Origin of the sequence: Nevskia ramosa DSM 11499, assembly GCF_000420645.1 — a bacterium.
Lineage (GTDB): Bacteria > Pseudomonadota > Gammaproteobacteria > Nevskiales > Nevskiaceae > Nevskia > Nevskia ramosa.
On sequence record NZ_ATVI01000005.1, the window covers coordinates 57260 to 172602 of the forward strand.

Consider the following 115343-nt stretch of genomic DNA (forward strand, 5'->3'; position numbering starts at 1 on the left):
TGCATTTCCTTCATCGATTCCAAGATTGATCGCCATGACCCAAGTCGCATCACAACCCCCACTTCGTTTCCGCGTGGCCAAATGGGTCATGGACCATCGCTTCATGGTCTCCATCTGGTTCGTGGTGGTCACGCTGGCTTTTGCTGCCGGCATTCCGCGCGTCGAGATCAAGACCGTGTTCGCCGACCTGCTGCCGCAGGATGACGAGTTCGTGAAGATCTACAACGCCCATCCGAACTTCGGCAATCCGCTGACCATGTTCGTGATGGTCAAGCGCAAGGATGGCGACATCTATCACGCCGATACCTTGCAGAAGGTCTGGGATCTCACTCGCAACATCGATCTCACCGATGGTGTCGATCACGATCAGATCATCTCGATCTCCACCGAAAAGCTGCGCTACGTCGAAGCCACGCCGGAAGGTGTGGACGTTCGTCCGCTGATGGGTGATGCGGTACCGAAGGACGAAGCCGAGGTGGCGGATTTCAAGCGCCGCGTCGCCCAGTCGCCGAACGCCCGCAACTTCTATGTGTCGGCCGATGGTTCGTCGACCCTGATCAGCGCCACGTTCCAGACCACGCTCGACTACGGCGTGGCATTCAACTATGTCGACGGTCTGGTCAAGGCGGCCACCGACGAGAACCACGAAATCTTCCTGGCAGGCCAGCCGGCGCTGACGGGCTGGGTCTACAAGTTCCAGCATCAGACCTACATGATCTTCGGCGTGACCATCGCGCTGCTGATCATTGCGCTGGTGCTGTACATGCGGAACGTTGCCGGCGTAGTCACGCCGATCGTCTGCGCCGCGATGGCCGGCGTCTGGGGCTTCGGCTTCATCGGCTGGACCGGCTACAAGGTCGAACCACTGCTGATGATCGTGCCACTGCTGCTGGTGGCTCGAACCTTCTCGCATTGCATTCAGTTCACCGAACGCTATTACGAAATCCTCAAGCACATCGGTGACAAGCGGAAGTCCGCCGAGATCACCATGGGCGTGATGATGGCGCCGTCGATCCTCGGCATCATGACCGACGTGTTCGGCATCATCTTCATCGCCATCGCGCCGATTCACACGATGTTCGCCCACGCCCTGTTCTGCGGCGCCTGGGCGCTGTGGATCATCCCGACCGGCGTGTTCCTGATCTCGATCCTGCTGTCCTACCTGCCGCTGCCGAAGAACATCGACCGCATTGCCGGTGGCGATGGCAAGGAAACCGGCATCCACGCCTTCCAGGGCAACCTGCTGCGCGGTATCGCCAAGCTCACCTACGGCAAGCCGGCGCTGTACACGTCGATCTTCACCGTGCTGCTCGGCATCTGGGGCATCTGGGCGTCGTTCGAGATCAAGATCGGCAACCCGGTCGAAGGCTCGAACCTGCTGCATTACGACTCCGAGTTCAACACGGCAATCCGCGCGATCAATGCCCATTTCCCGGGCACCAACACGCTGGAAATCGTCATCGAGGCGAAGAACGACAGGGACGGCACCAATCGCATCGCGCTGTCGCCGGAAGCGATGGTCATCCGGTCGAAGATTCAGGCGATCGTCGAGTCCGATCCGATCCTGAAGCCGCGCGCCACGCTGTCGTTCAGCGATTACATGTACGAAGGCAATCGCCTGTTCTCCGGTGGCAACCCGCAGTGGCTGCCGGTCGATCCGAACAAGCGCGCCGCGTTCAGTGCCGGCTCGGCCGTGTTGTTCGGTTCCACGCCGCTGAACTTCGGCAACGTGATGGACTTCGAAGCACAGCATTCCACCGTGTCGCTGTGGTACGCCGACAACAAGCAGGAAACGGTTGATGCGGCACTGGCCAGCGCCAAGCGTGCGGTCGACATCGTCGGCGTCGACCACCCAGGCTTCACGGTTCGCCTCGGTACCGGCTTCATCGCGCTGCAGCAGGCGATGAACAACGTCGTCCATCGCTACCACTGGTTCATTCTGGGTTGCGTCAACGTCGCCATCGCCGTGATTGCCGGCTATGCCTACCGTTCGCTGATGGCGGCGATTCTGCTGCTGATCCCGGTGAACCTGTCCAACTTCCTGCTCAATGCCGCGATGTACTCGCTCGGCATCGGTCTGGACATCAACGCGGTGATCGTGGCGGTCATGGGCGTCGGCGTCGGTATCGACTACGGCATCTACCTGCTATCTCGAATCTGCGAAGAGTATTCAGCGCACGGGAAAAACTGGGAGAAGGCCATCACCATTGCCCTCACGACGACCGGCAAGGCGATCATGTTCACCGCCTCGATCATGCTGGCCGGCATCCTGCCCTGGTACTTCCTGTCCGAGTTCAAGTTCATGGCCGACATGGGCATGCTCCTGGTGGCGATCATGCTGATCAACATGGTGCTTTCGCTGGTCGTGCTACCGCTCATCATCTGGTTGGTGAAGCCCAGCTTCGCGGGCCGTGAAGATCTGGCGGTTGGTGAGAACATTGACCTTTCGCAGTTCATGAAGGACGACGCGAAACCGCACACCGTCTGACGCTGCGCAGTACCACAGGCGGCAGCTCAGGCGGACAGGCCTGAGCTGCCGCCTTTTTTTGTGGATGGAGGAAATCATGGTCCGAGCACGTACGAAGCCAGCTTCGGCGGCGCCGTTTCTGCAGCTGCTGTTGACCTCGCTCCTGTCTCTGAGCTTCGGCAGCGTCGCCGTCGCACAGGAACCGGTGCCCGTCGTATCCATTCCGGCATCGTCGGAAGCCCCGGCCGCCGCGCAGGAGTCCGAGCCGGTCATTCGCGTGATTGCGGTGCCTCCGTCGGCACAGCCGCTGATTCACGAGCCAGCGCCGAGAACCGCGCCGGAACAGGTCATCGAACAGCTTCCGGGACAAGTGACCGAGCAGCAGCCGGCGCCGATCCAGCCGCCGCTGCTGGAAGCCAGCCCGGTACCGGCGGCAGAGGCTCCCGCCGCCCCCGCGATAGCGCAGGAACCTGCGCCACTCGCCAATCAGGCGACGAAACTGCCGCTGCTGATGTTCAAGAGCCCGTTAGCGCTGCGTTTTTCGGTCTACCAGCGATTGGCGGAAGCCGAACAGCTGGCCGATGCGCAGGCCGTACCGATGTCTGGGCGGGTGAACCTGTACCTCGATGCTTCTGGCTTGAACCGGGTGAACATTGCCAGCCTGAGCATCCGAATCGACGAGCAGACGCTATTCGATCGCGCGCTACTGGCTGCGGAAACAGCAGCGTTGGCGGAGCGGCGCGACCCACTGCGTCTGGTCCGCAGCAGCCTGAGCTCCGGCGTCCACCGAGTACAGGCCACGGTGACCTTGATGGCGGACGCCAAAGGCGAGTCTGCGCAGCTGAACATCGACCAGAATCTTGAACTTGCCTCGGCAGGGAGCGACCTGGAACTACGCATAGAATCCGGAACGCTCGGCAAGCCCGGCCTGGTGTTCCGGCGTTTGCAGCGCGACGAATCGCGGAAGACGTCGGTGATCAGCGGCTCGCTCGAAGCGCTCGGCGTCAACGTTGGCGTGGTCCGCTATCCGCCCGGTGCCGACAACGATCCGGCGGTCGGCCATGCCCGCACATTAGGCCGCATGGGACAGGCCGCAAACGGGCTCGTCGCGCTGCTGGCCGATGCTGTGCAGGCGGGGCCGAACGGCCATTTCGAACCACCGTACTGGCTGGCGCAGGCGGCGCTGCTGCGCGAGCTCGGCGTGCTCGACCGGGCACAGGCGATCTGCGATCAACTCGATGCCGCCAAGGTCGCCGGCGCTGCCGTGGCGACCGAACGGCTGCTGATTGCCGAAGCGCGTTATTCCGCTGGCGACTACTCGGCGGCCGAAGCGCAGCTGGTGCTGTCGAAGCGCAGGTTGCCTGAGTATCGCCAGGCGGACTGGCGCAATGTCAGCGGCCTGATCGAACTTGCGCGCCTGCGGCCGGGCGAGGCGCGCGATACCTTGAAGGTCGCAGACAGCGAATCGATCGAAGCCTTCCGCTACATGGCGGCATCGACCGAAGCGCTGCGCGCCACCGGTTACGGCCGCTACAACCTGGCGATCGCGATGATCCGCAGCGGCGATGCCGCCCGCGGCCGCAGTTGGCTGGATCTGCTCGGCCGCACCGCGTCCACCGATCCAGAGCTGCTCGAACTGCGCGACAGGGCCAATCTGTCGCTCGGCTGGCAATTCCTGAGGGAGAAACAGGGGCGTACCGCGCTCGGCGTGCTGGGCCGCGTGCGCAGCGACGGCCTGTCGTCGAACCGCGCGCTGCTCGGCATGGGTTGGGCGCAGCTCGCACCGGACGGCGAACGCTTGCCGCGCGTGACGTTGCGTACTGAAAACCTGCGGGTGCCGGACCAGATCGGCGACCTATCGGCCCCAATACGCAATTCGCTGGAACGTTTGCGCGTGCTGGAGCCGGAAATCAGCGGCGGTTGGGCCGGCCCGAGCAGTTTCGAGCGTGACGATCCGCCGAAGAATCGCAACGATGGCCTGCGCCGCGCGATCACCGTCTGGAGCGCGCTGCTGGGTCGCGATGAGCGCGATCCTTCCGTGATCGAAGCCAAGCTGGCGATCGCCCATGCCCAGGATCAGCTACGCGATATCGGCGCAGCCCGGACCAGCTATGCCGACACGCTGACCAGCCTCCGCAATACGGATGCAGCGATCGAGCGCGACGCCGCTTTCGTCAAGGCTGGCGATCTCGTCGCCTCGCTGTCGGCGATCGATCTCGCCGACGATGCTGCGCTGTACGGGCTGATGGACCGCCTGCGCCTGGAGCCGGGCAATGACACTTCGGCGCTCTACGCGGCGATCGGCGATCAGCGTGAATACCGGCAGCTGGCCGTTTCCCTGCAGGCTTCGTCAGCCCGTCTGGCCGCGTTGCCGGCCAGCGAAGCGTCGGCTGCCTTGCTGGCCAAGCTCGAACTGGCCAGCCGGCAGATCGCGCTGGTCCAACACGACGCCGAAGTGCTGGTCGGCCAGCGGGCGCTGCTGCAGCTGCAGAGCCACCGCAAGATGGTCGGCGATTACATGAAGACGGCGCTGCTGCTCGCGGCAAGAGCCGAAGACACGCCGGCTATCGAACTGCGCAACAGCGAGACAGCGCCGACGCCGTGAGCGGTCAGTCCAGGTAGCGGGCAAAAAGAAAGGCCGAGACTCTCGCGAGTCCCGGCCTTTTTCATCCAGCGCGCTGAATCAGACGCGCTCGAAGATCGCCGCGATGCCCTGACCGCCGCCGATGCACATGGTCACCAGCGCATAACGGCCGCCGGTGCGATGCAGCTCGTGGATCGCCTTGGTGGTAATGATCGCGCCCGTCGCGCCCACCGGATGGCCGAGCGAGATGCCCGAGCCGTTCGGGTTGAGCTTGGCCGGGTCGAAGCCCAGTTCCTGCGCCACCGCGCAGGCCTGCGCCGCGAACGCTTCGTTGGCTTCGATCACGTCCATGTCGCTGACCTTCAGGCCGGCCTTGGCGAGCGCGATCTTCGATGCCGGAACCGGGCCGATGCCCATGTATTCCGGTTCGACACCGGCGTGGCCGTAGGACACCAGGCGCGCCAGCGGCTTGAGACCGAGCGCAGCAGCACGGCCGGCCTCGGCGAGCACCACGGCGGCGGCGCCGTCATTGATGCCCGAAGCATTGCCGGCGGTGACCAGGCCGTCTTTCTTGAACACGGCCTTCATCTTGGCGAGCGCTTCGACGCTGGAGTCGGCGCGCACGTTTTCGTCGGTGTCGAACTGGATCGGGCCCTTGCGGCTGGCGATCTCGACCGGAACGATCTGGCCCTTGAAGCGGCCTTCGGCGATCGCCTTGGCGGCACGCTGCTGGCTGGTCACGGCGAGGGCGTCCTGCATCTCGCGGGTGATGCCGTAACGGGCGGCCACGTTCTCGGCGGTGATGCCCATGTGGATGGCATGGAACGGGTCGTGGAGGATGCCGGTCATGTAATCGAGCATCTTCGCGTCGCCCATGCGCGCCCCCCAGCGGCCGGCTGGCAGCAGGTACGGGCCGCGGCTCATCGCTTCAGCGCCGGCGCCGATGGCGACATCGCAGTCGCCGAGCAGGATCGCCTGCGCCGCCGAGATGATCGCCTGCACGCCGGAACCGCAGAGGCGGTTAACGTTGAACGCCGGGGTTTCCTTCGGGATGCCGGCTTCCACCGCGGCAACGCGGCCGAGGTAGGCGTCGCGCGGCTCGGTCGGGATGACGTTGCCCATCACCATGTGGCCGACTTCCTTCGGATCGACGCCGGCATGCGCCAGCGCTGCCTTGACGGCGGTCGTCGCCAGGGTCGTCAGCGGCACATCCTTCAGCGTGCCGCCGAAGCTGCCGATCGCCGTACGCATTGCGCCAACCACTACCACTTCACGCTTGGACATCGTTGTCTCCTGAATTCTCGACTACGTAGAAACTGGGGGCTTCAGACCGGGTCCCAAGTGAACACGTCACCCGAACGGTGCAGCGGATAGAAATCGTTCTGGAACTGCGGGAACACTCGCTCGACGATCGCTTCCGGCGTCCAGCCTTCGGCCGTGTGCGCGGTGCGGATCGGGCGCGGCTGGCTGAACAGATAGATTTCATTGTTGCGCACGCCGAAGATCTGGCCTGACACGCTTTTGGCAGCATCGGACGCCAGCGCGACCACGAACGGCGCGATCTTCTCAGGAATCAGCTTCTTCAAGCCTTCGACGCGCTTCTTCTGCTCCGGCGTTTCGTCGGGAATCGAGCTGACCATGCGCGTCCAGGCGAACGGCGCGATCGCATTGGAACGCACGCCGAAGCGCTGCATGTCGAGCGCGATCGCCTTCGACAGGCCGACGATGCCGAGCTTGGCCGCGCAGTAGTTGGCCTGGCCGAAGTTGCCGACCAGTCCCGAGGTCGAGGTCATGTGGATGAAGCTGCCCGAGCCCTGTTCCTTGAAGTAGGGCGCGGCAGCGCGGCTGGTGTTCCACGAGCCTTTCAGATGCACGGCGATCACCGCGTCGAACTCTTCCTCGCTCATCTTGTGGAAGATCACGTCGCGCAGATTGCCGGCGTTGTTGACCACGATGTCGATGCGGCCGAACGCGCTGCGTGCGGCTTCGATCATCGCCTGGGCGCCTTCGAAGCTGGCCACCGAGTGGGTATCGGCGACGGCATCGCTGCCCAGTTCCTTGATTTCGCGGACGACGCTGTCGGCCGGCGATTCGCCGCCGGCTTCGCCCGTCAAGGACACGCCGAGATCATTGACGACGACCTTGGCGCCGGCCTTGGCCAGTTCTAGCGCGATGCCACGGCCGATGCCGCGACCGGCGCCGGTGACGAGAGCGACTTTGCCAGCCAGCAGGCCGGTAGTAGACGGGTTCGACATTGTTCGGAGTCCTGGGTGAGAGAGGTCTGAAGAGTCCTAGAGGCGTCTGGCGATATCGGCCCAGCGCGCTTCCAGCGATTCGCGGAAAGCGGGTGCAGCGACAGCAATCAAGGCGCGCGCGCGTTCGTGGATCGACAAGCCGCGCAGCGCCGCGACGCCATGCTCGGTGACCACGTAATCGGCGCAGTGACGGGGCAGGGCGACCATGCCGCGATCAAAGCTGCCGACAATGCGAGTGAAGCGGCCATCGTCGGTTGCCGCCGGCAGCGCGACGATCGAGCGGCCACCGTTCGACAGCTGCGCGCCGGCCACGAAAGCCGGCAAGCCACCGACGCCGGCCATCAGCTTGCCGTTGAGGCTGTCGGCGTTGACCTGGCCGAACAGATCGACTTCCACTGCCGAATTGATCGCGCAGAAGTTGTCTATCGCGGCGATCCGGCGCACGTCGTGAGTTTCGGAAACGGGCCGGAAATGGAACGCGCGGTCCTGTCCCAGGCGCTCGTAGAACGCGGCATCGCCGAGCGCGACACCAGCGTCGATCGCGCCCTCGGCAGCAACCGCACCAGCATCGACGAGCGCAGCAACCTGCGGCGTGACCATGCCGGACCAGATGCGCAGATCGCGATGATCGCGCAGCGATGCCAGGATCGCGCCTGGCAGCTTGCCGACGCCGAATTCCAGGGTGTCGCCATCGCGCACCAGGCCGGCGACCAGCGCCGCGTGACGCTCGATGGTTTCGCTGCTGCCGCCGGCATCGAAGTTGACCAGCGCGCTGTCGGCCTCGAACGCGGCATCGGCCGTCGCATAGGCGATCGACCACGAGCCGCGCGTGCGCGGCAGGCGCGAGTTGATGTGCAGCACGCGGCGCCTGGCCTTGGACCAGACCGCCGGATGGAAATCGAGACTGGGGCCAAGGCTGCAGTTGCCATCGGCATCGGGTGCACTGACCTGGGCAATCGCGAGATCGACCGCGACGTTGCTGGCGAGATCGCGATAGATCGCCGGATAGTCGACCGGTACCAGCTCGGCGCGGCCATCGGCCAGGCCGGCGCGCAGGCCCGGCGTCATCACGTAGCCGCGCTGGCGCGCTTCCGCGTGCAGGCCGAGGTAATCAGTGCGGTTGATGCCGGGGAAGTGCAGGCCGGTGAAACGAACGCCCGCCGCGAATTCCGGCTGCGCCTTGAGCGCGGCATGAAAGGCTAGGCTTTCGCCGGACACGCCGGGCACGAACACGGTCATGCCCGGCCGCAGTGAAGCGACGATTTCCTCGACCGTGCAGCGCTGTACTGCGGCCATCAGTTCGCAGCCGCGAGTTCGGCGCTGCCGGTGATGATCACCGTGCCGGCCGGATCGATCGCTTCCAGCGCCAGACGCAGATGGCCGTCATCCGGCTGACCCTCGACGACATCCGCAAGGCGCGCGCGGCAACGCAGCGAGGTGTTGACCGGCAGGATCGCCGCGAAGCGGGCATCGAACTTCAGCAACTCGCGATTGGCGAAGCGGCTGCAGAGCAGACGGCCAAGCAAGGCCATGCTGAGCATGCCGTGGACGATCACGTCGGCGAAGCCGGCTTTCTGGGCGAAGGCCGGATCGAGATGCAGCGGGTTGGTGTCGCCCGAAGCCTCCGCATAAGCGGCAAGCATCTCGCGGGTGATCGGCCCGGTTTCGTATTCGGCGAGGACAGTGCTGGCGTCATTCATGCTGCCACCGCCGGCTTCGGATTGCGGACCAGCACCACCTGGCGCGAGCGGCCGAGCAGGCCGCGCTCGGCGTGGCTGATGATCGATTCGATGACGATGAATTCCATCAGGCCGTTCTTGCGTTCGTAGATGTCCGATACCTTGCGGACCACGTCCAGCTGATCGCCGGCGAGGATCGGGCCGAGGTAGTCGAACTGCTGCTCGGCGTGCAGCACTCGGCGCAGATCGACCGCCAGCGTATCGAGGATCCGCCGCGAACTGTTGTGCTCGCCTTCGACCATCTTCATGAAGGTCGGCGGCGCCACGCGAACATCACCGCCAGTGTCGCCGATCGCCGCACGAAACCTGGCGATCCGCTCCGGCGTGGCTTCGACGCTGAACGCCGGCAGGCTGTAGCCGATGTGGGCGCGATCGATCGCCATCAGGCAGCGACCGGGGCCGATGCCGTGCGCGGTGCGAACCAGGCATCGACGGCAGCGAGTGTCACGGCATCGCCATCGGCGGCCTTGCGCAGCGCGTCGGCGCCGATCTGCGTGGCATAGGTGTACGGGCCACCGGCGTAGGACGGGAACAGCCCGGCCGAGACGACCGCGACATCGGCGAGCGTGGTCTCGTCGACCTTGCCGGCCTTCCAGACGCGCAGCGCAGCAAGGGTTGCGACGGCGAGCTTGCTCGCTTCGGCAGCGCTGGCGGTGCCGGCATTGGCGGCGCGCAGCTGCGGCAGCAGCGCATCGTCACCAACGGCGAGTACCGAGTCCTTGGCGAGCAGGCCGAGCTTCGCCGCCTTCTGGCGATTCAGGAACAAGGTGCGGACCATGTTGCCGGCGACGCTGTCGCGCATCAGCTCGACGAAGATGTCCATCTCGCGGTCGCTGGCCGGGGTCAGCGGCAGGTTCCAGCCACCGACCACGCAATCGATGATCGCGTGATAGGCCGGGTAGTACTGCAGCTGGTAGTCAGTGATGCCGACTGCCTTGGCGATCTCGGCAATGATCGTCGGGCTCCTGAAATCGAATGGTGCGGCGTCGAACGAGGCGCCGGGGCGATCCCAGCGTGCGAGCGGCTGCGGCATCGACTTGGCGATTTCCTTGGCCTTGGCGATCAGCTGATCAGCCGGGACGACCGCGTCGACCAGCTTCAGATTCAGCGCTTCAGCGGGGCCGACCGGATCGCCGGTCAGCAGCATGTTCAGACCCTTGGCGGTGCCGACCAGACGCGGCAGGCGCTGCGTGCCGCCAGCGCCCGGCAGCAGGCCGAGCTTGATTTCCGGCAGGCCGAGCTGCACGGCCTTTTCATCGTCCAGCACCACGCGGGCGTGGCAGGCCATCGCGACTTCCAGACCACCGCCCAGCGCCAGGCCATTGATGGCGGCGACATACGGCTTGGTGGACAGTTCGAGACGGCGGAACAGCCGGCCGAGATGGCCGAACAGTTCATTGAGTTGGGGAACGGCATCGACCTTCGCCCGCTCGGTGAAGACCCGGATCATGTCCAGATCGGCACCGGCGAGGAAGGCAGACTTGCCCGAGGTCAGCACCACGCCTTTAACGGCAGCATCGCCTGCGACGAACGTCAGCAGGCTTTCGAGCGAATCCATCATGGCGCGCGAGAACACGTTCATCGTGCGGCCCTGCATGTCGATACGGGCGACGAGAATGCCGTCGGCGTCGAGTTCGGTCGTGATGTTGCTGTCGTTGTACATGTCGGGGCTCTGGGTGCTGGCTCGGGTTTTCAGCGAGTGACGATCTGCGATCAGGCGAACTTCTTGAAGTCCGGCTTGCGCTTCTCGTTGAAGGCGCGCACGCCTTCCTTCGACTCTTCGCTCTGGTAGTAGCCCTTCACCGCGGCCACGCCCATGAAGCTGATGCCGCGGATGTTTTCGCTGTCGGCGTTGAACGAACGCTTGGCGATGGCGATCGCGGTCGGGCTCATGAAGTTGATTTCGGCGGCCCAGGCTTCGCACTCGGCGTCGAGATCGTCATGCGGGACGACCTTGTTGACCAGACCCATTTCCAGCGCTTCCTGCGCCTTGTAGCGGCGGCACAGGAACCAGACTTCACGCGCCTTCTTCTCGCCGATGATGCGGGCGAGGTAAGCGGTGCCGAAGCCCGGATCGACCGAGCCGACCTTCGGGCCGACCTGGCCGAACTGCGCCTTCTCGGAGGCGATGGTCAGATCGCAAAGCGTGGCGAACACGTTGCCGCCGCCGATCGCGAAGCCCTGGACGCGGGCGATCACCACCTTGCGGCAATCGCGGATCGCGGTCTGCAGTTCTTCGATCGGCAGGCCGACCATGCCGCGCGGGCCGTACAGGCCGTCTTCCGATAGATGAACCTTTTGATCGCCGCCGGTGCAGAACGCCTTATCGCCGGCGCCGCCGAAGATCACGGTGTTGACCGACTTCTCTTCATCGGCCTTGCGGAACGCGTCGATCAGTTCTTCGACCGTCTGGTTGCGGAAGGCGTTGAACACTTCCGGGCGGTTGATGAAGATGCGCACGGCGTTGGCGCCGACTTCGTAGGTGATGTCCTTGTAATTCGACATGTCGTTTCTCGATCGGTGTAGGGGTAGGGCAGACGAAGCACTGGCGACAGCAACAGGCCCGAGGCGTTTGTCTCGGGCCATATGGTATGGAACCATACAATAATATCAAAGCGGCGCGGCTTGTGGCGGCGCGGGCTCGCCCGCACTTGCGAGGTGTCGGCATCGAGCGCCGACTTGCCGCCTGGGCCATGCCCTCATTGCCTTCAGAACGAGAACGAACATGGCTTACGAATCGCTGGAACTCGAGGTTCGCGACGGTGTTGCCCATCTGGTGCTGAACCAGCCGAAGCTCGGCAATCCGTTCAACGCCGCGTTCTGCGCCGATCTCGGCAAGGTCGGCGGTGAACTCGCCAGCCGAAAGGACGTACGCGCCGTGCTGCTTCGCGCCAACGGGCCGTTCTTCAGCGTCGGCGGCGACGTCAAGATGTTCTCGAAGACGCTCGACACCTTGCCGGACCAGATCCGCGAATGGACCGCCGGCCTGCATCTCGGCGTCGCCAGACTGGCGCGGCTCGATGCGCCGATCGTCGCCGCCGTGCATGCCACGGCCATGGGCGGCGCGGTCGGCCTGTTCGCCGGCTGCGACCTCGTCTACTGCGCACGTTCGGCGAAGCTCGGCGGCGCCTACACCACGATCGGCTACACCTGCGACATGGGCGCCACTTTCACGCTGGCCTCGCGCATGGGCCTGTCGCGGGCGCGGCGCTTCCTGCTGCTCGGCGAAGTGCTGAGCGCCGAGGAAGGCGAGCGGGCGGGACTGGTCGATTACGTCGTCGATGACGACGCGCTGATGCAGGAAGCTGAAGCCGCAGCGATCCGGCTCGCCAACGGCCCCACCCGGGCTTACGGCGAACTGCGCCGGCTGATGACCACGGCGCTCGGGGCGGGCTTCGAGCGGCAGATGGAAGACGAGGTGCAGGGCCTGGTCCGTGCCGCGTCGACCGACGACGCCCGCGAAGGCATCACCGCTTTCATCGAGCGTCGGCCGGCGCAGTTCAAGGGGCGCTGAAGCGCAGGCTTCTTCTGGCAGAAAGGTCAGCGCAGCTTGATCAGCTTCTTGCCGGTGTTGCGGCCCGAATAGACATCGACCAGCGCCTGCGGCGCTTCGGCGATGTCGCTGCTGATGTCCTCGGCGTAGCGGAGCGAGCCACCGTTCAGCATCGCTGCGAGCTTGGCGGCAACGTCGTCATAGCGCTTGATGTGATCGAAGATCACGAAGCCTTCGAGGCGCAGGCGGCGAGTCAGGATTTCACGCTCGATGCGCGGGCCGGTCGGGTTCGGTGCCCAGCTGGCGATCGACATCGTGCCGCACTGGATCACCCGGCCGAACCAGGCCATGTGGCGGATCACGCTGTCAGCGATCTCCCCGGCGGTGTTGTCGAAGAAGACATTGACGCCGTTCGGGCAGGTTTCCTTGAGCTGCGGTTCCAGCGGCCGCTTGTAGTTGATGAAGGCTTCGTAGCCGTAATCGGCGATCGCCTGGCGGCCTTTCTCGTCTGAACCGACGACGGCAACACCGCGTGCACCGGCCTGCCTGGCGAGCTGGCCGACGATGCTGCCGACCGCACCAGCGGCTGCCGTGACCAGCACCGTTTCGCCGGGCTTCGGCGCGCCGATGTCATGCAGCGCAAGGTAGGCGGTGAGGCCGTTGATGCCGAGCAGGCCGGCGCCGGTCGATAACGGTGCCTGATGCGGATCGACCTTGCGCAGCACGCTCGCAGGCGTGGCGACGCTGTAGTCCTGCCAGCCGAACCAGCCGTAGAGAAACTGGCCCTCGGCGAAGTCCGCGTGCTTCGACGCGATCACCTTGCCGACTGCCATCGCCCGCATCACCGCGCCGATCGGCACCGGCGGGGCGTAGTTATTCTCATCGTTGACATAGCCGCGCTGGGCCGGGTCCACGGACAGATAGTGGTTCTCGACCAGGAACTCGCCGTCCTTCAGCTCCGGCACGGCCACGGTCTTCAGCTCGAAGTGCTCGGGCTGCGGGATGCCGACCGGGCGGGATTTGAGGGTGATCTGGCGGTTGTTCATGGGAAACCTTTGTGAAAAAAGCGGAACGACAGTACCTGGGCCGAAACTCTACCCATTCGTCATTCCCGCGAAGGCGGGAATCCAGTTTCGACGTACGCACACCGCTGGCAGCAAAGAACTGGATTCCCGCCTGCGCGGGAATGACGGGCAATTAAAAAGCCGCGCGGCAACAAGGCCGCGCGGCTTGGTGAAACGAAGGCCAAGCGAAGCTCGGCCGACGTTTCAGCCGTGCATCGTCAGGCCGCCCGAGACGGAGATCGTCTGGCCGGTCATGAACGAGGCGTCGTCGCTGGCGAGGAACGCCACCAGACCCGGGTAGTCGCTCGGCTCGCCGATGCGGCCCAGCGGCACGCCGCGGACCATCGCATCGCGGATCTTCTGGCCTTCTTCGCCGGTGCCGACGAAGGCGTCCATCGCCGGAGTGTTGGTCGGGCCGGGGGCGATGCAGTTCAGGGTCACGTTCTTGCGCGACACTTCACGGGCCAGCGCCTTGGCGAACGCGATGGTCGCGCCCTTGGTGCCCGAGTACACGACTTCGCCGGACGAACCGACTCTGCCGGCATCGGACGCGATGAAGATCACGCGGCCACCGCCACGCTGGACCATGCCCGACACCACGGCATGGGTCATGTGCAGCGGGCCCATGTAGTTGATGTCGACAACCTTCTTCCAGAAGTCCGGAGTGGTCTTCAGGAACGGGATTGGCTTGTCCCAGCCAGCGTTGTTGACCAGCGCCCAGGTCGGGCCGATCTTGGCTTCGACTTCGGCAACCGCTTTCTTCACGGCTTCGTAGTCGGTGATGTCGCAGATTCCGGCCGTGGCCTTGCCGCCGGCCGCTTCGATCTCGGCAACGGCCTTGGCCGCTGCTTCCGCATTCATGTCGAGCACGCCGACGATCATGCCTTCTTCCGCCAGACGCTTGGCGATCGCGAGGCCGATGCCGCTGGCTGCGCCGGTGACCAGGGCCACCTTGTCTTTGAGTCCACGCAAGATTCTTTCTCCTGAAGGGTGCTGCACAATGAATGTCGGGCCAATGTTGGAGATTCCCTGCAGGGCCAGCCGTGGCTTGCCCCAGGGGTCCAACCAACATAGTATGGCACCATACTACAATGTCGATTGGCGTTCGCAAAGCCATCAGCATCGTGACGATCTCCGGCCGGCCTGACCTTAGTCGGGTGCAGCCGGACCTGGATCGGCACATGTTGATCGCTGATGAAGCACGGTCGACGACACGATGCGGAGGGGTGCGTGAACAACAGCCAGGCAGCGGGTGAAGCCTACGAGGGCGGTAGCGGATCGGTGCTGGTCTTGCTGCACGGACTTGGCGGTACCTGGCATATCTGGAAGCCGGTATTGCCGCTGCTGGAGAAGCACCATCGAATCATCGCGCCGACCCTGCCCGGGCATCCGGGCGGCCCGGCGATTCCCGACGGCGTCACGCCGACTGTCGATGTGCTCGCCGATCTGCTGATCGCCGATCTCAGGGCGCGCGGCATCGAGCACGCTCATGTCGCCGGCAATTCCCTGGGCGGCTGGCTGTCGCTGGAACTGGCACGACGCGGCTTCGCGACCTCGGTCACTGCCTTGTCGCCGGCCGGTGGCTGGGCGACCCAGGACGATTACAAGGCGATCGCCAAGTCGTTCCGGATTGTCTTCATGATCCTGCCGATCCTGATCTTCCTGACCGCGCTGTTCCTGCGTTTCGCCTGGGTTCGCCGCACGCTGAACAAGCAGGGCATGGAGCGCGGCGATCGGGTGTCGCCCGCGGAAAGCAGCCGGGCGATGAAGTCGATGCGCGACACGACGATGCTGCCGGCGCTGCTGGTCAGCATGGGCCAGCGTGGCGGCATCGCGCCGTTCAAGGTCAATCCGCCGCTGGTGCGCATCGCCTGGTGCGAGCTCGACAAGGTCATTCCGTTCGCGCGCTACGGCAAGCCGCTGCAGACCGTCGTGCAGGGCTCGGAAAGCCTGTTCCTGCCCGGCTGCGGCCACGTGCCGATGTATGACGATCCTGAGCTGGTGACGTCGGTGATCCTCGCCACCACCGCGCGTGTCGACGCCGCGGCTGCAGGGAGCATTGCAGCATGAATCTGATGAACCTCAATCCGGTGGTCGCCGCGACCCTGATCCAGCGCCGCCAGGTAGCCCGGCAGGTGTCGCGCAGCGAACGCTTCGTCGACCAGATCGGCAAGCTCGCCGCCCAGCTCAAGCTGCCGGTCGACAAGGTCGCCGCCGAAGCGCTGAAAGGCCTCGAAGAGATCGTCACCGTGCAAAGCCCGGCGTTCGCGGCGATGTTCGATTACGGCCTCGGCCCGCTGCATACGCGAGCCTGGACGGTCGATGCCGACCTCGACGCGCTGGCCAAGCTCAAGCAGCTCAACGAGACCAATGCGCTGGTCTATCTGCCGACCCATCGCAGCTATGCCGATGCCTTCATCCTGTCGCGCCTGCTGCGCGACAACGGCCTGAAGCGCAATCACATCCTGGGTGGCAACAACCTCGGCTTCTGGCCGCTCGGCACGATCATCCGCCGCTCCGGCGGCATCCTGATCCGGCGCAGCTTCCAGGACGACGAAGTCTACAAGCTGGTGGTCCGCGAATACCTCGCCTGGCTGGCCGCGCAGCGCCGCAATCTCGAGTGGTACATGGAAGGCGGGCGCAGCCGCACCGGCAAGCTCCGGCCGCCGAAGTACGGCCTGCTCAGCTATCTGGTCTCGGCGATCGAAAGCGGTGGTGCCGACGACATGCTGCTGGTGCCGGTCTCCACCACCTACGACCAGATGCACGAAGTCGGTCGCATGGCCGCCGAGGAAGCCGGGGCCGCCAAGGCCAAGGAAAATCTGCTCTGGCTCGCCGGCTACGCCCGCACCCAGCAGAAGCTGATCGGCAGCGCCTATGTACGCTTCGGTGAGCCACTGAGCTTGAAGGAAGCACTGGCCCGCGCCGATGCCGATGGTCCGGGCAAGTGGACGGTCGCCAAGATCGCCTTCGAAGTGTTCCAGCGCATCAACCGAGTCACGCCGGTCACCGCACCGGCGCTGGTCACGCTGGCGCTGCTCGGCGTCCGTGATCGGGCGCTGACCCTGGGTGAAGTCCACGAGCTGGTGCTGCCGCTGCTCGACTACGCCGATGCTCGCGGGCTGCCGAGTTCGCATCTCGACGAGCTGCGCAGTCCCGAAGGCGTCGAGCTGACCCTGGCGACGCTCAAGGACAGCGGCGTGGTCAGCCGCTACGACGCCGGCACCGAAGTGGTGTTCGCGATCGAGCCTGGTCAGCACTCGGTCGCGGCGTTCTACCGCAATAGCGCGGTGCACTGGTTCATCAACCGGGCGATTCTCGAAGTGGCGCTGCTCGACACCAGCCAGGAAGAACTCACCGGTCCGCTGGAGCGTGCCTGGCAGTCGGCGTTCGCGCTGCGCGATCTTTTGAAATTCGATTTCTTCTTCAGCGACAAGGCCACTTATCGCGAGGAACAGAAGTCCGAATCGCGAATGTTCGACGCCAAGTTCAGGCAGAAGGCAGTCACCGCCGAAGGTCGGCGCGGCATCCTGCTGAACTCGCCGTTCCTGATTGCCCATCGGGTGCTGACGCCGTTCATCGAAGCCTATTTCATCGTTGCCGATCGCCTTGCCGCGCAGCCGGTTGATGCCAAGATCGACAAGAAGAAGCTGACCGAGGAATGCGTCAGCGTCGGCCGCCAGTACGTCATGCAGAAGCGCCTGAGCAGCCCGGAATGCGTATCGCGAGAAGTGTTCGCCAATGCGCTGTCGCTGGCGGCGAACCGCGATCTGCTGAAGCCGGGCGCACCGGATCTCGCCAAGCGCCGTCAGGATTTCGCCGACGAACTGGCCTCGGTCGTGCAGCGTCTCGCGGCGATCGAACAGCTGGACGAGGCGCGTCGCGCGCCACCGCCGGAAGTCCCCTCCGAACGGGTCATCGAACTCCAGGAATCCGCTTCCGCATGACCGCACTCGAACAGCAACTGCAGCGCATCGCCGATGGTCCGTCGGGGCCGAAGATCGGCGCCTTCTTCGATTACGACGGTACCCTGATCGATGGCTATTCGGCGGCGGCCTATTTCACCGATCGCATCAAGCGCGGCGACATCGGCGCCAAGGAGCTGATCGAGACCGTGAAGATGGCCCGCAAGGGCGATCTCAGCGACGCCGAGTTCAACGACATCATCGGCAAGGGCATTCTCGACTGGGCCGGCCAGACCGAAGCCGAGATGCGCGCGCTGTGGCAGCGGCTGTGGCTGGCGAAGACGGCGACGACCTTGTTCCCGGAGTCCTGGAAACTGGTCGACGCCCATCAGAAGAAAGGCCATACGGTAGCCATCGCGTCGTCGGCGACGCTGTACCAGATCGAGCCGCTGGCTCGCGAGTACGGCATCGAACATATCGTCTGCACGCGGGCAATGATCCGCAACGGCCGACTCACCGGCGGTGTCGAAGGCTCGCCGGCCTGGGGCGATGGCAAGGCGGCTGGCGTGCGGGCGTTCGCGAAAGCCCAGGGCATCAATCTGAAATCGAGCTATGGCTACGCCAACGGCAATGAGGACATCGCGTTCCTGAAGGCGGTCGGCAAGCCCAGCGCGGTGCAGCCGAAGCCGGAGCTTGAGAAGGTCGCGATCGAAGGCGGCTGGCCGGTGCTGCGTTTTCCGCGCCGCAGTCGTGGCCCGGCGCAAGCGGTGGCGCGCACCGTCGGTGCCTATGCCGCGATGGGCGCCAGCTTCGTCGCCGGGCTCGGGCTCGAGAAGCTCACCGGCGATACCCGCCGCGCCGCCGATTTCATCACGGCGACTGCCGGTGATGCGGCGCTTGCTGTGCTCGGCGTCAAGGTCGATCTGGTCGGTGCGGAAAACCTGCACAAGTACCGGCCCTGCGTGTTCATCCTCAATCATCAGAGCAAGTTCGATCTGTTCCTGATGATGAAGTTGGTGCGCGGCAAGTTCAGCGGCGTGGCCAAGGCCGAAGCGGCGAACGTGCCGGGCTTCGGCCGCTACATGAAGATGACCGATATCGCTTTTCTCGATCGCGCCAATTCGCAGAAATCGATCGATGCGCTGAAGCCTGCCGTCGACCGCCTGAAGGCTGGCCTGAGCATCTGCATCGCGCCGGAAGGCACGCGCTCGTGGACGCCGAAGCTCGGCAAGTTCAAGAAGGGCGCTTTCCACATGGCGATGCAGGCCGGGGTGCCGATCGTGCCGGTGGTGATCCGCAATGCCGGCGAGATCATGGGACGCAACGATCAGACGATGCGTGCCGGCACCTTGCAGGTGACCGTGCTGCCGGGCATCGACGTCTCGAAGTGGAAGCCCGAAGAGCTGAACGAACGGATCGCCGAAGTGCAGCAGCTGTACGTCGACACGATGAACCACTGGCCAGCTTCGGAAGGGCAGGCGGCATGAGCCGGAAGATCCGCATCGCCGTGCTCGGTGCCGGCTCCTGGGGCACCACAGTCGCGTCGCTGGCTTCGCGCAACACCCAGACCACGATCTGGGCGCGCAAGGCCGACACCGCCGACGAGATCAATCGCGAGCATCGCAACTCCGCCTATCTGAAAGGCCTGCCGCTGTGTTCGCGGCTGCTCGCCACTTCTTCACTGCATGAAGCGGTGCACGACTGCGATGTGCTGGTGGTCGGTGTGCCCTCGCACAGCTTCCGCGACACCTTGCGGGCCGTGGCGCCGCTGCTGCGGCCCTGGGTGCCGGTGATCAGCCTCGCCAAGGGTCTGGAGCAGGGCAGCCACATGCGGATGACCGAGGTCATCAACCAGGAACTGCCGGGTCATCCAGCTGGCTTGCTGGCCGGTCCGAACATCGCCCGCGAAGTGCTGCAGGGCATGGCTGCTGCCGCGGTGCTGGCGATGGCCGATGAACAGGTGGCGCGCGCGCTGCAGCCACTGTTCTCCAGCGCCGTGTTCCGTGTCTACACCAACAGCGATGTCATCGGCTGCGAACTCGGCGGGCCGTTGAAGAATGTCATCGCCATTTCCGCCGGCATGGCCGAAGGGCTTTCGGTTGGCGAGAACACGCGCGCGATGGTCATCACCCGCGGTTTGGCCGAGATCACCCGGCTCGGTGTCGCGCTTGGTGGCGAGGCGGAAACCTTTTCCGGCTTGACCGGCCTGGGCGATCTGCTGACCACCTGCATGAGCCCGCTGTCGCGCAATCGCCAGGTCGGCGAGCAGTTCGCCAAGGGCCGCACGACGGCGGAAATCGTCGCCTCGATGAACATGGTCGCCGAAGGCATCAAGACGTCCAGCGTGGTCATGGAACTGGCGGCGCAATACGGCGTGGTGATGCCGATCGCCGCCGAAGTGGCCGCCGTGGTCAAGGGCGAGCACGGTGCCGTACAGGCCTTCCGTGGCCTGCGCCGGCTGGCCGCCGGCGCCGAAAACAGCGCCGGCTGATCCGCGCAGCCTCACGCAGCACATACGAACACAGGGATACCCGCGACATGAGCAAGCCGGACAACATCGACAACGCGGTGCTCGACGAGCTGTGCGCCTGGGGCGGCCCGAACGAGATGAGCGCCTTCGAGGCGGTGATGTGGCTCGCCGAAGTCGATCCTCGCCTGCGCTCGACGATCGTCTCGGTGATGGAACTTGACCGCGTGCCGGATTGGGAGCGCTTCAAGGCCGATCACCGCTGGCTGGTCAACGCCGTGCCGCGCTTCCGCCAGAAGGTGGTGGTGCCGAAGGGCGTCGGCAACCCGGTCTGGGTCGAGGACCCGGATTTCGATCTCGACTACCACCTGCGCCGCACGCGCTTGCCGGAGCCGGGCAGCGATCGGCAGATGTTCGATGCCGGCGCGCTGATCGCGATGGCGCCGTTCGATCGCGCCCGCGCGCCCTGGGAAGCGACCCTGATCGAAGGCCTGTCCGGCGGCCGTGCCGCCTACGTGCTGAAGATGCACCATGCAACCACCGATGGCCTCGGCATCGTCCAGCTGATGAGCCGCGTGTTCAGCCGCGATCGCGATGCCGATCAGCGTCCGGAACCGGCGCCGGTCTACGGCCGCAAGCGGGCTGCGACGGCCGCCAATCTCGGCTTCAAGGCGCTGCGCAAGCAGTTGATCTCGCTGCCGCGCCGCGCGGTCGAAGGTGCCGGCCAGCTCGGCCGCCAGGCGTCCGCCTGGATCAAGTATCCGGAAGACGCGCAGACGACGATGGACTACCTGAGTTCGGCGAAGCGGATGCTTGGCATCAAGCCGGTGGCCGGCTCGGGCCTGTTCAAGCGCCGCAGCCTGTCCTGGCGCATGGATGGCATCGAGATTCCGCTAGTCGATCTCAAGGCGGCGTCGAAGGCCGTGCATGCCTCGGTCAACGATACGTTTCTCAGCGCGCTGCTCGGCGGCTTCCGCCTGTATCACGAGCGCCTGGGCGTCGCGATCAAGGAAATGCCGATCGGCTTCCCGATCAGCCTGAGAGTCGAAGGCGATGCGATGGGCGGTAACAAGTTCGCCGGCTCGCAGTACGCAGCGCCGATTGCCGAGGCCGATCCGGTCGCCCGCATTCGCCATATCCAGCGCTTCGTCCGCGATACCCGCGCCGAGCCGGCGCTGGACATCATGATCCGGCTGATGCCGGTGGTGACCAAGCTGCCGATCTCGGTGGTCACCAAGCTGACTGCGGACTTCACCACCGCGCAGGACGCGCAGATCAGCAATATTCCCGGCATCACGTATCCAGTCTATTTCGGCGGCGCCCAGGTCACTCATCTGTGGCCGTTCGCGCCGGTGCCGGGCTGCGGCATGATGATCGCGATGATTTCCCACAACGGCCGTTGCTGCATCGGCATCAACAGCGATCGCGCCGCCGTAACCGAACCAGAACTGCTGATGGAATGCTTCCGCGAAGGCCTGGAAGAAGTGCTGGCGCTGGGTCGCCCGGCGCCGACGGCGAAAGCCGCCAAGAGCAGCAAAGAAACCGCTACCGACAAGAGCTGAGAATCCACCCCATGAAACACGCAGAAGGCAGCTTCATCGGCGTCAAGAAGCAGCGCATCTATCACCAGAGCTGGCTGCCGGCGAAGCCGAAGGCGACGGTGGTGATCGCCCACGGTCTCGGCGAGCACGGTGGCCGTTATGCCGAAGTCGCGAAAGTGCTGAACGACATCGGCTGTGCGGTCTACGCGATCGATCATCGCGGCCACGGCAAGTCCGACGGTGTGCGCGCCTTCGTCGACAAGTTCGCCAACGCGGTTGCCGACATGGACCAGCTGGTCGATCTCGCCCGCCGCGCGCAGCCGACCAAGGCGCTGTTCCTGCTCGGCCACAGCATGGGCGGCGCCTTGTCGCTCAGCTATGCGCTGAAGCACGGCGACAAGCTCAACGGCCTGCTGCTGTCCGGGCCGGCCGTCGCACTCGATGGCGCGCCGCCGTTCCTCGGCCCGCTGTCCAAGTTCCTCGCGTCGATCGTGCCGAAGCTCGGCATGTTCGCCGTCGACCCGAGTCTGGTCAGCCGCGATCCGGACAAGGTCGCCGACTACGCCAGCGATCCGCTCAACGCCCACGGCAAGGTGCCGGTGCGCACCCTGGCCGAGATCGTCCGCTTCGTCGAATTCCTGCCCGCGGCCTTGCCGGCGCTGAAGCTGCCGACCCTGCTGATGCATGGCCGCGACGACAAGCTAGCCGGCGTTGCCGGCAGCCAGATGGTCCATGACCGGATCAGCTCCACCGACAAGACGCTGCACATCTACGACGATCTCTATCACGAGATCTTCAACGAACTGCCGGCCGACCGCGCCCGCGTGTTCAAGGACATGACCGCCTGGCTGAACGCGCGTATTCCGGCCTGATGCCGAGATGAGCGATCCGGCGATCCGCTACGAGCTGCGGGATGGCATCGCGCGGCTGACCTTGAGTCAGCCCCAGCGCGGCAATCCCTTCGATCTCGCGTTCTGCGCCGAGCTGCGCGCGCATTCGATCGAGTGCGACGAGAACCCGGAGGTGCGCGCGGTCCTGATCAGCGCCGAGGGCAAGTACTTCAGCGTCGGCGCCGATCTGAAATGGCTGGCTGCCGATCGTGAACAACTGCCGCGCAAGCTGAAGACCGCGACCGCCGATCTGCACATGGCGATCACCCGGCTGTCGCGTTGCAATGCGCCAGTGGTGCTCGCGGCACACGGCCTGGTCACCGGCGGTGCGACTGCGCTGACAGCGATGGCGGACTTCGCGATCGCCACGCGCAGCGCGCGTTTCTACGCGGCCTACAGCGGTATCGGTTTCGTCGCCGATGGTGGTGGCAGCGCCTTTCTGCCGCGTCGGGTCGGCAGCCGCCGCGCTGCCGAGTTCGTCATGCTCAATCAGACCTGGAGCGCCGAACAAGCGGCGAGCTACGGTTTGGTCAATCGGGTGGTCGACGACGAAGCGCTGATGGCGGAAGCCGAAGCCCTGGCCGCGCAGCTGGCGGCGGGCCCGACGCGGACTTACGGCGAACTGCGCAAGCTGCTGCTGGCGACCTTCGATACCTCGCTCGACACCCAGCTGGAAATGGAAGCTCGCGCGATCGCTGCCTGTGCGAAGACCGAGGATTCCTGGAACGCCATCCAGTCGGTGCTGGCCAAGCAGAAGCCGGTATTCAGCGGCCGCTGATCGCGCGTTGAGCGTCTACAGATCTTCGCCGCCGTTGATCTGGGTCAGGCCACGCACGCCCATGCCGCCATCGGCATTGATGATGGCGCCGGTCATCGTGCCGGCGTTCGTGCGCGAGGCCAGCAGCACGTAGGGGCCGCAGTAGTCGGCCGGCTGCGGGCAGATCCGCAGCGGGGTGACGCCGATCACCAGCTGCTCGAAGCCTTCGACCTGTGACACGTCCATTCCCGCAGTGCCATTGCTGGCAAGGCCGCCAAGCCGGGTGCGCATGCCGCCCGGGGCAACGCCGTTGACCCGCACTTTCGGCGCCAGCTCGTAGGCCAGCTGCTTCACGACGCCGACCAGCGCGTGCTTGGCCGAGGTGTACAGCGGGCCACCGCCGGCCGGGTAGAACGCGGCGTTGGATAGCGTGAAGATGATGCTGCCGCGGCTCTGCACGAGCGCTGGCAACGCGGCGCGTGCGCCGAGCAGGCCGCCCTTGACGTTGACCGAGAACAGCTCGTCGAAGGCGCGGTCCAGCGTGTCGCCCTCGTACTGGACCAGCGGCTGGAAGAAATCGAATACCGCGGCATTGGCGATGAAGGTGTCGAGACGGCCGAAACGAGCGAGCGTGCGCTCGACGGCGCTGACGTTGTCGGCATAGCAGCCGACGTCGCCGATGGTGGTGACCACGGCATCGCCGAAGTCGCGTTCCAGCGCGGCGGCGCTGTCGGCGTTGCGCTCCAGCACCCCGACCTTGGCGCCTTCGTTGATGAAGCGTTCGACCAGCGCCCTGCCAAGGCCCGAGCCGCCACCGGTGATCAGTGCCACGTTGTCATTCAGCCAGGTCATTTCTTCGTTCTCCTCATTGTTGTCTTGCGTTTGATTTTCGAGATCGGCGCCTTCGAGGGCGTCGCGCCTTGCTGCAGCTTCTTCAAGCGGTAATCGAGCTGGGCGCGGCTGATACCGAGCAGCTTCGCGGCGGCGGATACGTTGCGACCGGTCTTCTTCCAGGCGGCGAGGATCACGCGGTCCTGCGCAGCCGGCAGGCTGACCGCCGGGCTGTCGATCAGCCGAGCCGCGAAGTCATCGACCAGGCGCTGCTCGCGGCTGTCGTCATCGATATCGGTCGGTACCAGGTCGCCATCGCCACCCAGTTCCATCATGTCGGGGCCGCGCTCGGAGGCTCGCGCTGCGAACAGTTGCGAGCGTTCCAGTGCCTGGCCCTCGTCGGAGAGGATCACGGCACGCTCCAGCACGTTTTCCAGCTCACGGACATTGCCCGGCCAGTCATGCGCGAGCAGGGCAGCGAGGGCGGGCGGCGTGATGCCGGACAGATGGCGCTCGTGCAGCTTCGAGAATTTGGCGAGGTAGTGGCCGACCAGCAGCGGGATGTCGTCGCGCCGTTCGCGCAGCGGCGGAATGACGATCGGAAACACGTGCAGGCGGAAGTACAGGTCTTCACGAAAGCGCTTGCGGCGAATTGCATCCTGCAGGTCGGCATTGGTTGCCGCGATCACTCGCACATCGACCTTGCGCATCGTGGTGCTGCCGAGTCGCTCGAACTCGCCGCTCTGCAGCACGCGCAGCAGCTTGCCCTGGGCGGTCGGGCTCAGGGTGGCGATCTCGTCGAGGAACAGCGTGCCGCCATCGGCCAGCTCGAAGCGGCCCGCGCGCGACACGCTGGCACCGGTATAGGCACCTCGTTCGACGCCGAACAGTTCGGATTCGATCAGCTCCTCGGGGATCGCTGCGCAGTTCACCGCGACGAAGGGTTTGGCGCGGCGCGGGCTGCGGTCATGTACTTCGCGGGCAAACAGGCTTTTGCCGACACCGCTTTCGCCGAGCAGCAGCACGGTGGCGCGCGTGGCGGCGACCCGGTTGATCTGATGCAGGATGGTGCTGAACGCTGCCGAGCCGCCAACCGGTCCGCTGCCGTCGCCGCGCGCGAGCGCGGTGGTGGTAATGCTCGGCTGCGGACGCGGTGTGCGGCGGGGTCGGCCGGGGCTGCGCGTCGATGGTTCGGTCGGCAGCGGCTGCAGGTAGGGCAGATCGAGCTCCGGATCGGCCCAGTCTTCGACGGGCTTGGCAATTGCCCGACACTGCGCATGGCCGTTGGCGCGGCACTCGACCTCGCGTACCAGGATGCGCTTGCCCATGAAGGTGCTCGCATAGCCGGAGGCATAGCCCGCCAGCATCCAGCAGGCGCTTTGTTCGCCGAATGGCGCGGCAGGCAGTTGAGCCTCGTCCTCGAAGGAATCCTTGAACAGGAATTCGCTGTACAGAATTCCGGCGCCTACATCCATCCGGAACTTGAGCAGTTCGATCTCGGCCATGCCTTTCAAGGCATGCAGCTGCGGGCCGACCGAAAAGGCGTCGAAGCTGCTCGCCTGCGGCCGCGCGCGCTTGGCGAACTCGGCATCGCGGCAGCCTGCGACATAGCCCATGCGGGTGACCAGACCCCGCGCCGCTTCCACACCGACCAGCGCCACCAGCTCCTTGCGCAAGCTGTGGAAGGCTTCGGCATGGAGCAGCACCATGCGGCGATCATCGAGCCAGATGCGGCCGCGATCGGGACTGAAGTGCAGGTGCGAGGCGATATCGCGGATGTTCGGGAAGTGCAGCCCCGATGGGCGAACGGTGGTCGATGGCGCCGTGCGCTTGCCTGCGCCGGGCTTCGGTGGCCGGGAGGCAGCGGATCGCGGGCGGATAGGCATGGTCAGGCTCCGGACATGACACGGCAATGATTCATCAAATAATGAACCACACAGTCGCTGAATTCCGAATTTGCTGAACGCTTCTCGACATCCGATCCTCGCTCCATTTCTCTTGCGCTGCGACAACTGCAACGTTTTCAGCGATGTGCAGGCGTTGCGCGGATGCCGCAAGGCGCTGGCACAGCCGTTGCGCTCTGTGTTCCAACCATAGGGATGCAAAGAACGTCCCGCCCAGCCGCGATGCGGATGGACAAGACAGTTGATGCGAGAGAGAGGAGACAAGCGAATGGCAGCGATTTCGACGCTGGGCTACGTCTGCGTGAGCGCCAGCAATCTGGATGCGTGGGAGTCCTTTGCGGTCGACATCCTCGGCCTGCACGCCGAGCGCCGCGACGGTGGTCGTACTCTGGCGCTACGCATGGACGAGTACGAGCAACGCATCCTGATCGCCGAGGGCGTTGATGACGACATGGTGGCGGCAGGCTGGAAGTTCGATACCGCCGACGCGCTGGAAACCTTCGTGCTGCAACTGGGCAAACGCGGCATTCGCGCCGAGCGTTGTGATGCGGCGCTGCTTGCTTCGCGCCGAGTCGAACGCGCTTATACCTGCGTCGATCCCGATGGCATGCAGCATGAGTTCTTCTACGGCCCGGCGTATGCGCCTGCATCGCGACCGTTCCGCTCGAAAGTGCTGCTTGGCCGCTTCGTTACCGGCGAACTCGGTATCGGCCATTACGTGAGTGCCGCGAAGGACTACGCCGCGACCATCGCGTTTCACGAAGATGCGCTGGGCCTGAAAGTCAGCGATCACATTCGCGCGCCGCTGGAAACGCCGATGGGGACGATTCCATTCGATGGCACTTTTTTCCACACCGAGACCGGTCGCCACCATTCGTTCGCGACGGCGCAGATTCCATTTCCGAAGCGCATCCACCACGTGATGATCGAGGTCAGCGACTTCAATGATGTCGGCCTCGCCCACGATCGCTGCATCGCGGCCGGGGTGCCGATCATGATGGGCCTGGGCCATCACCCGAACGACGGCATGTTCTCGTTCTACTGCGTAAGCCCCTCGGGCTTCGCGATCGAGTTCGGCAGCGGTGGCCTGGTCGTCGATGACAACACATGGGAAGTACGGACCTATTCGCAGCTCAGCGACTGGGGGCACAAGTCGCCAGCGCACTGAGCCGCGGGATCAGGCTGCAAGACCAATAACAACGATCGTCGCGTTAATGCTGAGGAGCAAGGAAATGGATGGAGAGCAGATAGTCCCGATGCTGACCCCAGGCAAGTACGACGAGGCCGTGCTTGGTTTTCGCAATCACTGGTATCCGGCGATGTTGTCGACCGACATCAGCGAAGAGCAGATCGTCGCCCGCACCTTGCTCGGCGAGGACATCCTGTTCAAGCGAGTCGATGGAGTCGTCTACGCGATTGCCGATCGCTGCCTGCATCGCGGCTTCAAGTTCTCGACCAAGCCCGAATGTTTCACCAAAAACACCATCACCTGCTGGCTGCATGCGTTCACTTACAACTTGCGCAACGGCGAACTGGTGGCGATCCCGAGCGCACCGGATTCGCGTCTGATCGGCAAGCGCGCGCTACACGCGTATCCGATCCGCGAAGTGAACGGCATGGTGTTCACCTTCGTCGGCGATCTGAATCCACCGCCGCCGCTCGATGACGATGTGCCGCCCGGCTTCCTCGATCCGGACTGGTACACGGTCCCGGCGATCGACGTGCTCAGCGACTGCAACTGGCGGCTGGCGGCCGATTCCGGCTTCGACCCCAACCACATCTTCATTCACAAGGACGATGCCTTTCTCGCTGCGCTCGATAGGCCGTTCCCGATCGCCAACCGGATCAGACACGGCGACAGCTTCCATGAGATCGAGGAGCGGACCGGCGACGGCCCCAAGGGCCTGATCGATGCACTGGGCAAGGCCGAGCCGGTGTTCGAATTCGAGTTCGAATGCGACGGCGAGAAAGGCCGCATGGCCTCGAAGATTCCGCCCAACGAGATGGCGCATCTCGCCTACGGCTCGATCGAGGGCTCGATCTGGCTGCCGGGTGTGCTGAAGGTAGCGCCCTGGCCGGTGCTCGGCATGGCGCATTACGAATGGTACGTGCCGGTCAATGAAAAGCAGCATCGCTACTTCATTGCCTGGTCGAAGCCGACTACCGATGCCGCCGAGAAAGCCGCCTTCCACGATGAAGTGATCAACAAGTGGAAGCCGCTGGGTTTCGATGATTTCAACGCGACCGATCTGGTTGCCAACCTCGGTGTCGAGCAAGGCATGGAAGGGCAGCCTTACCGGAGTGCCGAAAATCTTTACGAAGGCGATGGCTACACACTGGTCTGGCGTCGCCTGGCCAGCAAGTACAACCGTGGCCTGCAGACCCGCCGCGGCGCGAAAGCGTCCAGCACCGGCGAATGCCTGTAGCGCGAAAGGCAAAGCAGATTGATGTTGTCGATCCGGCCACCGCGAAAGTCTTCTGACCGGATCTCTCCCGAAGTGGAACGAGGAAGAACAAACATGGCGAGAGATGGCGCTACCCCCGAAGACAGCAGGCACGGCTGGAGCGCGGACGATATCCGCAAGCTGGTCGACGTCGAGGCCGGCACGCTCGACCCCCGGGTCTACTGCGACGATGCGCTGTACCAGATCGAACTCGAACAGGTTTTCGGCCGCAGCTGGCTGTTCCTCGCCCATCGCAGTCAGATCCTGAAGGCCGGCGATTACTTCACCACCTACATGGGCGAAGACCCAGTGATCGTGTCGCGGCAGAAGGATGGCAGCGTCGTCGCCTTCCTCAACCAGTGCCGCCATCGCGGCATGCGCCTGGCGCGGCTTGATCACGGCAACACCAGGTTCTTCACCTGCTCGTATCACGGCTGGAGCTATGACTCGTCCGGCAAGCTGGTCAACGTGCCGATGGAGAAGAACGGCTACTGCAGCAAGCTGGTCAAGGCCGACTGGGGCGCGGTGCGGGTGCCGAGAGTCGAGGAATACAAGGGACTGATCTTCGGCTGCTGGGATGCCGAAGTGCCGTCGCTCGACGAGTCGCTCGGTGATGCCAAGTTCTACATGGATGCGATGTTCGATCGCTCCGACGCCGGCACCGAGATCTGGGGCGGCGTCCACAAGTGGGTGATTCCCTGCAACTGGAAGTTCGCCTCCGAGCAGTTCTGCAGCGACATGTATCACGCACCGCTGTCGCACATGTCCGCGATCCTCGCGGTGATGCCGGAAGGCGTGCCGCCCGAGGCCGTGCAGTGGCCGACGGAAGGCCTGCAGTGGCGCTCTGAGAATGCGGGCCACGGCACCGGCTTCCATACGGCCGATGACCAGGGCCAGTTGCTGGCGGCGATCGTCGGGCCGGCGGTGGCGGAGTATCTGATGGAGTCGCGGCCCCGCGTTGCCGAGCGTCTTGGCATCCCGCGCACCCAGGCGGTCAATGGCGCCCACATGACCCTCTTCCCGACCTGCTCCTTCCTGCCCGGCATCAACACCCTGCGGGTCTGGCATCCGCGCGGGCCGAACGAGATCGAGGTCTGGGCGCTGGCCGTGGTCGATGCCGACGCGCCGCAGGCAGTCAAGGATCAATGGGGACAGGGCATCACCCGCAGCTTCAGCCCCGGCGGCATGTTCGAGCAGGACGATGGTGAAAACTGGATCGAAGTGCAGCGCGTATTGCGCGGTACGAAGTCCCGCCGCCAGCCGTTCAACCTGCAGATGGGCATCGGCAACGAGCAGAGCGATGCCCGCTTCCCGGGCAAGCTCAGCTACGTGTTTTCTGAAGCCGCCGCGCGCGGCTTCTACACGCGCTGGGCGCGAATGATGGCCGGCGAAAGCCATGCCGAACTGGCTGCTGCCCATCGGCCGGAGGTGCGCTGATGAGCGCTGCGATCACGCCCGAACTGCAGCTCGACATCGAACGTTTCCTGTACGAGGAAGCGGCGCTGCTCGATCGCCACGAGTACCGCGCCTGGCTGGCGCTGTTCACGCCGGATGCCAGCTACCGCATGCCGGTGACGATCAACCATCACGAGCAGGCGATCGGTGCGCCACCGCCGACCGGGCCGGTCGCCAGTTACTTCGATGACGACACCGTGACCCTGGGTCAGCGCATCAAGCGTCTTGAAACCGGCAAGGCCTGGGCAGAAATGCCGCCGTCGCGGACCCGTCATTGCGTCAGCAACGTCTACATCAAGCCCGCCGATGTTGCCGGTGAATGGGACGTGGAGTGCTGCTTCCTGCTCTATCGTTCGCGTCTCGAACGTCAGGTCGATATTTTCGTCGGCAGCCGCAGTGATCGCCTGCGTCCAAGCGCGGATGGTTCGCGCTGGAAAATCGCCCGCCGCGACATCACGCTCGACCAGGGCACCCTGCTGGCCAACAATCTGAGCATCTTTTTCTGATGAGCAAACCCCTGGTTCGCGCCTGCGCGGTGGACGCACTGAAGGACGGCGAGATGCAGCCAGTGACCGGCACCGTCGATCCGATCGGCATTGGCCGGGTCGGCGGCGAGTGGTTCGCGTTCGAGAACAACTGCACCCACGAAGATTTTCCTCTGACCGAAGGCATCATCGAAGCCGGTGAAATCGAATGTCCTCTGCACGGTGCCCGCTACTGCCTGAAGACCGGCAAGGTCCGTGCGGTGCCGGCGATCTGTTCGATCCGCGTCTATCCCGTGCATGTCGTCGGCAACGACGTGTTGATTGAACTGCCGGTCTGAATCCCACTCCTGCGAGAACGCCATGACTGCACTGACCGAAGTTGGTACCAGCCGCCACGCCGATGTCGACGGCCTGCGCCTGCATTACAACGAAGCCGGGCCGAGCACGGGACCGGCGGTGATCCTGCTGCACGGCGGCGGTCCCGGCGCCGGCGGCTGGAGCAACTTCCATCGCAACATCGACGCTTTCGTCGCCGCCGGTTTCCGCACCCTGCTGCTCGACTGTCCGGGCTTCAACAAATCCGGGCCGATCGTGTCGGCCGATCCGCGCGGCCTGATCAATGCTCGCGCCGTGAACGGCCTGATGGACGTGCTCGGCATCGAGCGCGCCCACCTGATCGGCAACTCGATGGGCGGCCTGAGCGCGCTGACCTTCGCACTGGAGTATCCGCAGCGCCTCGACCGGATGATCCTGATGGGCTCGGCCGGCCTGGGCCAGAGCCTGTTCCAGCCGAGCCCGCAGGAAGGCATCAAGCTGCTGATGAAGCTGTACCGACAGCCGACGATGGACAACCTGCAGGCCATGCTGAACGTGTTCGTCCATGACCCCAGCGTGCTGACGCCGGAACTGATCCAGAGCCGCCTCGACGGCATGCAGCGCAATGCCGAGCACTTGGCGAACTTCGTCAAGAGCAACGAGCTGAATCCGAAAGCCTTGTTCGTCGACCTCACCCCGCGGCTGCCGGAGATCAAGGCGAAAACCCTGGTGATCTGGGGCCGCGATGATCGCTTCGTGCCACTCGATAACGGCATCAAGGCGGTCTGGGGCATTCCTGACGCCGATCTCGTCGTCTTTGGTCGCTGCGGCCACTGGGCACAGTGGGAGCACGCCGACAAGTTCAATGCGCTGGCCATCGATTTCCTTTTGCGCGCCTGAAGCAGCGCCGCCGTTCTGTCAGGCTTGAGTCTTCCAAGTCTTAAGGAACGTCCAGACCATGCATGACCTGTTGCAGATGGGCAGCCGCGCCGGCGAGCTGCTGAAAGCACGTGGCGAGAAAGTCGCGATCGGCGAAACCTCGGCCGGTGGCCTGATCTCGGCGAGCCTGCTGGCGGTGTCGGGCGCATCGAGCTATTTCGCCGGCGGTGCAATCACCTATTCGAAGCGTTCGATCCGTGGTCTCGCCGGGATCTCGATCGATGAGATGACGACGCGCGGCATCCGCTCCAGCTCGGAGCCCTACGCGCAATGGCTGGCCGAAGCGGTGCGCGCCAAGCATGGCGAACGGGTGCTCTGGGGCCTTTCGGAAACTGGTGCGGCGGGGCCGGGCGGCAACCGCTATGGCGATCCGTCCGGCCATACCTGCATCGCCGTGGTCGGGCCGGTGAACCTGGTGCGGACCATCCGCACCGGCAGCGATGATCGTGTCGCCAACATGTGGGCGTTCGCCGATGCCGCGCTGGCGCTGCTGGTGGAAGCGCTGGAAGCGGCGCCGTCTCAGGTCGCCTGAATGCTGCGCGTCATGCCGGTGTGCGCCGGCATGACGCGATGAGAACTTCTCAGGCAGCGCAGAGCTTGTTGGCCTTCTGCCAGGCCGGCCGTGCTTCGAGGCGGGCGAGGTAGTCGCTAAGCAGCGGGTAGTCGGCCATCGGCGCGCGGCTGGGAATCGGCAGCGCGGTGCCGGCGGCCATCGCCAAGGTGTAATAGACCATCACGTCGGCGGCGGTGAAGCTGTCGCCAGCGATATGCGCATGCTTGGCCAAGGTGCGTTCGACATGGCCGAACATGGTCGTGTACTCGCCCATCGCGAAGCCGAGCAAGCCGGCAGCGTCGGACTGGGTCATCGTCGACAGCACGTCGATCAGCACCGGGTACATCAGCGTCGATTCCGAAGACGCCATCCAGTACGCGTAGTCGAGCCGTGCCGGCGTGCCGGCCGAGGGACGCAGACGGCCCTGACCGTACTGGTCGATCAGGTAGTCGCAGATCACCGACGATTCGGAGACCACCACGCCCTGATCCTCGATCACTGGCGCCTTGGCCAGTGGCGTGATCGCGCGCAGCGAATCCGGTGCGCGGAAGGTCTGCGGATTGCGCAGGTGACGGACCAGTTCGTAGGGAATCTCGAGCTCTTCGGCAAGCCAGACGATGCGATCGGAACGGGATGCGACGAGGTGATGAATCTTCAGCATTGAGGGCTCCTCCAGCGTTGGGAAAAACCGCTCTCTGTGGAGCGGTGATGAGCGTGCATCGTAGAGGCCCGGGCTGCGTCGATGCCAGCCCAGGCTAGTCCTTACAGACAGTGTTTCAGCTTGCTTGAGCCATCTCGACGCAGGCTTGCGAGACGCGTACCCGCAGGCCGTTGAGCACGGCGTTGCCGGACGGGATGTCGATCTCGGTGGCGTCGTTCGAGGTCAGGTCGTTGTAGCGGCCACCGCCGATCGCCACCGCGCGCCGCCAGCCGCCGCCATGGCCCCAGCCCTGCGGCAGGGCCACGGTGCCCGGCATCATCTCTTCGCTGATCGCGACTGGCGCCTGGATCTCGCCCCAGTGCGAGGTGATCACCGCGTCCTGACCATCGATAAGGCCCAGCGGCCTGGCGTCCGTCGGATGGATACGCAGGTGTGGGCGGCGATCGCCGGTGGTCAGCTTCGGGACGTTGTGCAGCCAGCTGTTCTGCGAGCGCAGTTCGCGCATCGAGATCAGCTGCAGCGGGAAGGCTGGATCGTGGGCTGCGGGGCGGGCGACGAGGCGCGCCATCTCGGTCTGCATCAGTGGCTGGGCGAGCGGGATCAGGCCTTGCGGATGATGGACACGCTTGCGGCCGACGCCGACGGCAGGCTCCGTATTGAGCTGCACGCCACTGGTCTGCGCGAACAATTTCTTCCGGCTGATGCCACGGCGCAAACCGAACCAGTCGCCGGCCGGGCCGATGCGCATGAACAGGTCGACGGCGGTCGCTGGACTCAGGCGGATGCCGAAGCGGCCGAGGAACTGTGCGGCCTTCGAGGCCGAGGGCACGATGCCGATGCGCTTGCAGATCTCGTCGATGATCCACCAGTCGTCGCGGGCGTTACCTCGTGGCGCGACCGTCGCTGGTGCCCATTGCGCGTACGGGACGCCGGCGTGCATCTGGCTGAAGATCGGCATGCCTTCGCGCTCCAGCCACAGGGTCGGCGGCAGGATGTAGTGGGCGCGCTGGTTGGTCTCGGTGATGTAGGGATCGAGCGAGATCAGCAGGTCGAGTTCATCCAGTGCGGCACCGACATCGCCGGAGGCGCAGGAGGTGGTCGCGATGTTGCCGGAGGCGATCAGCAGTGCCCGCAGCTGGCCGCGGCCCGGCGTGCGGATCTCGCGCGGCAGGGTGGCAAGCGGGGAGGTGCCCATCACTTCCGGGATGCCGTCGACGCGAGTCCGCCAGCGGTCGTAGCCGTTGACCTTGAACAGCCGGGTGAAGCCCTCGGTATCGAGCATCGGCTGGCCGTAGACCATGCCGCCGCGCCGATCGAGATTGCCGGTGGCGATGTTGATGACGTCGATCAGATACTTGGTCAGGGTCGAGAACGGCCCCAGCGAAGCACCGCAGCGGCCGTACAGCGAGGCCGCCGGCGAAGCTGCGAAGTCTCGTGCGAGTTTCTGCACCTCAGTCCAGGCGATGCCGGTTTCGGTAGCGACGCGAGCCGGTGTCACGTCCTTCAGCAAGATCGGCAGGGACTCGGCACCGCGCGTCTGATGATGCAGTGCAGCCTGATCGGCAAGACCTTCGTCGAGGATGGTCTTCAGCATGCCGGCGAGCAGCCAGGGATCGCCATCCGGGCGCATCGGCTGCCATTCGAATTGCACAGCGGTTTCCGAGCGGCGCGGATCGATGACCACCACGCGGCCGCCACGCTCGACGATCGCCGCCATCTGCTCCTTGACCCGGCCAGCGGTCATCATGCTGCCGTGAGTGACCACTGGATTGGCACCGAGCACCAGCAGGAATTGCGTGTGGGCAATGTCCGGGAACGGCGTCACCAGGTTGTGGCCGTAGAGCAGTTCGCCGACCACCCAGTAGTTGTTGATGTCGACCGACGACGCCGTGTACAGGTGCTTGGTCTTCAGCGCCGCCGCCATGCCCAGCAGCCACATGAAGGCACCGTAGTTCCAGCCGTTCGGATTGCCGAGATGGACGCCGACGGACTCCATGCCGTAGCGCTTGATCACGCCGCGCAGGCGCAGGCCGATATCGTCGAGCGCCACCTCCCAGCTGACCGCACTGAAGCTGCCGTCCGGCTGGCGCTGCAGCGGTTCCAGCACGCGATCGGGATCGTCGCGGACAGCGCCGAAGGCTGCGCCCTTGGGGCACAGAAAGCCTTTCGAATTCGGGTGGTCGACGTCGCCACGGATCTTCAGGACTTCGGCGCCGGCGATGCTGACAACGACGCCGCAGGCAGCTTCGCAGATGCCACAGAAGGTTTTTCGCTCGACGACGGTGCTGGCAGTTTGCTGCTGGCTCATGGACACACTCCTCGAATCGTGGGGCCCGACCTGGATCGTCATGTACTGCTGGACAGGTCTTGGCGCTTCTCTCGTTGTTGACAGCTTGAAGGACTCTAAACGAAGAAGCCGCCCGGCACGGGTGTGCGGGGCGGCTTCTGTTACTGCGTTACCGCTGGTTCACACCGAACGCTGCGCCTTGCTGGCGTTGGTCGCGGCGATGCCGGCTTCCTTGATGCGCGCCCAGGCGGCATCGTCGAGCTTGTTCAGGCCGGCGAAGGTCGACGGTGCGGCGAGATGATGGCCGCCGTCGATGCAGATGGTTTCGCCGGTGATGTAGTCGGCGCCGTCGCTCATCAGCAGGGTCATCAGGTTACCGAGTTCTTCCATCTTGCCGTAGCGGCCAGCCGGCACTTCATCGGCCTGGGTGGCGCCAACGGCGGCATCGCCGGTCGGGCTGAGCATCTGCCACGCATATTCGGTGGGGAACGGGCCGGGCGCGACGGCGTTCAGGCGGATGCCGTACTTCGCCCATTCGACGGCCAGCGACATGGTCATCGCATTGATCGCCGCCTTGGCCATTGCCGACGGTACGACATAGGCCGAGCCGGTCCAGATCCAGGTCACCAGGGTCGACACCACCGAGCCCGGCAGGCCGAGCGCGATCCAGCGCTTGCAGACGGCATGCGTGGTGAAAAAGCCGCCGTTCATCACCGTCGAGGTGATCGCTTCGAAGCCGCGCGGCGAGAGATCCTTGGTCGGGGCGATGAAGTTGGCGGCGGCGTTGTTGACCAGGCCGGTCAGCGGGCCGAACTTGTCGAAGATTTCGCCGACGGCGGCATCGACCAGTTCTGCCTTGCGGATGTCGACGGTCTGCACGAAGGCGCGCGGTGCGGCGTAGTCGGCATTGATTTCGGCAGCGGCGGCTTCGAGCACGTCGATGCGGCGGCCCCACAGGTGGACGTTGGCGCCCAGGCTGGCGAAGTGTTTCGCCATGCCCTTGCCGAGACCGGTGCCGCCACCGGTGACGAGAATGCGTTTGCCGGCCAGTGCGTCTGCGGAGTAGAGCGCCATCGTTTTGTTCTCTGGAGGGTAAAAAAGGTACGGTACCATACGATATTGCCCTTGCCGCTTCAATTGCCACTCAGCCGCCAGATGCTGTTGGGAGCTGTCTGAAGTTGATCCAGCGAGTTTCTTTTGGGAAAGCCCGCTATCTGTCGGCCGCAAATCGCGAGAAGACGGACTTGTCTTGGCGGTGTTAGAAGGCTAGCATGCTAGTGCAAGGACGCGTTTCGCGAGTCTCGCTGCCCCTACAGATCGGAGGAAAGCAATGTCGAATCAGTACGATGCAATCGTGATTGGAAGCGGGATCGGCGGTGGTGGTGTCGGTACGCTCTTGGCGCACGCGGGCTGGAAAGTGCTGATGCTGGAGCGCAACAAGCTGATTGGCGGCCGCTGCATTTCCTATGACCGCTCGGGTTGCGTGATGGACCTGGGCTGGCACTTCTACTGCCTGGGCAAGGTCGGCCCGCTGCAGGAGATTCTCGATCGCGTCGGCTTGCCGGACAGCATTCCCTGGAATGATCTCAACGGTACCTCGTACATCCAGATCGGCAAGGAGCAGAAGAAGTATTCCAAGCAGTCGATGTACGAGGCCGCGTCGGAAGACGAGCGCGACAACTTCAAGGGACTCTTCCGGGCGGTTTTCACGATCACCGACGAGGAACTGGAGAAACTCTGGTACGTGCCCGTCGAGCAGTGGGTGCAGACCTTTACCAAGGACAAGATGGCGAACACGCTCATCGAGAGCTTCGTCTCCCAGTACTTCTGCGTGCCGTCGAGCGAAGCCAGCTCCGCAGAATTCATCCGCGCGTTCCGTGACGTGATGTCCAACCGGGCGACGTCGTACCCTTCGGGCGGCAACTACTCGGTGCCCGCGGCCTACATCGAGGCGATCAAGAAGTTCGGCGGCGTGGTCAAGACCGATACGCCGGTGGCCAAGGTCATCGTCGAGAACGGCGCCGCAGTGGGCGTGATCACCGAAGGCGGAGAAGAGTTCCGCGCGCCGGTGATCATCAGCAATGCCGATCTGAAGATGACCGTGTCCGAGTTCGTCGGCGAACAACACTTCCCGAAGGCGTACGTGGAGAAGGTGAAGAACCTCACTTACTCCTGCCACGGTGTGATGCTGCGCGTGCTGCTGTCCGAGAAGGTCACCGACAAGCAGGTGGTGATCTATATCCCTGACGACAAGTCGCCGCCCTGCAAGGTCACGGACGAGATGAAGGAGGGCAAGGTGCCGCACCTGATCGGTGGCTGCTTCGGCTCGCCGACCGAATTCGACGTGAAGCTCGCCCCGCCAGGCAAGCAGATGATCACCTCGCTGCACGCCTGCCCGGCAGACATTCGCGACAACATCGACGAATGGCGCGAGTCGCTGATGCGCTCGTTCTACGAGGTTTACCCCGAAGCTCACGGCAAGGTCGAGAAGGTCTGGGTCGATCCGCCCTCGCTGATCAAGGGCATGGCGGGTGAGACCGGCGCCATCATCGGCATCGGTCAGACCATTCATCAGGTGCATGAGAAGCGGCCTTCGGTGGTCAGCCCGCTGAAGGGCTTGTACTTCGCTTCCTCCGAGGCCGGCGGCCACGGCATCGGCACTGAACTTGCCGCAACCAGCGCGCTGGAACTGTTCGAAAAGCTGGAGCCGATGATCAAGGCATCGAAGGACAAGAAGCCCGATCTGGTTCCTGCCTGATACTCGGTCCATTTGAAGGCACTGCGTGCTGATGGAGCTTTGCGGTTTTCAGCCGCAAAGCTCCCGCTCTGCCCACTCGTCACGCGGGAAGGACCTGTTCCACAGCCGAGAGCGTAGATGCCAGCCTCCAAGCGCAGTCCGTCAACCGTCACGGAGGAAACCGAAGAGCACGCTGCTTTGGCCGCGATTTCCGAGCCTGTCTCTCGCAACCCAGGTGCGGGACGGGCGACGGCTCGAATCTCGGGCTCCGGCTGGAGCCGCGCCATCGTCCGCGGCGTTCGAGCCAACGACCTTTCGGGCAAGGCGGGCGAAATTGCCGCCGAGCTCGAAGAGCGGCTGGTCAGTGGTCACTATCGCTTTGGCGAGACGCTTTCGATCTACACCTTGGCCAGCCAGTTCGAGGCCAGCCGACAGCCTGTTGCCGCAGCTGTGTTGTATCTCCGCAGCGTGGGCTATCTCGAAATCATTCCGCAGGTAGGCTGCCGGGTGGTCTCGCCGTCGCCGCAGGAAGTCGAAGACTTCTACGTCCTGTTTTCGCATACCGAGGCGGTGATCTCCCGCTTTGCGGCGCAGCGGCATGAGGGAGAGGAGGCTGAGGAACTGCTCGCGATCGCGGAGGAACTTGCGGCCAACCCGTTCAAGACCAGCTACGACCGCCGGGCGATGGCCGATGGCATCTCGATCTTCCATGACCGCATCAGCGCGATGGCGCGCTCGCAACTGGTGGTGGAACGGATCAGCAATCTTCGCCGGATTTTCCGCTTCTACCTGAGCCAGGGTCGCCTGCGGCCGGATCCCGTGTCGGGCCCTCCGACACACATGAATCAGCTGCGCATCGACTTGGCCCAATCCATACTCGCGCGCAAGCCGATGGAAGCTGGCAGCCGCACGGAGGAATACATCCTCAATGACATCGACGAGTGGGCGCGCGTGGTTTGAGTGTGTTTGCTAGTTGCCAGATGTCGAAGCGGACGCCGTCCGCGCGCGGGGCGGCCGGTTGGCTAAAAGTGCCGAGAGCGTCCTTTTTCTTCTCCGAGTTGTTCGGGTAACGTGCGCTGCGCGGCCCAGGTCGCGCTCGAACCTCGGAACGAAGCTGAGCACGCGAGGCTTCGCTGCTCTTTCGGCAGGTCCGAATGCCATAGCGCCAACCATCGCCTCGCTCAGAACACGCAATGTCCTACCAATCGGTCTTCCGCGCAGATCTTTTCGCCAATCAGGTGATCATCGTTACCGGGGCCGGCAGCGGCATCGGTCGCTGCACCGCTCATGAACTTGCCTCTCTTGGGGCGATCGTCGCGCTCGTCGGTCGTGATCTTGAAAAGCTGGCGGTCGTCAAAGGCGAGATCGAGGCGAGCGGCATCGGCGCCGACAAGGTGACCATGCACGCCTGCGACATCCGCAAGGAGGAGCAGGTCATCGCGATGATCGATGACGTGCTCGCCCGACACGCCCGGATCGACTGCCTGGTCAACAACGCCGGCGGGCAGTATCGCCAGCCGCTGGATCAGATCAGCAGCAAGGGCTTCGAGGCGGTCGTCCGGCTCAACCTCTTCGGCGGCTTCATGGTGATGCGGGAGGTCTACAACCGCTGGATGAAGCAGCATGGCGGCGCGATCGTCAACATGATTGCCGACATCTGGGGCGGGTGGTTTCAGTACGGCCACTCCGGTGCTTCGCGTGGCGGCATGTGGACGCTCTCGCAGACCGCTGCTTCGGAATGGGCGCACTCGGGCGTGCGGGTCAACTGTGTTGCGCCGGGCGGCATCGCCAGCAGCGGCTTCGATACCTACGAGCCCAATGTGCAGGAAGACATCCTCAAATATCCCGCGTCGGTACCTGCGCAGCGCTACGGAAATGTCGCGGAGATTTCTGCCGCCATTACCTACCTGCTGTCGCCTGCGGCTGCCTACATCACCGGTTCCTGTATCCGCGTCGATGGCGGAGCACCGAACGCTCGTTGCTGGAATCCGCCGGAGCCGATGACCGAAGGTCTCGACAACGACAAGTCGCGGGAATTCGCGGCGTTTCATCTGGACACGCCGCCGCAACTGCTCACCGAAGGCGTCAAGACGCGCTCATCCAGGAGCTAGGCCAGACAGCCCGCATTCGAGATGAGCGGTTCGTGAATCAGACGATGATCACGCCTCCCGATCCGTTGTCTGCTGCCGCTGAGCCGCCCAGGCCGGTTGCGCGCACTCGTGGCCGGCCTACCCGGGAGGAAGGCGAGGCGCTGCGCCAGAGCATCCTCGATGCCGCGCTGCAACTGTTCATCGCCCGTGGTCTGAAGGCGGCGAGCATGGAAGGCATCGCCCGCGAGGCCGGCGTGGCGAAGATCACGCTGTACCGACACTACGAGACCAAGGAGCAGTTGTTCGTCGAAGTGGCGCGCCGCGCGCAGCTGTCGGTGCGGGCGCGGCTCGGCACCATGGCCGATGCCGACGTGCCGCTGGAAACCGCGCTGCGGGCGATCATCACCAAGCTTTACGACGGCTACACGCACCCGGACTATCTCGCCGTGATGCGCATGGTGATCGCCGAAGCCGGCCGCTTCCCGAAGCTGGGCCGGGCCATGCTCGAAGACGCGCAGCATATTTCCGAGCCGCTGGTCGCCTACCTGCAGGCGCTCAAGGACAAGGGGCTGGTCGATATCGATTCGCCCTACGACGCCGCCGTGCAGATTTCCGGCATGGCCAGCGGGGCAGGGCGCTACCTGCTGCTGACGCCGTCGCGCCATCCGGCCAGCCGCAAGCGCTGGGTGGAGTCGCTGGTGAGCTTGTTCGTGAAAGCCTGGCGAATGCCAAAGTCCTGATTGGTTCCGATTGCACCTGATCGGCCGATAGGTCCGCCGGCCCGGATAGAATGAGGGCACGGCTTCTGCATCAACGAAAAGAAGCCACTCCTGAAGCTCTGCCCGGATTCCGAATGCTGACGACGATTGGCCCCCGACCGACCCGACGTACCCGCAGCAAGCATGGCGGCAAGAAGCCGACCATCGAGGAGCGGCTGCTGGCGGCGATGGAGCGGATGCTCGAACAGGGTCAGCGCTTCGTGACGCTGTCGGTCGAGGAACTGGCGGTGGAAGCCGGGATGTCGCGCGGCACCTTCTATTCGCATTTCCGCGACAAGAACGAGCTGATCGCCCGGCTGATGAGCCTGATCACCGACGAGATCGTCGATAGTGCCGGCAGCTGGCTGGGCACCGGGCCCGGCGGCGAACGGCCGCTGCGCCAGGACATGGAAGCGACGATGATCGGCGTCAGCAAGACGTTCCGGAAGCATCACGCGATCCTGTCGGCGTTCAACGACAGCGCCCGCAACGACGAAGCGCTGGGCATCCAGTTCCAGAAGATGATGGACACCATCTGCGGCCGCTGCCGGGCTGCGATCGCTGCCGTCAATCGCAGTGGCGCCTGCCGCCCGGAAACGGGTGATGACGTGGCCGATGCGCTGTCCTGGTTCGTCGTCACCTATCTCGGCCGCTTCAGCGCGATCCGTCATGGCGAGGATCTCGATCGCCTGATCAAGGCGGTGGCCCACGTCAGCGTCTGCGCGATCTTCGCCGACGAGAAGTCCTGAGTCGCGGCCTCAAGCAAGCGAACGTGAAAAAGGCGGCGTCATCTCTCGATGACGCCGCCTTTTTGTTACGGCTCTGCGTTAGACGCCGACCGTCATGGCCTTGCCGACCACGGCGCCGGACTCATGCTGCCAATCCGGCCAGCCCGCGGCTTCGTTCTGCTTGGCGGCGAGGGCCCGCTCTTCGGCAGTGGCGAATTCCAGATCCCAGCGCTTCAGCGCCGGCTTGATGATCACTTCGTGCCACAGCGGCGGAATCAGCGCCGACAGGAAGCAGACGAACACGCTCGGCATCGGAATCGCTTCCTTGTGCGGCACGAGCTTGTAATAAACCTGGTACGAGTTCAGATGATGATCGGCGTGGTTGGTGATCTCGAAGGCCATGGCCCGCGAGAACCAGCCCAGGTGATTCCACAGATGACGACGGCCGATCGGCGCGCCCTTCAGGCGAACCACACCGTAGTGCTGGAAGTAGTTGAACGATTCGACCCAGAAGCGAGCCAGGATCTGGCCGCCGAGGGCGACGAGGTTGGCCACCGGGCCACCGATCAGGAAGATGATCACGTGGAAGATCGCCAGCGCCAGCAGGGCGCGATAGACGCGATGGCTGATGTGGAACGGCGACTTGCCCTTCTTCTTCAGCGCGCCGGCTTCCATCTTCATCGCATACATGGTGCTTTCGACGAAAGCGCCCCAGGTGAAGGTGTAGAGGTTAGTGCCGCGAGCAGCGGTATCGCCGTCATCCGGGGTGGCGACGTCGATGTGATGGCCGACAACATGACCGATGTCGCGGGTGCAATCGAGAATGCACAGATGCGAGTAGCGGCCGACAGTACGCGGCAGGGCACCACGCATGTGGTAAAGCTCGTGAGCAGCCGGCACCAGCGGGATGACGCCCATCCAGGCCAGGCTGAGACCGGCGCCAATCAGCTGCGCGGTGGTCAGGTCACCCTGGCCAATGCGCCAGGCGGCCATGAAGTACAGGCACACCGGGCCGACGGCGCAGAGCCAGATCGGGATGTTTGCCAGCGTCGCGTTGTTCATCTTCCGGACGCTGTAGTCGCGGCCGGCAATCGTGTCCAGCACGGCGAGAATCGGGAACGAGAGGATGCCGATCCAGACGTAATCGCCGCCGGCATAGAAACCGTAGTAGGCCAGCGCTACGACAAAAACAGGAATCCAGTACTTCAGATAGTCATTCATCATCGCCTCCTCAGGCACCGTTGGATCGCAACTCCGAGGGTCTGCGAACCTGTTTCGGTTCGCGAGATTCGGAGCACCGCATGTGGGTGGAACTTAGTGCGTAACAAAATTGAACACACTGTTCAGTTGTGACTGTATCAGAATGCGCTCCGGCTCTGTCAAGCACCAGACCGAAAATGCGACGAACGGTCGAGCAGCGACTTCAATATTGCCACTGCCTTCTGCGGCATTAGTTACGCCTCCGGACTTTTCGGGCTTCTCCGCAACGTCTAGATTGCGTCTGGAAAGAACCGAAACCTCGACCGTGGTCTGCGCAGTGCCGGGCAGGGTGCTGGCCCAATCGAAATCTCGGCAACGACGATCGAAGCTGCCGCCCAGTCGGCCGGCAGCTGCTGCGAACCTGTGTCGAATTCATCGCCTGTCTGCGCAGCCAACGAGCGCGACATTCTTCATACAACGTCATCCCCGTGAATGTGGGAATCCAGTTTTTCAGCGGCCGCGCTCAAGCAGAACGGGATTCCCGCCTCCGCGGGAATGACGAAATCGCTCTTGCGTCGCCAACTCGAGGAGATTTCAATGCTGCCTGCCCGCGCTGTCTACACCGAAGAACACGAGATGTTCCGCGACGCCGTTCGCGGTTTCATCAAGGCCGAACTGGTGCCGCATTTCGCACGCTGGGAAGAGGCAGGCATCGTCGATCGCGTGATGTGGGACAAGGCCGGTGAGGCTGGCATGCTGTGTCCGCAGGTCGGCGACGCTTATGGCGGTGTCGGCGGTACCTTTCGGCACAACGCGATCGTCGTCGAGGAACTGGCCTATGCCGGCATGGCCGGGCCGCAGACCGATCTGTCGGTGCACAACGATGTCTGCGCCGGCTATCTGATCAGCCTTGGCACCGAAGAGCAGAAGCAGCGCTGGCTGACCGGCATGGTCAGCGGCAAGACCGTCTGCGCCATCGCGATGACCGAGCCCGGCACCGGCAGTGATCTGCAGGGCATCAAGACGCGCGCCGTTCGCGTGGATGATAACTTCGTCATCAATGGCTCGAAGACCTTCATCTCCAACGGCCAGCATTCGGATCTGGTGATCGTCGTCGCGCGCACCTCGGACGCACCGGGCTCGAAGGGTATGAGCCTGATCCTGGTCGAAGCCGATCGTCCCGGCTTTCGTCGCGGCCGCAATCTGGACAAGCTCGGCCATCTGTCGTCGGACACTTCCGAGCTGTTCTTCGACGACGTGACCGTGCCGGTCTCGAATCTGCTCGGTGCCGAAGGGACCGGCTTCGCGTCATTGATGAGCGAGCTGCCGCAGGAGCGTCTGACCCTGGCGGTGTCGTCGATGGCGGCGGCGCAGAAGGCGTTCGACATCACCCGTGACTACGTCAACAACCGAAAGGCTTTCGGCAAGACGATCATGGATTTCCAGAATACCCGCTACAAGCTGGCCGATCTGAAGGCCGAGCTGGCGGTGGGTTGGGCGTTTGTCGACCAATGCCTGGAAAAGCACGATCGCCATGCGCTGACTTCGGCGGATGCCTCGATCGGCAAGCTGTGGTGCACCGAGATGCACGGCCGCCTGGTCGATACCTGCCTGCAGTTCTTCGGCGGCTACGGGTTCATGCGCGAGTACGAGATCTGCAAGCTCTACGCCGACGCCCGCGTGCAGCGCATCTACGGCGGCACCTCGGAAATCATGCGCGAGCTGATTTCGCGGTCGCTTTGAGGTTGCTGTTGAACGTCATCGCCGCGCAGGCGGGGATGACTGCTGGTAGAGGGTAGTTCCGAGGCCGGTTGACCCCCCATCCCGACATGATAGTATGGCACCATACTAAATATCGGCCGCGCTGCGGCTTTTCCGGGAGTCGGCAATGGCGGGTCTGTACTTCGAGCAGTTTGCAGTGGGTCGGGTTTTCGATCACGAAATCCGTCGTACGGTCACCGAATCGGACAACGTCTGGTTCTGTGGTGCCACCTATAACCCGGCGCAGATTCACATCGATGCCGAGTACTGCAAGAACACTGAGTTCGGCCAGCCGCTGGTGAACTCGATCTTCACCTTGGGTCTGGTCATCGGCCTGACGATCCAGGACACCACGCTCGGCACCACGGTCGCCAACCTCGGCATGACCGACACCCGGTTCCCGAAGCCGGTGTTCGCCGGCGACACGATCCGTTCGCGCACCACGGTGCTCGAGGTTCGTGAATCGAAGTCGCGCCCCAATGCCGGCATCGTCACCTTCCTGCACGAAGGCCTGAACCAGCGCGGCGAGATCGTCTGCACCACCCAGCGCCAAGCGCTGATGCTGCGCAAGCCGGCCGCGTAATCGCGCCGCTCGCAGGCCCGAATCTCCTTCTACCTCTTACCTTTCCGGAGTTATCTCGATGGATTTTTCGATCAATCCCGATCACCAGGCGATCCGCGACGGCGTTGGCGCCGTGGTCCGCTCGTTCGGTGACGACTACTGGCTGGCGCGTGACGAGGACGGCGTGTTCCCACGCGAGTTCCACAAGGCAATGGCCGACGGCGGCTGGCTCGGCCTGACCATGCCGGAGGAGTACGGCGGCTCGGGTCTGGGCGTGACCGAAGCGATGATTATGATGCATGAGATCGCCAGCCACGGCGGCGGCATGGCGGCAACGTCCTCCGTGCACATCAACCTGTTCGGCCCGCACCCGATCGTGGTTTACGGCACGCCCGAGCAGAAGGCGCGCTGGGTGCCGCGTCTGATCGCCGGTGAAGATCAGTGCTGCTTCGGTTTCACCGAGCCGGACGCCGGCCTGAACACCACGGCGATCAAGACCTTCGCGACCAAGGTCGACGGTGGCTATGTCGTGCGCGGCCAGAAGGTCTGGACATCGACCGCGCAGGTCGCCAACAAGATCATGCTGCTGACCCGCACCACCAAGCTCGAAGACGCCAAGCGTCCGACCGACGGCATCACCATCTTCTATACCGACCTCGATCGCTCGAAGATCGCCGTCACCAAGATTCCGAAGATGGGCCGCAAGGCGGTCGATTCGAATTCGATCTTCATCGATGACCTGTTCATTCCCGACTCCGATCGCATCGGCGAGGAAGGCAAGGGCTTCGGCTACATCCTGCACAGCCTCAATCCGGAACGCGTGCTGATCGGCATCGAAGCGATCGGCATCGGCCAGGACGCGCTGCGTCGCGCCGCCAAGTACGGCCGCGAGCGCGTCGTCTTCGGCCGTCCGATCGGCATGAACCAGGGCATCCAGCATCCGCTCGCGGAAAAGTGGATGTATCTCGAAGCCGCCCAGCGCATGGTCGAAAAGGCCGCCTGGCTGTACGACAACCATCTGCCCTGCGGCGCCGAGGCGAACGCCGGCAAGTTCCTTGGCGCGCGCGCCGGCTTCGATGCCTGCCTGCAGGCGGTGCTGACCTTCGGCGGCATGGGTTACGCGAAGGAGTACCACGTCGAACGCCTGCTCCGCGAAGTGACGGTGACCCGCATCGCACCGATCACCGAGCAGCTGATCCTGTCGTTCATCGCCGAAAAAGTGCTCGATCAGCCGAAGTCGTACTGAGCGCGATCTGGTCGCGGGGCGGCAATCCGGATTCCGGCGCAGCTTTACAAGAATAGTAGGCTGCCATACGATTTCTCACAGAATTTTTGAGGAAGCACCATGTTCAAGCGCACGCTGTTCACCCACGAGCACGAGCTTTTCCGCGATACCGTTCGCAAGTTCATCGAGCGCGAGATCGCGCCGTATCACGCCCAGTGGGAGCATGACGGCATCGTGCCGCGTGACCTGTGGATCAAGGCAGGCGAAGCGGGAATGCTCTGCTGCACGGTGCCGGAAGAGTTCGGCGGCCTTGGCCTCGACTATCTGTTCGACGTCGTGGTCTTCGAGGAAATGGCGCGTAGCGGCTTCACCGGCCCGGGCTTCCTGATCCATTGCGATCTGGTCGCCACCTACATCAAGGGTTTCGGCACCGAAGAACAGAAAGCGCGCTGGCTGCCGAAGATGGTGTCCGGCGAAGCCATCGGCTCGCTCGGCATGACCGAACCGCATGCCGGCTCGGATCTGAAGGCGATCCGTACCCGCGCCGTACGTGACGGTGATGACTTCGTCATCAACGGCCAGAAGGTGTTCATCTCCAACGGCCAGCTCTGCGACGTGCTGGTGCTGGCGACCAAGACCGACGGCGATGCTGGCGGCAAGGGTGTCACCCTGTTCCTGGTCGACACCAGCCTGCCGGGCTTCAAGCGCGGCACCAATCTGGAAAAGCTAGGCATGAAGGCTCAGGACACTTCGGAGCTGTTCTTCGAAGACCTGCGCGTGCCGGCCTCGGCGATGCTCGGCAAGGAAGGCGAAGGCTTCAAGCTGATGATGACCAAGCTGGCCCAGGAGCGTCTGGCGCAGGCGATTCGCTCGGCGACGGTGTCCGAGCATCTGGTCGCGATGACGGTGGACTACACCGCCAACCGCAAGGCTTTCGGCACCACCATCGGCGCCATGCAGAACACCCAGTTCAAGTTGGCTGAGCTGCATGCCGAAGCGGTCATCGGCCGGGTCTTCACTGACCATTGCATCACCAAGTTCATGAATGGCGAGCTCGACGAAGTCGATGCCGCGATCGCCAAGATGTGGCTGTCGAACCTGCACTGCAAGATCGCCGACGAATGTCTGCAATTGTTCGGTGGCTGGGGCTACATGTGGGAATACCCGATCTCCCGTGCCTTCGCCGATGCGCGCATCGTCAAGATCGCCGGCGGTTCGATCGAAGTGATGAAGCTGATCATCGGCCGCTCGTTGTTCGGCCGCGTGCAGGGCCACGAGAAGGTCAAGCCGATTGCCAAGAGCGATGACGCGGATGCTGTCCAGAAGCGTCTCGCGGGCTAGCCGAGCAGAACTGTCGGCGTCTGAAAGAGCACGGAAGTCGCTCCCGAAATCGCCCTAAAGATCGGAAGGCTCGCCGTCCAGCATTGGCGGCGAGCTTTTTTTTTCACTGCCTGTGCACATGCTTGCGTGGACAGTACGGATTACTGAACAGCGGAACCGGAGTGATCGACATCGTGGAATTCAAGACCATCGACCTGAGCATCAGTGACGGCATCGCCCGCCTCGCGCTGAATCAGCCGGACACTGGCAATCCGTTCAACGCGCAGTTCTGCTCGGAGTTCAGTCAGGCGGCCAATCTGCTCACCGCCCGCAAGAAGGAAGTGCGCGCCGTGCTGCTCAGCGCCAACGGCAAGTTCTTCTCGATCGGTGGCGACATCCGCATGTTCGTCGAGTCGATCGACACCCTGTCGGCATCGATCATCGAATGGACCTCGACCCTGCACATGGGCATCGCGCGCCTGAAGCGTCTCGACGCGCCGCTGATCGCCTCGGTGCACGGCACCTGCATGGGCGGCGGTGTGGCGCTGATCGCCAACTGCGACATGGTCTATGCCGGCAAGAGCGCGCGCTTCGGCGCCGCCTATCCGCAGATCGGCTATTCCTGCGACGCCGGCGCCTCGTTCGGCTTGGTTTCGCGTCTCGGCATTGCCCGTTCGCGTCGTTTCCTGCTGTTCAACGAAATGCTCAGTTCGGACGAAGCCGCTGCCTGCGGTCTGGCCGACATGGTGGTTGAGGACGCAGCACTGGCCGCCACGGCCGAGAAAGCTGCCATCCGCCTGGCCAACGGTCCGACGCGCGCCTTCGGCGAGATTCGTCGCCTGGTCGACAAGGCGCTGCGCCAGCCGCTGGAAACCCAGCTCGAAGACGAAGCCCAGGCGCTGGCCGGTTGCGCCGGCAGCGAAGATGCCCGAGAGGGCATCATGGCCTTCGTCGAAAAGCGTGCACCCATTTTCAAAGGACGCTGAGCCGGCCCCCGAACGGGACTTCCTGCCGAGAAATCAGCGCTATTCGTGACAGCGAAAGAGGATGAAACCATGTGGTTGTATGCCGACATCAAGACACTCGCCGACATTCCCCGGTTGTATGCTCGGACTCGCCCGACCAAGGTCGCGCTTGTCGATGGATCGGGTAGTACTACCTTTGCCGAGCTGGACGATCGCTCGAATCGCATCGCCAACCTGATTGCCGGCCTCGGTGTAAAGCCCAAGTCGAACATCGGCTTCCTCGGCAAGAACTCCTCGCTGTACTTCCAGCTGCTGTTCGGCATCAACAAGGCCGGCAGCACCATGTCGCCGATGAACTGGCGTCTCGCTGCGCCGGAACTGGCAGCGGTGATCGCCGATGCCGAAGCGCCGCTGCTGTTCGTCGATCGCGAACTGATGCCGCTGGCCGAGAGCGTCAAGGCGCTGTGCAGCCATAAGTTCCAGATCGTGGAGATCGATCCGCCGAATCCGGACAGCGCTTTCGGTCAGGCGCTCGCCAAGGCCGCCAACACCGATCCGCAGGCACCGCTGGAGGCCGAGCAGGCCGCGCTGCTGATCTACACCTCGGGCACCACCGGCAAGCCGAAAGGTGTGGAGCTGACCCATCGCGGTTTCCACTACATGCGGCTCTGCGAACATCTCGAACCGGCGCTGCAGTGGCAGCCGGACGACGTGATGCTGATGGTGATGCCGAACTTCCATCTGGTCGGCAGCGGTCTGACCATCCAGTCGCTGTACAACGGTTCGACCTTGTCGATCCTGCCGCAGCTCGACGCCGGCCAGCTGATCAAGATCATCGCCCGAGATCGCCCGAGCGTCGTCGCGCTGGTGCCGACGGCGATCCAGATGCTGCTCGATCACCCGGATTCCAAGACCGCCGATTTCTCGTCCCTGCGTCTGGTCATGTACGCCGGTTCGCCGATCAGCTCGCATCTGCTGCAGCGGGCGCTGGTGCAGATGAAGTGCAAGTTCATGCAGTTCTACGGCGCCACCGAAAGCTCCGGCGCCATCACCTTGCTGCGGCCGGAACAGCATGTGCTGGAGGACGAGGACAAGCTCAAGTCCTGCGGCACGCCGCTGCCGCTGATCGAAGTGAAGTTCGTCGATGCCTTCGGTGTCGAAGTGCCGGATGGTGACGTCGGCGAGCTGATGGTCCGTTCGCCGTCGATCTTCGGCGGCTACTGGAAACAGCCGGAAACCACGGCCGCCGTGCTCAAGGACGGCTGGTACAAGACCGGCGATGCCGGCCGCCGTGATGCCGAAGGCCTGCTGTACCTCGTCGACCGGGTCAAGGACATGATCGTCACCGGTGGCGAGAACGTCTATTCGGCGGAAGTCGAACAGGTGCTCGCCAAGCACCCGGGCGTGCGCATGTGCGCGGTAATCGGCCTGCCGGACGAGAAGTGGGGCGAGCGCGTGGTGGCGATGATCATGCCGGCCGACGGCCACAAGCCGACGCAGGACGAAATCATTGCCCACTGCCGCCTTCATATCGCCGGCTATAAGGTGCCGAAGGAAGTTCGTCTCGTCGACAGCTTCCCGATGACGGCAACCGGCAAGGTGCTGAAGCGCGTGGTTCGCGATGAATTGTCGAAGGCGGCTGCCGTTGCCTGATTGATAGCGCGTTGTCTGTCTGCAGATTTGCTGTTCGTTGTTTGCCGTGAACGTAGTCCAGCGTCCATCCGGACGCCTCATTCATTGATCACCGAAGACCGTCGCCATGCCTGATTCCCCGTCGCTACTGCCGCAGGACACCGAAACCTCCCAGACTCGCAACCCGCTCCGGTTTGTCACGGCGGCGAGCCTGTTCGATGGTCACGATGCCGCGATCAACGTGATGCGCCGCCTGATCCAGGGGCAGGGTGCGGAAGTCGTGCACCTCGGCCACAACCGATCGGTGGAAGACGTGGTTCGCGCAGCGCTGCAGGAAGACGCGGACGGCATTGCGCTTTCTTCGTATCAGGGCGGCCACAACGAATTCTTCAAGTACATGGTCGACATGCTCGCCGAGCGTGGCGCCAGCCATATCCGCGTGTTCGGCGGCGGTGGCGGCACCATCACGCCGGAAGAGATTGCCGCGCTGCACGGGCAGGGGGTGGAGCGCATCTACCACCCGAACGACGGCAGCAAGCTCGGCCTGGTCGGCATGATCGAGGATCTGGTCAAGCGCGCCGAATCACACCGCCAGGGCAGCATCAAGCCGGGCGTGGCGACCATCGACGACGAGATCAGCGTCGGCCGCTGGCTGTCGGCGCTCGAAGACGACATGTTCGACGAAGCGGAGCTGACCAAGCTGCGCGAGGAATGGCTGAGCAAGGGCGCCAACACGCCGGTCATCGGCTTCACCGGCACCGGCGGCGCGGGCAAGTCCTCGGCGGTCGACGAACTGCTGCTGCGCTTCCTGCAGGCGTTCCCGACGATGCGCATCGCCGTGCTCGCCGTCGATCCGACTCGCCGCCGCTCCGGTGGCGCGCTGCTCGGCGATCGCATCCGCATGAACAGCTTGCGCAACCCGCGCGCGTTCATGCGCTCGATGGCGACCCGCCGTCAGCACGCCTCGATCAACACCGTGCTCAAGGATTGCATCGCCTTCCTGAAGAGCCTGACCTACGATCTGGTCATCGTCGAAACCGCCGGTATCGGCCAGAGCGACTCGGAAATCGTCGACCTCGTCGACTTCCCGATCTACGTGATGACCAGCGACTACGGCGCCGCCAGCCAGCTCGAAAAGATCGACATGATCGATTACGCCGAGCTGATCGTGCTCAACAAGTTCGATCGCCGCGGTGCCGAAGACGCGCTGCGCGATGTGCGCAAGCAGTGGAAGCGCAATCGCGTGCGCTTTGATCTGAAGGACGAAGACGTTCCGGTCTATCCGACGATCGCCAGCCAGTTCAACGATCCGGGCGTGACCTGGATGTTCACCAACCTCTGCCGCCTGCTGCGCGACAAGCTCGGCCTGCCGGTCGACAAGTGGACGCCGAGCCTCGACACCACGCTCAAGGAACCGCGCGCCACGGTGCTGATCCCGGGCAACCGCACGCGCTACCTCGCCGAAATCGCCGAAGGCGGCCGCAGCATCAACCGCGATTGCGAAACGCAGTCCGATATCGCCGACCGCGCCCAGTCGCTGTGGGAAGCGCTCAAGGAGCTCGATGACGCCAAGCTGCCGAAGCCACTCGACTTCTACGCCGGTGAAGACCTCACCGCCGGCGGCGACAACAGCCTGCTGATCCTGCGCAGCCGCTACAACGAAGCGATCAAGGGCCTGAAGTCGGATTCCATCAGCCTGCTGCGCGAGTGGCCGGCGCGCCTGAAGGGCGTGACCGACGACCAGTACGTCTATCACGTGCGCGGCAAGCCGGTGTCCGGCGACAACTACAGCGAATCCCTGAGCCACTCGAAGATTCCGAAGGTCGCCGCGCCGCGCTACGAAGGCTGGGGCGAGCTGCTGCGCTTCCTGCTCAAGGAAAACCTGCCGGGCGGCTATCCGTACACGGCCGGTCTGTATCCGTATCGCCGCGTCGGTGAAGATCCGATCCGCATGTTCGCCGGTGAAGGCACGCCGGAGCGCACCAACCGCCGCTTCCACTACCTGAGCCAGCCCGGTGCGCCGACGCGTCTGTCGACCGCCTTCGACTCGGTCACGCTGTACGGCGAAGACCCTGAAATCCGTCCGGACATCTTCGGCAAGATCGGCAACTCGGGTGTGAACATCGCCACCCTCGATGACATGAAGAAGCTCTATTCGGGCTTCGATCTCTGCCTGCCGTCGACATCCGTCTCCATGACCATCAACGGTCCGGCGCCGATGATCCTGGCGATGTTCATGAACTGCGCCATCGATCAGCAGGTCGAGAAGTATCTGAAGGAAGAGCCGGCGCGCTGGGCGGCCGCCGAGAAGAAGATCGCCGAGCTGTTCAAGGGCAAGGTTCGTCCGAGCTACTCGGGCGAGCTGCCGTCGAACAACAACAAGCTGGGCCTGGCCCTGCTCGGTGTCACCGGCGATCAGCTGGTCGATGCCGAGACCTACGCCAAGATCAAGCGCGAAACGATGTCGGTGGTGCGCGGCACCGTGCAGGCCGACATCCTCAAGGAAGATCAGGCGCAGAACACCTGCATCTTCTCGACCGAATTCGCGCTGCGGATGATGGGCGACATCCAGCAGTCGTTCGTCGAACGCGGCGTCCGCAACTTCTATTCGGTGTCGATCTCGGGTTATCACATCGCCGAAGCGGGTGCGAACCCGATCAGCCAGCTCGCCTTCACGCTGGCCAACGGCTTCACCTTCGTCGAGTACTACCTCGCGCGCGGCATGAAGATCGATGACTTCGCGCCGAACCTGTCGTTCTTCTTCTCGAACGGCATGGACCCGGAATACTCGGTGATCGGCCGTGTGGCCCGCCGCATCTGGGCGCGTGCGATGCGTGAGCGCTACAGCGCCAACGAACGCAGCCAGATGCTGAAGTACCACATCCAGACGTCGGGTCGTTCGCTGCACGCGCAGGAAATCCAGTTCAACGACATCCGCACCACCTTGCAGGCGCTGTATGCGCTGTTCGACAACTGCAATTCGCTGCACACCAACGCCTACGACGAAGCGATCACCACGCCGACCGAGGAAAGCGTGCGCCGCGCGGTCGCGATCCAGCTGATCATCAACCGCGAACTGGGCCTGAACTACTGCGAAAACCCCTGGCAGGGCAGCTTCGCCATCGACCATCTGACCGATATGGTCGAGGACGCGGTGTACAAGGAGTTCGAGTCGATTTCCGAGCGTGGCGGCGTGCTCGGCGCGATGGACACCATGTACCAGCGCGGCAAGATCCAGGAAGAGAGCCTGTACTACGAGCACAAGAAGTACGATGGTTCGCTGCCGCTGATCGGCGTCAACACCTTCCTGCCGAAGGACCACGGCGGCGAGATCGCGACGACCATCGAACTGATCCGCTCGACCGATGACGAGAAAGACCAGCAGATCGATAACGTTGCGTCGTTCCGCGCGCTGCGCAACGACCTGCAGGCCGACAGCCTGAAGAACCTGCAGCAGACTGCCCGCGATCGCCGCAACATTTTTGAATCGCTGCTCGAAGCGGTGAAGTACAACTCGCTCGGCCAGATCAGCCACGCGCTGTATGACGTTGGCGGCGAATACCGGCGCAACATGTAATGCGGCTGCGCGTCGGTGCCAAGGTTGCGGGATCACATTTTCGGAGTAGCGCCATGAATCATCCGAAGTCGACCCGCAGCCTTGGCGCTGCGAGCTTGCTGTTCGCCGCCGTAGGTCTTGCAGCCTGCGGCTCGATCCGCACGCAGATGAACGAGGTGGTGATCACTGCAATCCCGAACGAGACCGCCGCCTGTACCTATGCGGGTTTCGTGGCGGTCGACAGCGTCGAAGGCCTCAAGAACGTGGGCATGGACCAGTTGCGGGCGCAGGCGGTACGGCTCAAGGCCAATACCGTGCTGGTCAGTTCCTATTCGGCCTCGCGTGATGGCAAGGCTTTTGTCTGCGATCCGCCGCTGAAGCCGCGCTGAGCGCACAAATACCTGTCATTCCCGCGCAGGCGGGAATCCAGTTTTGACGTTCACACATCGCTGGCAACAGAGAACTGGATCCCCGCCTGCGCGGGGATGACGACGGATTGTCTGTCTGGCCCTACTGGCTACGGCCCTTGAACTGGGCTGGCCGCTTGGCAAGGAAGGCGCTGACGCCTTCGCGAAAGTCGGCCGTCCTGGTGTTCGCCGAGAACGCATCGCGTTCGGCTTCCAGTTGTTCGCTCAGGCTGCGGTCGTAAGTCTTCTCGACCAGCCGCTTGTAGTTGCCGTAGGCCTGCGTCGGGCCGTTGGCGAGCTTGGTTGCCAGTTCGGCCGTGCTCGCTGCCAGCGCGTCGGCGGCCACCACCTTGTAGATCAGGCCGGCTGCCAGCGCCGCTTCGGCGTCCAGGGTTTCGCTGAGAAACATCAACTGGGCAGCCTTGTTGCGGCCGAGCAGGCGCGGCAGGAAGTAGGTGCCGCCGCAGTCCGGCGAGGCACCGATACGGTCATAGGCAATCATGAAGCGGGTGCCCTGGGCAGCGATGACCAGATCGCAGGCGGTCATCAGCGACAGGCCGGCTCCGGCGACGGCACCGTGCACCGAGGCAATCACCGGCGCGTCGATGTTGCGCAGTGTTTCGACCAGCACATGCAGCGCATTGAGCAGATCGTCCGCCACCTGATCGGCGACCTCGAAATCCTTCGCGAAGCTGGCCAGATCGCCACCGGCGATGAAGGCGCGGCCGTTGCCGCGCAGCACCACACAACGCACCCGAGCGTCGTCGCGAATCTCCAGCGCGACATCGCGCAGCGCTTGGGCCAGCGGCACGTTGAGCGCGTTCATCACCTCGGGGCGATTGATGGTGATCGTCGCGATGCCGGAGGCGGCATCGAGAGACAGTTCGGCAAGGCTCATCGGAACTCCGGAAACGAAGGGGAAATCAGTGGACCAGCAGACGGCCGGCAAGGCGGCTGCGCTGGCTGTCGTCGAGGCCGATCGCCTCGGCGAGATAGATGTCGATCGAGCCGTGATCGGCCACGATCCTGGCGACTGCCGAATCAAGGTATTCGGCACGCGCGGCGATGATCGCGGCGAGCATGTCCGGCGGCGCGCTGATGCCGATCAGTTCGTGCAGCAGGGCGGCAACCTTGTGCTGCAGCGAGGCGCGGCTGGCGGCATCGTTGGAGCGCAGGTAATCGCCGAGCACGGCCTCATCCGGTACGCCGACCGCGTGTAGCAGCATCGCCACGACGAAGCCGGTGCGATCCTTGCCGGCCGTGCAGTTGACGACCAGCGGCAGCTGCTCGGTCTCTTCGTCGAGCAGCAAGGCGAACACCCGCTTGAGCACCGGCGCGCAGACCATCGGCAGGTCGCGGTACAGATGGCGCATCAGTGCCGCGGCACCTTCGGCGGTTGCGTTGTTGCGCAGCTCGCTGACCAGTTCCGGCATCAGCACGCGGATATCGGTGGCGACCGACAGATTCAGGACCCGCGGTTCGGCACCGATCGGCCAGCGATGCGGCCGCTGCAGGCGCTCGCCATCGCTACGGAGATCGCAGCAGACCTTTGGCGACAGGCTGGCGAGTTGGACGAGATCGTCGGCATCGAGCGCGTCGAGGGCATCGGACCGGTAGACGAGGCCGGCGCGGGTCTGGCGACCGTCACGGGTGGGCAAGCCGCCGATATCGCGGAAGTTCGGCGCAGTCTTGAGCAGGGTCATGATCGGAATTCTGGGGAATGGACGGCAAGTCCACGCAACATCGCCGCCAACACCCCGATCAAGCGTCTGATGCAGCCGTCAGGGAGTGCCCGACGGCACGAACTTGTCGGCATGGATTCTATCCGCTTGCACGCCCAGCTCGATCAGGCGCCGCTCAACCGCTTCGACCATGCCGAGATTGCCGCAGATGAAAGCGGCGGTATCGCGGTAGTCGATACCGAGCGCCGGTGTCAGCGCGGCCGTGACCAGACCACGCAAGCCAGCCCAACTGGAACCGGTTGGTTCGTGTGACAGGATCGGAATCACCCGCAGGCGATCACCGGCCTTGGCCTGAAGCTCGGCCAGATGGGTATCGGCAAACAGGTCCTTTTCGCTGCGCACGCCGAACACGATCGTGAAACGCGCGGTCTCCGAACGCTGCAGGCGATCGCCGACGATCGACAGGATCGGCGCCAGGCCGGTGCCGCCGGCAACGCAGAGGCCGTCACGATCGAGATCGTCGACACCCATGACGCCGAACGGACCTTCGACCCAAAACTTGATGCCACTGCGGTCCTCGGCAAACAGCCACTCCGAAAACCGGCCGCCGGGCAGGCGCTTGACCAGGAAGCCGACTTCGCCGGCCGGGCTGCCATCGGCGGCGGGCACGTCGTAATACGAATAGCTGCGCCGCGTGAACGAGCCGGATTCGGCGATCGTGCAGTACTGGCCAGCGTTGAACGCCACCGCGTCATCGAGCTTCAGGCGCAGGTCGATGACCTCGCCGGGCAACCGCTGCCAGCGCGTGACCAGCGCCGACACGGTGCGCACCGGCAACTGCGCGCCATTGCCGAGCTTCACGTCGAGCACCAGATCGGTCCGCACCTTGGCCTGGCAGGCGAGCACGAAACCGGCCTCGATCTGCTCGTTGCTCAAGGGCGACAGTGCCAGATCGACCATCGGGCTGACCCGGCCATCGACCAGCCGTGTCTTGCAGGTGCCGCAGACGCCGACCCGGCAGTTGTGCGGATAGTCGATGCCCTGGTCGACCGCTGCCTTCAGCAGCATGTCGTTCCTCTTCACCTCGAACGAGGTCTCGCCGCCATCGCGGCCACGGACGGTGATCCGGCAGTGGCCGGCCCGGGTTTCGACGGCCGGATTCTTCTCAAGCACCTGCATGGCGATTCGCGATTCCAGTCAGGGGCCGATCAGGCCGTGGCCATTGCGCCGCGTGGAGGCGCGCTCGGTGCCGGCTCGTCGTTCAGCTCGTGCCAGCCGGCGCGGGCGTTTTCGCGACGGGCGATCTCGCGTTCCTGCGGCGTCGCGCGATTCTTGTCCCAGTCCTTGAGCAGCGGCTTGATCATCATGAAGAACAGCGGCGGCACCAGCGCCAGCAGCACGCAAAGCAGGAACTGCGGCTGCTGCGGGCCGTTCGGATCTGGTTCCAGCGCGTAGAACGGCTTGTAGCTGTCGTCGTGATGACCGGCGTGGTTGGTGATTTCCAGCGCTAGGATGCGTACCAGCGGCGTGATGTGATTCCAGGTGTGGTGCTTCTCGAAACGGCCGGGCGTTGCCGAGATCAGGCCGTAGTGATTGCAGTAATTGAACACTTCCAGAAGCATGCGCGGGCCGAAGAACAGCGAGGCCGAGGCGAGCAGCAGGCCCTTGACGCCGCCAAGCGCGAACAGCGCGGCGAGGAAGATGCCGAAATAGGACGCCTTGAACACCCAGGCATTGCGCGGGTCGTACCACTTGCGACCGCGCTTGGTCCACATCATCTTTTCGAGGTGATAGCTCTCCTTCCACTGTGCCGGGAAAGTGCGGAAGAAGTGACCGTAGACGGTGTCGCCGCGGCGGGCGTAGTCCGGGTCATCCGGCGTCGCCACGCGCATGTGGTGAGTGACCACGTGGGTGATCTCGCGCCAAGGATCGAACACCAGGCATTGGCCGATGCGGCCGAGCCAGCGCAGGAACAGACCTTCGCGATGGAACAGCTCGTGTACCGGCGGCGCGCCGATCACGAAACCGATGAACAGCGTGCTGAGGAAGGCGCCGACTTCCGACGCGGTGGTCGCGAAGTGGTCGTGCCCGATCAGCCAGGCGTAGAACAGGATGTTGACGAAGCTGGCCAGCACGGTGATCGACACGATCACGTCGTAGATCCACGCATGTCTCAGATCGCGGATCGAATAGTCGGCCTTCAGGAAGGCATCGAAGAACAGCACGCCCAGCAGCAGGGCCATGCCGACCCAGGTGTAATTGCCGCCCATCCACATGCCATAGGCGTGCGCGCTGAGGATCATCGGGGACAGCAAGTACTTGAAATAATCGAGGTTCTTGGTCATGGCAGGTCTCGCAGGGCTACACGCCGGATCAGGCGACGGTGCATCTTCTGCCCTCGGCCCCGACGACGGCCCATCCCATAGTTTGGTCGGCCAGTCGGTCGGTACTCCGTTTGTCGTCCGGCAATCGTGGGACAGCCGCAGAGTTTCAGATGTCGCCGTAAGCGCCGGCAATCACGACGACGTAGCCGTTCGGGTCCTTCAGCCAGATCTCACGATGATTGGCGTTGGGATTGAGCTTGGGCGGTTCCAGGATCTCCGCCTGGTGATCGGCCGCTCTTTGAACCGCCGCATCGAAGTGATCGGTCTGAAACCAGAGCAGCACACCGTTGCCCCAGGGCTGCACTTCCTGACTACCAAGGTGCGGATGGTGATGGGCATCCCAGTGGTGGAGCTGCAGCACCATCCTGCCGTCGAAGCTGAGCTGCTCGTACTCGGCGCCGCCGTGGCTGCTTTCAAGGCCGAGTACCAACTGGTACCAGCGACTGGTGGCTGGAACGTCGTTGACGGCGATGAGGGGTTGGGGACGCATTGGCAACTTGTGAAGTGAGGCTTCGGCGGGGCTGTTGTCGGCGCCGTCAGCCTGGAGTCGGGCTCAGCGGCCAGCCCGGACGCCATCCTTGATCAGGTGCTCATTCTCCGACCCCCGAGACCGCATCCCCCAACGCCACAAGGCATCGGCCGGAATCGGCAGCACCAGAAACCAGTGCTCGAGCACGGCCAGCGACAACAGCGTCGCCAGAAAGCCGAGGGACACGGCTTCGTAGCTGCCTTCCGGAGCGATCAGCGCCAGTCTCCACAGCAAGGTGGCAACTGTGGTGGCCGCGATCACCGAGAACGGGAACAGCAGGTTCATCGGCTTGCGCATGAAGTAGGTCTGCAGATAGCGGAGGTGCTCGGGCAGGAAGGCTTCGCTCAAGTTGCGCACGCCGAGGAACACGTTGAGCTTGGCGCTGCTGCGCAGCATCCACAGGATCATGTATGTCCAGAAGCCGGTGCCGTTTTCGGCATTCAGGGTCAGTGCGCCCACAGCTGCCGCGCCTGTTGCCAAGGCCAGTTCGTGATGCAGCACGGCCTCGAAGGCGTAGCGCGCCCGCCGCCAGCCACGTGCACCGAGCGGGCAGGGCGTGCGGCGCGAGCCGGTGATGTAGCCCATCAGGAAGCTCATTTCCAGCCAGCCCCAGACCATCAGGCTGCTGCTGAAGGCAATGACCGCACCGCTGACGCTGGTATCGGCGGCACTGTGGTCGAGGCCGTAAAGCGCTGCGATCAGCACCAGCGTCGCGGCGGCGAAGCTGTACTTGTAGGTCGACCGCGGCAGGCCATCCAGATACAGGATCGCGCCGGTGGAGAACCACCAGACGAACAGCGTGTAGAGAATGGTGAAGCTGAGAGCCGTCATTTCGAGATTTCGATCTTCATGGCGGGAACCCCTCTCCCCGGCCCTCTCCCGCAAGGGGAAAGAAGCGGATTACCAGGTTGGGGAGAGACGCACGTTCTTCGGCAGTTCGTGCGAGATCACCGGGATCAGGTATAGGCGCAGGAATGTCGCCGCTGCGCTGGCGCCGTAGCCGATACGCTTGATCGCGTTCAGCACGCCACCTTCGGCACGTGCCTTGTCGTTCGCCATCGAAATCGCCAGCAGCTTTTCCAGGCAGTTGCGGAACGCCGGGTTATCGACATCGACCGTGAACGGGAATACCTGTTTGGAGATTTCCGAAGTGATGCGGAACACCGTGTAGTCGTACTCGCGCGGATCGATCTGCAGCGCGTCGTGCATTTCCGGGCGCGACTGGTCGCGCACGAACATCGTCGCGTAGACGGCGAGCACGAAGAAGCGGATCCACAGCTTGTTGTGGCCTTCGAGCAGCTTCGGATTGGCGCGCATCAGCAGCGCGAAGCTTTCGCCGTGGCGGAATTCGTCATTGCACCATTGATCGAACCAGCCAAAGATCGGATGGAATTTCAGTTCCGGATGTTTCTCGATCTGCCGGAAGATGGTGATGTAGCGGGCGTAGCCGATCTTCTCGGACAGGTAGGTCGCGTAGAAGATGAACTTGGGTCGGAAGTAGGTGTACTTCTTCGCGCGGGTCAGAAAGCCGAGGTCGACGGCGATGCCGAAATCCTTCAGCCACTGATTGATGAAGCCGGCGTGGCGCGCTTCATCGCGCGCCATGTAGCCGAACAGTTCCTTCATGTCCTCGTTGCCGACTTTCTTCTTGATCTCGTTGTACAGCACGCAGCCGGAGTATTCGGAGGTGATCGAGCTGACCATGAAATCGACGAACTCCTTGTACAGCCCTTCGGGCAGATCGGAGTAGTCGGCCATCAGGTTCGGCGGACGCTGGAAGTGGACCTTGTTGTTGTCGGCCTTGTACTCATCCATCAGCGACTGCCACTGGGCGCGGATCGGCTCGACATCGATGCGATCCATCGCCGCCATGTCGGTGGTGTAGAAGCGCGGCGTCAGCAGCGTGTCTTCCTGCGCGCGGCGGGTGGTCTCGTTCGGCAGGCGTGCTTCCATCGTGGCGGTGCTCATGGGGTGCTCCGCGAAGCATCGGTATTGGCTGCAAGCCGGTGCGGGCTTGGCGTCAGCAGATGCGCGAACACCTCGGCATTGGTGTGGCCGAAGGCACCGAGATCGACCAGGCGATGCGTGGCGGCATCGCTGATCAGCAGATGACCATCGGCGCGGCCGATCAAGGTGAACGGAATCTCGGCACCGATGCTTTCGCGTTTGCGTTCGCGCACCAGGCCGCGCAGCGTGCCGCGCAGGAAGCCGTTGCTGGCGGGCGGCACGATTTCAATCTGCGATTGGTTCGTCGCATCGATGACCGCAATGCTGCCGTCGCTGCGATCCTCGAAGCGCAGCTCGCGCGAGGCGACGGTCGGCGACTCGCCGATCAGCGAAGGCGTGGCGCCGCTGAGCCGGCTCGCGGCCGACAGCACCATGGTCAGGCCCATCAGGCCGCCGATGGCCCAGAGCATCAAGCGCGGAAAGCCGGAAGACGGAGCATTGTTCATCGTGGATAGGTCCTGATCAGTACGTTTAATGGCCTGCGGCGGGCAACATCGAACCATTCGGCATCGTTTGCGGAGCCTTGCCGGCACTGATCGGCAGCGCGCTGCCACCGGTGGCGCTGGCCAATGCCGAAGCCAGCAGTTCGGCGACTCTCTGAGGCTCTTCGATCGAGCGTAGCATCGGCTGCGTGCGGCGTAGCTGCCAGGGCCGGGCATGCGGCCACAGGTGCAGATAGGCAATGCTGCTGCCATCGTGGAACAACAGCGGAATGTCGCCCGTGCCTTCGGCGTGCAGCCGCAAACCGGCCGATTCGATGACCGCGAACGGGAAGTTGAAGCTGATCTCCAGCACTGCGCCGACCCGCATCACCACGCGACGATTGGTGATCGTGTACCAGCTGGCGCGGGCGCTGAGCCAGGCGACGAACGCGATAAGGCCGAGGCCGGTGATCGCCAGCGGTGCCAGCCAGAGCATTGCGATCAGCACGTCGGCGATGCCGGCGCCACTACTGGCCACGGCAACGCCGCGCGAGCCGATCAGGATCGCGAAATACAGTGCGATCGTGCGGCCGTGGAAGGCGCGCCGGAACAGCGAGGTCCAGCGCGGGCCGCCCTGCCAGAGCACTCTTTCGCCTTCCGGCAGCTTGCCCGGCAGCTCGCGCACGCCGGTGAAGTTGAAATCATCATGCTTGGCATCGTGGTCGCTCACAGCAGCGGCCCCAGGCGATCCGGCGTGGCGTACAAGGTGCCGGCGCCGTAGTAGGCGGAGATGACGTCTTCTTCGAGCAGGGTGATCTGCTGCGCCTGCTTGGTGCGCGGCACTTCAGCGAAGTGCTGGCCGAGGATCGAGGCGACCTTGATCGCGCCGCTGCCTTGCACGCGCGCGAAGTTGGCGGGCAGCAATACATGGGCGCCGCCGGCAACCTCGATCTCGTAATAGCGGAACAGCCGCTCGGAGCGATCGACCCAGATGTCGACGCAGGTGCCGCCGGCCTTGCCATCGGCGCCGAACACGGTCTTGCCGCGCGGGTCCGGATCGCCCTTGGCAACGCCGTAAGCTGCGTCGGCACTCAGCGGCACGATCTTCGGCGTGCCGTCGATCTGCAGGTCCGGATGATCGTCGCGACTGGCCCAGGCACCGGGGCCGACGCCGGCCAGCAGCGGGTTGCCGATCGGCACCAGCGGCGAGTCCGGATTGCGGTCCAGACGCCGTGCCTTGAGCACTTCCGCCGGGCCGGCTTTCCATTCGGCCGGCACCGTCTTGGTCCCGCCGTGCGGCAGCAGATAGGTCTTCGGCTGCGGTCGCCCGCCCAGGCCTTCCTGCAGCTTGTTCGGCGAACGATCGGCTGTTTCCAGCGGATAGCCTTCGCGCTGGTTCTCGCGATGCAGATAGATGATCAGGGCAGCAAAGAAGCCCCAGAACAAGTAGAGAACAACCTGGGCGATGTCGAGGCTCGCCGTGATGGCACCGTGGTTCATTGTGCTACCTCCTCCCGTAAATTCATGGACTGCAGGTTGGGCCAGGCGACGTCCTTGGCGTTATCGCCGGAGTCGTCGTGCTGATCGAATGCGTTGCGTACTAAAGGACCGATCGCGACCAGGGTGGCGAACAGCAGGCCCAGTTCCAGGTGATAGACCACCGTGTAGCCGGTGGCCGGGCCGACCAGCGCGCTACCGAGCGCACCTGATGCTGCGAGGCTGGCGATACCATCCCGCAGCAAGCCGCTGATGGCGATCGCGCCACCCGCTGCCGTCGCCTGTACCGCGCCCCAGACACCGAGTGCCAAGCCGATCTGTGCCTTTGGCGCCATGCTCATCGCGGCGGTCAGAGTGCAGTGGCCGAACAGGCCGCTGCCGACGCCGATCATCGCCACGCTCAAGGCGAACAGCCCGGCCGATTGCATTGGCGCGCACAGGATCACGCCGGAAAATGCGGCGATGCCGACCACGGCGCCGTAAGCCGCCATTCGGTAGGGATCGACGCCGCGTACCAGCGCGCGGGCGGCGATGACGAAGCCGGCAAGGCCGCCGAATGCCAGTGCGGCAGTCAAGGCGGTGGTCGAGGCAACAGGCAGCTTGAGCACTTCGCCGCCGAAGGGTTCCAGCAGGATGTCCTGCATCGAGAACGCCACGGTGCCGAGACCGAGCGCGACCAGGCGCCGCTTGGCATGGCCGCGATGGCTGAAGGTTTCCCAGGATTCGCGGAAGGACGGCGTTGGCAGTTCATGCGCAGTACGCAACGGGTCTCGCGCTTCCTGCTTCCAGAGTGCCGCGATGTTCAGCGCCATGGTGACGATCGCCGAGCCCTGGATCACCTGGATCAACCTCAGCTGGCTGAAGTCGCGCAGCAGCAGGCCGTAGATCACCGCGCTCACGGCCATGCCGACCAGCAGCATCGAGCACATCAGCGCCACGACTCGCGGCTGCGATTCCACCGGCGCGAGATCGGTGGCGAGGGCCAGGCCGACGGTCTGCGTCGTATGCAGGCCGGCGCCGACCAGCAGGAAGGCGAGCGCAGCACCCACTTGGCCCACGATCGGCGGCTGCAGCGAATCGCCGGACAGCAGGATCAGCGCGAACGGCATGATCGCCAGGCCGCCAAACTGCAGCATCGAGCCGAACCAGATGTACGGTACTCGCCGCCAGCCGAGAAAGGACTTGTGGGTATCGGACTTGAAGCCGACCAGTGCCCGGAACGGCGCGAACACCAGTGGTGCCGACACCATCGCGCCGACCAGCCAGGCCGGCACGTGCAGCTCGACAATCATCACCCGGTTCAAGGTGCCGATCAGCAGCGCCAGCGCCATGCCCACCGAAACCTGGAACAGCGACAGCCGCAGCAGCCGCTTCAGCGGCAGTTCGGCGGTGGCGGCATCGGCGAACGGCAGGAAGCGGGTCGATACCCGGGTCCAGGTCGATGCGAAGGTCAGATTGGCTGGCACGGGCTTTTTCATGCGCGTTTCAGTTCGAAGGCCTGGGACTTGTAGAAGCCGCTGGTGACCAGCTGCGTCCGGGTGTTGGTCCAGTCGCCCGCTTCGAAACGATCCTCCAGCAGATCGCACAGCGTCGTTGCCGTCACCGGCACGATCGCGGGTGCCCGGTCGCCACGCGGAAACAGCAGGCCGACGTTGTGCATCACGGTCAGCAGGGGCGTCTTCGGCGCGAAGGTGATGACGATGCTCTGCCGCGTCCGCGCCATCAGCTTGGCAACCGTATCGGCGATATCGGCTGGCTGGTAATGAATCAGCGAATCCATTGCGACGACGTGATCGAAGCTGCCCAGCTCGGGATTCAGCATGTCGCCAACATGGAATTCGATCGAGCCTTTCAGATCGCTCGGTGCCCGTTCGCGCGCGACATTGACCAGGTTGCCGGCGATGTCGATGGCGATGACATCGGCACCGCGCCGGGCGGCTTCGATCGCCAGTGCGCCGGTGCCGCAACCGGCATCGAGGATGCGGCGGCCACTGAGATCCTCCGGCAGCCAGCTCAGCAAGGTGGCGCGCATTTCATCGCGACCGGCACGCACGGTTTCGCGGATGCGGCTGACCTTGGCGGTCGACGTCAGACGCGCCCAGGTTTCCGCCGCGGTGCGATCGAAATAGGTTTCGAGCTGGCTGCGCCGCGCTGCGTAGGAGGCGCTGCCCATCACTCGAACCCCAGTAGATCGAAGATCTCGCGATCCTTCAGCGGCGAGGTCAATTGAGGCTTGGTGCCCATCCACAGATTGCCGGCCAGACGCATATATTCGTCCTGCACGGCTTTCAGCTCTGGCGAATCTTCCATCTCGAACAGCGTCGATTTCTTCAGGCGGCTGCGGCGGATGACATCGAGATCCGGGAAGCGGGCGAGGGTGTCGAGGCCGATCGCGGCGTTGTACTTGTCGATCTGATCGGTTTCGCGCGAGCGGTTGGCGATCACACCACCGAGGCGCACGTTGTAGTTCTTCGATTTCGAGGCGATCGCGGCAACGATGCGATTCATCGCGAAGATCGAATCGAAGTCATTGGCGGCGACGATCAGTGCCCGATCGGCATGCTGCAAGGGCGCTGCGAAACCGCCGCAGACGACATCGCCGAGCACATCGAAGATCACCACGTCGGTATCTTCCAGCAGGTGATGTTCCTTCAGCAGCTTCACCGTCTGGCCGACGACGTAGCCACCACAGCCAGTGCCGGCTGGCGGACCACCGGCTTCGACGCACATCACGCCGTTATAGCCTTCGTAGACGAAGTCTTCCGGCCGCAGTTCCTCGCCGTGGAAGTCGACCGACTCCAGCACGTCGATGACCGTCGGCACCAGGCGCTTGGTCAGGGTGAACGTGGAGTCGTGCTTGGGATCGCAGCCGATCTGCAGGACTCTCTTTCCGAGCTTGGAAAACGCGACGGAAAGATTCGACGAGGTCGTGCTCTTGCCGATGCCGCCCTTGCCGTAAACCGCGAAGACCTTCGCATTGCCGATCTTCTGCGATTCATCCAGATGTACCTGCAGGCTGCCAGCGCCATCCGGTGGCGGGACCATCTTGCGAACCATTGAAACGGGGATGTTTCCGACGCTGCTCATGCTGCCTCCGCAAAGTGGACGCCTTCGAGCCGGTCTTCGAGTTCGTGACCGGCATTTCGCAGCGCTTCGAGTGTCTGTTCGTCCGGCTGCCAGTAGCTGCGCTCGGTCGCTTCCAGCAAGCGGCTCGCGACTTTCGCGGAGGCCGTGGGATTGAGTTGTGCCAGCCGTTCGCGCATTGCGGGATCGAGCACGAAGGTTTCGGCAAGCTGCTGGTAGACCCAGGGCTGCACCTGCCCCGTGGTCGCCGACCAGGCGAAGGTGTTGGTGATGTGCGTCTCGATCTGGCGCACACCTTCGTAGCCGTGCTTGAGCATCCCTTCGTACCACTTGGGGTTCAGCATCCGGGTACGGGTTTCCAGCGACACCTGTTCGGACAAGGTGCGCACGGTGCCGTTGCCGGTGGTCTGATCGCCGATGTAGACCGGAGCGGCAACGCCGCCCTTCGCTCGCTGCACGGCGCGACTGATGCCACCCAGCGTGTCGAAGTAGGTATCGACCGTGGTCACGCCGAGTTCGACCGAATCGAGGTTCTGATAAGCCAGATCGACGTTGGCGAGGATGCTCTGCATCAGCGCCGGCTGCGACACCGGAGCACCGCTGCGCCCGAAGGCGAAGCTCTTGCGCTTGGTATAGGTGTCCGCCAGTTCGTCTTCGCCATCCCAGCGGCTGCTTTCGATCAGGTGATTGACGTTCGAGCCGTAGGCGCCGTCGGCATTGCCGTAGACGCGCAGGCTCGCCGTTTCCAGATCGCAACCGTGTTCGGCCATGTAGGCCAGCGCGTGCTTGCGGACAAAGTTCGATTCCGGCGCTTCATCGGCACTGGCCGCCAGGAAACAGGCTTCGGCCAGCAGCTTGATCTGCAGCGGCAGTAGGTCACGGAAGATGCCGGACAAGGTGATGACGACATCGATGCGCGGCCGGCCAAGTTCTGCGAGTGGCGTCAGCGTCGCGCCGGCGAGGCGGCCATAAGCATCGAAGCGCGGCTTCACACCCATCAAGGCCAGCGCCTGGGCAATCGGCGCGCCTTCGGACTTCAGATTGTCGGTGCCCCATAGCACCAGGGCGATCGACTCCGGCAGCGGATTGCCATCTTCGAGATGACGCGCAATCAGCCGCTGTGCCTGCTGGGCGCCGTCCTGCACGGCGAAGGCACTGGGAATGCGGAACGGATCGAAGCCGTGCAGGTTGCGGCCGGTCGGCAGGATCTCCGGCGTCCGCATCAAGTCGCCACCCGGAGCCGGGCGGATGAAGCGGCCATCGAGGGCTTTCAGCAGGCCTTCGATTTCGTGTTCTTCGCCGAGCTGGCGGTTGATCTCGGCCAGCTTGGCGACGGTGCCGCGGGTGTCGTCATTGATCGGCAACCCTGCCTTGGCCAGCACCTGCTCGATGGATTCGCCAGCGACGAGCGCGATCATCGCGGCACGTTCCAGTCGCAGACCGTGCGAGGCCTCGGCGACTGCCAGCAGCATGTCGGTCCGCTCTTCGTTCGACGACGTCGCACCGATCACATGCAGGCCATGCGGAATCAGCGTGTATTCGAGTTCCAGCATCGCGGCATTGAGCTTGACGACCTGCGCTTCGGCCTGCTCAGCCGTCCACACCGGTTCGCTGGTAACCAGATCGATGACTGCGGCCTGCGCCTGGATCATCGAAGCGAGCGGGCCGCGCTCCGTGACTTCATCGGGTGACAGTCCGCGCCAGCGTTCGATCGAACTCTTCAGCTCGACAAGCCCGCGATACAGCCCGGCCTGCGCCACTGGCGGCGTCAGATAGCTGATCAGCGTGGCCTGCGAACGGCGCTTGGCAATGGCGCCTTCGCTGGGATTGTTCGCGGCATACAGATAGATGTTCGGCAGATCGCCGATCAGACGGTCCGGCCAGCAATCGCCAGACAAGCCGCTCTGCTTGCCTGGCATGAATTCCAGCGCGCCGTGGGTGCCGAAATGCAGCACGGCGTGGGCGCCGAAATCTTCGCGCAGCCAGCGGTAGAACGCCGAGAACGCATGGGTCGGCGCAAAGCCTTTCTCGAACAACAGGCGCATCGGATCGCCTTCGTAGCCGAAGCTGGGCTGAATCCCGATGCTGATGTTGCCGAAGGTTTCGCCGAGCACGAAGATCGAGCCGCCATCGCTCAACTGTTTGCCGGGCGCCGGTCCCCACTGCGCTTCGATTTCCTTCAGCCAGGGTTCGCGGCGCACGTGATCGTCCGCCGAAATGCGAGCCATGACATTGGCATCGGCACCGAAGCGCGAAGCATTGCCGTGAATCACGCGCTCGCGCAGATCGTCGACGGTCACCGGCACATCGACCTTGTAGCCTTCGGCCTTCATCGCGATCAGGGTGCGATGCAGCGATTCGAAGACCGACAGATGCGCAGCGGTGCCGATGTTGCCGGCGTTCGGCGGGAAGTTGAACAGCACGATCGCAACCTTGCGCTCGGCACGCTTGGCGCGGCGCATGGTCACCAGCTTGTCGATGCGCTTGGCCAGCGTTTCGGCACGCTCGACGCAGGTCTGCATGTCTCGCGCGGACTTCGACGGCGGGAACACGCAACCGCGATGGCAGCCGCTGCATTTCTCGCCGGCGGAATCAGAACGGCCGCCGAACAGGGTCATGCCGGTAGCGCCATCCAGCTCGGGAATCGCGACCATGATCGTCGACTCCACCGGCATCAGGCCGCGTTCGCCTGCGCCCCATTGTTCGAGCGTCTGGAACTCGAGCGGGTGCGCGGCGACATAGGGCACATCGAGCTTGGCGAGGATGTCCTCGGCCGCCCTGGCGTCGTTGTAGGCCGGGCCGCCGACTAGCGAAAAGCCGGTCAGCGAGACCACGGCGTCGACGGTCGCGCGGCCATCACGCAGGAAGAATTGTTCGATCGCCGGACGCGAATCGAGCCCCGAGGCAAACGCCGGCACCACGTTCAAGCCGCGTGCTTCGAGCGCGTTGATCACGCCGTCGTAATGGGCGGCGTTGCCGGCCAGCGGGTAGGAGCGCAGCACCAGCACGCCGACGGTGCCGCGCTTGCCGACGTTCGGCAACGAACTGGCGTTGTCGCTGATTCGGCCCTTGAGCCGCGGGTGATAGACGCCGACTTCGGGATACTCGGCCGGTGCTTCCGATTTCAGCGTGCCGCGCAGCGCGCGACGCGGGCCATCGGCGTAGCGGTCAACGAGAAACTTCACCATGTTGACCAGGTTGTCTTCCGAACCTGCCAGCCAGTACTGCAGGGTCAGGAAGTAGGCGCGCACGTCCTGCGCCGTGCCGGGAATGAAGCGCAGCAGCTTCGGGATGCGACGCAGCATCTTCATCTGCTCGGCACCGGCGGTGGCCTTGGCGGCACCCTCCTTGGCCTTCGGCTTCAGGCGCTTGAGCAGCGCCATGGCGCCGCTCGCTTCCTTCTTGCTGTCCATGTCGAAGCGACCAATGCGGGTCAGCTTGGCGATCTCGGTGGCGGACATGCAGCCCAGCATCGCGTCGCAGTGCTCGCGACGGGCCTGCAGCGCTGGCAGCACGGCGTTGAAATGATCTTCGACGAACAGCATCGTGTTGATGATGATGTCGCCCTGAGCGATGTCGTCATGGCAACGCTGCAACAGCTTGGGCTCGGCACTCCATTCCGCCGCCGTGTGCATGCTCAGCACCAAGCCCGGCACTTCGCGCGCGAGGCGTGCCGCTGCACGCGTGGCGGCGCTCGCGAGATGGTTGTCCATCGTCACGATGACCACGCGCATGGGCGCGGCAGCCTTAGCGGCTGAAGTGGGCTTTGGCATCGTAGAGCGCCTCGACGGTGATGACGCGCACGCCGAATTCACGAGCGTATGCCTCGGTATTGCGGCGAGCCTTGCCGCGTACAAAGAACGGAATCTTTCCGAGTTCCTTCTCGCCTTCGGGAGACCAGACGGGGTCGATCGGGCCTTCGGCCTCGATCACGTCCACGTCGTCATCGGTCTCGACCGCAAGCGCGAACGCGTCGGCAATGGGAGCGGCGGCAGGCGCGGCGCGGCGCTCGCTGGCGGCACCACCGAGATGCGAAGGTGCGGCTTCGGCATGGAACTCGAAGTCCTCGCGGAACATGCCGAGCAGGTGTTCTTCGAGGCCCATCATCAGCGGATGGACCCAGGTATCGAAGATCACGTTGGCGCCTTCGAAACCCATCTGCGGCGAATAGCGCGCCGGGTAGTCCTGCACGTGCACCGGCGCCGAAATCACCGCGCAGGGCACGCCCAGGCGCTTGGCGATATGGCGTTCCATCTGGGTGCCGAGCAGCAGTTCGACATTCAGCTCGGTGATCGCCGCTTCGACCTCGAGATAGTCCTCGGTGATCATCGCTTCGACGCCGTAGAGCTTCGCGGCTTCGCGCACTTCGCGAGCGAGTTCGCGGCTGTAGGTGCCGAGACCGACGACGGTGAAGCCCAGCTCCCTGGTGGCGATGCGGGCTGCGGCAATCGCATGAGTTGCATCACCGAAGACGAACACGCGCTTGCCGGTGAGATAGGTGGAGTCCACTGACTTCGCGTACCAGGGCGCGCGGGAGTTCGGGTCATCGAGCAGCGCGCTGGCATCGACACCGGCGAGCGCTGCAACTTCGCGAATGAAATCACAGGTGGCGCCCATGCCGATCGGCACGGTCTTGACCATCGGCTGGCCGAAGGTGCGCTGCAGCCAGCCGGCGGCCGGCATTGCGATTTCCGGATACAGCACGATGTTGAAATCGGCATCACCCAGGCGGGTGATGTCGTCGGGGCTGGCATCGAACGGGGCGATGACGTTGATGTCGACGCCGATCTGCGCCAGCAGCCCCGAGATTTCCTTCAGATCATCGCGATGGCGAAAGCCGAGCGCGGTGGGCCCAAGCAGATTGCAGCGGGCGCGGCGAGCCGGATCGCGCGGCGCGGGCTTGGTGCCCGGCGGCGGCGCTTTCGGTCCGGCCAGCTTGCGGACGATCTGATAGAAGGTTTCCGCCGCGCCCCAGTTTTCCTTCTTCTGATACGAAGGCAGTTCCAGGGTGACGACCGGAATCGGCAGTTCCAGCGCGTCCGACAAGCCGCCCGGATCGTCCTGGATCAGCTCGGCGGTGCATGACGCACCGACCAGCATCGCCTTCGGCTTGAAGCGCTCATACGCATCGCGCGCGGCGTCCTGGAACAGTTGCGCGGTATCGCTGCCGAGATCGCGGGCCTGGAACGTCGTGTAGGTCACCGGCGGCCGCTTCTGGCGGCGCTCGATCATCGTGAACAGCAGATCGGCGTAGGTATCGCCCTGAGGCGCGTGCAGCACGTAGTGGACGTCACGCATCGCGGTGGCGATGCGCATCGCGCCGACATGAGGCGGGCCTTCGTAAGTCCAGACGGTCAGTTGCATGGCGTCAGGCGGCCAGCTTTGCGCGGCGAACCAGCGGCCGAGCGAACAGTTCGGCGAGGTCCGCCGCCTGCTCGTAGCCCTGGATCGGCGTGAACACCAGTTCGATCGCCCACTTGGTGGTCATGCCCTCTGCTTCCAGCGGATTGGCGAGACCGAGGCCGCAGACCACGATGTCCGGCTGCGCGGCGCGGCAGCGATCCAGCTGGTTCTCGACATGCTGGCCTTCGCTGAGCATGGTTCCGGCCGGAAGCATTTCCAGTTCCGTGGCCAGATGCTGGCGATGCAGGAACGGCGTGCCGACCTCGACCAGATTCATCTCCAGCTCGCGCGACAGAAACCGCGCCAGCGGAATTTCCAGCTGCGAATCCGGGAAGAAGAAGATCCGCTTGCCGGCGAGCTGGTGACGGATGCGGCTGAGCGCAGCGCTTGCCCGTGTCGCGGCGGGTGCGATCGCAGCCTGGAACTTCGCGTCCGGAATATTCCATTCGCGGGCCGCCGCTTCGAACCAGGCGGTGGTGCCTTCGACGCCCAGCGGAAACGGCGCTTCCAGGCGAGTGGCGCCGCGCCCTTCGAGCGCTCGGGCGGTATCGGCCAGGAACGGCTGGGCAAGCAGGTAGTGCGTGTTCGGGCCAACGACCGGCAGCAGGGTGGAGCGACGTGGCGGCAGAAACTGGACATCGGCAATGCCGATCGCTGCGAACAGGCGGCGGAACTGGTCTTCGACGACATCGGCCAGCGCACCAACCACCATCAAACTCTTCACATTAGTAGCTGGAAGCCCTGGCACCAGCGCCGCAAGGCAGGCGTCCTCACCCTGCGTGAAGGTGGTTTCGATGCCGCTGCCGGAATAGTTCAGCACCCGCACGTTTGGTGAGTAGCTGCGGCCCAGACGCTCGGCGGCGCGCGACAGATCGAGCTTGATCACTTCCGAAGGGCAGGAGCCGACCAGGAACAGCAGCTTGATGTCCGGGCGGCGCGACAGCAGCTGGGCGACCACGCGATCGAGTTCGTCGTTGGCGTCGGACATGCCAGCCAGATCGCGCTCGTCGATGATCGCGGTACCGAAGCGCGGTTCGGCAAAGATCATCACGCCGGCGGCGGATTGCATCAGATGCGCACAAGTGCGCGAGCCGACGATCAGGAAGAAGGCGTCCTGGATCTTGCGATGCAGCCAGATGATGCCGGTCAGGCCGCAGAACACTTCCCGCTGACCGCGCTCCTTGAGCACCGGCGCATCGCTGCAACCACCAGCGGCTTTCGGGCGAACGACCACGGGAACAGCGGCGAGGGCAGCGCTCATTTGGCGAGTGCTCCGATCGGCGCTGTAAACGAAGGATTGGCGGCATCGAGCCTCGCCATCCGCAGTTTCCAGATGAACTGCGCGGCGTTGATCACGTAGGTGGCGTAGGCGACCAGCGCCAGCACCATCAACTGGGTGACGCTCAGGGCGTGGGTCCACAGCGCCCAGAGATAGGCGGTGTGCAGGGCGATCACCAGCATGCTGACCGCGTCTTCCCACCAGAACGCCGGGGCGAACAGGTATTGGCCGAAGACGGCTTTCTCCCAGATCGCGCCGGTCACCATGATCGTGTAGAGCGTCAGCGTCTTGACCACGATCGATAGCGTGGCCGCCGTTTCACCTTGGCCAGTGGCCAGGAAGCGCAGCACCAGCACCAAGCTGACCAGGAACACCAGGAACTGCAGCGGTGCGAGCAGACCCTGAACCAGAGTCCAGCCGCTGGCATCTCGCCGCAGCCGCTCGGCCGGGGAGTAGAGCGGTCTGCGTGCTCTGGTACTGGTTCCCCCGTGTTGCATGCCTTTCTCTCCACGGTCGCTGAGGCCTTGGAGGCAATCTAGTCCGGCAAAAACAGACTGTCAACTAAAATTGACGTAATTAAATAGTGACAATCGGAATCGGCTATGCAAAGCTCAAATAACTGGTTTTGACCGTCCTGTATCCCGATGCAACAATTCGGGGGCTCTACGGAAGACCACCAGAGCAACAAGCCCACCGCGTCAGTGCAGTCACTCGTGCCACGGATCGAACAAGGCTTCAGCTTCGACTGAAGCCGTCGGCCCTGCGCCGATGCAGGGGGTCGATACAAGCGTTTTGATTTTGGAGGAGAAATCAAATGCTAGTGCTGACATCAGCAAGAGAGGCTGTGCTTTCGGGCAGAGTTTCCGAGCATCGTGGCGAAGCTGCAGAAGGGGCGATGCGTAGTGCGATCGAGCAGCAGTACCTGCCGCTGATCCGCACCATCGAAGCCGAGATCATTCCGAGGTTGCTGCTTGCCCATAAGGGCCAATCGCTGGCGGATGGCATTGCCGATGAGCGTGGCGAGATTCCCAGTCAGGCGCATGTGCTCGAATTTGCCGGCCTGGTGCTGACGCAAAGTTCGATCGCCGCCGCCGGCTATATCGAAGCGATGGTCGATCAGGGTTATCTGCTGGAAACCCTGTATCTGGAATTGCTTGCTCCGGCGGCGCGCCATCTCGGCGAACTGTGGGAACAGGATCTCTGCGATTTCGTCGACGTGACGATGGCGCTCGGCCGGGTTCAGCATGTGATCCGCGAGTTCAGCCCGGTGTTTCGCGAATCGCCCACGGCCCGTACCGATACGCGGCGCATCCTGCTGGCGCCGGCACCGGGCGAGCAGCACTCGATGGGCTTGATGATGGTCAAGGAGTTCTTCGTCCGCAGCGGCTGGCATGTGGTTGGCGGGCCGGGCGTGCCGAGCGAGGATGTCGCGACCCTGGCAGCCACTGAATGGTTCGATTGCGTCGGCATTTCGGCCGGTGGCGATTGCCGCCTCGAAGGGCTCGCCTCCTGGATCGCAGCCTTGCGCAGCACGTCCAAGAACCGTGCGGTGTCGGTCATGCTGGGTGGGCCGCATTTCGTGTCGCACCCGGAATTGGCCTCGTTGCTGGGTGCCGATGCCACGGCTGCCGATGCTCGCGAAGCCGTTCGTCAGGCAGAAATACTCGCAGCGCGTTAGGGTTTCACCTTGACCCCCGCTGTCGAGCCATTGTTCATGAGGCAAGTTTGGAAGAGATCGCCGAGACTGCGCCCCCACATGATCGACAAGGTGCCCCTGCAGTGAGTGCGTCAACACTACCGAACAGTCGTCTCGGCAGTCTGGACGCGGATTCCGCTGCAGACCTGATTGCCGCGGCAGCCGATGTGGCGCTGGTGCTCGATGGTGATGGCGTGATCCGCGATGTCGCGCTCGGCAGTGAAGACATGCTGCTCGAAGGCTGCCGGAAGTGGATCGGCCAGCCCTGGGCCGAAACGGTCACCGTCGAAAGCCGCGCGAAAGTCGAAACCCTGCTGCGCGAAGCGACCTCGAAAGCCGAGCGCCGCTGGCGCCAGGTCAATCATCCTTCGGCGCGCGGTTCCGATGTGCCGGTGCTCTATTCGGCCGTGCAGGTCGGCCAGAATGGTCAAGTCGTGGCCTTCGGCCGCGATCTCCGCCCGAATGCCCAGCTGCAGCAGCGGCTGGTCGATGCCCAGCAATCGATGGAACGCGACTACTGGCGCCTGCGCCATGTCGAGACCCGATATCGCCTGCTGTTCATGTCTTCGCTCGAGGCGGTGCTGATCATAGATGCAGCCACCCAGAAGATCGTCGAGGCCAATCCGGCCGCCGGTGAATTGCTGGGCGAAAACGCGCGCAAGGTGGTCGGCCGCAGCTTCCCCGAGGGTTTCGACGCCGACAGCACCGGCGCGATCGGCCTGCTGCTGGCGCGCGCCCGCGCCGTCGGCCGCGGTGACGATACCCGCGTGCGGTTGAGCAGCGATGCTCGCGAATTCCTGATCGCCGCCTCGTTGTTTTCGCAGGAAAACGGTTCGTTCTTCCTGGTTCGCCTGGCGCCGGTTCGGGGTGACGGTAGTGAGGCGGCGGTGCCGCGCTCGATCGTCAAGGTCATGGAAAGCCTGCCGGACGGCTTCGTCGTCACCGATCTCGAAGGGCAGGTGATCACCGCCAATCGCGCTTTCGTCGATCTCGCGCAGACGGTCAGCGAAGCGCAGCTGCGCGGCGAATCGCTGGAGCGTTGGCTGGGCCGTTCCGGCGTCGATTTCAGCGTGCTGATCGGCAGCATCCGCCAGCACGGTTCGGTGCGGCTGTTCTCGACGGTGCTGCGTGGCGAGCACGGCGCAGCCAGCGATGTCGAAGTTTCGGCAGTATCGGTGCCGCACGGCGAGCCGCCCTGTCTCGGTTTCACGATCCGCGATGTCGGCCGCCGGGCAGCTTCTTCGGTCAGTGCCCGCGTCGCTCAGGAACTGCCGCGTTCGGCGAACCAGCTCACCGAACTGGTCGGCCGCGTTTCGCTGAAGGAATTGGTACGGGAATCGACCGATCTGATCGAAAAGCTGTGCATCGAAGCCGCCCTCGAACTGACTCGCGACAATCGCGCATCGGCGGCTGAAATGCTCGGTCTGAGCCGTCAGAGCCTGTACGTGAAACTGCGTCGCTACGGCCTCGGCGATCTCGGGCCCGACGAGTCGGAGTCGGCCACGTGATGACCTTCTTCGGGGTTCCGATCTTCGAATGGGCAGGCTTGGCGCTTGCCCTCGGACTCGGCCTCGAAGCCTGGTTGACGATTCGCAAACCGTCGTCCTCCAAGTCGGATCGTCGGGACGATTCCGAGGGGTAGCCCTCGCTGACAGCACCGACTGTCAGAAATAATTGACGATATTGGCTGGCGAGCGTAAACCTAGGCTGACATTGAGCCTAGGGCCAGCCTCCATTGAACGCTACGGCACTGACACCAGCTGCACGCCCGGCCTTGTCGGCCGTGACGGAACTGCTGAAGCCGATTACCTGGTTTCCGCCGATGTGGGCGTTCGGCTGCGGGGTGGTCGCCTCCGGCGAACGCCTGAGCGGCAACTGGTTGCTGATCATCGTCGGCGTGCTGATTGCCGGGCCGCTGGTCTGCGCGACCAGCCAGGCGGTAAACGACTGGTTCGATCGCGAAGTCGATGCAATCAACGAACCGAACCGGCCGATTCCTTCCGGACGCATGCCCGGCCTCTGGGGCTTGTACATCGCCATCGGCTGGACGGCGTTGTCGATGATCGTCGCCATCGCGCTCGGTCCCTGGGGTTTCGCGGCGACGGTCGTCGGTCTGTTGCTCGCCTGGGCCTACAGCGCACCGCCGTTCCGGCTGAAGCGCAACGGCTGGTGGGGCAATAGCGCCTGCGCGATCTGCTACGAGGGTCTGGCCTGGACCACCGGCGCGGCAGTGATGGCCGGCGGCGCCATGCCCAGTGCCCGTTCGCTGGCGCTGGCGGCGCTATACAGCGCCGGAGCACACGGAATCATGACGCTGAACGATTTCAAATCGATCGAAGGCGACCGGATCACCGGTATCGGTTCGCTGCCGGTGCGGCTCGGCGTTGATCGCGCTGCGCTCACCGCCTGCGCGGCGATGGTGCTGCCGCAGATCGTGGTGATCGGCCTGCTGCTGCACTGGCAGATGCCCTTGCATGCTGCCGGCATCGGCGGCCTGCTGGCGATCCAACTGACGATGATGCGGCGCTTTCTTTCGGCGCCGCGTCAGCAGGCGCTGTGGTACTCCGGCTTCGGTATTCCGCTGTACGTGATCGGCATGTTGGTCAGCGCCTTTGCGCTGCGGATCAGCGGCGTCGAGGTGGCGGCATGAAGCCGAGCGCGAGTTATCTGGGCTGGTTCGGCATCATCCGGCTGGGCTTCGTGCAGGCCGCACTCGGTGCCATCGTGGTGATCGCGACCTCGACGATGAACCGGGTCATGGTCGTCGAACTGGCCTTGCCGGCGATGTTGCCGGGTGCGCTGGTGGCGCTGCATTACGCGGTGCAGATCCTGCGGCCGCGGCTGGGCTTCGGTTCCGATATCGGCGGTCGGCGCACGCCGTGGATCGTCGGCGGCATGGCTGTTCTCGGTCTCGGCGGCGTGCTCGCTGCCGCCGGCATCGCCTGGATGACCAGCAATGTCGCGGCAGGCATCGCACTCGCCGTGCTCGCCTTCGTGTTGATCGGCGTAGGTGTCGGCAGCGCCGGCACTTCGCTGCTGGTGCTGCTCGCCAAGCGAGTTGATCCCGGGAAACGCGCGGCGGCGGCGACCATCGTCTGGATGATGATGATCGTCGGCTTCGTGTTGACCACGGTCATCGTCGGTGCCCTGCTCGATCCTTACTCGGCGAAGCGCTTGCTGATGATCACCGCGGCGGTTGCGGTGGCCGCTCTGGCGATCACGCTGCTCGCCACTGCCGGACTTGAAGGGCAGGGCCGCTCGACCGGTGAAGCGGAGACCGAAAAGCCGCCGTTCATGAAGGCGCTGCGCGAGGTCTGGGCGGAATCGCGGGCGCGGCGTTTCACCATCTTCGTGTTCGTGTCGATGCTCGCCTACAGCGCCCAGGATCTGATCCTGGAACCGTTCGCAGGCAGCGTGTTCGGCTTTACGCCAGGCGCGTCCACCAAGCTCGCCGGGGTGCAGCACGGCGGCGTGCTGGCCGGGATGATCCTCGTTGCGCTCGCCGGCACCGGCTGGCGCGGCCGGCGCTTCGGGTCGCTGCAGACCTGGACGGTCGGCGGCTGTGTCGCTTCCTGCGCGGCGCTGCTGGCGCTGACCGTCGGTGGCTTGACCGGCATCGGCTGGCCATTGAAGGAAAACGTGTTCCTGCTCGGCGCAGCGAACGGCGCCTTCGCGGTCGCCGCGATCGGTTCGATGATGATTTACGCGAGCGAGGGCCGCGCCGGCCGCGAAGGCGTGCGCATGGGCCTCTGGGGTGCGGCACAGGCGATTGCTTTCGGACTCGGCGGCTTTGCCGGCGCTGCTGCCAGCGATGTCGCCCGTGCGGTGATCGGAGCTGATGGGCCGGCCTATGCGCTGGTCTTCGGTCTTGAATCGCTGCTGTTCCTGGTCGCGGCAAGACTGGCTGCGCGCCTCTCCGCTGCCCAGCCATCCCGCCACTCGTTCCCGTCCACAGCCGGCGCGCAACTTGCCGGACAAAAGGTGTAAGCGATGATGCAAGCAGAGACCTGGGATGTCGTCGTCGTCGGTGGCGGGCCGTCCGGCGCAACCGCAGCCGATGAGCTTGCCAAGCGCGGACGCAAGGTGCTGCTGCTCGATCGCGATGGCCGGATCAAGCCTTGCGGCGGCGCGATTCCGCCGCGCGCGATCCGCGACTACCAGATTCCCGATGCGATGCTGGTCGCGAAAATCCGCTCCGCGCGGATGGTGTCACCGAGTGCCAAGAGCGTCGACATTCCGATCGACAACGGTTTCGTCGGGATGGTCGATCGCGCCGACTTCGATGAATGGCTGCGCGTCCGAGCCGAAACGCACGGTGCCGAACGCCGTACCGGCAGCTTCGAGACGATGACGCGGGACAGCGACGGTATCGCGCTGATCCAGTACCGGCCGCGCAATGGCGACGCGCAGCAGGTTCGCGCCCGAACCGTGATTGGTGCCGACGGCGCGAAGTCGCTGATCGCCCGCCAGCAGATCCCGGGTGCCCGGAAGATGAAGTTCGTGTTCGCCTATCACGAGATCATCCGTGCGCCGAAGCAGCTGGCCGTCGATTACGACGCCAGCCGCTGCGACGTCATCTATCGCGGATCCCTGTCGCCGGATTTCTATTCCTGGGTGTTCCCGCACGGCGATACGGTCAGCGTCGGCACCGGCAGCGCCCACAAGGGTTTCTCGATGCGTTCCTCGGTCAGCACGCTGCGCGAAACCAGCGGGCTGGACCAGTGCGAAACCCTGCGCCGCGAAGGCGCGCCGATTCCGATGAAGCCGCTCGCCCGCTGGGACAACGGCCGCGATGTCGTGCTCGCAGGTGACGCCGCCGGTGTCGTTGCGCCGGCGTCTGGCGAAGGCATCTATTACGCGATGCTCGGCGGGCAGCTCGCCGCCGAAGCAGTCGAAGCGTTGCTCGCAACCGGCGATGTCCGTGCCTTGAAACTGGCGCGCAAGCGCTTCATGCGTGAACACGGCACAGTGTTCTGGGTGCTCGGCATCCTGCAGTGGTTCTGGTACGGCAGCGAACGCCGCCGCGAAAGCTTCGTGAAGATCTGCGAGGACCGCGACGTGCAGAAGCTGACTTTCGATTCCTACATGAACAAGAAACTCGAACGGAAGAAACCGATGGCTCACGTGCGCATCTTCTTCAAGGATCTCGCTCACCTGTTCGGCTTGGCGCGGGCCTGAGGACGGTACGTCACGCGCCGCGCACCATGAACGAATTCTTCGCCAGCGGCCTAGCCGTCGATCTGGTGTTGATGCTGATGGCGGCCGAAGCAGTCCTGCTGCTCGCGCTCCACCGCTACGCCGGCCGTGGTCCGCCACCGGCCGATCTGATCGCCAACCTGCTGTCCGGCTTCTGTCTGCTGCTGGCCTTGCGCGCAGCGATCGCCGGTGCGCCCTGGCCCTGGCTGGCGCTGGCGCTCAGTGGTTCGCTGATCGGCCATCTGGTCGACCTGAAACGTCGCTGGGCTTGAGCCTCGACGGCTTTCCCGAGCGAGTGGGCTGTAATCACTCGCTTTCCGGCTCTGACGCCTTCGTGTACCTTCGCGGGTGTTCCTGTGTCGCCAAATGGCGGCCCGGACCAACCAGACACCGGCCCTTCACGGCCGATTCGCACGTTCCGGTTGAAAATCGGATTTCCGGCTTAACCGCTTGCCGTGTTCGAACGATCTCGAGGCCTCGCGACGTGTTCTCTGTTGTCACTGCCGACTGTGCTTGCGGCTCCTCGGGAGCTGCAGCATGAGCGTGCGTGATCCTCGCGAAGTACACGATCTGGCGGCGCTGTCGACGCTGGCGCCGGAACTGGCGGAAATGCTGGTCTCGGTGGCCAGTGACATCGCCCTGGTCATCGACGATCAGGGCGTGATCCAGCGCATCGCGCTCGGTGGCAGCGAGCCGGTGAAGACCATGGCCGACGAATGGGTGGGCCGCCATCTGGCCGACACCGTCACCCTCGAAACCCGCAAGAAGGTCGAGCAATTGCTCGCCGATGTCGCCGCCACCGGCTTGTCCCGTTCACGGCAGGTCAATCATCCGTCGCCGCTGGGTCTCGACGTGCCGATGGCGTATTCCGCCGTCCGCCTCGGCCAGGCTGGTCCGATGCTGGTCGTCGGCCGCGACATGAGCGTGGTCTCGGCGATGCAGCAACGCTTGGTGCATGCGCAGGCCGAGATGGAGCGCGACTATTGGCAGCGGCGGCAGAGCGAAACCCGCTATCAGCTGCTGTTCCAGATCGCCACCGATGCGGTGCTGGTCGTCGATGCCACGTCGCTGAACGTGATCGATGCCAATCGTTCGGCGGCGCGGCTGTTCGGTCTGAGCCTCGATCAGCTGATCGGCAAGCGTGCCACCGTGCCGCTGCATGAAGATTCGCGCGAGGCGGTGCTTGAATTGTTTGCCTCCGCCAAGCTCAACGGTCGCGCAGCGGAAACCGACGCCGTGCTGTCGGAGCATCGCGGCATGGTGCGGGTTTCGATCACGCCGCTGCGCACTGAAGCCAGCACCGCCTTGCTGATGCGGGTGAAGAGCATCGATCCGCAATGGCAGGTGCCGCAGGCAAACGCCAAGCTGCAATCGCTGATGGCGATGAGCCCGGATGCCATCGTCGTCACCGATGCCGATGGCCTGGTGCAGATGGCCAATCCGGCGTTCACCGCGCTGGCCCAGATCGCAGCACCTGCGGCTGCCGTCGGCCGGTCGCTGGGCGAATGGCTCGGTGTCACTTCGGACGATCTCGCCTTGTTGATGAACAGTCTGCGCCGCGATGCCGTCGCCCAGCGCATCGCCACCACCGTCCGGGGCGAACAGGGGCGGCTGATCGCGGTGGAACTGTCCGGCACCTGCCTGCGCGAGGATGACGAAGAATCATTTGGCTTCATCCTGCGTCCGGGTTACGGTAGCGGCGCCGTGCGGATGCCCGGCCTCGAACCGCCGGATCCGTCGATTCATTAAAACTCTTACGGACTAGCGGGCATCGCCTGTTGGGGCTTGGTGGGGGCCTCTAGTTCGGAGACGCAAGACGGATGAATGAAGCGCTCGCGAGTCCGCCGTTCGGCGAAGCCACGCTCAGCAATTGCGAGCGCGAGCTGATCCATCTCGCGGGCTCGATCCAGCCGCATGGCGTGCTGCTGACGCTCGCCGAACCTGCTCTCACCATCGTCCAGGCGAGCAGCAATGTCGTCTGCCTGTCGGGTCGGCCGTTGATGGCGCTGCTGGGCCAGTCGGCGAGCCAGCTTGGCGGCAATCTGTTGGCCAAAGTCCGCGCGGCGCTGGTTGCCGATCTGTCCGAGCCGGCACCGCTGCGCTGCACCGTCGATGGCGCCGCTGGCCGCGTCCTGCTGGAAGGCACGCTGCATCGCGCCCCGCATGGCGGGCTGGTGGTCGAGCTGGAACTCGCGCAGCAGGATGCCGACACCGCCTACAACCTGCGCTATGAATCAGCGAAGCCGGTGACCCAGGCCGCCATAGCCCAGGCCGTGAAGAAGTTCAGCAGTGCGCCGACCATCGCCTTCCTGTCCGAAGCCGTGGTGCATTGCGTACGCGAGACCACCGGCTACGACCGGGTCATGGTCTACAAATTCGATCCTGACGGTCATGGCGAAATCATCGCCGAGGCCCGCGATACCAACCTCGATTCGTTGCTCGGCCATCACTATCCGGCCACCGATATCCCGCAGCGCGCCCGCGAGCTGTACATCCGCAACCGGGTGCGGGTGCTGGTCGACGTCCATTACGAACCGGTGGCGATCGTGCCGCGGCAGTTGCCGGACGGCAGCGAGCTGGACATGTCGCTGTGCCACCTGCGCAGCATGTCGCCGCTGCACCTGCAGTACCTGAAGAACATGGGCGTGACCGGCACCCTGGTGGTGTCGCTGGTGCGCGAGGGCAAGCTCTGGGGGCTGATCGCCTGCCATCACTATTCGCCGCGCTACGTGCCGTATACCTCGCGCGCCGCGCTGGAATTGCTCGCCGAGGTGATCTCGACGCGCATCGCCGCGATCGAGAATTACGTGCAGTCGCAGGTCGAAGTGCTGGTCAAGCGCCTGGAGCTGCGGCTGATCGAAGCGACCTCCACCGATGGCGACTGGCGCAACGCGCTGTTCCGCAATTCACGCACCTTGCTGACGCCGGTCGATGCCACCGGCGCGGCGCTGTTCCACGACGGCGAGATCATGACCGCCGGCGATGTGCCGTCGACCCCTGATCTGCGTGCGCTGCTGGCCTGGGTATCGGCGCAACCGGGCGAGGGCGGCGTCTACACCTGTGCTTCAGTAGTCCGTCGCAACCCGGAATTCGCGTCGATGGCAGCCACTGCGAGCGGCGTCATGGCGGTGCCGCTGTCGCCATCGCGGCCGGACTGGCTGATGTGGTTCCGCAAGGAGCAGCCCTGTGAGTACACCTGGGCTGGCGATCCGGCCAAGCCGCTGCTCAATGACGATCCGCTGACCCTGTCGCCGCGCCGTTCGTTCGCGGCCTGGTCGGAGATCGTCCGCGGCACGGCGGCACCGTGGACGCGCGCTGAGGAAGTTCTGGCGAAGGCGATCGGCCAGTCGCTGAGCGACATCATTCTGCAAATCCAGGCAGTGCGGCTGCTGATTGCCCAGCATCAGCTGAATCTGGTGCGTTCGCAGGTCGGCAACTCCAAAGACCCGGTGATCATCGCCGACCCGGCCGGCCGGATCCTGTACTCGAACGAAACTTTCCAGCGCCTGCCCGGCAGCCCTGCCGCCACGCTGAGCACGCTGGACGATCTCGGTGGCCTGTTTCTCGAGCCCGGTGAAGTCCGGGCGATGCTCAAGCGCCTGCAGCAGGAGCGCCTGCCCTGGCGCGGCGAGGCCGGGCTGGTGACTTCCGGCGCCGCGCCGCTGCCGATCGGCATTCGTGCCGATGTGGTACCGGGGCAGGGCAGCAGCATCCTCGGCTTCATCGTCATCCTCAGCGATCTCACCGTACGTCAGCAGACCGAATCGGCTCGCCAGCATTTCGAGACCACGATGCTGCAGGCCGAACGCGATCTCGCGGCTAGCGAAGGCGGTTCTCAGCTGCGCGAGCCGGATGAAGTGATCGGCGCGATCCTCGCCAACGCCAACGTTGCCGCGATGGAGATTTCCGATGCGATCGGCGACGGCGGCGCCGTGCCGCTGCTGCGCGAACTGGAAACCTCGACCCAGCGCGCCGCTGCGCTGTATCGCCGGCTGCGCCGTTACGCCAGTGGCAAAGGCGAACGCTGAGCCAGATCGCAGTCGACGCCCAGCGCCCTGAACAGATCGCCATGCCAGCGGAAGCCGAGACAGGCTTCGTCGACGATCCGGCTCAGTGCCGTTTCCGGCAACACGATGCGATCCAGTCCTTCGCGGAAGCGCTGCCCGAGTACCGCCGCCCCAGGCGACGGAAACGCATAGAAGGCAGTGCCCTGATCGCCATCGAGCACCAGCGCGCGACCAACGACGCGCGCCAGCATCTGGCCGCCGGCCAGATCGCCGAGATAGCGGACATAGGCGTGAGCGACGAGGCCTGGCGCATCGAGTTGCAGCAGGTGGGCCTGATAGACCTCGGCAGCTTCCTGCAGCGGCAGCGATGACCAGCTCGCACCCTGCAGTGTGACCAGATCCGCTTCCAGCGCTGGCAGGCGCGCGAGCACGGGATCGAAGATGCAGGCGATCACCGGATCTTCGGCAAGCGTCGGCAGCCGTGCTTCCAGTGCCGCATAGATCGGCTGCAGATTGCGCAGCAGCAGGCAGTAGCCGGCGCGATCGAGCTTGCCGCGCAGCAGAGTCGCGATCAGCGGACTGCTTTCGACTTCACGATGCAGGCTGGCCGTCGCAGACCGCAGACGGGTCGCCAAGCCCATTGAAAGAGTCATCGGCTGACCACCGGAAAGCTCACCGCGATCAGCCAGCCGAACAGCAGCGCATTGCTGAAGGCCGCGATCAGCGGCTGACCGCTGCGGCGTCCCACCCAGCCGCCCAGCAAACCAAAAACGATGAACAGCAGCAGGATCACCGGCACGATGATGATCAGGAAAAACAGCTCGCCCAGGTTCAGCGCCACGGCCAGCAGCAGCGAGGCGAGCAGCAGCGCCTTGGTCAGCGCATAGCCGCCCTTCACAGGCCGCGCGCCGCGGGTGATCCATTCGTCGATGAGGAAGAACGGCAGCAGGCCGACGACCATTGCCGCGATCAGCGGCAGTCGCATCGCGATCGGCTTCACCGAAGCTACCCAGCCATCGAGCGCGAAGCCGAAGGCCAGCGTTGTGCCCGCAGTCACGGCCAGCAGGCTCAGCCAGATCCGGCCATCAAAGCTGGCGAAGCTCGGCAGCCGATGCCCGCGTCGCCAGAGCAGCATCGCCATCAGCAAGCCATAGAGCGCGAAGTGCATCGCCAGATAGCCGCCCAGCAGCAGCGGCAGCCAGTCGTGCGGCAGCGGCCACAGCAGCAGGGGCGTGGCGATCGCCGGCAGGCCGGCGATGTGCAGCAAGTCCCGGTGGCCGAGTGCCAACCCCAGCGACGGTGCCGAGGACGCCGGCAGCCGCGAAGCCAGCGGCCAGGCGAGCAGGATCAGCCCGCCGAACAGCAGCGCCAGCGCGCCGCCGCGGGTATCGCGCCAGGCGCCAGCCGGCCGATCGAACACCTGGGCCAGCCAGGCGACTGCGGCATCGAGACTGTCGCGCGCATACAGCACGCCGATGTGTTCGGCGCCGCGCGCCAGCACCAGGCGTCGCGCGCTGCCGTCGTCGAAGCGACCGTAGGTGAAGTCTGTTTTCGGCATGCCACCTGCGGTTTCGGTGAGGCTGGCAAAGCCTTCGTCGATCAGGGCCTGGGCTTCCAGCGCGCCATCGATGATCAGCAGATTGCGCGGCGCGGTGGTCGTCGCGCGTGGCACGAACAGCGATACGGCAATGGTCGCCGCCAGCCGCGGATCGTCCATGCCGACCTGGACCACGACATCGGAGGCCATCGAATGGCCGAGCAGCGCCACCCGGCCGTCGACCTGCGGCAAGCTCCGCGCATGGGCGACGACCTGCTTCAGCGCGTCGATCAAGGCCGCCGACATCGTCGACTGATCGACGAGCCCGCCCGGCAGCGGCAAGGGATTGCGACCGTGGCCGGGGAAATCGAAGGTGATGGCGATCTGGCCGGCGTGCGCCAGCGTGGTCGCGAACGGCTGCATCAATTGCTGCGAGCCGGCGAAGCCATGGGCGATCACCACCGCCGGGCCCGGCTTGCCGTCGGCCGGGGCGTAGATGGTGATCGGAATGCTGCCGACGACGCTGCGGGTCACGGTCAGACCCTGGCGGGTCTCGCGCAATTGCAGGATCGCGGACACGATCATCACCAGCGCCAGCACAGCAGCCGCAGCCTGTAGCAGCGGCAGGCGCAAAGAGTTCGGGGAGGACATGCGGCAGTCTCGCCGACGCCCGCCAGCCTCGCAACAAACGGCCGTGGCTTGCTGCGCCTTTGGTAAAGTCTTGCTGACGTTCGCTTGTCATGACACTTTTCCGGCACATCGCTACGAGGACCGCCGCGCATGCCCCTGCCGTTCCCGTTTTCGGCCATCGTCGGCCAGGAAGAAATGAAGCTGGCGCTGCTGATCGCGGCAGTCGAGCCGGCGATCGGCGGCGTCATGGTGTTCGGCGACCGCGGCACCGGCAAATCGACCGCAGTGCGTGCGCTCGCCGCGTTGTTGCCGCCGATGGAAGCGGTGATCGGCTGCCCGTATCACTGCGCGCCGGACGATCCGTCCGAGGCCTGCCAGACCAGCCTCGCCAAACTTGGCGACGGGAAGAAGAAGACCCACAAGGTGCCGGTGCCGGTGGTCGATCTGCCGCTGGGCGCCACCGAGGACCGCGTGGTTGGCGCGCTCGATCTCGAAAAGGCGCTGGCCCAGGGCATCAAGGCGTTCGAGCCGGGCCTGCTGGCACGCGCCAATCGCGGCTTCCTGTATGTCGATGAAGTGAACCTGCTCGAAGATCACCTCGTCGACCTGCTGATCGATGTCGCGGCCTCGGGCGAGAACGTCGTCGAGCGCGAAGGCCTGAGCATTCGCCATCCCGCGCGCTTCGTGCTGATCGGCAGCGGCAACCCGGAAGAGGGCGAGCTTCGGCCGCAGTTGCTCGATCGCTTCGGCCTGTCGGTCGAGGTATCGACGCCGACCGATCTCGCGCTGCGGATCAGCGTCGTCCGCCGCCGCGATGCCTTCGAGCGCGACCGCGCCGCATTCATCGCCGAATGGCAGAAGGAGGACGACAAGGTCCGCCGCCGGATCGTCGCTGCCCGCAAGCGCCTCGACACCGTGACCGTGCCGGATGCGGTGCTGGAACGCGCCGCCAGCCTGTGCCTGAGCCTCGGCACCGATGGCCTCAGAGGCGAGCTGACCTTGATGCGCGCCGCCCGCGCGCTGGCTGCGCTCGATGGCGATGCGACGGTCGGTGATCGCCATCTGCGGCGCATCGCGGCGCCGAGCCTGCGTCATCGTCTGCGCCGCAATCCGCTCGACGATGCCGGTTCGACGGTTCGGGTCGAACGCGCCGTCGCCCAGTTGTTCGGCGCCTGAGCGACAAGGTCATGTCGTCGCCAGACGACGAGTTCCTGCAGGCACGCCACGACGACGCGGTCTCGGCTGCCGCGCTGTTCGCGGTCGATCCGGCGAGCCTCGGCGGCGTTGCCTTGCGGTCGCTTCCCGGCCCGGCGCGCGACGCCTGGCTGCAACTGCTTCGCGGCTGGCTGCCGGCGGCTGCACCGTGGCGGAAAGTGCCGCTGAATATCGCCGATGGTCGTCTGCTCGGTGGCCTGGATCTGTCGGCGACCTTGGCGGCCGGTCGGCCGATCGCCGAGCGCGGCCTGCTTGGCGAGGCCGATGGCGGCGTGCTGCTGCTGACCATGGCCGAGCGACTGAGCACCGGCACCGTCGCCCGCATCGCCGCCGTGCTCGATGACGGCGAACTGCGGCTGGCGCGCGAAGGCATCGTCGGTGCGGTGCCGGCTCGGCTCGGCGTGGTCGCGCTCGATGAAAGCCTGGAGCCCGACGAAGCGCTGGCGCCGGCGCTGCTCGATCGCCTGGCGTTTGCGCTCGATTTCGATGGCCTGCGCCGCATTGACGCCAGCAACAGCGGGATTGATGCGGAAGCGATCGCTGCGGCGCGCGTGCTGCTGCCCGAAGTACGGTTGCCGGAAGCGTTGATCGACGCGCTGGCCCATACCGCCATCGCCCTCGGCATCGCTTCGCTGCGCGCGGTCTGGCTGGCGTCGCGCGCGGCGCGCATTGCCGCGGCGCTCGATGGCCGCGCGCTCGCCAATGAGGCGGATGCCGCGATCGCCAGCCGTCTGGTGCTGGCACCGCGGGCAACGCGGCTGCCGGTCAACGAACCTCAGCCCGAGCAACCCGAAGAAGCGCCATCGGAGCCGGGCGAGGCCGATGCGCCACCGCCGGAATCTTCGTCGTCACCGGATCAGGAGCAGCCTCCTCAACAACCACACGATGTCGATCAAGCGATGCAGGACGTAGTCCTCGCCGCCGCTGCCGCGGCGATTCCGCCGAACCTGCTGGCGCAGCTGAAGGCCGGCGGGCAGGGCGGCAAGGCGCGGGCGTCGGGCAAATCCGGTGCGCTGCAGAAAGCGGCGACGCGCGGCCGGCCGGCCGGTGCGCGGCGCGGCGAGCCGCGTGCCGGCCAGCGGCTGGCGATCATCGATACCTTGCGGGCGGCAGCGCCGTGGCAGCGCTTGCGGCGACAGGAACTGCTGATGCGTGGCAAGGGCGACGGCAGTACGCCGCGGGTGCTGGTCCGTCGCGAGGATTTCCACGTCGCGCGGCTCGAACAGCGGCGCGAGACGACCACCATCTTCGTCGTCGACGCCTCGGGCTCGTCGGCGCTGAACCGGCTGGCCGAAGCGAAAGGCGCGGTGGAACTGCTGCTGGCCGATTGCTATGTGCGCCGCGATCGGGTCGCGGTGATCGGCTTTCGCGGTGCGATCGCCGAACTGCTGTTGCCGCCGACGCGTTCGCTGGTTCGCGCCAAGCGCAGCCTCGCCGGCCTGCCGGGCGGGGGCGGCACGCCGCTGGCAACGGCGCTCGATGCGGCGATCGAACTCGCCGACGCGATTCGCCGCCGTGGCGAAACGCCGGGCATCGTGCTGATGACCGATGGCCGCGCCAACATCGGCCGCGACGGTGCGCCGGGCCGGGCACAGGCCGAGGCCGATGCGCTGGCCGCGTCGCGCCGGCTGCGCGCCTCCGGACATGCGACGCTGTTCGTCGATACCTCACCGCGCCCGCAGGCGGCAGCGGCGAAACTGGCTGGCGAGATGGCGGCGTTCTACCTGCCCTTGCCACAGGCCGATGCCCGCCAGTTGTCCGCCGCCGTACGCGCCGTCACGCCTGCCAATCGTTGATCCGATGACTGAACCTTCAGTAGAGCCCAGTATCGAACCCTGGGCCCAGCGCGCGATGCTGCGCTGGCCGAACGTGCCGCATCTCTATGGCTGGCTGCGGCTGGATCGGCGTGGCCGCTGGCTGATCAAGGACGAAGTGATCAGCCGGCCGCAGATCGTCGACACCATCAATGCGAATTACGTCGCCGACGAGCGCGGCGCCTGGTATTTCCAGAACGGACCGCAGCGCGGTTATGTCGCGCTCGATGCCGCGCCTCTGATGTTGAGCGCGCCGGCGGAAGGCGATGCGCTGAGCACGCATCTCGGCACGCCGGCTGGCGACGTTCTGCGCGCAGCAATCGACGAGCACGGCGGGCTCTGGCTGCTCACTGCGCGTGGTCCCGGCTGGCTCACCGATCGCGATCTGGACTGGGCCTTGCAGCGCCTGGTGTCGGATCAAGGGCTGGTCGATGAATCACGTCTGGCAGCGGTGCTGGCCTTGTCGCCGGGTGCCGCGACCGGGCTGGCGATCGCGCTTCAAGCTCAGCGCCTGGCGCTGGAGCGGATCGACGAGGCCGGCGTTCCGGCGGCGTTCGGTTTCCTGCGCGAACCGGAAGCGCCGGCCACGCCCTGAAACCTGCAGAAAGCGGCGCCGCATTTCCGTCGCGGTTTTCTGCGGGCCCGTCCGCACGCCGCGCAGTCAAATTTCCGACGGCTCGCGACACGGGTAAAAAGCCATCAGGAACAATGGCTTGATGTCGGCCTGTCAGTGGCACAGCGGTTGCAAAACAGTCTGCAGATCCCGCAGACGAGCATCCGCACATGGCAGCCGCCACCCCAGCCGAGGCCCCCGCAGCAGCCGCGCCGAAGAAAAGCGCAGTGCTGATTCCGATCATCGGCGCCGCCCTGCTGTCGGCGGCCTTGTCCGGTGCGGCCGTGTTCTTTCTGGCACCGAAGCCGGCCGCTGCGCCGGCGCATGAGCAAGGTGCCGAAGCCGGTGTCGAAGCGGCCGCCGAAGGTCATGGCGAAGCTGCAGCCGAAGGCCATGACGCGGGCGACAAGGACGGCAAGAAAGGCGCGGCCAACTATCTGCCGCTGACGCCGGCCTTCGTCGTCAACATCAATGACGGCGACGCCAGCCACTTCCTGCAGGTGGAGATCGAACTGTCGGCCCGCAGTGCGGCCGTGGTCGACGCGCTGAAGCTGCACAACGCCCAGATCCGCAACGCGCTGCTGATGCTGCTTGGCGCCCAGAGTTCGGCCGATGTCGCCAGCCGCGAAGGCAAGGAAGCGCTGCAGAAGAAGGTGCTCGAGGAAGTCCAGCGAATCCTGACCAAGGAGACCGGCAAGCCCGGTGTCGACGCGGTCTATTTCACCAGCTTCGTCATGCAGTAAGCCCGCTTCAAGCCCGGACGCGACCATGCAAGACTTGCTTTCACAAGACGAAATCGACGCGCTGCTGCACGGCGTCGACAGCGGCTCGGTCGCCACCGAAGCGCCGCCGGCCGCGCCGGGCGAAGCGCGTTCGTTCAACTTCGCGACCCAGGACCGCATCGTCCGCGGCCGCCTGCCGACTCTGGAAATGATCAACGAGCGCTTCGCGCGCCTGTTCCGCATCGGCCTGTTCAACATGCTGCGTCGCTCGCCGGAGTTGTCGGTCGTCGGCATCGAGATGGCCAAGTTCAGCGAGTACACCCATTCGCTGCTGGTGCCGACCAGCCTGAACCTGGTGCGGGTCAAGCCGTTGCGTGGCACGGCGCTGTTCATCTTCGAGCCGCGCCTGGTCTATTCGGTGGTCGAGAATTTCTTCGGTGGCGACGGCAAGATCGCCACCAAGATCGAAGGCCGCGAGTTCACACCGACCGAGATGCGCGTCGTCCAGTTGCTGCTGCGTCAGGCCTTCAACGATCTGCAGGAAGCCTGGTCACCGGTGATGGACCTCGACTTCGAATACATGAATTCGGAAGTCAATCCGCACTTCGCGAACATCGTGTCGCCGTCCGAGATTGTCGTGGTGTCGCGCTTCCGCATCGAGCTGGAAGGCGGTGGCGGCGATCTGCACATCACGTTTCCGTATTCGATGATCGAGCCGATCCGCGATCAACTCGATACCGGCCTGCAGTCCGATCGTGTCGAGAAGGACGAGCGCTGGACGCAGAGCCTGCGCGAGCAGCTGCAGGACGCCGAAGTCGAGATTGGCAGCCAGCTGGCCACGCTCAACCTCAGCGTCCGCGAACTGCTGCAGCTCAAGCCCGGTGATGTGCTGCCGGTGAACCTGCCGAAAACCATCGATCTCTGCGTCGAGGACATGCCGGTGTTCAAGGGCACGTTCGGCCTGTCGCACGGCAACAACGCCGTCCGCATCACCGAAGTGATCCGCCGCGGTCCGCGCAGCAGCACCGTGCACTGATCGCCGCCATGAGCACCACGCCCAGCAACCCTTTCAGCACCGCCCCCAAGCAGGACGACCCGATGAGCACGACCCCCCAGAGCGGCACCAGCAAGGACTACGCCCGCGCCAGCTTCCAGAACCTGGAAGGCAGCGCCGCCAACGCCGGAGGCCTCGGAAACGAGTTCAATCTCGACGTCATTCTCGACGTCGCCGTGACCCTGTCGATGGAAGTGGGCCGCGCCCGCATCCCGATCCGCAACCTGCTGCAGCTCAACCAGGGCTCGGTCGTCGAACTCGAACGCGCCGCTGGCGAGCCGCTCGATGTCTACGCCAACGGCACCCTGATCGCCCATGGCGAAGTGGTGGTCGTCAACGAGAAATTCGGCGTGCGCCTGACCGATGTGGTCAGCCCGGCCGAACGCATCCGCAAGCTGAAGTAAGCGCGCCGCAGCTTTCGATGAGCACTGCTGCGGAAGCAACGATGACCAGCACGGCGCTGCCCAGCCTGGGTCAGACGGCGCTGTCGCTGATCGTGGTGCTGGGCCTGATCTTCGCGCTCGCCTGGCTGCTCAAGCGCGTGCAGGGCGTGCGCCTTGGCGGCCCGGCCAATCTGCGCATCCACGCCGGTCTGCAGGTAGGGCCGAAGGAGAAGGTGCTGATGATCGAAGCGGGTGGTCAGCATTTGCTGATCGGGGTGTCGGCGGGTGGCGTCAATACCTTGCACGTGTTTGCCGAAGCCCCGATTGCTCCGGCCGCTGGCAGCGACCAGCCGCAGCCGCCGATTGTCTCAGCGTTTTCCGATGCGCTGAAGCGCGCGCTCGGCCAGGCACCGAAGTCATGATCCGCAAGCTGCTGACCGCAGTCGCACTGCTGCTGCCGATGGCCGACGTATTGGCTCAGACCAAGGGCCTTCCGGCATTGAACGTGTCGCCCGCACCAGGCGGTGGCCAGAACTACAGCCTGAGCCTGCAAGTGCTGTTGATGATGACGGCGCTGACCCTGCTGCCGGCCGGCCTGCTGGCGATGACGGCGTTCACGCGGATCGTCGTCGTGCTGGGCCTGCTGCGACAGGCGCTCGGCACCGGTGCCACGCCGTCGAACCAGATCCTCGTCGGCCTGTCGCTGTTCCTCACCTTCTTCGTCATGCAGCCGGTGTTCGAGAAGGTCTACGACAACGCCGCCAAACCCTATCTCGATGGCGAGCTGGCTTTCGAGCCGGCGCTGAAAGCAGCCGCCGTTCCGATGCGCGGCTTCATGCTGGCGCAGACCCGCGAAGCGGATCTGATGAGCTTCTCGAAGATCGCCGGCAACGGTCCCTATGCCAGCGCCGACGACGTGCCGTTCACCGTGCTCGCCGCCGCCTTCCTGACCAGCGAGCTGACCACTGCGTTCCAGATCGGCTTCCTGCTGTTCATCCCGTTCGTGGTCATCGATCTGGTCATCGCCAGCGTACTGATGAGCCTCGGCATGATGATGCTGAGCCCGGTGATCATCTCGCTGCCATTCAAGCTGATGCTGTTCGTGCTCGTCGATGGCTGGTCGCTGGTGATGGGCACGCTGGCCGCCAGCTTCGTCGTCAACTGAGTTCGCGCCATGACTCCCGAGACCGTACTGACGACCGGATCGCAAGCCCTTCAACTCGTGTTGATGCTCGCAGCGCCGCTGCTGCTGACCGCGCTCGCCGTCGGCGTGCTGATCGGCGTGTTCCAGGCCGCGACCCAGATCAACGAACAGACCCTGAGCTTCATCCCGAAGCTGCTGTCGACGGCCGTCGTGCTGGTGTTCACCGGGCCGTGGATGCTGCGCCTGCTGACCGAGTTCACGCGGCGGCTTTATGAAAGCATTCCTGCGCTTATTCATTGAGCGCGGAGATGCCATCCATGGCGAGACCTTGCCTATATCCCCACCCCCAGCCCGGCCATCCATGGCCGGGCTGGGGGTGCAGCGAGCAGTGCTCGCAAAGCGCTCCGTTTCACCCATGACCTTCTCCGACGCCCAGATCATCGGCTGGCTGGAAAGCTGGTTCTGGCCGCTGGTGCGCATCGGCGGCGTGCTGGCGATCGCGCCGGTGCTCGGTGCCCGCGTGGTGCCGGTGCGCATCCGCGTGGTGCTGACCGTGCTGCTGACCCTGGTGATGGCGCCGACGATGCCCACGCCGCCCTACCTGGCGCCGTTCGAAGCCGGCTGGTGGCTGGAGATCGGCAAGCAGATGGTCATCGGCGTGGCGATGGGCTTCGTGCTGATGCTGGTGTTCGAGGCGGTGGTCATGGCTGGCGAGCTGATCGCCTACGGCATGGGGCTGTCGTTCGCCCAGCTCGTCGACCCCTTGCGCGGTGCCGGCACGCCGGTGGTGGGCCAGTTGCTGATGGTGCTCGGCACCTTGCTGTTCCTGTCCACCGGCGGCCATCTGCGGCTGATCGAAGCGCTGCACGCAAGTTTCGTCAGCATGCCGGTCGGTGGTCCCGGGCTGAACGCCGACAACTTCCTCGCACTGGCGCGCTGGGGCGGCAGTCTGTTTGCCGGCGGCGTGCAGATCGGCCTGCCGGTGGTGATCGCGCTGCTGCTGGTCAATCTGGCGTTCGGCGTGATGAGCCGCTCGGCGCCGGCCTTGTCGGCCTTGTCGGTCGGCTTTCCGATCGCCCTGGCGGCCGGCCTGGTGCTGCTGCGCTTCAGCCTGCCGGGGCTGGCGGCAGTGATGGCGCGGATGCTCGACGACAGCTACGCGCTGCTCGCCACCCTGTTCGGAGGCTGATCGATGTCCGACAGCGCCCAGGAAAAGAACCTACCCGCTACCGAGAAACGCAAGCGCGAAGCCCGGGAGAAAGGACAACTTCCGCGTTCGCGCGAACTGAGCACGGCGGTGGTAATGGGCGTTGGTGCTGCCTTGATCACCGGCTACGGCGCCAAGGTCGGTGCCAGTGCCTACGAGGCGATGAGCCGCTCGCTGAGCTTTGATGCGGCGATCTTGGCCGACCCCGGCCTGATGCCGAAGATGCTGTTGTCCGGCTTCGGCGCCGGGCTGGCGATCGTCGCGCCGATCCTGTTCGCGACGTTGTTCGCGGCCTTGGTCGCGCCGATGCTGATCGGTGGCTGGAACCTGAGCTGGAAGGCTGCGCAACCGGATTTCAGCCGGCTCAATCCGGTCACTGGTCTGGGCCGTCTGTTCTCCGGTAATAGCGTGGTCGAGCTGAGCAAGAGCATCGCCAAGTTCTGCCTGGTCGGCCTGGTCTCTGGCATCGCCTGGTGGGGTTTGCGCGGGGAGCTGCTATCGCTGGCGATGGAGCCGGCACGACAGGCGATCGGCCACGGGCTGGCGATGGTCGCGTCGACGTTCATGTGGATGGTTGCTTCGCTGGCGCTGATCGCGGCGATCGATGTGCCCTGGCAGATTTTCAGCAATGCCAAGCGCCTGAAGATGTCGCGCCAGGAAGTGCAGCAGGAGTACAAGCAGAGCGAAGGCAGCCCGGAAGTGAAGGGCCGCATTCGCCGCCTGCAGCAGCAGATGTCGCAGCGCCGGATGATGGAAAAGCTGCCCGGCGCCGATGTCATCGTCACCAACCCCACGCATTACGCGGTGGCGTTGAAGTACACGGCCGGCGGCAAGAAGGCACCCGTGGTGATCGCCAAGGGTGTCGATACCGTCGCCGCCGCGATCCGCGAACTGGGCAAGGCGCACGGCATCACCCTGATCGAAGCGCCGCCGCTGGCCCGCGCGCTGTATCGCGGCTGCGATCTCGACGAGGAAATTCCCACCGCGCTCTACGCCGCCGTCGCCCAGGTGCTGACCTATGTCTACCAGCTCAAGGCCTGGCGCGGCGGCGAGCGGCCGCTGGTGCCGAAGGTCGGCGATGTGCCCGGTGGCGAGCCGGATCCGCTGCCGGATGCTCGACCGGAGCCACCGGCCGCCTGAGCGCCGCTGCACTTGCTGGAACAGGAACTGCAGCAGGCGGATCAGCGCCGTAATTACGGCACCCGAGAGTTGCGATGAATCTGCCGATTCCGCGTTGCCCGCCGTGATCGCCGCCTTCCAGGACGCCGAACCGGCCGTGGCTCGCGGACTGTTGTCGGCCAGCCGTGATCGAATCCTGGTGATGACGGCGATGCTGGTCGGCCTGCTGATGCTGAGTTCGGCGCTGGCCCTGCCGGCGCAGCCCCAGGTGATGGCCTGGGAGCCTCAGGCATTCGTCGCCAGCGGCAGCCTGATGCTGCTGACCGCATTGCTGTTCTCGCAGCGCCGCATGCCCTATGCAGTGGCCGCCGCGCTGACCCTCGGCATCACCATCAGCATGCTGCTGCTCAGGGTGGCGATGGTGTTCATCGACGACACCTTTGCCGACGGTACGCACAGCCTGTTCATGCCGGTATACGCGTACTACACGGTGGTCTACCTGATGCTGGCCATCCTGCTGCCGGACACGGCGTCGATGCGCTGCAGCGTCGCCGCCTGGTTGGCACTGGCGAGCCTGGTCACTGCCGGCAGCTTGTCGCTGCTCGACGCCGAGCCGCCGCGGCCGTTCCTGATGGCGACCCTGATCTACGTCTGGCTCGGTCACGGCCTGTTCGTCGCGCTGCTGACGGGCTGGACCCGGCAGCAACGAGCGCTGGTTGAAGCCCACGCCCGGCTGGCCGAGATCGAACGCGCTGGCCGGCTGTCGGCGCTGGCCAGCGAGCAGCGCTTCCGGATCGTCTTCGAGCAGTCCACCGCCGGCGTCGGCCTGATCGGCGCCGACGGCTGCTGGCAGATCGCCAGTGACCGCATGGCCGAGCTGACCGGCTACACCGTGCAGGAGCTGCAGGGCATGTCGCTGCTGTTGCTGCTGGTTCCCGAAGCGCGCGAGGCTGCCCGCCAGAGGCTCGACCACTTCATCAACGGCGAACAGACGCGCCATTCGGTCGAGCGGCAGTGGCTGCGTCGCGACGGCGGCCTGACCTGGGTCAGCCTGCATTTCGAGCGGGTCCCCGGCTCGGCCGAACTGCCGACGGCAGCGGTGGTGATGGCGATCGACATCAGCGCACGCAAGAAGGCCGAGCAGGAGACGCAGGCGCTGCAACGGATCCGCGATTTCCATTTCGAGCATCTGCCGCTGGCGATGATCGAATGGGACCGCGACCTGCGGGTACGCCGCTGGTCGAAGCAGGCGGAAGTCATGCTCGGTTGGCCGGAAGAAGCGGTGGTCGGGCGAACCTTGCACGAAGTGGGCGTACTCGATGCCGACGAGGCCGAAAACCACGCGCAGGTGATGCGCGAATTCCTGACCGGCCAGCGCACTGCGGTCGAAAGCCTGCGCCACACCCGCCACCGGGACGGCCATCTGGCCTGGTACCGCTGGCACAGTCACTCGCTGGCCGGTGCCGATGGCAAGCCGGAATTCTTCTTCACCGCCGGATTCGATGTCACCGAATTCCTGGCCAACAATCTGCGGCTCGACGAGAACCGCCGCGAACTGCGCGCGATCTTCGAGCAGGCGGCGGTCGGTATCGCGATGCTGGATTCCCAAGGCCACTGGCTGACCGTCAACCGCCGCTTCTGCGAGATTCTCGGCCGCAGCGAAGCGGAGCTGTTGAGCAGCGATTTCCAGTCGATCACCCATCCGGAGGACGTGGCGCTCGATGTCGCCCAGGCCGAGGCGGTGGCTGCCGGCAAGCTGCCTGGCTACGTGATGGAAAAGCGCTATCTGGGCCCGGATGGCGGCATCATCTGGGTCCGCCTGCATGTCGGTCGCATCGATGCCACCGCGACCACGTCGATGCGTTTCGTCTCCGTGATCGAGGACATCGGCGAGCGCAAACACGCCGAACAGCAGGCGCTGGAGCATCAGCGGATTCGCGACTTCCATTTCAACAACACGCCGCTGGCGGTCATCGAATGGACGCCGGATCTGAAGGTCAAGCGCTGGTCCCTGCATGCAGCCGAGATGTTTGGCTGGAGCGAGGCTGAAGTCCTCGGCAAGAACTTCTTCGATTGGCGCTTCGTTCACGACGACGATCTGGGCCGCATCGGCGTCGAGACCGCAGCGATCTTCGATAGCCCGTCGGCGATCATCCAGACCACCTGCCGCAACTATCACCGCGACGGCCGTCCCATCTGGTGCCAGTGGCACAGTTCGATACGGCGCGGCGCCAACGGCGAAGTGCAATCGGTCCTGTCGATGGCCAGCAACGTCAGCAACGAACAGGAAACACTGGCGGCACTGCGCGACAGCCAGACGCGCTTCCAGGGCATCTTCGAGCAGGCCGCGGTCGGCATCGCGATGATCGATGCGCAAGGCAACTGGTTGATGGTCAACCAGCGCTTCCGGGAGATCGTCGGCTACGGTGCCGAGGAACTGCTGCAGCACCGCTGCGAGGAAATCACCGATCCCAAGGATCGCGCGGCCGAGGCCGTCGAACGCGCCCGCCTGGTCGCCGGCGAGATCGACGACTACAACTTCGTCAAGCGCTATCGCCATCACGATGGCAAGCCGGTCTGGGTATCGCTGTACGCGCGCCGGCTCGACGATGGCAGCACCGGTGACAATGTGCGCCTGTCGCTGGTGGTGGTCGACATCACCGAACAGCGTCACGCCGAAGCGCAGATCAAGCGCCTCAATGCCGATCTCGAGAAGCGTGTCACCGAGCGCACCCGCCAGCTCAACGACACCGTGCACAGCTGGGTCGAACGCAATCAGGAACTGAGCCTGCTGAACAAGATGACCGGCCTGCTGGCCGCCGCCATCGACAGCGGCGAGGCCTACCGCATCATCGGCGACTATCTGCCGCGCCTGTTCAACGGCTACGGCGGCGCGCTCTGGCTCGGCGACGGCAAGAACCCTTCATTCCCGATCATTGCCGAGTGGGGCTCTCGCAAGCCGGTACCGGAGATGCTGAGCACCGAGGACTGCTGGGCGCTGCGCCGCGGTCAGCTGCTGCGCATCGACGATCCGAGCCATCCGCACCTGTGCCCGCATCTCGATGGCCGCACCGATGGCCAGGAACCGCACACCTGCGTGCCGATCACCGCGCTCGGCAGCCCGGTCGGCCTGATCCATCTCGGCTGGTCGGAGCGCATCGGCAGTCTGGTGACGCCGCCGGACGAGGCGCTGCTCGGCTCGGTGGTCGAGCAGATCGGCCTGGCGATCGGCAACGTCCGGCTGCGCGAGGAACTGCGCCGCCAGGCGATCCGCGATCCGCTCACCGGCCTCTACAACCGCCGCCATTTCGACGAACTGCTGCGCGCCCGGATGACCGAGCACGATCGCAGCGGACGTGGCTTCTCGGTGCTGATGATCGACATCGATCACTTCAAGCGGATCAACGATCAGCACGGTCACGAGACCGGCGACGAAGTGTTGCGCGAAACCGCGAAGCACCTGCAGGAATCGGTACGCGCGGGCGAAGCCGCGTTCCGTTTCGGTGGCGAGGAGTTCGTGCTGCTGATCGACGACGGTGACCGCCCGGACGGCAGCCAGGCGCTGCAGTGCGCCGAGCGCGTCCGCCGCGAGATCGCCGAACTGCGCGTGCATTGCCAAGGCCGCATCCTGCCGCCGGTCACGGTGTCGATCGGCGTTGCTGGCTATCCGCGCGATGTCGAGCGCCAGGTCAGCCCGCTGCAGCGCGCCGACGGCGCGCTGTACACCGCCAAACGCACCGGCCGCAATCGGGTCTGCAGCGCAGGTGCGGTGCCAGGCCAGGAAGTTGCGGTGGGGCTGGTCAAGCGCTAACGCTTTCGACCGTTCTTGCGCCTCCCGTGCGGTGCTAGATTCGAGGTTCCGCCGAACACAGTTTCGGCATCGGCCTTGACCCTGGGGAGGAATACATGGGACCGATCACGCTACGAACACTGCTGGCTGCGCTGCTGAGCCTTGCGGCGCTGCCGCTGGCCGCCGCACCGATCACCGACGTTTCGAACAACTACGTCTACACGACCGTCGACATGCCCGGCGCGGGTTCGATCACCGCGGTCAACGGCCTCAACGATTTCGGCCGCTTCGTCGGCGTCTATGACGATGCCGCCGGCAACTACCATGCGTTCCAGGGCCGGATCGGCGCGGCGACCCTGGTGAGGGTCGACTATCCCGGCGCGGTGCAGACCTTTCTGATCAGCATCGCCAAAGATGGTGCAATGGCCGGCACCTGGTTCGATACCGGCGGCGCCCAGCACGGCTTCGTGCTGCGCAATGGCCGCTACACCAGCATCGACATCCCGCAGGCGGCCGCGAAGACCAAGGCGAAGTTCGAGCTGGGTGCGGGGCTGGGCTCCTCGGTCTACGGGCTCAACACGCTCGGTGACGTGGTCGGCCAGTACGCCGACAAGCGCAGCGTCGGCCACGGTTTCCGCTTGCGCAGCGGCATCGTCGAAACCATCGACGCGCCCGACGCCGGCAACGGGCAGGGCTTCGATCTCGGTGGCACCAACGTCGTGCGGATCAGCGAAGACGGCACCATGGCCGGCTATTACCAGCAGCTGAAGCCGGCGCTGCGGATCGGCTTCGGCCGCCATGGCTTCGTGCTGCGCGGCGGTCGCTTCGAGATCGTCGACGCGCCGCAGGCGGTGTTCACGCAAGTGCTCGGCCTGTCCAACGATGGCTGCGTGACCGGCGTCTACGCCACGCTCGCCAGCCTGACCCTGGGCCGCGGCTTCGTTTATTGCGGCGGTCGTTACAGCCGCATCCTGCATCCGGACGGCTTCACGTCGACCTCGGTGGCCAGCCGCAATGTCAGCGGCGTGCTGAGCGGCGAATACGCCGGCGCCGACAATCGCACGCACGGTTTCATCGCCATACCGAAGTAGGCGTCGCAGATTTGACGCTGGAATTTTTTGGGGAGCGACCCAGGAATTTTCCCCTCGTCATTCCCGCGCAGGCGGGAATCCAGTTCTGATGCGGCGCGCTAGGGCCGAAACTGGATCCCCGCCTGCGCGGGGATGACGGGACTTTATGTGTGGTTTAGCTTGAAAGCGCGCTAGAACGGAACTTGCACCCGCCCCCTCGAGGGCGTGCGACAAAGACGTCCTCCTTTTTCCGGAGGACCGATGCCGATCGCGATCAACAAGCTGCTGGCCAATCTGCGTGGCCCCGATAGCATGGCGCGGGGGCTGGGCGCGCCCCTGTTGTTGATGATCGTGCTGGCGATGATCGTGGTGCCGCTGGCGCCGTTCGTGCTCGATCTGCTGTTCACCTTCAACATTGCGCTGTCGATCATCATCCTGCTGGCCGTCGTCTACGTGATGCGGCCGCTGGAATTCAGCGCCTTCCCGACCGTGCTCCTGCTGGTCACCCTGCTGCGGCTGGCGCTGAACGTCGCTTCCACACGCGTCGTGCTGCTGCACGGCCATCAGGGTGGAGCGGCGGCCGGACACGTCATCGAAGCCTTCGGCAACTTCGTGATCGGCGGCAATTACGCGATCGGCTTCATCGTCTTCGTGATCCTGACCCTGATCAATTTCATGGTCGTCACCAAGGGTGCCGAGCGAGTGTCCGAAGTCTCCGCGCGCTTCGTGCTCGATGCCCTGCCGGGCAAGCAGATGGCGATCGACGCCGACATGAATGCCGGTTTGTTGACACGCGATGAAGCCAAGGCGCGGCGCGAGGAAGTGCGCGAGGAAGCGGATTTCTACGGCTCCATGGACGGTGCTTCGAAGTTCATCCGCGGCGATGCCATCGCCGGCATCATGATCCTGTTCATCAACATCATCGGCGGCCTGTTCATCGGCACGCTGAACCACGGTCTCGGCATCGGCGAGGCGTTGAAGAACTACACCTTGCTGACCATCGGCGACGGTCTGGTCGCGCAGATTCCCAGTCTGCTGATGTCGACCTCGGTGGCGATCCTGGTCACCCGCATGTCCAAGGCCGGGCAGATGGGTACGCAGGTGATCAGCCAGGTATTCGCCGAGCCGAAAGTGCTCGCCGTCACCGCTGGCGTGCTCGGCCTGGTCGGCATCATTCCGGGCATGCCGAACGGCGTGTTCCTGTGCCTGGCGGCGATCTGCGGTGGCGCGGCCTACATGACCGCGCAACGTACCAGGCAGAAGGCGAGGGCAGTGAAGAACGCACCGCCGCCAGCCGCCGCGGCACCGGCCGAACTCGGCTGGGATGACGTTCAGCAGGAAGATCCGCTCGGCCTCGAAGTCGGCTACCGGCTGGTGCCGCTGGTCGATGCCAAGCAGGGCGGCGAGCTGATGGCGCGGATCAAGGGCGTGCGCAAGAAGCTGACCCAGGAACTCGGTTTCCTGGTCCAGCCGGTGCACATCCGTGACAACCTCGAACTCGCGCCCAGCGCCTACCGCATCACTCTGCACGGCGTGCCGGTGGCCAGCGGCCAGGTCTATCCGGATCGCGACATGGCGCTGAATCCGGGCCGGGTGTTCGGCACCGTCGAAGGCATCGCGACCAAGGATCCGACCTTCGGCCTCGATGCCGTGTGGATCGAACGCGGTGCCCGCGATCACGCTCAGACCCTGGGCTACACGGTGGTCGATCCGGCCACCGTGGTGGCCACGCATCTGTCCCAGATCGTCAAGGACCACAGCCACGAACTGCTCGGCTTCGATGAAGCCCAGCAGCTGCTCAACGCGCTCGGCAAGAGCGCGCCGAAGCTGGTCGAGGACCTGGTGCCGAAGGTGCTGTCGCTGTCGGCCTTCGTCCGTGTGCTGCAGACCCTGCTCGCCGAACGCGTGCCGCTGCGCAACCTGCGTGGCATCGCCGAAGCGCTGGCGGAAGCGGCCCCGCGCAGTCAGGAACCCGTCGTCCTCGCCGCCGCTGTACGGGTTGCGCTGTCTCGCCAGATTGTTCAGGAAATCAATGGTCTGGAGCCCGAACTGCCGGTTCTCACCCTGGCGCCGGCGCTGGAACGCGTCCTGCAGGAAAGCCTGCAAGGAGGTAGCGCGGTGCTGGAACCAGGACTCGCCGAACGGATGCACCAGTCGCTGTCGGACCAGGTACGTCGCCAGGCGCAGAACGGTCAGCCCGCAGTGCTGCTGGTGCCGGCAGGCCTGCGGCCCTGGCTTGCCAAGTTCACGCGCCAGTCGCTGCCGGACCTGCATGTGCTGGCCTACAACGAAGTACCGGAAACCAAGCAGATCCGCCTGATCGGCGCGATCAGCTAAGGCGTCAAGAACGGAGTCTTTGACCGATGAAGATCAAGCGGTTCGTGGCGAAGAACATGCGTGAGGCCATCCGCATGGTTCGCGAAGAGCAGGGGCCGGATTCGGTGATCCTGTCGAATCGTCGCGTGCAGGGCGGCATCGAAGTGGTGGCTGCCGTCGATTACGACGAAGCGCTGATGCAGCAGTCGCTGCGCCGCGGCGCACAGCCGGCGGATGCCGTCGAGCCACCGCTGCCGGAGCCGAAAGCCGAATCCAATCCTGGGCCCCTGATGACGCCGGCACCGGGCAGCGATCGCGTGCCGCTGGACATCCTGCTGGCCGATTTCGGCGAACCCGAAGCGGCACCGGCAGCATGGCCATCGACGCCGATCAGCAGCCATGCGGCCGCCCCGATCAACAGCCCCATGCCGCGCAGCCAGGCTGCTTCTCTGAGCCCCGTTTCTCTGAACTACGGGCAGTCCGGCAATCAGGCCTTCGCGGTCAGCGCCCAGCCGGGCGCTGCGCTCGCGTCCCATGAATTCGTCGAGCTGCAGCGCGCCATGCAATTGGAATTGGGCGGCATGCGCCGGATGCTGCAGGAGCAGCTGGCCGGCATGGCCTGGAACGATCTGCGCCGCCATCATCCGCAGCGCTACACGGTGCTGAAGACGCTGACCGATCTCGGCCTCGATGCGCCGCTGGCTCGCGAGATCGCCGAACAACTGCCGGAAACCACCAGCGCCGAACGCGCCCGCTTCCTGCCGCTGGGTCTGCTCGCCCGGCGCATTCCGGTAGCCCCGCACGATGCCGTGCTCGAAGGCGGCGTCGTCGCCCTCGTCGGCCCGACCGGCGTCGGCAAGACCACCACCATCGCCAAGCTCGCCGCCCGCTACGCCGAAGCTCACGGCCTGCGCGACATCGCACTGGTGGCCATGGATCACTACCGCATCGGCGCCGCCGAACAGCTCTACACGTACGGCCGCCTGCTCGGCGTGCCGGTCTACACGGTGACGCCGCAGCAGAGCCTGCGCGACACGCTGGCCAAGCTTTCCGATCGCAAGCTGGTGCTGATCGACACGGTCGGCATGAGCCCGCGCGACAACGCGCTGGAGCAGCAGGTGCAGATGCTCAACCAGGCCAGTACCCGCCTGAAAGTCTTCCTGACCATTGCCGCCACCAGCCAGTCCGGCGATCAGGACGACGTGGTGCGCCGCTTCGGTGGTATCGGTCCTGGAAGCAGGATCGCCGGCTGCGTCATTTCCAAGCTCGACGAAACCACGCGGATTGGCGGCGCACTGAGCGCAGCCATTCGCCACCAGTTGCCGATTGCCTATGTGACCGACGGTCAGCGCGTGCCTGAAGACCTGCAGGTAGCCCGCGCCGATCAGCTGGTCATCCGTGCCCAACAACTCGCCCGAGCCACCCCGATGGATATCGATGAAGAAACGATGGCCATGCGCTTTGCATCGAGCATGGCCCCAGGTTTCACCCCTGGTTTCGACGGAGGAGTTCAGGCGCATGTCTAAGCTCGAACTCTCCAGTCAAGGCACGTCGCCGGTACTCGATCAGGCTGCCGGCCTGCGTCGCCTGAAGCCGGCCCAGCCGGTGCGGGTGATCGCGGTCACCAGCGGCAAGGGTGGCGTCGGCAAGACCAGCGTCTCGGTCAACCTCGCGGTGTCGATGGCACTCGCCGGCCGTCAGGTGATGCTGCTCGACGGCGATCTGGGCCTGGCCAATATCGATGTGATGCTCGGCCTGCAGCCGAGCTACAACCTGGCCCACGTGCTGGAAGGCAAGTGCCGCCTCGAAGACACGCTGATGATCGGCCCGGCCGGCGTGATGATCGTGCCGGCATCGAGCGGCAAGCGGCACATGGCCGAGCTGAGTGCGGTCGAACATGCCGGCCTGGTGCGGGCGTTCTCCGAGCTTGATCGGCCGCTCGACGTGCTGATCATCGACACCGCGGCCGGCATCGCCGATTCGGTGATCACCTTCAGCCAGGCGTCGCAGGAAGTGATCGTCGTGGTCACCGGCGATCCGACCTCGCTGACCGATGCCTACGCGCTGATCAAGGTGCTGAACCGCGATCACGGTGTCGAGCGCGTGCAGGTGCTGGCCAACATGGTCCGCGATGCCGGTGAAGCGCAGAGCGTCTACGAAAGCCTGCGCCGGGTCGCCGAGCGTTTCCTCGATATCACCTTGAGCTTCATCGGCGGCATTCCGAACGATGACTGGCTGAAGCGCGCGGTGCGCCGCCAGCGCACGGTGGTCGAGGCCTATCCGAACTGCCCGGCGTCCGAAGCGTTCCGCCAGCTCGCCCGCAAGGCCGATAGCTGGGGCATGCCGACTGGCGCCCGCGGCAACCTCGAATTCTTCGTCGAGCGTCTGGTCCATTCGCCGCTGCCGCGTCTGGCGACGCCAGCGCTGGCCGGAGTTGCGTCATGACCGCCATGCCTCCGGTGCAGGCCTATGCCCGCAGCAGCGGCGCGGCCGTGGTCAACGAAGCGGCGCTGGTCAGCCAGCATCTCGATCTGGTCAAGCGCATCGCCTGGCATCTGGCCGCGCGCCTGCCGGCCAGCGTCGATACCGATGATCTGGTGCAGGCCGGCACCATCGGCCTGATCGAAGCCGCACGTCACTACAGCGGCGATCGCGGCGCCAGTTTCGAAACCTATGCCGGCATCCGCATTCGCGGCGCGATGGTCGACGAGCTGCGCCGCGGTGACTGGGCGCCGCGCTCGGTGCATCGGCGCATGCGCGCGGTGTCCTCGGCGATCCGCGCGATCGAACAGGAATCCGGCCGCGAAGCGCGTGACTCGGAGATCGCCGAAAAGATCGGTGCGTCCCTGAGCGAGTACCACGAGATCGTTCGCGATGCCACGCAGTGCCAGGTGCTGTCGATGCACGGCTCTGCCAACGATGACGACGACGATCGCGATTACGAAGTCGCCGACAGCGCCGCCACGCCGTACGACGCCGTCGAACAGGCCGCGTTCATGACTGCGCTGACGGTGGCCATCGGCGAACTGCCGCCACGCGAAAAGCTGGTCATGTCCCTGTACTACGACGAAGAGCTGAACCTGCGCGAAATCGGCCAGGTCATCGACGTCACCGAATCCCGCGTCTGCCAGCTGCACGGCCAGGCGCTACTCCGATTGCGCGCCCGCTTGAGCCAATGGCGCGACAGCCGCAGCGAAGCCGCACCCCGCAAGCGCCGCAGCGCAATACCCGTCAACTGAACCCGAGCCAGCCCGCATGGACAAGAACCTCAAGATCCTGATCGTCGATGACTTCTCGACGATGCGCCGCATCGTCAAGAACCTGCTCACCGATCTCGGCTACACCAACACCGCCGAGGCCGATGACGGCAAGACCGCCTGGCCGATGCTGCAGGCCGGCGGCTTCGATTTCGTGGTCACCGACTGGAACATGCCGGGCATGACCGGCATCGACCTGCTGCGCGCGATCCGCGGCGACGACAAGCTGAAAAGCCTGCCGGTGCTGATGGTCACCGCCGAAGCCCAGCGCGACCAGATCATCGACGCCGCCAAGGCCGGCGTGAACGGCTACATCATCAAGCCGTTCACGGCGCTGACTCTGAAGGAAAAGCTCGACAAGATCTTTCAGCGGTTCGAGCAAGCCGCGTGAGCGCCGTTGTGGTCAACCTCCACACGAGGACCGTCGAGCGCGAAACGCCGACGATTCCCGATCGCGCCGAATACATCGGCCGGCTGCGCGAGCTGCTGTCGGCGCTCGAAGCCGACGATCAGGGGCTGTTCGAAGCGCGCCTGAACCAGCTGATGCGGCTGCGCGAGGAAGGCCTGTTCGTCAACCTCGCCAAGCTGACTCGCGAGCTGCATCAGGCGGTCAAGGATCTGAACTTCGATGATCGTCTGCAGCAGCTGGCCGGCAGCGAATTGCCGGATGCCTGCCTGCGGCTCGATTACGTGGTCAAGCTCGGCGAGGACGCCGCTCATCGCACGCTCGATGTCTGCGACGACAGCCGCGTGCTGCTCGATCGTCTGAATGGTTGCGTCGTGTCGCTCGACGATATTCGCGAGCGTCTGCCGATGGTCAGCCAGCAGCCGTTCAGGGCGCTGACCGTGGCCAATGACATCGATCAGGTCGAGCACACGATGCGCGAGATCGGGGCAGGCCTGCGCGGCCACTTCTCGACCATCGCCCAGGCGCAGGAATATCAGGACCTGAGCGGCCAGGTGATCCGCCGCGTGATTACCCTGGTGCACAACATCGAAGGTGCCTTGATCACCTTGCTGCGCGCGACCAACGAAGGCCAGCGGGTGCCGGCATCGCCGACCGCGAATGCCAACGGCGAGCTCGCAGGCCCGGCAGTGCCAGGCCTGAGCAGCGGAGGCCAGAGCCAGCAGGACGCCGATGCCCTGCTCGCCGAGCTGGGCTTCTGATCGGACTCCCGGAAAGATCAGACCATGAGCGGGATTGACGACGACATCCGGGCCGACTTCCTCATCGAGGCCGGCGAACTGCTGGACCGGCTTGGCGAACAGCTCGTCGATCTGGAACGGACGCCGGATGATCGCGAGCTGCTGAACGCCGTATTCCGCGCCTTCCACACCGTGAAGGGCGGCGCCGGATTTCTGAACCTGACGGCGATGGTCGCCCTCTGCCACATCGCCGAGGAGGTGTTCGGCATGCTGCGCGCCGGCCAGCGGCAGATGACGCCGGAGCTGATGGACGCGACCATGCAGTCGCTCGATCAGCTGGTGTCGATGATGGCCGAGGTTGCCGCCGGCAATGAGCCGACGCCGGCACCCGAAGCACTGCTCGCCGCATTGCGCGCCCATGCCAAAACGCTTCCGCCTGCCGCGGTGGTCGCGCCGAAAGCTGTGGCGCCGAAGCCGAAGGCACGCAAGCCCGCGAAGGCCGCGCCCGCTGCCGATCCGGTCGCTGATCCAGACGGGATTTCCGATGACGAGTTCGAAGCGCTGCTGGACCAACTGCATGGCACCGCTCCGGTGCAGGCCGTCAGTGCAGCGCCGGCGTCGGACACGATCAGCGAAGACGAATTCGAAAAATTGCTGGACCTGTACCACGGCAACGGCGCGCCGGGGGCGGCGATTCCCGTCGTTGTGCAGGGTTTTGATTCTGTAAAAGCGAAGCCAGCAACTGAAGTGCACGCAAAGCCCTCTCCCCCCGGGAGAGGAGAGAACAGCACCGCGCCAACGGCCGAAACCACGGTGAGAGTCGACACCACCCGTCTCGACCAGATGATGAATCTGGTCGGCGAGCTGGTGCTGGTGCGCAACCGGCTGAAGACCTTGCGCGGCAAGCATGCGACCGCCGAAGCCTTCGCCAAGAGCGTCGGCGAGCTCGATCACATCACTCGGAGCCTGCAGGACGCGGTGATGAAGATCCGCATGCAGCCGATCAAGAAAGTGTTCTCGAAGTTTCCCAAGCTGGCGCGCGATGTCGCGCGCGGCCTCGGCAAGCAGGTGGATGTCGAGCTGATCGGCGAAGACACCGATCTCGATAAGAATCTCGTCGAAGCGCTGGCCGATCCGTTGGTGCACATGGTGCGCAACAGCGTCGATCACGGCATCGAACTGCCGGCGGCTCGCGCGGCGGCGGGCAAGCCGGCGATCGGCAAGCTGGTGCTCGCTGCCGTTGCCCAGGGCGATCACATCCTGATTTCAGTGCGCGATGACGGCGCCGGCATCGATCCGGAAAAGCTGCGAAGGAAGGTCGTCGAGAAGGGCTTGATGGAGGCAACACTCGCCGCCCGCCTGACCAGCGATGAATGCCTGCAGCTGGTGTTCATGGCCGGCTTCTCGACCAAGGAACAGGTCTCCGATCTGTCCGGCCGCGGTGTCGGCATGGACGTGGTCAAGTCGAAGATCGTGGCGCTCAATGGCAGCGTCAGCATCGAATCGAAGATCGGCCAGGGCAGCTGCGTGAAGCTGCGCGTGCCGCTGACCCTGGCGATCCTGCCGGCGCTGATGGTCGCGGTCGGCCAGCGTCTGCTGGCGCTGCCGCTGGCCGATGTCTTCGATGTCTTCGCGCTCGATGAAACCCGCCTGCGTCGGCTCGATCAGTGGCAGGCAGTGCTCTACCGCAACACCACCCTGCGGTTGATCGATCTGCAGCAGTGGAGCAATTCGCAGGGCCCGTCCAGTGACGCGCCGCGCCATGTCGTCGTCGCCCAAGCGAATGGCGAGCGCTACGGCTTCATCGTCCATACCGTGAAGGCGCGCGAGGAAGTGGTGATCAAGCCGCTCGGCCTCGGCCTGCGCGGGCTCGCCGGTCTGGCCGGTGCGACGGTGACCGGTGAAGGCCGCGTCGCCTTGATCGTCGATTTCCCCGGCCTGGTGCGCGCCTGGTCGACACGCCTGCACGGCACGCCGGTGTTCTGATGGATTTCCTGAGCATCATCGGTTTCGTGCTGGCGATGATCGCGCTGATCGGCGGCTCGATCCTCAAGGGCAGCGGCGTCGCCGCACTCTGGGGGCCGGCAGCGTTCGTGATCGTCATCGTCGGCACCTTGGCGGCGATCACCATGCACACGCCGATGGCGACCTTCAAGCGCGGCATGCAGATGGCCAAATGGGTGTTCAAGCCACCGCATGCCGATGGCCCGGCGCTGATCGCCAAGATCGTCGAATGGAGCAACAGCGCCCGCAAGCAGGGCCTGCTGGCGCTCGAAGGCGCGGTGAACAGCGAGACCGATCCGTTTATCAGGAAGGGTCTGCAGATGCTGGTCGACGGTGCCGAGCCGGAAGTGATCCGCTCGACCCTCGAAGTATCGGTATCGACGCGCGAGCACTTCGATCTCGCCGGCGCCAAGGTCTGGGAAGGCATGGGCATCTATGCGCCGACCCTCGGCATCATCGGTGCGGTGATGGGCCTGATGGCGGTGATGCAGAACCTCAACGATCCCTCGAAGCTAGGCCACGGCATTTCCGCGGCGTTCGTCGCCACCATCTACGGCATCGCCTCCGCCAACCTGTTCTTCCTGCCGATGGCCTCGAAGCTGAAGGCCGCGGTGGCCGATCAGGTCCGCACCCAGGAAATGATCATCGAAGGCCTGATCTCGATTTCCAACGGCGAGAACCCGCGGAACATCGAAGTGAAGCTGTCGGGCTTTCTTCACTAGGCGCGGCAGACATGGCCCGCAAGCGAGGACACGAGGAACACGCCAACCACGAAGCCTGGGCGATCCCCTATGGCGATCTGGTGACCCTGCTGCTGGCGCTGTTCGTGGTGCTGTATTCGATGTCTTCGGTCAACGAGGGCAAGTACAGAGTGCTGTCCGATTCGCTCAACGAAGCCTTCGGCGGCAAGCCACGCGCGGCACAGCCGATCCAGATCGGCGATCAGCCACCGCGGGGTGACAAGCCGGCACTTATCAAGCCGCTGCCGAAGATGACCACGCCGCCGCTGAAAGTGCTGTCCACCGGCAAGCCGGCTGGCGAACTGCAGTTGATGGCCGATCAGGTGCACAAGGCGATGGTCGATCTGATCGACAAGAACCTGATCCGCGTGCGCCGCACCGAGCTGGCGCTGGAAATCGAGATCGGTACCGACATCCTGTTTGCCAGTGGCGTCGCCGATGTCTCCACCGCCGCACGGCCGGTGCTGGCGCGGCTGGCGGCGATCCTGGAACCGTTCCCGAACAGCATCAGAGTCGAAGGCCATACCGATGATCTGCCGATCGCGACGGTTGCCTATCCCTCGAACTGGCAGCTGTCTTCGGCGCGCGCGGCGAGCGTGGTGGCGTTGTTCATGGGGCAGGGCATCGCGCCGGTACGGATGAGCGTGGCCGGCTTCGGCGAATACCGGCCGCTGGCCTCGAACGACAGCGCCGATGGCCGCAACCGCAACCGCCGCGTGCTGATCGTCATCCCGCGCACCGAGCCACCGACGATCACCGCCGCTTTCGATGACGGCGATGCCAGTGATCCGACCGCGACACCGCTTGCACAGCAACTCGCCCCGGCCATCGATCGCGCCATCGAGTTCGGTAGTGCTCGGCCGAAAGCCGATCAAGACCTTGCCGCTGCCACCTTGGCACCCGCTTCCGAGACCTCACGATGAACATCCGCCCCGCTCAGGACGCCTCCAACCGCTGGGTCACCTTCGAACTCGCCGGCCAGCTCTACGGCCTGGAGATTCTCAAGGTGCAGGAAGTGCTGGCCGATGCCGAAATCGAATCGGTGCCCGGCGCGCCGAGCGTGATTCTGGGCGTCATCAATCTGCGCGGCTCGATCGTCACGATGATCGATCTGCGCCGCCGCCTCGGCCTGGCGCCGCGAGTGCTCGATGCCCCGGTCTGCTGCGTGATCGTCGATTGCAAGGGCGATGGCCAGAGCGAGTCGAGACGCGAACCGGTGGGCTTGCGCGTCGATCGTGTCGTCGACGTGCGCCGCATTGCCGATGCCGCGATCAAGCCGGCGCCAGTCACCGGCGGTCCGAAGACAGCAGCCGCGTCCGCCGTGCTCGGCGTGCTCAGCCGGCCGGGCGAAATGCTGACCTTGCTCGATGCCGATCGCCTGGTTGCCGCACTTGAATCTCCGCTGGCCCATGCCGCATGACGCCGATAAGCCGACACCGGCCCGAGGAACAGGACTTGCCTGAAGAGCTTGCAATCCGAGAGATCAAGCCATGAACGCAGCAGCGGCCGAACATGCCGTCCCCCATCGTCCGAAAGCCGCCAGACGCGCGCCGAAGACGGCCGTCCGGCAAGCGCTGAAGCTCGACGCCGACCTCGGCATCGAGCAGACCGCGGCGCTACGCGAACAACTGGCCGCCTGCATCGACGATGCCGAGCCGGTGGTGTTCGCCGCCGGCGACGTGCAGCGCCTGCACACCGCCAGCCTGCAGCTGCTGCTGATGTTCTGCCGCAGCCGCCAGGCCGCCGGCCGCGCCACCGTCTGGCGCGATCCCTCCACTTCCTTGCAGGCCGCCGCGAAAGTGCTCGGCCTTGCCTCACTACTCCAGGTTGATCCCTCATGAGCCAGCGCGTCCTTGCCGTCGATGATTCCGCCTCGATGCGCCAGATGGTGGCGTTTACCCTGAAGGCCGCCGGCTACGACGTGGCCGAAGCCGAAGACGGCGCGGTGGCGCTGAAGCTGGCGCAGACCGAGAAATTCCGCCTGGTGCTGGCCGACGTCAACATGCCGAACATGGACGGCCTGACCCTGGTCAAGAACCTGCGCACCCTGGCCGACTACAAGTTCACGCCACTGCTGATGCTGACCACCGAATCGACGCCGGAAAAGAAGGCTGAAGGCAAGGCTGCGGGTGCCACGGGCTGGCTGGTGAAGCCGTTCAATCCGGATCAGTTGATTGCGACGATTCAGCGGGTTTTGAGCTGAGAGAAGCGTTTTAGATAGTCTCCCTCTCTCATCGCGGGAAAGGGTTTCAGAACTTCAAAAAACCCTTTTCATGTCGCAGCGTGCCCGCGCCATCTTGTCGATGATCTGTTCTTCGAGTTTCATCGTCCGGAACGCTTGGTCGCGAACGCAGCCGGAAGCTGCCACCCGCTGCCCTCGATCTGGGAGATGTTGCTGACGATGCGCCAGCAGCCCCGCGACCGGACCAACTGGAAATGGTGCAGCCCCCGCGCGAGCGGGCGGCCTTCATTCGCAGGAACGGCGATCTGGAAACTACTGTAGATCGAGGCGATGTCGCCGAAAATACGCGTCTCGCGCTTGTACTCGCGTTCGATGAAGCCGGACCGGCCATAGACCTCCTGCGTCTGTGTGCGTAGCGTGGAGAGATCGGCTTTGATCATCGGGGCGTTGCTGGCACCGGGCATCATCGTGACAAAAACGCCTTGGTCGACGAACAGCCCGCCAATCCGATCCCAATCCCAGGTTCCGCCTGCTGGCACGGACACAAGGTCGTAGACCGCGCTCACTGCGCTATCTGCCGTTTCGCCGTCACGGCAGACAGATGGCGAAGCCGTCGAGGCGGCTATCAGGGCAACAGCCATGGCGATCACCGCTTCGCCTCCGCCTTCAGATCCGCTGGCCGATGATAACGACCGTTCTCTACGACGCCTGTGACTTGGGACAGGGCATGGATGTCGATCGACGGATCGGCATCGAGAAATAGAATGTCGGCTTCCATCCCCGATTGCAGGCGTCCTGTCCGGTCATCCAGCTTCAGAAGGTGCGCCGCGTTCGACGTCGCCATCCGCAGCACGTCCCAAGCCGGGATGCCGGCCGCGACGTGCAATTCCGCCTCGCGTGCGACGCTGACGCCGGGGGCCACGAATGGATTGTTCATGTCGGTTCCGATCGTCAGGGGTACGCCAGCCTCATGCAGCATCCGCACAAACCGCTGAACCTTGGGCCACACGGCCTGAGCCCGTGTGTAATCGTCCGATTTCCAGCCGAGATCGAAGCGGAACGCAGTCTTCCAGTTCTCGACCATCGCCGGATAGGCCCATGCCACGTCCCGGTCGCGATAGGCGAGGTCGTCACCATGGAAGGCGAGGTTGAAGGCGATGAGCGTCGCATCCACCGGGATGCGCTTCTCCGCGACCGTCCGGATCATGGTGGTGATTTCGGGGCCGTCAAGATCGGCCTGCTCGTACCATTCGAAGAAGGCATAGGGGCCGGGACGACGCTGCGCGAGGTAGGCCGCACGCCTGTCGGACGGCAGGAGGTACGGCGAGATCGGCATGGCGTGCACCAGTGAGTCGATCCCCAGCCTCGCCGCCTCTGCCCAACTCACGTCACCCAGATGCGCGATCGTGGTGACGCCAGCGGCATTGGCGGCCTGGATGCCGGACGCCAAGTCGCTCGGTGTCAGAGCCTCGTAGAGCTTCACATAGTTGACCCCGGCGCGGGCTTGGGCCTGCACATAGCCGGCAACATCATGCGTATCGTCGACACGATCGACGAGACCACGCACGGGAAAGGCGGATCGATCGATGACTGCTCCCGCGACCTTCGCCTCCGGCCCACGTAGGCGTCCAGCTTTGACCGCATCGCGATAGGCGACAGCGCGGGCGGTATCGCCGCCCGGATCGCGGATCGTTGTCACGCCAGCTGCCAGCAGCATCAGCGCATCGTGGCGGGTGATCGCGTCGCTTCCGGCAACCATCAGGCTGACCGCACCATCATTGACCTGCGGTGTCACCGGACCAAGCGTGATGTGCGCGTGCGTGTCGAACAGTCCGGGCATTGCGAAACGCCCCGTCATTTTGGCGCGCGCAGCCCCGGCGTAGCGGCGAGGCACACGACCCTGCCCGATAGTCTCGATGCGTTCCCCGAGAACGACTACGTAGCGGTCCGGGAGCCGATGTTTGGTCAGCGGATCGAGGATGGTGACGCCCGTATAGATCGTCTCGCCGGTAGCGAGGGCTGGTAAAGATACTGTGCCGAGCATCAGCAAGGCGGCAAAAAGCGAGCGCATGCGCATAGTTCAACCTTTCTCAGGCGATTTGATCCGCAGATTGATGGCGGAGCGGAGGAATACCAGCGTTTCGGCCAAGGCGGGATCGGCGGTTATGCGGATCACGACGCGGCGAAGTGCGGCGGCTTCCGCGGTGTCGGCACCTGGGATGTCGAGCGCAGCGGCAAGCACCAGCCAACGATCCGCCAGCGCACGAGCCCTGTCGGAGCCGGGATCGCCATCCGCGGCGGCAATGGCTGCCTCGCCGAGCAACTCGCCGATCTCCGCTTCCGTAACCCCGTCGGCGACAGACTGGTTCACGATGGCGCGCACGGCCGCCTGCTCGCTTTCATCGCAGGCCGCTGCCTCGATCGCCGTACGTAGGGTCTTCAAGTCGCTCGCCGGCAGAGGGGCGAGATCACGCGCCAGTTCGAGCAGCAACTGCGCTGACACTTCGCCGCTGGTCGCAAACTGATCGCGTGCCTGCTGAACCCGTTTCAGCTGATTGCGGGCGGTGCGGATGATCGACGCCAAGTGTCTGGCCTGAAGATCCATGATCTGGCCGATGGCGAGACCGTCGCGGTCGAGCATCTCGCCAATCTGTTTCAGCGACAGGCCGAGGGTCTTCAGCGCCAGAATCTGATGCAGGCGCGCGACGTGTGCCGGCCCGTAAAACCGCCAGCCACCTTCGCGACGATCGGGCGTGAGCAGTCCCGCCTTTTCATAAACGCGAAGCGCCTTGATGGAGGTCTTTGCTTCGCGCGCAAGTTCGCCAGGACCTAGCCAGCGATGATCAGCAGGAGGAGTGATGGGACTCGACATGAGTGAAGGATGGGACCGGACCCAGGGTCCGGTACAAGCCCCGACACAGAAAGGCTCTGGCCGGCAAGCTTAACGCAGGTTTTCGATCCCTCTCCCAACCCTCTCCCGCAAGGTGAGAGGGCTTTTGTGCTGCGCTATTGGATAGACCGAGCGGCCGATACAAGCTTGTTCTGCACTGATTTCAGTTTCCCCATTGCGTCAAGGATTTGTCTTCGTGCTCTGGAACAGGGCTTGCCTGCTTGCCTGCAGAACATGCTTTGCGACGGCGCCCGAGGCGCTTTCGCCAGCGCCACCTGCTGCCGGCAGCGAACGAGACAGGCCCATGACCCAGAACCCTTCGTCCTTCCGTGACAGCGAGTCGAGGTCATGCCCGTGAGCATTGATCTCGAACGCTTCCACAAGAGTTTCTTCGAGGAAAGCTTCGAAGGGCTCGATGTGATGGAGCAGGCGCTGCTGGCGCTGAACATCTCCGCCGCCGATGCGGAAACGATCAACACCATCTTCAGGGCTGCCCACTCGATCAAGGGCGGTGCCGCGACCTTCGGCTTCGCCAGCGTCGCCGACTACACGCATGGCGTGGAAACCCTGCTCGACCAGATGCGCAGCGGCAAGCGCCAGGTCACCAAGGCCGATGTCGATCTGCTGCTGAGAGTCGTCGACGTGCTGCGCGGCCTGCTCGGCGCGGCGCGTGACGGCACCGCGTTCGACGCGGCCGCAGTCTCTTCGACGCAAGCCGAAATCGCGCTGGCGCTGGCGGGAGAAGCGCCGGCCGTGGTCGCCGCCATCAAGCCGGTAATCGTCGCCGCGCCGAGCGGCTGGCTGATCCGCTTCGAACCGAAGACCGATCTGTTTCGCAGCGGCAACGATCCGCTGCGGATCATCCGCGGGCTCGATGCGCTGGGGCCGATGGAGGTCGAAGTCGATACCGCCGGCCTGCCTTCGTTCGCGGATGCCGACGCCGAATCCTGCTATCTCGCCTGGACCTTGCGCCTGCATGGCGATGCCACGCGTGGTGAAGTGGAGGAACTGTTTTCCTGGGTCGAGGACGAATGCCGGCTGCTCATCGAGCCACTGGCTGCTGCCGTCAACATCGATGCTCCGGCCCTTGCAGAAGCGGTGGTCGGCATCGAGCCGGGCAAGCCAGCACTGGCGCTGGTCAAGTCGGCCGAGCCGGCAAGCCCGCCGAATGCTGGAGCACCGCGACAGGGTGATGCCGGTTCGATCAGAGTCGGCACCGAGAAGATCGATGCGCTGATCAACCTGGTCGGCGAGCTGGTGATCACCCAGGCGATGCTGACCCAGCGCGCCGCCGATCTCGACCCGGTGCAGTACGAAAAGCTGCTCAACGGCTTGTCCCAGCTCGAT

101 protein-coding genes (1 of these 101 cut by a window edge) are annotated in these 115343 nt (G+C 64.7%); 64 read left to right on the forward strand and 37 right to left on the reverse strand.

The genetic code is table 11. From position 1 onward, the window contains the following. Positions 1-73 precede the first annotated feature (73 nt). Both G513_RS0101025 and G513_RS0101030 read left to right on the forward strand, forming a co-directional pair. Positions 74-2488 (forward strand): efflux RND transporter permease subunit, encoded by a 2415-nt coding sequence (locus G513_RS0101025; protein ID WP_028474989.1) that lies wholly within the window; start codon positions 74-76, stop codon positions 2486-2488. A 76-nt stretch (positions 2489-2564) separates the two neighbouring features. Beyond that, a complete protein-coding gene (locus tag G513_RS0101030) occupies positions 2565-5072 on the forward strand; it encodes a hypothetical protein (RefSeq protein WP_156891336.1) in 2508 nt (835 codons plus the stop codon). A 78-nt stretch (positions 5073-5150) separates the two neighbouring features. Here the strand turns inward: G513_RS0101030 and G513_RS0101035 are convergent, their stop codons facing one another. The 7 genes from G513_RS0101035 to G513_RS0101065 are packed head-to-tail and all read right to left on the reverse strand — an operon-like array spanning position 5151 to position 11550. Then, positions 5151-6335 (reverse strand): acetyl-CoA C-acyltransferase family protein, encoded by a 1185-nt coding sequence (locus G513_RS0101035; RefSeq protein ID WP_022974967.1) that lies wholly within the window; start codon positions 6333-6335, stop codon positions 5151-5153. 41 nt (positions 6336-6376) lie between these two features. Next, positions 6377-7306 (reverse strand): SDR family NAD(P)-dependent oxidoreductase, encoded by a 930-nt coding sequence (locus G513_RS0101040; protein ID WP_022974968.1) that lies wholly within the window; start codon positions 7304-7306, stop codon positions 6377-6379. Positions 7307-7342: 36 nt separating this feature from the next. Further along, positions 7343-8602 (reverse strand): acetyl-CoA hydrolase/transferase family protein, encoded by a 1260-nt coding sequence (locus G513_RS0101045; RefSeq protein WP_022974969.1) that lies wholly within the window; start codon positions 8600-8602, stop codon positions 7343-7345. After that, positions 8602-9006, reverse strand: coding sequence for a MaoC/PaaZ C-terminal domain-containing protein (locus G513_RS20690; protein ID WP_022974970.1), 405 nt, complete (start codon positions 9004-9006; stop codon positions 8602-8604). Before G513_RS20690 ends, G513_RS0101045 begins: the two co-directional genes overlap by 1 nt. Then, positions 9003-9428, reverse strand: a complete 426-nt coding sequence (locus G513_RS20695) for an FAS1-like dehydratase domain-containing protein (protein WP_022974971.1) — start codon at positions 9426-9428, stop codon at positions 9003-9005. Before G513_RS20695 ends, G513_RS20690 begins: the two co-directional genes overlap by 4 nt. Continuing rightward, positions 9428-10708: an enoyl-CoA hydratase-related protein gene (locus tag G513_RS20700; RefSeq protein WP_022974972.1), complete on the reverse strand. Its 1281-nt coding sequence runs from the start codon at positions 10706-10708 to the stop codon at positions 9428-9430. Before G513_RS20700 ends, G513_RS20695 begins: the two co-directional genes overlap by 1 nt. 50 nt (positions 10709-10758) lie before the next feature. Further along, on the reverse strand, positions 10759-11550 hold the full coding sequence (locus G513_RS0101065; RefSeq protein WP_022974973.1) for an enoyl-CoA hydratase-related protein: 792 nt from the start codon (positions 11548-11550) through the stop codon (positions 10759-10761). A 220-nt stretch (positions 11551-11770) separates the two neighbouring features. Between G513_RS0101065 and G513_RS0101070 the strand changes: the two genes are divergently transcribed. Further along, positions 11771-12559: an enoyl-CoA hydratase/isomerase family protein gene (locus G513_RS0101070; protein ID WP_022974974.1), complete on the forward strand. Its 789-nt coding sequence runs from the start codon at positions 11771-11773 to the stop codon at positions 12557-12559. 26 nt (positions 12560-12585) lie between these two features. On the opposite strand, the gene G513_RS0101075 is transcribed toward G513_RS0101070, so the two are convergent. Together G513_RS0101075 and G513_RS0101080 are read right to left on the reverse strand one after the other, a co-directional pair. Next, positions 12586-13584, reverse strand: coding sequence for an NADP-dependent oxidoreductase (locus tag G513_RS0101075; RefSeq protein ID WP_022974975.1), 999 nt, complete (start codon positions 13582-13584; stop codon positions 12586-12588). A 222-nt stretch (positions 13585-13806) separates the two neighbouring features. After that, positions 13807-14574, reverse strand: coding sequence for an SDR family NAD(P)-dependent oxidoreductase (locus G513_RS0101080; RefSeq protein WP_022974976.1), 768 nt, complete (start codon positions 14572-14574; stop codon positions 13807-13809). A gap of 258 nt (positions 14575-14832) precedes the next feature. Here G513_RS0101080 and G513_RS0101085 point away from each other — a divergent pair, with 258 nt between their 5' ends. The 7 genes from G513_RS0101085 to G513_RS0101115 are packed head-to-tail and all read left to right on the forward strand — an operon-like array spanning position 14833 to position 23183. Then, entirely contained in the window at positions 14833-15672 is an 840-nt protein-coding gene (locus G513_RS0101085) for an alpha/beta fold hydrolase (RefSeq protein ID WP_022974977.1), read from the forward strand. Continuing rightward, positions 15669-17549, forward strand: coding sequence for a 1-acyl-sn-glycerol-3-phosphate acyltransferase (locus G513_RS20705; RefSeq protein ID WP_022974978.1), 1881 nt, complete (start codon positions 15669-15671; stop codon positions 17547-17549). Before G513_RS0101085 ends, G513_RS20705 begins: the two co-directional genes overlap by 4 nt. Next, positions 17546-18994 carry an HAD-IB family hydrolase gene (locus G513_RS0101095; RefSeq protein ID WP_022974979.1) on the forward strand — a complete coding sequence of 483 codons (1449 nt, stop codon included), beginning with the start codon at positions 17546-17548 and terminating at the stop codon, positions 18992-18994. The genes G513_RS20705 and G513_RS0101095 overlap by 4 nt, the downstream gene beginning before the upstream one ends. Further along, positions 18991-19998 carry an NAD(P)H-dependent glycerol-3-phosphate dehydrogenase gene (locus G513_RS0101100; protein WP_022974980.1) on the forward strand — a complete coding sequence of 336 codons (1008 nt, stop codon included), beginning with the start codon at positions 18991-18993 and terminating at the stop codon, positions 19996-19998. Before G513_RS0101095 ends, G513_RS0101100 begins: the two co-directional genes overlap by 4 nt. Positions 19999-20045: 47 nt before the next feature. Beyond that, positions 20046-21536 (forward strand): wax ester/triacylglycerol synthase domain-containing protein, encoded by a 1491-nt coding sequence (locus tag G513_RS20710; protein ID WP_022974981.1) that lies wholly within the window; start codon positions 20046-20048, stop codon positions 21534-21536. Between the two features lie 11 nt (positions 21537-21547). Then, positions 21548-22387, forward strand: coding sequence for an alpha/beta hydrolase (locus G513_RS0101110; protein ID WP_022974982.1), 840 nt, complete (start codon positions 21548-21550; stop codon positions 22385-22387). A gap of 7 nt (positions 22388-22394) precedes the next feature. Then, on the forward strand, positions 22395-23183 hold the full coding sequence (locus tag G513_RS0101115; protein ID WP_022974983.1) for an enoyl-CoA hydratase/isomerase family protein: 789 nt from the start codon (positions 22395-22397) through the stop codon (positions 23181-23183). Positions 23184-23198: 15 nt separating this feature from the next. On the opposite strand, the gene hcaB is transcribed toward G513_RS0101115, so the two are convergent. Together hcaB and G513_RS20715 are read right to left on the reverse strand one after the other, a co-directional pair. Continuing rightward, on the reverse strand, positions 23199-24014 hold the full coding sequence (gene hcaB / locus G513_RS0101120) for a 3-(cis-5,6-dihydroxycyclohexa-1,3-dien-1-yl)propanoate dehydrogenase (protein ID WP_022974984.1): 816 nt from the start codon (positions 24012-24014) through the stop codon (positions 23199-23201). Then, positions 24011-25879, reverse strand: coding sequence for a sigma-54-dependent Fis family transcriptional regulator (locus G513_RS20715; RefSeq protein ID WP_022974985.1), 1869 nt, complete (start codon positions 25877-25879; stop codon positions 24011-24013). The genes hcaB and G513_RS20715 overlap by 4 nt, the downstream gene beginning before the upstream one ends. Before the next feature lie 286 nt (positions 25880-26165). Between G513_RS20715 and G513_RS0101130 the strand changes: the two genes are divergently transcribed. The 7 genes from G513_RS0101130 to G513_RS0101160 all read left to right on the forward strand — a co-directional run bounded on the left by G513_RS0101130 (position 26166) and on the right by G513_RS0101160 (position 32067). Next, entirely contained in the window at positions 26166-27065 is a 900-nt protein-coding gene (locus G513_RS0101130; RefSeq protein ID WP_022974986.1) for a VOC family protein, read from the forward strand. Between the two features lie 88 nt (positions 27066-27153). Beyond that, positions 27154-28323, forward strand: a complete 1170-nt coding sequence (locus G513_RS20720) for a Rieske 2Fe-2S domain-containing protein (RefSeq protein ID WP_022974987.1) — start codon at positions 27154-27156, stop codon at positions 28321-28323. A 93-nt stretch (positions 28324-28416) separates the two neighbouring features. Continuing rightward, entirely contained in the window at positions 28417-29778 is a 1362-nt protein-coding gene (locus G513_RS0101140) for an aromatic ring-hydroxylating oxygenase subunit alpha (RefSeq protein WP_022974988.1), read from the forward strand. Next, complete coding sequence (locus G513_RS0101145) at positions 29778-30302, forward strand: aromatic-ring-hydroxylating dioxygenase subunit beta (protein ID WP_022974989.1); 525 nt, start codon at positions 29778-29780, stop codon at positions 30300-30302. The genes G513_RS0101140 and G513_RS0101145 overlap by 1 nt, the downstream gene beginning before the upstream one ends. After that, entirely contained in the window at positions 30302-30619 is a 318-nt protein-coding gene (locus G513_RS0101150) for a non-heme iron oxygenase ferredoxin subunit (RefSeq protein WP_022974990.1), read from the forward strand. The genes G513_RS0101145 and G513_RS0101150 overlap by 1 nt, the downstream gene beginning before the upstream one ends. A gap of 22 nt (positions 30620-30641) precedes the next feature. Next, positions 30642-31496, forward strand: a complete 855-nt coding sequence (locus G513_RS0101155; RefSeq protein WP_022974991.1) for an alpha/beta fold hydrolase — start codon at positions 30642-30644, stop codon at positions 31494-31496. 58 nt (positions 31497-31554) lie between these two features. Further along, positions 31555-32067, forward strand: coding sequence for a CinA family protein (locus G513_RS0101160; protein ID WP_022974992.1), 513 nt, complete (start codon positions 31555-31557; stop codon positions 32065-32067). A 49-nt stretch (positions 32068-32116) separates the two neighbouring features. On the opposite strand, the gene G513_RS0101165 is transcribed toward G513_RS0101160, so the two are convergent. The 3 genes from G513_RS0101165 to G513_RS0101175 all read right to left on the reverse strand — a co-directional run bounded on the left by G513_RS0101165 (position 32117) and on the right by G513_RS0101175 (position 36110). Continuing rightward, positions 32117-32749: a glutathione S-transferase family protein gene (locus G513_RS0101165; RefSeq protein ID WP_022974993.1), complete on the reverse strand. Its 633-nt coding sequence runs from the start codon at positions 32747-32749 to the stop codon at positions 32117-32119. Between the two features lie 115 nt (positions 32750-32864). Next, on the reverse strand, positions 32865-35057 hold the full coding sequence (locus tag G513_RS0101170) for a molybdopterin-dependent oxidoreductase (protein WP_022974994.1): 2193 nt from the start codon (positions 35055-35057) through the stop codon (positions 32865-32867). A 159-nt stretch (positions 35058-35216) separates the two neighbouring features. Then, complete coding sequence (locus tag G513_RS0101175) at positions 35217-36110, reverse strand: SDR family oxidoreductase (protein ID WP_022974995.1); 894 nt, start codon at positions 36108-36110, stop codon at positions 35217-35219. A gap of 256 nt (positions 36111-36366) precedes the next feature. Between G513_RS0101175 and G513_RS0101180 the strand changes: the two genes are divergently transcribed. The 5 genes from G513_RS0101180 to G513_RS0101200 all read left to right on the forward strand — a co-directional run bounded on the left by G513_RS0101180 (position 36367) and on the right by G513_RS0101200 (position 41370). Then, positions 36367-37794 (forward strand): phytoene desaturase family protein, encoded by a 1428-nt coding sequence (locus G513_RS0101180; RefSeq protein WP_022974996.1) that lies wholly within the window; start codon positions 36367-36369, stop codon positions 37792-37794. A gap of 117 nt (positions 37795-37911) precedes the next feature. After that, complete coding sequence (locus G513_RS24545; RefSeq protein WP_022974997.1) at positions 37912-38733, forward strand: GntR family transcriptional regulator; 822 nt, start codon at positions 37912-37914, stop codon at positions 38731-38733. Between the two features lie 233 nt (positions 38734-38966). Beyond that, on the forward strand, positions 38967-39884 hold the full coding sequence (locus tag G513_RS20730; protein ID WP_022974998.1) for an SDR family oxidoreductase: 918 nt from the start codon (positions 38967-38969) through the stop codon (positions 39882-39884). 32 nt (positions 39885-39916) lie between these two features. Further along, positions 39917-40603: a TetR/AcrR family transcriptional regulator gene (locus G513_RS24550; protein WP_051144304.1), complete on the forward strand. Its 687-nt coding sequence runs from the start codon at positions 39917-39919 to the stop codon at positions 40601-40603. A gap of 113 nt (positions 40604-40716) precedes the next feature. Further along, positions 40717-41370, forward strand: a complete 654-nt coding sequence (locus G513_RS0101200; protein ID WP_022975000.1) for a TetR/AcrR family transcriptional regulator — start codon at positions 40717-40719, stop codon at positions 41368-41370. 78 nt (positions 41371-41448) lie between these two features. Here the strand turns inward: G513_RS0101200 and G513_RS0101205 are convergent, their stop codons facing one another. After that, positions 41449-42570 carry an alkane 1-monooxygenase gene (locus G513_RS0101205; protein WP_028474992.1) on the reverse strand — a complete coding sequence of 374 codons (1122 nt, stop codon included), beginning with the start codon at positions 42568-42570 and terminating at the stop codon, positions 41449-41451. A 576-nt stretch (positions 42571-43146) separates the two neighbouring features. Between G513_RS0101205 and G513_RS0101210 the strand changes: the two genes are divergently transcribed. The 8 genes from G513_RS0101210 (at position 43147) to G513_RS0101245 (ending at position 53959) form a co-directional block, all read left to right on the forward strand. Then, entirely contained in the window at positions 43147-44292 is a 1146-nt protein-coding gene (locus tag G513_RS0101210) for an acyl-CoA dehydrogenase family protein (RefSeq protein ID WP_028474993.1), read from the forward strand. Between the two features lie 145 nt (positions 44293-44437). After that, complete coding sequence (locus G513_RS0101215) at positions 44438-44893, forward strand: MaoC family dehydratase (protein ID WP_022975003.1); 456 nt, start codon at positions 44438-44440, stop codon at positions 44891-44893. A gap of 58 nt (positions 44894-44951) precedes the next feature. Then, the gene (locus G513_RS0101220) at positions 44952-46118 is read left to right on the forward strand and encodes an acyl-CoA dehydrogenase family protein (RefSeq protein ID WP_022975004.1); all 1167 of its coding nucleotides are present in this window, start codon (positions 44952-44954) and stop codon (positions 46116-46118) included. Positions 46119-46217: 99 nt separating this feature from the next. Continuing rightward, on the forward strand, positions 46218-47438 hold the full coding sequence (locus G513_RS20740; RefSeq protein ID WP_022975005.1) for an acyl-CoA dehydrogenase family protein: 1221 nt from the start codon (positions 46218-46220) through the stop codon (positions 47436-47438). Positions 47439-47599: 161 nt separating this feature from the next. After that, the gene (locus G513_RS0101230; protein WP_022975006.1) at positions 47600-48403 is read left to right on the forward strand and encodes an enoyl-CoA hydratase/isomerase family protein; all 804 of its coding nucleotides are present in this window, start codon (positions 47600-47602) and stop codon (positions 48401-48403) included. Positions 48404-48472: 69 nt separating this feature from the next. Next, positions 48473-50035, forward strand: coding sequence for a long-chain-fatty-acid--CoA ligase (locus tag G513_RS0101235; RefSeq protein WP_022975007.1), 1563 nt, complete (start codon positions 48473-48475; stop codon positions 50033-50035). Positions 50036-50141: 106 nt separating this feature from the next. After that, positions 50142-53591: a methylmalonyl-CoA mutase family protein gene (locus G513_RS0101240; protein WP_022975008.1), complete on the forward strand. Its 3450-nt coding sequence runs from the start codon at positions 50142-50144 to the stop codon at positions 53589-53591. Positions 53592-53644: 53 nt separating this feature from the next. Then, complete coding sequence (locus tag G513_RS0101245; protein ID WP_022975009.1) at positions 53645-53959, forward strand: hypothetical protein; 315 nt, start codon at positions 53645-53647, stop codon at positions 53957-53959. Between the two features lie 121 nt (positions 53960-54080). Here the strand turns inward: G513_RS0101245 and G513_RS0101250 are convergent, their stop codons facing one another. The 17 genes from G513_RS0101250 to bchF all read right to left on the reverse strand — a co-directional run bounded on the left by G513_RS0101250 (position 54081) and on the right by bchF (position 72761). Then, entirely contained in the window at positions 54081-54875 is a 795-nt protein-coding gene (locus G513_RS0101250; RefSeq protein WP_022975010.1) for an enoyl-CoA hydratase/isomerase family protein, read from the reverse strand. Positions 54876-54900: 25 nt separating this feature from the next. Further along, positions 54901-55680 (reverse strand): tyrosine-protein phosphatase, encoded by a 780-nt coding sequence (locus G513_RS20745; protein ID WP_022975011.1) that lies wholly within the window; start codon positions 55678-55680, stop codon positions 54901-54903. A 78-nt stretch (positions 55681-55758) separates the two neighbouring features. Next, positions 55759-56838, reverse strand: coding sequence for a 2Fe-2S iron-sulfur cluster-binding protein (locus G513_RS0101260; RefSeq protein WP_022975012.1), 1080 nt, complete (start codon positions 56836-56838; stop codon positions 55759-55761). Positions 56839-56867: 29 nt separating this feature from the next. Further along, positions 56868-58004: a fatty acid desaturase gene (locus tag G513_RS0101265; protein ID WP_022975013.1), complete on the reverse strand. Its 1137-nt coding sequence runs from the start codon at positions 58002-58004 to the stop codon at positions 56868-56870. Between the two features lie 145 nt (positions 58005-58149). Further along, positions 58150-58533, reverse strand: coding sequence for a VOC family protein (locus G513_RS0101270; protein WP_022975014.1), 384 nt, complete (start codon positions 58531-58533; stop codon positions 58150-58152). Between the two features lie 63 nt (positions 58534-58596). Continuing rightward, a complete protein-coding gene (gene puhE, locus G513_RS20750; RefSeq protein ID WP_022975015.1) occupies positions 58597-59403 on the reverse strand; it encodes a putative photosynthetic complex assembly protein PuhE in 807 nt (268 codons plus the stop codon). Positions 59404-59472: 69 nt separating this feature from the next. After that, the gene (acsF, locus tag G513_RS0101280; protein WP_022975016.1) at positions 59473-60540 is read right to left on the reverse strand and encodes a magnesium-protoporphyrin IX monomethyl ester (oxidative) cyclase; all 1068 of its coding nucleotides are present in this window, start codon (positions 60538-60540) and stop codon (positions 59473-59475) included. After that, positions 60537-61025 (reverse strand): photosynthetic complex assembly protein PuhC, encoded by a 489-nt coding sequence (gene puhC, locus G513_RS20755; RefSeq protein ID WP_022975017.1) that lies wholly within the window; start codon positions 61023-61025, stop codon positions 60537-60539. The genes acsF and puhC overlap by 4 nt, the downstream gene beginning before the upstream one ends. Positions 61026-61050: 25 nt before the next feature. Next, positions 61051-61731: a photosynthetic complex putative assembly protein PuhB gene (gene puhB / locus G513_RS20760; RefSeq protein ID WP_022975018.1), complete on the reverse strand. Its 681-nt coding sequence runs from the start codon at positions 61729-61731 to the stop codon at positions 61051-61053. Further along, on the reverse strand, positions 61728-62501 hold the full coding sequence (gene puhA, locus G513_RS0101295) for a photosynthetic reaction center subunit H (RefSeq protein ID WP_022975019.1): 774 nt from the start codon (positions 62499-62501) through the stop codon (positions 61728-61730). Before puhA ends, puhB begins: the two co-directional genes overlap by 4 nt. Further along, positions 62498-63976, reverse strand: a complete 1479-nt coding sequence (locus tag G513_RS20765) for a BCD family MFS transporter (protein WP_022975020.1) — start codon at positions 63974-63976, stop codon at positions 62498-62500. The genes puhA and G513_RS20765 overlap by 4 nt, the downstream gene beginning before the upstream one ends. Beyond that, a complete protein-coding gene (gene bchM / locus G513_RS0101305) occupies positions 63973-64671 on the reverse strand; it encodes a magnesium protoporphyrin IX methyltransferase (protein WP_022975021.1) in 699 nt (232 codons plus the stop codon). The genes G513_RS20765 and bchM overlap by 4 nt, the downstream gene beginning before the upstream one ends. Continuing rightward, the gene (bchL, locus tag G513_RS0101310) at positions 64671-65555 is read right to left on the reverse strand and encodes a ferredoxin:protochlorophyllide reductase (ATP-dependent) iron-sulfur ATP-binding protein (protein ID WP_022975022.1); all 885 of its coding nucleotides are present in this window, start codon (positions 65553-65555) and stop codon (positions 64671-64673) included. Before bchL ends, bchM begins: the two co-directional genes overlap by 1 nt. A gap of 26 nt (positions 65556-65581) precedes the next feature. Continuing rightward, the gene (locus G513_RS0101315; RefSeq protein WP_028474996.1) at positions 65582-69355 is read right to left on the reverse strand and encodes a magnesium chelatase subunit H; all 3774 of its coding nucleotides are present in this window, start codon (positions 69353-69355) and stop codon (positions 65582-65584) included. Next, positions 69330-70946 carry a ferredoxin:protochlorophyllide reductase (ATP-dependent) subunit B gene (bchB, locus tag G513_RS0101320; RefSeq protein WP_022975024.1) on the reverse strand — a complete coding sequence of 539 codons (1617 nt, stop codon included), beginning with the start codon at positions 70944-70946 and terminating at the stop codon, positions 69330-69332. Before bchB ends, G513_RS0101315 begins: the two co-directional genes overlap by 26 nt. A 4-nt stretch (positions 70947-70950) precedes the next feature. Next, positions 70951-72246: a ferredoxin:protochlorophyllide reductase (ATP-dependent) subunit N gene (locus tag G513_RS0101325; RefSeq protein ID WP_022975025.1), complete on the reverse strand. Its 1296-nt coding sequence runs from the start codon at positions 72244-72246 to the stop codon at positions 70951-70953. Next, entirely contained in the window at positions 72243-72761 is a 519-nt protein-coding gene (gene bchF / locus G513_RS0101330; protein WP_022975026.1) for a 2-vinyl bacteriochlorophyllide hydratase, read from the reverse strand. Before bchF ends, G513_RS0101325 begins: the two co-directional genes overlap by 4 nt. A 398-nt stretch (positions 72762-73159) precedes the next feature. On the opposite strand from bchF, the gene G513_RS0101335 reads away from it, so the two are divergent. The 8 genes from G513_RS0101335 to G513_RS0101375 all read left to right on the forward strand — a co-directional run bounded on the left by G513_RS0101335 (position 73160) and on the right by G513_RS0101375 (position 83184). Next, positions 73160-73942: a cobalamin B12-binding domain-containing protein gene (locus G513_RS0101335; RefSeq protein WP_022975027.1), complete on the forward strand. Its 783-nt coding sequence runs from the start codon at positions 73160-73162 to the stop codon at positions 73940-73942. A 101-nt stretch (positions 73943-74043) separates the two neighbouring features. Then, positions 74044-75468: a transcriptional regulator PpsR gene (gene ppsR / locus G513_RS0101340; RefSeq protein ID WP_022975028.1), complete on the forward strand. Its 1425-nt coding sequence runs from the start codon at positions 74044-74046 to the stop codon at positions 75466-75468. A gap of 266 nt (positions 75469-75734) precedes the next feature. Next, positions 75735-76610 carry a chlorophyll synthase ChlG gene (gene chlG, locus G513_RS0101350; RefSeq protein WP_022975030.1) on the forward strand — a complete coding sequence of 292 codons (876 nt, stop codon included), beginning with the start codon at positions 75735-75737 and terminating at the stop codon, positions 76608-76610. After that, positions 76607-77947, forward strand: a complete 1341-nt coding sequence (locus G513_RS20770; RefSeq protein WP_022975031.1) for a BCD family MFS transporter — start codon at positions 76607-76609, stop codon at positions 77945-77947. Before chlG ends, G513_RS20770 begins: the two co-directional genes overlap by 4 nt. 3 nt (positions 77948-77950) lie before the next feature. Then, positions 77951-79138, forward strand: a complete 1188-nt coding sequence (locus tag G513_RS0101360; RefSeq protein ID WP_022975032.1) for a geranylgeranyl diphosphate reductase — start codon at positions 77951-77953, stop codon at positions 79136-79138. A 26-nt stretch (positions 79139-79164) separates the two neighbouring features. After that, positions 79165-79428, forward strand: a complete 264-nt coding sequence (locus tag G513_RS0101365) for a hypothetical protein (protein WP_022975033.1) — start codon at positions 79165-79167, stop codon at positions 79426-79428. 265 nt (positions 79429-79693) lie between these two features. Further along, on the forward strand, positions 79694-80905 hold the full coding sequence (gene ppsR / locus G513_RS20775; RefSeq protein WP_022975034.1) for a transcriptional regulator PpsR: 1212 nt from the start codon (positions 79694-79696) through the stop codon (positions 80903-80905). 71 nt (positions 80906-80976) lie between these two features. Further along, on the forward strand, positions 80977-83184 hold the full coding sequence (locus tag G513_RS0101375; RefSeq protein WP_022975035.1) for a GAF domain-containing protein: 2208 nt from the start codon (positions 80977-80979) through the stop codon (positions 83182-83184). Here the strand turns inward: G513_RS0101375 and G513_RS0101380 are convergent. Next, positions 83157-83816, reverse strand: coding sequence for a biliverdin-producing heme oxygenase (locus G513_RS0101380; RefSeq protein WP_211219589.1), 660 nt, complete (start codon positions 83814-83816; stop codon positions 83157-83159). The genes G513_RS0101375 and G513_RS0101380 overlap by 28 nt on opposite strands. Then, a complete protein-coding gene (locus G513_RS0101385) occupies positions 83813-85351 on the reverse strand; it encodes a serine aminopeptidase domain-containing protein (RefSeq protein ID WP_033417089.1) in 1539 nt (512 codons plus the stop codon). The genes G513_RS0101380 and G513_RS0101385 overlap by 4 nt, the downstream gene beginning before the upstream one ends. A gap of 129 nt (positions 85352-85480) precedes the next feature. On the opposite strand from G513_RS0101385, the gene bchI reads away from it, so the two are divergent. From bchI to G513_RS0101510, 25 genes are all read left to right on the forward strand, one after another. Beyond that, positions 85481-86506, forward strand: a complete 1026-nt coding sequence (gene bchI, locus G513_RS0101390; protein ID WP_022975038.1) for a magnesium chelatase ATPase subunit I — start codon at positions 85481-85483, stop codon at positions 86504-86506. Positions 86507-86517: 11 nt separating this feature from the next. Next, positions 86518-88341 (forward strand): magnesium chelatase subunit D, encoded by a 1824-nt coding sequence (locus tag G513_RS0101395; RefSeq protein WP_022975039.1) that lies wholly within the window; start codon positions 86518-86520, stop codon positions 88339-88341. A 4-nt stretch (positions 88342-88345) separates the two neighbouring features. Beyond that, a complete protein-coding gene (locus G513_RS0101400) occupies positions 88346-88954 on the forward strand; it encodes a DUF2946 family protein (protein ID WP_245563050.1) in 609 nt (202 codons plus the stop codon). A gap of 188 nt (positions 88955-89142) precedes the next feature. Beyond that, positions 89143-89715, forward strand: a complete 573-nt coding sequence (locus G513_RS24555; protein ID WP_022975041.1) for a flagellar basal body-associated FliL family protein — start codon at positions 89143-89145, stop codon at positions 89713-89715. A gap of 25 nt (positions 89716-89740) precedes the next feature. Continuing rightward, positions 89741-90730: a flagellar motor switch protein FliM gene (gene fliM / locus G513_RS0101410; protein WP_022975042.1), complete on the forward strand. Its 990-nt coding sequence runs from the start codon at positions 89741-89743 to the stop codon at positions 90728-90730. A gap of 8 nt (positions 90731-90738) precedes the next feature. Further along, positions 90739-91152, forward strand: coding sequence for a flagellar motor switch protein FliN (gene fliN / locus G513_RS0101415; RefSeq protein WP_022975043.1), 414 nt, complete (start codon positions 90739-90741; stop codon positions 91150-91152). Between the two features lie 17 nt (positions 91153-91169). Beyond that, positions 91170-91553, forward strand: a complete 384-nt coding sequence (fliO, locus tag G513_RS20785; RefSeq protein WP_022975044.1) for a flagellar biosynthetic protein FliO — start codon at positions 91170-91172, stop codon at positions 91551-91553. Between the two features lie 38 nt (positions 91554-91591). After that, positions 91592-92296: a flagellar type III secretion system pore protein FliP gene (fliP, locus tag G513_RS0101425; RefSeq protein ID WP_366511646.1), complete on the forward strand. Its 705-nt coding sequence runs from the start codon at positions 91592-91594 to the stop codon at positions 92294-92296. A gap of 9 nt (positions 92297-92305) precedes the next feature. Further along, the gene (fliQ, locus tag G513_RS0101430; RefSeq protein ID WP_022975046.1) at positions 92306-92575 is read left to right on the forward strand and encodes a flagellar biosynthesis protein FliQ; all 270 of its coding nucleotides are present in this window, start codon (positions 92306-92308) and stop codon (positions 92573-92575) included. A 115-nt stretch (positions 92576-92690) separates the two neighbouring features. Then, a complete protein-coding gene (fliR, locus tag G513_RS0101435) occupies positions 92691-93464 on the forward strand; it encodes a flagellar biosynthetic protein FliR (protein ID WP_022975047.1) in 774 nt (257 codons plus the stop codon). Between the two features lie 3 nt (positions 93465-93467). After that, positions 93468-94622, forward strand: coding sequence for a flagellar biosynthesis protein FlhB (flhB, locus tag G513_RS0101440; protein ID WP_022975048.1), 1155 nt, complete (start codon positions 93468-93470; stop codon positions 94620-94622). A 103-nt stretch (positions 94623-94725) separates the two neighbouring features. Further along, entirely contained in the window at positions 94726-98412 is a 3687-nt protein-coding gene (locus tag G513_RS24560; RefSeq protein WP_245563075.1) for a PAS domain S-box protein, read from the forward strand. 95 nt (positions 98413-98507) lie between these two features. After that, a complete protein-coding gene (locus G513_RS20795) occupies positions 98508-99482 on the forward strand; it encodes a hypothetical protein (protein WP_022975050.1) in 975 nt (324 codons plus the stop codon). Positions 99483-99722: 240 nt separating this feature from the next. Next, positions 99723-101798, forward strand: a complete 2076-nt coding sequence (gene flhA / locus G513_RS0101455; RefSeq protein WP_022975051.1) for a flagellar biosynthesis protein FlhA — start codon at positions 99723-99725, stop codon at positions 101796-101798. 26 nt (positions 101799-101824) lie between these two features. After that, a complete protein-coding gene (gene flhF / locus G513_RS20800) occupies positions 101825-103303 on the forward strand; it encodes a flagellar biosynthesis GTPase FlhF (RefSeq protein WP_022975052.1) in 1479 nt (492 codons plus the stop codon). Next, positions 103296-104222: a MinD/ParA family protein gene (locus tag G513_RS20805; protein ID WP_022975053.1), complete on the forward strand. Its 927-nt coding sequence runs from the start codon at positions 103296-103298 to the stop codon at positions 104220-104222. Before flhF ends, G513_RS20805 begins: the two co-directional genes overlap by 8 nt. A 5-nt stretch (positions 104223-104227) precedes the next feature. Next, complete coding sequence (locus tag G513_RS0101470) at positions 104228-105016, forward strand: RNA polymerase sigma factor FliA (protein WP_028475005.1); 789 nt, start codon at positions 104228-104230, stop codon at positions 105014-105016. 16 nt (positions 105017-105032) lie between these two features. Continuing rightward, positions 105033-105425, forward strand: coding sequence for a chemotaxis response regulator CheY (locus G513_RS0101475; protein ID WP_022975055.1), 393 nt, complete (start codon positions 105033-105035; stop codon positions 105423-105425). Continuing rightward, the gene (locus tag G513_RS0101480; RefSeq protein ID WP_022975056.1) at positions 105422-106201 is read left to right on the forward strand and encodes a protein phosphatase CheZ; all 780 of its coding nucleotides are present in this window, start codon (positions 105422-105424) and stop codon (positions 106199-106201) included. Before G513_RS0101475 ends, G513_RS0101480 begins: the two co-directional genes overlap by 4 nt. Positions 106202-106225: 24 nt before the next feature. Continuing rightward, positions 106226-108166 carry a chemotaxis protein CheA gene (locus G513_RS0101485; protein WP_022975057.1) on the forward strand — a complete coding sequence of 647 codons (1941 nt, stop codon included), beginning with the start codon at positions 106226-106228 and terminating at the stop codon, positions 108164-108166. Continuing rightward, the gene (locus tag G513_RS0101490; protein ID WP_022975058.1) at positions 108166-108906 is read left to right on the forward strand and encodes a flagellar motor protein; all 741 of its coding nucleotides are present in this window, start codon (positions 108166-108168) and stop codon (positions 108904-108906) included. The genes G513_RS0101485 and G513_RS0101490 overlap by 1 nt, the downstream gene beginning before the upstream one ends. A gap of 11 nt (positions 108907-108917) precedes the next feature. Next, on the forward strand, positions 108918-109847 hold the full coding sequence (motD, locus tag G513_RS0101495) for a flagellar motor protein MotD (protein ID WP_022975059.1): 930 nt from the start codon (positions 108918-108920) through the stop codon (positions 109845-109847). Further along, positions 109844-110344, forward strand: a complete 501-nt coding sequence (locus G513_RS0101500) for a chemotaxis protein CheW (protein ID WP_022975060.1) — start codon at positions 109844-109846, stop codon at positions 110342-110344. Before motD ends, G513_RS0101500 begins: the two co-directional genes overlap by 4 nt. A 70-nt stretch (positions 110345-110414) precedes the next feature. After that, on the forward strand, positions 110415-110765 hold the full coding sequence (locus G513_RS0101505; protein WP_022975061.1) for an STAS domain-containing protein: 351 nt from the start codon (positions 110415-110417) through the stop codon (positions 110763-110765). Next, positions 110762-111127, forward strand: a complete 366-nt coding sequence (locus G513_RS0101510; RefSeq protein ID WP_022975062.1) for a response regulator — start codon at positions 110762-110764, stop codon at positions 111125-111127. Before G513_RS0101505 ends, G513_RS0101510 begins: the two co-directional genes overlap by 4 nt. 119 nt (positions 111128-111246) lie before the next feature. Here the strand turns inward: G513_RS0101510 and G513_RS0101515 are convergent, their stop codons facing one another. The 3 genes from G513_RS0101515 to G513_RS0101525 are packed head-to-tail and all read right to left on the reverse strand — an operon-like array spanning position 111247 to position 113978. Beyond that, a complete protein-coding gene (locus G513_RS0101515; protein WP_022975063.1) occupies positions 111247-111756 on the reverse strand; it encodes a hypothetical protein in 510 nt (169 codons plus the stop codon). Continuing rightward, positions 111753-113183: an amidohydrolase family protein gene (locus G513_RS0101520; RefSeq protein ID WP_022975064.1), complete on the reverse strand. Its 1431-nt coding sequence runs from the start codon at positions 113181-113183 to the stop codon at positions 111753-111755. Before G513_RS0101520 ends, G513_RS0101515 begins: the two co-directional genes overlap by 4 nt. Before the next feature lie 3 nt (positions 113184-113186). Next, complete coding sequence (locus G513_RS0101525) at positions 113187-113978, reverse strand: MerR family transcriptional regulator (protein ID WP_022975065.1); 792 nt, start codon at positions 113976-113978, stop codon at positions 113187-113189. 372 nt (positions 113979-114350) lie between these two features. Between G513_RS0101525 and G513_RS0101530 the strand changes: the two genes are divergently transcribed. Then, positions 114351-115343, forward strand: the beginning of a protein-coding gene (locus G513_RS0101530) for a chemotaxis protein CheW (RefSeq protein WP_028475008.1). 1032 nt of this gene lie beyond the right edge of the window; 993 of the gene's 2025 nt are visible here — the first part of the coding sequence; its start codon is at positions 114351-114353; the stop codon falls past the right edge of the window.

Bases quoted from the DNA above. Each gene is read 5' to 3' on its own strand.
- G513_RS0101205 (WP_028474992.1), bottom strand. From the start codon at position 42,570: ATGAATGACTATCTGAAGTACTGGATTCCTGTTTTTGTCGTAGCGCTG.
- G513_RS0101475 (WP_022975055.1), top strand. From the start codon at position 105,033: ATGGACAAGAACCTCAAGATCCTGATCGTCGATGACTTCTCGACGATG.
- G513_RS0101525 (WP_022975065.1), bottom strand. From the start codon at position 113,978: ATGTCGAGTCCCATCACTCCTCCTGCTGATCATCGCTGGCTAGGTCCT.
- G513_RS0101500 (WP_022975060.1), top strand. From the start codon at position 109,844: ATGAACATCCGCCCCGCTCAGGACGCCTCCAACCGCTGGGTCACCTTC.
- fliM (WP_022975042.1), top strand. From the start codon at position 89,741: ATGCAAGACTTGCTTTCACAAGACGAAATCGACGCGCTGCTGCACGGC.
- G513_RS20690 (WP_022974970.1), bottom strand. From the start codon at position 9,006: ATGAATGACGCCAGCACTGTCCTCGCCGAATACGAAACCGGGCCGATC.
- G513_RS0101510 (WP_022975062.1), top strand. From the start codon at position 110,762: ATGAGCCAGCGCGTCCTTGCCGTCGATGATTCCGCCTCGATGCGCCAG.
- G513_RS0101235 (WP_022975007.1), top strand. From the start codon at position 48,473: ATGTGGTTGTATGCCGACATCAAGACACTCGCCGACATTCCCCGGTTG.
- G513_RS0101150 (WP_022974990.1), top strand. From the start codon at position 30,302: ATGAGCAAACCCCTGGTTCGCGCCTGCGCGGTGGACGCACTGAAGGAC.
- flhB (WP_022975048.1), top strand. From the start codon at position 93,468: ATGTCCGACAGCGCCCAGGAAAAGAACCTACCCGCTACCGAGAAACGC.
- G513_RS0101270 (WP_022975014.1), bottom strand. From the start codon at position 58,533: ATGCGTCCCCAACCCCTCATCGCCGTCAACGACGTTCCAGCCACCAGT.
- G513_RS0101210 (WP_028474993.1), top strand. From the start codon at position 43,147: ATGCTGCCTGCCCGCGCTGTCTACACCGAAGAACACGAGATGTTCCGC.
- G513_RS0101385 (WP_033417089.1), bottom strand. From the start codon at position 85,351: ATGTCCTCCCCGAACTCTTTGCGCCTGCCGCTGCTACAGGCTGCGGCT.
- G513_RS20740 (WP_022975005.1), top strand. From the start codon at position 46,218: ATGTTCAAGCGCACGCTGTTCACCCACGAGCACGAGCTTTTCCGCGAT.
- G513_RS0101030 (WP_156891336.1), top strand. From the start codon at position 2,565: ATGGTCCGAGCACGTACGAAGCCAGCTTCGGCGGCGCCGTTTCTGCAG.
- flhF (WP_022975052.1), top strand. From the start codon at position 101,825: ATGAAGATCAAGCGGTTCGTGGCGAAGAACATGCGTGAGGCCATCCGC.
- G513_RS0101100 (WP_022974980.1), top strand. From the start codon at position 18,991: ATGAGCCGGAAGATCCGCATCGCCGTGCTCGGTGCCGGCTCCTGGGGC.
- G513_RS0101470 (WP_028475005.1), top strand. From the start codon at position 104,228: ATGCCTCCGGTGCAGGCCTATGCCCGCAGCAGCGGCGCGGCCGTGGTC.
- G513_RS20745 (WP_022975011.1), bottom strand. From the start codon at position 55,680: ATGACCCTGCTCAAGACTGCGCCGAACTTCCGCGATATCGGCGGCTTG.
- G513_RS0101040 (WP_022974968.1), bottom strand. From the start codon at position 7,306: ATGTCGAACCCGTCTACTACCGGCCTGCTGGCTGGCAAAGTCGCTCTC.
- fliN (WP_022975043.1), top strand. From the start codon at position 90,739: ATGAGCACCACGCCCAGCAACCCTTTCAGCACCGCCCCCAAGCAGGAC.
- flhA (WP_022975051.1), top strand. From the start codon at position 99,723: ATGCCGATCGCGATCAACAAGCTGCTGGCCAATCTGCGTGGCCCCGAT.
- G513_RS0101155 (WP_022974991.1), top strand. From the start codon at position 30,642: ATGACTGCACTGACCGAAGTTGGTACCAGCCGCCACGCCGATGTCGAC.
- G513_RS0101140 (WP_022974988.1), top strand. From the start codon at position 28,417: ATGGCGAGAGATGGCGCTACCCCCGAAGACAGCAGGCACGGCTGGAGC.
- G513_RS0101245 (WP_022975009.1), top strand. From the start codon at position 53,645: ATGAATCATCCGAAGTCGACCCGCAGCCTTGGCGCTGCGAGCTTGCTG.
- G513_RS0101315 (WP_028474996.1), bottom strand. From the start codon at position 69,355: ATGCCAAAGCCCACTTCAGCCGCTAAGGCTGCCGCGCCCATGCGCGTG.
- G513_RS0101260 (WP_022975012.1), bottom strand. From the start codon at position 56,838: ATGCAGGTGCTTGAGAAGAATCCGGCCGTCGAAACCCGGGCCGGCCAC.
- G513_RS24545 (WP_022974997.1), top strand. From the start codon at position 37,912: ATGCCAGCCTCCAAGCGCAGTCCGTCAACCGTCACGGAGGAAACCGAA.
- G513_RS0101170 (WP_022974994.1), bottom strand. From the start codon at position 35,057: ATGAGCCAGCAGCAAACTGCCAGCACCGTCGTCGAGCGAAAAACCTTC.
- G513_RS0101220 (WP_022975004.1), top strand. From the start codon at position 44,952: ATGGATTTTTCGATCAATCCCGATCACCAGGCGATCCGCGACGGCGTT.
- fliP (WP_366511646.1), top strand. From the start codon at position 91,592: ATGGCCGACGTATTGGCTCAGACCAAGGGCCTTCCGGCATTGAACGTG.
- motD (WP_022975059.1), top strand. From the start codon at position 108,918: ATGGCCCGCAAGCGAGGACACGAGGAACACGCCAACCACGAAGCCTGG.
- fliR (WP_022975047.1), top strand. From the start codon at position 92,691: ATGACCTTCTCCGACGCCCAGATCATCGGCTGGCTGGAAAGCTGGTTC.
- G513_RS0101325 (WP_022975025.1), bottom strand. From the start codon at position 72,246: ATGAGCGCTGCCCTCGCCGCTGTTCCCGTGGTCGTTCGCCCGAAAGCC.
- G513_RS0101115 (WP_022974983.1), top strand. From the start codon at position 22,395: ATGAGCGATCCGGCGATCCGCTACGAGCTGCGGGATGGCATCGCGCGG.
- G513_RS0101395 (WP_022975039.1), top strand. From the start codon at position 86,518: ATGTCGTCGCCAGACGACGAGTTCCTGCAGGCACGCCACGACGACGCG.
- G513_RS0101180 (WP_022974996.1), top strand. From the start codon at position 36,367: ATGTCGAATCAGTACGATGCAATCGTGATTGGAAGCGGGATCGGCGGT.
- G513_RS0101145 (WP_022974989.1), top strand. From the start codon at position 29,778: ATGAGCGCTGCGATCACGCCCGAACTGCAGCTCGACATCGAACGTTTC.
- G513_RS0101240 (WP_022975008.1), top strand. From the start codon at position 50,142: ATGCCTGATTCCCCGTCGCTACTGCCGCAGGACACCGAAACCTCCCAG.
- G513_RS20730 (WP_022974998.1), top strand. From the start codon at position 38,967: ATGTCCTACCAATCGGTCTTCCGCGCAGATCTTTTCGCCAATCAGGTG.
- G513_RS0101375 (WP_022975035.1), top strand. From the start codon at position 80,977: ATGAATGAAGCGCTCGCGAGTCCGCCGTTCGGCGAAGCCACGCTCAGC.
- G513_RS0101130 (WP_022974986.1), top strand. From the start codon at position 26,166: ATGGCAGCGATTTCGACGCTGGGCTACGTCTGCGTGAGCGCCAGCAAT.
- G513_RS0101250 (WP_022975010.1), bottom strand. From the start codon at position 54,875: ATGAGCCTTGCCGAACTGTCTCTCGATGCCGCCTCCGGCATCGCGACG.
- G513_RS0101065 (WP_022974973.1), bottom strand. From the start codon at position 11,550: ATGTCGAATTACAAGGACATCACCTACGAAGTCGGCGCCAACGCCGTG.
- G513_RS0101165 (WP_022974993.1), bottom strand. From the start codon at position 32,749: ATGCTGAAGATTCATCACCTCGTCGCATCCCGTTCCGATCGCATCGTC.
- G513_RS0101485 (WP_022975057.1), top strand. From the start codon at position 106,226: ATGAGCGGGATTGACGACGACATCCGGGCCGACTTCCTCATCGAGGCC.
- G513_RS20695 (WP_022974971.1), bottom strand. From the start codon at position 9,428: ATGGCGATCGATCGCGCCCACATCGGCTACAGCCTGCCGGCGTTCAGC.
- G513_RS20770 (WP_022975031.1), top strand. From the start codon at position 76,607: ATGAAGCCGAGCGCGAGTTATCTGGGCTGGTTCGGCATCATCCGGCTG.
- G513_RS20765 (WP_022975020.1), bottom strand. From the start codon at position 63,976: ATGAAAAAGCCCGTGCCAGCCAATCTGACCTTCGCATCGACCTGGACC.
- G513_RS20805 (WP_022975053.1), top strand. From the start codon at position 103,296: ATGTCTAAGCTCGAACTCTCCAGTCAAGGCACGTCGCCGGTACTCGAT.
- G513_RS0101400 (WP_245563050.1), top strand. From the start codon at position 88,346: ATGACTGAACCTTCAGTAGAGCCCAGTATCGAACCCTGGGCCCAGCGC.
- G513_RS0101175 (WP_022974995.1), bottom strand. From the start codon at position 36,110: ATGGCGCTCTACTCCGCAGACGCACTGGCCGGCAAACGCATTCTCGTC.
- G513_RS0101160 (WP_022974992.1), top strand. From the start codon at position 31,555: ATGCATGACCTGTTGCAGATGGGCAGCCGCGCCGGCGAGCTGCTGAAA.
- puhC (WP_022975017.1), bottom strand. From the start codon at position 61,025: ATGAACAATGCTCCGTCTTCCGGCTTTCCGCGCTTGATGCTCTGGGCC.
- G513_RS0101200 (WP_022975000.1), top strand. From the start codon at position 40,717: ATGCTGACGACGATTGGCCCCCGACCGACCCGACGTACCCGCAGCAAG.
- G513_RS0101380 (WP_211219589.1), bottom strand. From the start codon at position 83,816: ATGACTCTTTCAATGGGCTTGGCGACCCGTCTGCGGTCTGCGACGGCC.
- puhE (WP_022975015.1), bottom strand. From the start codon at position 59,403: ATGACGGCTCTCAGCTTCACCATTCTCTACACGCTGTTCGTCTGGTGG.
- G513_RS20715 (WP_022974985.1), bottom strand. From the start codon at position 25,879: ATGCCTATCCGCCCGCGATCCGCTGCCTCCCGGCCACCGAAGCCCGGC.
- G513_RS20705 (WP_022974978.1), top strand. From the start codon at position 15,669: ATGAATCTGATGAACCTCAATCCGGTGGTCGCCGCGACCCTGATCCAG.
- bchI (WP_022975038.1), top strand. From the start codon at position 85,481: ATGCCCCTGCCGTTCCCGTTTTCGGCCATCGTCGGCCAGGAAGAAATG.
- ppsR (WP_022975034.1), top strand. From the start codon at position 79,694: ATGAGCGTGCGTGATCCTCGCGAAGTACACGATCTGGCGGCGCTGTCG.
- G513_RS0101045 (WP_022974969.1), bottom strand. From the start codon at position 8,602: ATGGCCGCAGTACAGCGCTGCACGGTCGAGGAAATCGTCGCTTCACTG.
- G513_RS0101335 (WP_022975027.1), top strand. From the start codon at position 73,160: ATGCGTAGTGCGATCGAGCAGCAGTACCTGCCGCTGATCCGCACCATC.
- G513_RS0101520 (WP_022975064.1), bottom strand. From the start codon at position 113,183: ATGCGCATGCGCTCGCTTTTTGCCGCCTTGCTGATGCTCGGCACAGTA.
- G513_RS20720 (WP_022974987.1), top strand. From the start codon at position 27,154: ATGCTGACCCCAGGCAAGTACGACGAGGCCGTGCTTGGTTTTCGCAAT.
- G513_RS24555 (WP_022975041.1), top strand. From the start codon at position 89,143: ATGGCAGCCGCCACCCCAGCCGAGGCCCCCGCAGCAGCCGCGCCGAAG.
- fliQ (WP_022975046.1), top strand. From the start codon at position 92,306: ATGACTCCCGAGACCGTACTGACGACCGGATCGCAAGCCCTTCAACTC.
- G513_RS20700 (WP_022974972.1), bottom strand. From the start codon at position 10,708: ATGTACAACGACAGCAACATCACGACCGAACTCGACGCCGACGGCATT.
- G513_RS20795 (WP_022975050.1), top strand. From the start codon at position 98,508: ATGGGACCGATCACGCTACGAACACTGCTGGCTGCGCTGCTGAGCCTT.
- G513_RS0101110 (WP_022974982.1), top strand. From the start codon at position 21,548: ATGAAACACGCAGAAGGCAGCTTCATCGGCGTCAAGAAGCAGCGCATC.
- G513_RS0101070 (WP_022974974.1), top strand. From the start codon at position 11,771: ATGGCTTACGAATCGCTGGAACTCGAGGTTCGCGACGGTGTTGCCCAT.
- G513_RS0101490 (WP_022975058.1), top strand. From the start codon at position 108,166: ATGGATTTCCTGAGCATCATCGGTTTCGTGCTGGCGATGATCGCGCTG.
- G513_RS0101095 (WP_022974979.1), top strand. From the start codon at position 17,546: ATGACCGCACTCGAACAGCAACTGCAGCGCATCGCCGATGGTCCGTCG.
- acsF (WP_022975016.1), bottom strand. From the start codon at position 60,540: ATGAGCACCGCCACGATGGAAGCACGCCTGCCGAACGAGACCACCCGC.
- G513_RS0101035 (WP_022974967.1), bottom strand. From the start codon at position 6,335: ATGTCCAAGCGTGAAGTGGTAGTGGTTGGCGCAATGCGTACGGCGATC.
- G513_RS0101365 (WP_022975033.1), top strand. From the start codon at position 79,165: ATGAACGAATTCTTCGCCAGCGGCCTAGCCGTCGATCTGGTGTTGATG.
- bchM (WP_022975021.1), bottom strand. From the start codon at position 64,671: ATGGGCAGCGCCTCCTACGCAGCGCGGCGCAGCCAGCTCGAAACCTAT.
- G513_RS0101360 (WP_022975032.1), top strand. From the start codon at position 77,951: ATGATGCAAGCAGAGACCTGGGATGTCGTCGTCGTCGGTGGCGGGCCG.
- G513_RS0101265 (WP_022975013.1), bottom strand. From the start codon at position 58,004: ATGACCAAGAACCTCGATTATTTCAAGTACTTGCTGTCCCCGATGATC.
- G513_RS0101075 (WP_022974975.1), bottom strand. From the start codon at position 13,584: ATGAACAACCGCCAGATCACCCTCAAATCCCGCCCGGTCGGCATCCCG.
- hcaB (WP_022974984.1), bottom strand. From the start codon at position 24,014: ATGACCTGGCTGAATGACAACGTGGCACTGATCACCGGTGGCGGCTCG.
- G513_RS20710 (WP_022974981.1), top strand. From the start codon at position 20,046: ATGAGCAAGCCGGACAACATCGACAACGCGGTGCTCGACGAGCTGTGC.
- G513_RS0101215 (WP_022975003.1), top strand. From the start codon at position 44,438: ATGGCGGGTCTGTACTTCGAGCAGTTTGCAGTGGGTCGGGTTTTCGAT.
- fliO (WP_022975044.1), top strand. From the start codon at position 91,170: ATGAGCACTGCTGCGGAAGCAACGATGACCAGCACGGCGCTGCCCAGC.
- puhA (WP_022975019.1), bottom strand. From the start codon at position 62,501: ATGAACCACGGTGCCATCACGGCGAGCCTCGACATCGCCCAGGTTGTT.
- bchL (WP_022975022.1), bottom strand. From the start codon at position 65,555: ATGGTTCGCAAGATGGTCCCGCCACCGGATGGCGCTGGCAGCCTGCAG.
- bchF (WP_022975026.1), bottom strand. From the start codon at position 72,761: ATGCAACACGGGGGAACCAGTACCAGAGCACGCAGACCGCTCTACTCC.
- G513_RS0101505 (WP_022975061.1), top strand. From the start codon at position 110,415: ATGAACGCAGCAGCGGCCGAACATGCCGTCCCCCATCGTCCGAAAGCC.
- bchB (WP_022975024.1), bottom strand. From the start codon at position 70,946: ATGCAACTGACCGTCTGGACTTACGAAGGCCCGCCTCATGTCGGCGCG.